At 68.3% G+C, this 108,776-nt stretch carries 111 protein-coding genes and 2 tRNA genes (2 of these 113 cut by a window edge); 58 read left to right on the top strand and 55 right to left on the bottom strand.

Going from position 1 to position 108,776, the window contains the following annotated elements; all coding sequences use genetic code 11:
* The 8 genes from purH to F3S47_RS15940 form a co-directional block, all read left to right on the top strand.
* Positions 1–926 carry the 3' portion of a bifunctional phosphoribosylaminoimidazolecarboxamide formyltransferase/IMP cyclohydrolase gene (purH, locus tag F3S47_RS15905; protein ID WP_150446288.1) on the top strand. It extends 664 nt beyond the left edge of the window, so the window shows 926 of its 1,590 coding nt (coding positions 665–1,590); its start codon lies off the left edge, out of view; its stop codon occupies positions 924–926.
* 9 nt (positions 927–935) lie between these two features.
* Positions 936–1,418, top strand: a complete 483-nt coding sequence (gene lspA, locus F3S47_RS15910) for a signal peptidase II (RefSeq protein WP_150446289.1) — start codon at positions 936–938, stop codon at positions 1,416–1,418.
* A 50-nt stretch (positions 1,419–1,468) separates the two neighbouring features.
* The gene (locus F3S47_RS15915; RefSeq protein WP_150446290.1) at positions 1,469–1,978 is read left to right on the top strand and encodes a DUF3035 domain-containing protein; all 510 of its coding nucleotides are present in this window, start codon (positions 1,469–1,471) and stop codon (positions 1,976–1,978) included.
* Between the two features lie 87 nt (positions 1,979–2,065).
* Positions 2,066–3,433 carry a M16 family metallopeptidase gene (locus tag F3S47_RS15920; protein ID WP_150446291.1) on the top strand — a complete coding sequence of 456 codons (1,368 nt, stop codon included), beginning with the start codon at positions 2,066–2,068 and terminating at the stop codon, positions 3,431–3,433.
* Complete coding sequence (locus F3S47_RS15925; protein WP_150446292.1) at positions 3,430–4,740, top strand: M16 family metallopeptidase; 1,311 nt, start codon at positions 3,430–3,432, stop codon at positions 4,738–4,740. Before F3S47_RS15920 ends, F3S47_RS15925 begins: the two co-directional genes overlap by 4 nt.
* Before the next feature lie 55 nt (positions 4,741–4,795).
* Positions 4,796–6,625 (top strand): DNA mismatch repair endonuclease MutL, encoded by a 1,830-nt coding sequence (mutL, locus tag F3S47_RS15930; protein WP_150446293.1) that lies wholly within the window; start codon positions 4,796–4,798, stop codon positions 6,623–6,625.
* Between the two features lie 38 nt (positions 6,626–6,663).
* Positions 6,664–7,839, top strand: coding sequence for a DNA recombination protein RmuC (locus tag F3S47_RS15935; RefSeq protein ID WP_150446294.1), 1,176 nt, complete (start codon positions 6,664–6,666; stop codon positions 7,837–7,839).
* A gap of 38 nt (positions 7,840–7,877) precedes the next feature.
* Positions 7,878–8,288, top strand: a complete 411-nt coding sequence (locus F3S47_RS15940) for a hypothetical protein (protein WP_150446295.1) — start codon at positions 7,878–7,880, stop codon at positions 8,286–8,288.
* A gap of 4 nt (positions 8,289–8,292) precedes the next feature.
* Here F3S47_RS15940 and F3S47_RS15945 read toward each other — a convergent pair whose 3' ends face one another.
* From F3S47_RS15945 to F3S47_RS15955, 3 genes are all read right to left on the bottom strand, one after another.
* Entirely contained in the window at positions 8,293–8,817 is a 525-nt protein-coding gene (locus tag F3S47_RS15945) for a hypothetical protein (protein WP_150446296.1), read from the bottom strand.
* Between the two features lie 93 nt (positions 8,818–8,910).
* Positions 8,911–9,573 (bottom strand): ChrR family anti-sigma-E factor, encoded by a 663-nt coding sequence (locus F3S47_RS15950; protein ID WP_150446297.1) that lies wholly within the window; start codon positions 9,571–9,573, stop codon positions 8,911–8,913.
* Positions 9,570–10,088: a sigma-70 family RNA polymerase sigma factor gene (locus tag F3S47_RS15955; RefSeq protein ID WP_223877857.1), complete on the bottom strand. Its 519-nt coding sequence runs from the start codon at positions 10,086–10,088 to the stop codon at positions 9,570–9,572. Before F3S47_RS15955 ends, F3S47_RS15950 begins: the two co-directional genes overlap by 4 nt.
* Positions 10,089–10,372: 284 nt before the next feature.
* On the opposite strand from F3S47_RS15955, the gene F3S47_RS15960 reads away from it, so the two are divergent.
* The 5 genes from F3S47_RS15960 to F3S47_RS15980 all read left to right on the top strand — a co-directional run bounded on the left by F3S47_RS15960 (position 10,373) and on the right by F3S47_RS15980 (position 14,883).
* Entirely contained in the window at positions 10,373–11,671 is a 1,299-nt protein-coding gene (locus tag F3S47_RS15960) for an NAD(P)/FAD-dependent oxidoreductase (RefSeq protein WP_150446299.1), read from the top strand.
* On the top strand, positions 11,668–12,468 hold the full coding sequence (locus tag F3S47_RS15965; protein ID WP_150446300.1) for a DUF1365 domain-containing protein: 801 nt from the start codon (positions 11,668–11,670) through the stop codon (positions 12,466–12,468). The genes F3S47_RS15960 and F3S47_RS15965 overlap by 4 nt, the downstream gene beginning before the upstream one ends.
* Complete coding sequence (locus tag F3S47_RS15970) at positions 12,465–13,715, top strand: MFS transporter (RefSeq protein ID WP_150446301.1); 1,251 nt, start codon at positions 12,465–12,467, stop codon at positions 13,713–13,715. The genes F3S47_RS15965 and F3S47_RS15970 overlap by 4 nt, the downstream gene beginning before the upstream one ends.
* Positions 13,716–13,755: 40 nt before the next feature.
* A complete protein-coding gene (locus F3S47_RS15975; protein ID WP_150446302.1) occupies positions 13,756–14,496 on the top strand; it encodes an SDR family NAD(P)-dependent oxidoreductase in 741 nt (246 codons plus the stop codon).
* 69 nt (positions 14,497–14,565) lie between these two features.
* Positions 14,566–14,883 (top strand): DUF3775 domain-containing protein, encoded by a 318-nt coding sequence (locus F3S47_RS15980; RefSeq protein ID WP_150446303.1) that lies wholly within the window; start codon positions 14,566–14,568, stop codon positions 14,881–14,883.
* Here the strand turns inward: F3S47_RS15980 and F3S47_RS15985 are convergent.
* Positions 14,877–15,911 (bottom strand): saccharopine dehydrogenase, encoded by a 1,035-nt coding sequence (locus F3S47_RS15985; RefSeq protein ID WP_150446304.1) that lies wholly within the window; start codon positions 15,909–15,911, stop codon positions 14,877–14,879. The two genes, F3S47_RS15980 and F3S47_RS15985, sit on opposite strands and share 7 nt — an antisense overlap.
* Before the next feature lie 7 nt (positions 15,912–15,918).
* Positions 15,919–16,560 carry a histidine phosphatase family protein gene (locus F3S47_RS15990; RefSeq protein ID WP_150446305.1) on the bottom strand — a complete coding sequence of 214 codons (642 nt, stop codon included), beginning with the start codon at positions 16,558–16,560 and terminating at the stop codon, positions 15,919–15,921.
* 267 nt (positions 16,561–16,827) lie between these two features.
* Here F3S47_RS15990 and F3S47_RS15995 point away from each other — a divergent pair, with 267 nt between their 5' ends.
* The 3 genes from F3S47_RS15995 (at position 16,828) to F3S47_RS16005 (ending at position 18,847) form a co-directional block, all read left to right on the top strand.
* Positions 16,828–17,655 (top strand): DUF481 domain-containing protein, encoded by an 828-nt coding sequence (locus F3S47_RS15995; protein WP_150446306.1) that lies wholly within the window; start codon positions 16,828–16,830, stop codon positions 17,653–17,655.
* A 135-nt stretch (positions 17,656–17,790) separates the two neighbouring features.
* On the top strand, positions 17,791–18,204 hold the full coding sequence (locus tag F3S47_RS16000; protein ID WP_150446307.1) for a hypothetical protein: 414 nt from the start codon (positions 17,791–17,793) through the stop codon (positions 18,202–18,204).
* A 13-nt stretch (positions 18,205–18,217) separates the two neighbouring features.
* Positions 18,218–18,847, top strand: a complete 630-nt coding sequence (locus tag F3S47_RS16005; protein ID WP_150446308.1) for an HhH-GDP family DNA glycosylase — start codon at positions 18,218–18,220, stop codon at positions 18,845–18,847.
* Here the strand turns inward: F3S47_RS16005 and F3S47_RS16010 are convergent.
* The 4 genes from F3S47_RS16010 to F3S47_RS16025 form a co-directional block, all read right to left on the bottom strand.
* Positions 18,844–19,689, bottom strand: coding sequence for a hypothetical protein (locus tag F3S47_RS16010; RefSeq protein WP_150446309.1), 846 nt, complete (start codon positions 19,687–19,689; stop codon positions 18,844–18,846). The two genes, F3S47_RS16005 and F3S47_RS16010, sit on opposite strands and share 4 nt — an antisense overlap.
* Positions 19,690–19,735: 46 nt before the next feature.
* Positions 19,736–21,010: a PPC domain-containing protein gene (locus tag F3S47_RS16015; protein WP_150446310.1), complete on the bottom strand. Its 1,275-nt coding sequence runs from the start codon at positions 21,008–21,010 to the stop codon at positions 19,736–19,738.
* 157 nt (positions 21,011–21,167) lie between these two features.
* Complete coding sequence (gene ykgO, locus F3S47_RS19470) at positions 21,168–21,293, bottom strand: type B 50S ribosomal protein L36 (protein ID WP_007255499.1); 126 nt, start codon at positions 21,291–21,293, stop codon at positions 21,168–21,170.
* 83 nt (positions 21,294–21,376) lie between these two features.
* Positions 21,377–21,451, bottom strand: a tRNA-Val gene (locus F3S47_RS16025).
* Between the two features lie 150 nt (positions 21,452–21,601).
* Between F3S47_RS16025 and F3S47_RS16030 the strand changes: the two genes are divergently transcribed.
* Positions 21,602–22,465: an N-formylglutamate amidohydrolase gene (locus F3S47_RS16030; RefSeq protein WP_150446312.1), complete on the top strand. Its 864-nt coding sequence runs from the start codon at positions 21,602–21,604 to the stop codon at positions 22,463–22,465.
* A gap of 1 nt (position 22,466) precedes the next feature.
* Here the strand turns inward: F3S47_RS16030 and F3S47_RS16035 are convergent, their stop codons facing one another.
* From F3S47_RS16035 to F3S47_RS16045, 3 genes are all read right to left on the bottom strand, one after another.
* On the bottom strand, positions 22,467–23,720 hold the full coding sequence (locus F3S47_RS16035) for a DNA polymerase IV (protein ID WP_150446313.1): 1,254 nt from the start codon (positions 23,718–23,720) through the stop codon (positions 22,467–22,469).
* Between the two features lie 143 nt (positions 23,721–23,863).
* Positions 23,864–25,027 carry a hypothetical protein gene (locus F3S47_RS16040; RefSeq protein WP_191090217.1) on the bottom strand — a complete coding sequence of 388 codons (1,164 nt, stop codon included), beginning with the start codon at positions 25,025–25,027 and terminating at the stop codon, positions 23,864–23,866.
* 175 nt (positions 25,028–25,202) lie between these two features.
* On the bottom strand, positions 25,203–26,129 hold the full coding sequence (locus F3S47_RS16045; RefSeq protein WP_150446315.1) for a ParB/RepB/Spo0J family partition protein: 927 nt from the start codon (positions 26,127–26,129) through the stop codon (positions 25,203–25,205).
* Positions 26,130–26,197: 68 nt separating this feature from the next.
* On the opposite strand from F3S47_RS16045, the gene F3S47_RS16050 reads away from it, so the two are divergent.
* Positions 26,198–26,632: an NUDIX domain-containing protein gene (locus F3S47_RS16050; protein ID WP_150446316.1), complete on the top strand. Its 435-nt coding sequence runs from the start codon at positions 26,198–26,200 to the stop codon at positions 26,630–26,632.
* A 32-nt stretch (positions 26,633–26,664) separates the two neighbouring features.
* Here F3S47_RS16050 and dapA read toward each other — a convergent pair whose 3' ends face one another.
* Positions 26,665–27,555: a 4-hydroxy-tetrahydrodipicolinate synthase gene (gene dapA, locus F3S47_RS16055; protein WP_150446317.1), complete on the bottom strand. Its 891-nt coding sequence runs from the start codon at positions 27,553–27,555 to the stop codon at positions 26,665–26,667.
* Positions 27,556–27,722: 167 nt separating this feature from the next.
* Between dapA and F3S47_RS16060 the strand changes: the two genes are divergently transcribed.
* Positions 27,723–29,894 (top strand): lytic transglycosylase domain-containing protein, encoded by a 2,172-nt coding sequence (locus tag F3S47_RS16060; RefSeq protein ID WP_150446318.1) that lies wholly within the window; start codon positions 27,723–27,725, stop codon positions 29,892–29,894.
* 9 nt (positions 29,895–29,903) lie between these two features.
* Here F3S47_RS16060 and F3S47_RS16065 read toward each other — a convergent pair whose 3' ends face one another.
* Complete coding sequence (locus F3S47_RS16065; protein ID WP_150446319.1) at positions 29,904–30,764, bottom strand: DMT family transporter; 861 nt, start codon at positions 30,762–30,764, stop codon at positions 29,904–29,906.
* Positions 30,761–31,423 (bottom strand): tRNA (5-methylaminomethyl-2-thiouridine)(34)-methyltransferase MnmD, encoded by a 663-nt coding sequence (mnmD, locus tag F3S47_RS16070; RefSeq protein WP_150446320.1) that lies wholly within the window; start codon positions 31,421–31,423, stop codon positions 30,761–30,763. Before mnmD ends, F3S47_RS16065 begins: the two co-directional genes overlap by 4 nt.
* 46 nt (positions 31,424–31,469) lie before the next feature.
* On the opposite strand from mnmD, the gene F3S47_RS16075 reads away from it, so the two are divergent.
* The 3 genes from F3S47_RS16075 (at position 31,470) to F3S47_RS16085 (ending at position 35,031) form a co-directional block, all read left to right on the top strand.
* Positions 31,470–32,513, top strand: a complete 1,044-nt coding sequence (locus F3S47_RS16075) for an NAD(P)/FAD-dependent oxidoreductase (RefSeq protein ID WP_150446321.1) — start codon at positions 31,470–31,472, stop codon at positions 32,511–32,513.
* A gap of 231 nt (positions 32,514–32,744) precedes the next feature.
* On the top strand, positions 32,745–34,391 hold the full coding sequence (locus tag F3S47_RS16080; protein ID WP_150446322.1) for a thiamine pyrophosphate-binding protein: 1,647 nt from the start codon (positions 32,745–32,747) through the stop codon (positions 34,389–34,391).
* 55 nt (positions 34,392–34,446) lie between these two features.
* Positions 34,447–35,031 carry a helix-hairpin-helix domain-containing protein gene (locus F3S47_RS16085; RefSeq protein ID WP_150446323.1) on the top strand — a complete coding sequence of 195 codons (585 nt, stop codon included), beginning with the start codon at positions 34,447–34,449 and terminating at the stop codon, positions 35,029–35,031.
* 9 nt (positions 35,032–35,040) lie between these two features.
* Here F3S47_RS16085 and hemN read toward each other — a convergent pair whose 3' ends face one another.
* Complete coding sequence (gene hemN, locus F3S47_RS16090) at positions 35,041–36,396, bottom strand: oxygen-independent coproporphyrinogen III oxidase (RefSeq protein WP_150446324.1); 1,356 nt, start codon at positions 36,394–36,396, stop codon at positions 35,041–35,043.
* A gap of 68 nt (positions 36,397–36,464) precedes the next feature.
* Between hemN and fnrL the strand changes: the two genes are divergently transcribed.
* On the top strand, positions 36,465–37,196 hold the full coding sequence (gene fnrL / locus F3S47_RS16095) for a transcriptional regulator FnrL (RefSeq protein ID WP_150446325.1): 732 nt from the start codon (positions 36,465–36,467) through the stop codon (positions 37,194–37,196).
* A gap of 24 nt (positions 37,197–37,220) precedes the next feature.
* On the opposite strand, the gene F3S47_RS16100 is transcribed toward fnrL, so the two are convergent.
* Positions 37,221–38,060: a universal stress protein gene (locus F3S47_RS16100; protein ID WP_150446326.1), complete on the bottom strand. Its 840-nt coding sequence runs from the start codon at positions 38,058–38,060 to the stop codon at positions 37,221–37,223.
* 180 nt (positions 38,061–38,240) lie between these two features.
* Between F3S47_RS16100 and ccoN the strand changes: the two genes are divergently transcribed.
* From ccoN to ccoP, 4 genes are read left to right on the top strand one after another with little or no spacing between them, the layout of a single operon-like run.
* The gene (gene ccoN / locus F3S47_RS16105; protein ID WP_150446327.1) at positions 38,241–39,842 is read left to right on the top strand and encodes a cytochrome-c oxidase, cbb3-type subunit I; all 1,602 of its coding nucleotides are present in this window, start codon (positions 38,241–38,243) and stop codon (positions 39,840–39,842) included.
* A 13-nt stretch (positions 39,843–39,855) separates the two neighbouring features.
* Positions 39,856–40,680 (top strand): cytochrome-c oxidase, cbb3-type subunit II, encoded by an 825-nt coding sequence (gene ccoO / locus F3S47_RS16110; protein ID WP_150446328.1) that lies wholly within the window; start codon positions 39,856–39,858, stop codon positions 40,678–40,680.
* A 10-nt stretch (positions 40,681–40,690) separates the two neighbouring features.
* On the top strand, positions 40,691–40,924 hold the full coding sequence (locus F3S47_RS16115; RefSeq protein WP_150446329.1) for a cbb3-type cytochrome oxidase subunit 3: 234 nt from the start codon (positions 40,691–40,693) through the stop codon (positions 40,922–40,924).
* A complete protein-coding gene (gene ccoP / locus F3S47_RS16120) occupies positions 40,921–41,847 on the top strand; it encodes a cytochrome-c oxidase, cbb3-type subunit III (RefSeq protein ID WP_150446330.1) in 927 nt (308 codons plus the stop codon). The genes F3S47_RS16115 and ccoP overlap by 4 nt, the downstream gene beginning before the upstream one ends.
* A gap of 50 nt (positions 41,848–41,897) precedes the next feature.
* On the opposite strand, the gene F3S47_RS16125 is transcribed toward ccoP, so the two are convergent.
* Positions 41,898–42,401, bottom strand: a complete 504-nt coding sequence (locus F3S47_RS16125) for a CBS domain-containing protein (protein ID WP_191090220.1) — start codon at positions 42,399–42,401, stop codon at positions 41,898–41,900.
* A gap of 216 nt (positions 42,402–42,617) precedes the next feature.
* Here F3S47_RS16125 and F3S47_RS16130 point away from each other — a divergent pair, with 216 nt between their 5' ends.
* Genes F3S47_RS16130 through ccoS form a run of 4 tightly spaced genes read left to right on the top strand, consistent with a single transcriptional unit; the run spans position 42,618 to position 46,957 of the window.
* A complete protein-coding gene (locus tag F3S47_RS16130) occupies positions 42,618–44,171 on the top strand; it encodes an RdxA/RdxB/FixG family protein (protein ID WP_150446332.1) in 1,554 nt (517 codons plus the stop codon).
* Between the two features lies 1 nt (position 44,172).
* A complete protein-coding gene (locus F3S47_RS16135; RefSeq protein WP_150446333.1) occupies positions 44,173–44,619 on the top strand; it encodes a FixH family protein in 447 nt (148 codons plus the stop codon).
* Positions 44,619–46,799 carry a heavy metal translocating P-type ATPase gene (locus F3S47_RS16140; RefSeq protein ID WP_150446334.1) on the top strand — a complete coding sequence of 727 codons (2,181 nt, stop codon included), beginning with the start codon at positions 44,619–44,621 and terminating at the stop codon, positions 46,797–46,799. Before F3S47_RS16135 ends, F3S47_RS16140 begins: the two co-directional genes overlap by 1 nt.
* Positions 46,799–46,957, top strand: coding sequence for a cbb3-type cytochrome oxidase assembly protein CcoS (ccoS, locus tag F3S47_RS16145; protein ID WP_150446335.1), 159 nt, complete (start codon positions 46,799–46,801; stop codon positions 46,955–46,957). Before F3S47_RS16140 ends, ccoS begins: the two co-directional genes overlap by 1 nt.
* Positions 46,958–46,963: 6 nt before the next feature.
* Here ccoS and F3S47_RS16150 read toward each other — a convergent pair whose 3' ends face one another.
* The 9 genes from F3S47_RS16150 to F3S47_RS16190 form a co-directional block, all read right to left on the bottom strand.
* Positions 46,964–47,653, bottom strand: coding sequence for a nitroreductase family protein (locus F3S47_RS16150; RefSeq protein ID WP_150446336.1), 690 nt, complete (start codon positions 47,651–47,653; stop codon positions 46,964–46,966).
* Positions 47,653–48,087: a type II 3-dehydroquinate dehydratase gene (gene aroQ, locus F3S47_RS16155; protein WP_150446337.1), complete on the bottom strand. Its 435-nt coding sequence runs from the start codon at positions 48,085–48,087 to the stop codon at positions 47,653–47,655. Before aroQ ends, F3S47_RS16150 begins: the two co-directional genes overlap by 1 nt.
* 66 nt (positions 48,088–48,153) lie before the next feature.
* Positions 48,154–48,369: a formate dehydrogenase subunit delta gene (locus F3S47_RS16160; protein WP_150446338.1), complete on the bottom strand. Its 216-nt coding sequence runs from the start codon at positions 48,367–48,369 to the stop codon at positions 48,154–48,156.
* Positions 48,359–49,174, bottom strand: coding sequence for a formate dehydrogenase accessory sulfurtransferase FdhD (gene fdhD, locus F3S47_RS16165; protein WP_150446339.1), 816 nt, complete (start codon positions 49,172–49,174; stop codon positions 48,359–48,361). Before fdhD ends, F3S47_RS16160 begins: the two co-directional genes overlap by 11 nt.
* The gene (gene fdhF, locus F3S47_RS16170; protein WP_150446340.1) at positions 49,171–52,086 is read right to left on the bottom strand and encodes a formate dehydrogenase subunit alpha; all 2,916 of its coding nucleotides are present in this window, start codon (positions 52,084–52,086) and stop codon (positions 49,171–49,173) included. Before fdhF ends, fdhD begins: the two co-directional genes overlap by 4 nt.
* Positions 52,087–52,198: 112 nt before the next feature.
* Positions 52,199–53,725, bottom strand: a complete 1,527-nt coding sequence (locus F3S47_RS16175) for a formate dehydrogenase beta subunit (RefSeq protein ID WP_150446341.1) — start codon at positions 53,723–53,725, stop codon at positions 52,199–52,201.
* Positions 53,722–54,189 carry a formate dehydrogenase subunit gamma gene (locus F3S47_RS16180; protein ID WP_150446342.1) on the bottom strand — a complete coding sequence of 156 codons (468 nt, stop codon included), beginning with the start codon at positions 54,187–54,189 and terminating at the stop codon, positions 53,722–53,724. The genes F3S47_RS16175 and F3S47_RS16180 overlap by 4 nt, the downstream gene beginning before the upstream one ends.
* Before the next feature lie 87 nt (positions 54,190–54,276).
* Positions 54,277–55,173, bottom strand: a complete 897-nt coding sequence (locus tag F3S47_RS16185) for a LysR family transcriptional regulator (RefSeq protein WP_150446343.1) — start codon at positions 55,171–55,173, stop codon at positions 54,277–54,279.
* 51 nt (positions 55,174–55,224) lie between these two features.
* Positions 55,225–55,899, bottom strand: a complete 675-nt coding sequence (locus F3S47_RS16190) for a sugar transferase (protein ID WP_150446344.1) — start codon at positions 55,897–55,899, stop codon at positions 55,225–55,227.
* Positions 55,900–56,162: 263 nt separating this feature from the next.
* Between F3S47_RS16190 and F3S47_RS16195 the strand changes: the two genes are divergently transcribed.
* The 3 genes from F3S47_RS16195 to F3S47_RS16205 all read left to right on the top strand — a co-directional run bounded on the left by F3S47_RS16195 (position 56,163) and on the right by F3S47_RS16205 (position 58,221).
* Positions 56,163–56,606: a hypothetical protein gene (locus F3S47_RS16195; RefSeq protein ID WP_150446345.1), complete on the top strand. Its 444-nt coding sequence runs from the start codon at positions 56,163–56,165 to the stop codon at positions 56,604–56,606.
* 22 nt (positions 56,607–56,628) lie between these two features.
* A complete protein-coding gene (locus F3S47_RS16200; protein ID WP_150446346.1) occupies positions 56,629–57,891 on the top strand; it encodes an imelysin family protein in 1,263 nt (420 codons plus the stop codon).
* Between the two features lie 75 nt (positions 57,892–57,966).
* On the top strand, positions 57,967–58,221 hold the full coding sequence (locus F3S47_RS16205; protein WP_150446347.1) for a DUF1289 domain-containing protein: 255 nt from the start codon (positions 57,967–57,969) through the stop codon (positions 58,219–58,221).
* 7 nt (positions 58,222–58,228) lie between these two features.
* Here the strand turns inward: F3S47_RS16205 and F3S47_RS16210 are convergent, their stop codons facing one another.
* Both F3S47_RS16210 and F3S47_RS16215 read right to left on the bottom strand, forming a co-directional pair.
* Positions 58,229–58,702: a Dps family protein gene (locus F3S47_RS16210; protein ID WP_150446348.1), complete on the bottom strand. Its 474-nt coding sequence runs from the start codon at positions 58,700–58,702 to the stop codon at positions 58,229–58,231.
* A gap of 65 nt (positions 58,703–58,767) precedes the next feature.
* Positions 58,768–59,187 (bottom strand): hypothetical protein, encoded by a 420-nt coding sequence (locus tag F3S47_RS16215; RefSeq protein WP_150446349.1) that lies wholly within the window; start codon positions 59,185–59,187, stop codon positions 58,768–58,770.
* A gap of 103 nt (positions 59,188–59,290) precedes the next feature.
* Between F3S47_RS16215 and F3S47_RS16220 the strand changes: the two genes are divergently transcribed.
* From F3S47_RS16220 to F3S47_RS16230, 3 genes are read left to right on the top strand one after another with little or no spacing between them, the layout of a single operon-like run.
* Positions 59,291–60,844 carry a di-heme oxidoreductase family protein gene (locus tag F3S47_RS16220; protein ID WP_150446350.1) on the top strand — a complete coding sequence of 518 codons (1,554 nt, stop codon included), beginning with the start codon at positions 59,291–59,293 and terminating at the stop codon, positions 60,842–60,844.
* On the top strand, positions 60,844–61,836 hold the full coding sequence (locus F3S47_RS16225) for an imelysin family protein (protein WP_150446351.1): 993 nt from the start codon (positions 60,844–60,846) through the stop codon (positions 61,834–61,836). The genes F3S47_RS16220 and F3S47_RS16225 overlap by 1 nt, the downstream gene beginning before the upstream one ends.
* Position 61,837: 1 nt before the next feature.
* Positions 61,838–62,902, top strand: coding sequence for a DUF1513 domain-containing protein (locus tag F3S47_RS16230; RefSeq protein ID WP_150446352.1), 1,065 nt, complete (start codon positions 61,838–61,840; stop codon positions 62,900–62,902).
* Between the two features lie 3 nt (positions 62,903–62,905).
* Here the strand turns inward: F3S47_RS16230 and F3S47_RS16235 are convergent, their stop codons facing one another.
* The 12 genes from F3S47_RS16235 to leuC all read right to left on the bottom strand — a co-directional run bounded on the left by F3S47_RS16235 (position 62,906) and on the right by leuC (position 75,011).
* Entirely contained in the window at positions 62,906–64,156 is a 1,251-nt protein-coding gene (locus F3S47_RS16235; protein WP_150446353.1) for an MFS transporter, read from the bottom strand.
* A 73-nt stretch (positions 64,157–64,229) separates the two neighbouring features.
* Positions 64,230–65,243 (bottom strand): ACR3 family arsenite efflux transporter, encoded by a 1,014-nt coding sequence (arsB, locus tag F3S47_RS16240; RefSeq protein ID WP_150446354.1) that lies wholly within the window; start codon positions 65,241–65,243, stop codon positions 64,230–64,232.
* Positions 65,240–66,505, bottom strand: coding sequence for an organoarsenical effux MFS transporter ArsJ (gene arsJ / locus F3S47_RS16245; RefSeq protein ID WP_150446355.1), 1,266 nt, complete (start codon positions 66,503–66,505; stop codon positions 65,240–65,242). The genes arsB and arsJ overlap by 4 nt, the downstream gene beginning before the upstream one ends.
* Positions 66,502–67,500 carry an ArsJ-associated glyceraldehyde-3-phosphate dehydrogenase gene (locus F3S47_RS16250; RefSeq protein ID WP_150446356.1) on the bottom strand — a complete coding sequence of 333 codons (999 nt, stop codon included), beginning with the start codon at positions 67,498–67,500 and terminating at the stop codon, positions 66,502–66,504. Before F3S47_RS16250 ends, arsJ begins: the two co-directional genes overlap by 4 nt.
* A complete protein-coding gene (locus tag F3S47_RS16255) occupies positions 67,497–68,330 on the bottom strand; it encodes a metalloregulator ArsR/SmtB family transcription factor (RefSeq protein WP_150446357.1) in 834 nt (277 codons plus the stop codon). Before F3S47_RS16255 ends, F3S47_RS16250 begins: the two co-directional genes overlap by 4 nt.
* 101 nt (positions 68,331–68,431) lie before the next feature.
* Positions 68,432–68,508 (bottom strand) — tRNA-Pro (locus tag F3S47_RS16260).
* Positions 68,509–68,551: 43 nt separating this feature from the next.
* Positions 68,552–69,514 (bottom strand): DMT family transporter, encoded by a 963-nt coding sequence (locus tag F3S47_RS16265; protein ID WP_150446358.1) that lies wholly within the window; start codon positions 69,512–69,514, stop codon positions 68,552–68,554.
* Positions 69,515–69,575: 61 nt separating this feature from the next.
* The gene (gene leuB / locus F3S47_RS16270; RefSeq protein WP_150446359.1) at positions 69,576–70,676 is read right to left on the bottom strand and encodes a 3-isopropylmalate dehydrogenase; all 1,101 of its coding nucleotides are present in this window, start codon (positions 70,674–70,676) and stop codon (positions 69,576–69,578) included.
* 78 nt (positions 70,677–70,754) lie between these two features.
* Complete coding sequence (locus F3S47_RS16275; RefSeq protein WP_223877858.1) at positions 70,755–71,912, bottom strand: endonuclease/exonuclease/phosphatase family protein; 1,158 nt, start codon at positions 71,910–71,912, stop codon at positions 70,755–70,757.
* Positions 71,804–72,637 (bottom strand): hypothetical protein, encoded by an 834-nt coding sequence (locus F3S47_RS16280; RefSeq protein ID WP_223877852.1) that lies wholly within the window; start codon positions 72,635–72,637, stop codon positions 71,804–71,806. Before F3S47_RS16280 ends, F3S47_RS16275 begins: the two co-directional genes overlap by 109 nt.
* A 332-nt stretch (positions 72,638–72,969) precedes the next feature.
* A complete protein-coding gene (leuD, locus tag F3S47_RS16285) occupies positions 72,970–73,575 on the bottom strand; it encodes a 3-isopropylmalate dehydratase small subunit (RefSeq protein ID WP_150446361.1) in 606 nt (201 codons plus the stop codon).
* A gap of 11 nt (positions 73,576–73,586) precedes the next feature.
* A complete protein-coding gene (gene leuC / locus F3S47_RS16290) occupies positions 73,587–75,011 on the bottom strand; it encodes a 3-isopropylmalate dehydratase large subunit (RefSeq protein ID WP_150446362.1) in 1,425 nt (474 codons plus the stop codon).
* A 300-nt stretch (positions 75,012–75,311) separates the two neighbouring features.
* On the opposite strand from leuC, the gene F3S47_RS16300 reads away from it, so the two are divergent.
* The 3 genes from F3S47_RS16300 (at position 75,312) to rlmH (ending at position 77,648) form a co-directional block, all read left to right on the top strand.
* Entirely contained in the window at positions 75,312–76,661 is a 1,350-nt protein-coding gene (locus F3S47_RS16300) for a mechanosensitive ion channel family protein (protein ID WP_150446427.1), read from the top strand.
* 150 nt (positions 76,662–76,811) lie between these two features.
* Complete coding sequence (gene rsfS / locus F3S47_RS16305) at positions 76,812–77,174, top strand: ribosome silencing factor (RefSeq protein ID WP_150446363.1); 363 nt, start codon at positions 76,812–76,814, stop codon at positions 77,172–77,174.
* 3 nt (positions 77,175–77,177) lie between these two features.
* Positions 77,178–77,648 carry a 23S rRNA (pseudouridine(1915)-N(3))-methyltransferase RlmH gene (gene rlmH / locus F3S47_RS16310; protein WP_150446364.1) on the top strand — a complete coding sequence of 157 codons (471 nt, stop codon included), beginning with the start codon at positions 77,178–77,180 and terminating at the stop codon, positions 77,646–77,648.
* A 42-nt stretch (positions 77,649–77,690) separates the two neighbouring features.
* Here rlmH and F3S47_RS16315 read toward each other — a convergent pair whose 3' ends face one another.
* Positions 77,691–78,491 carry an aminoglycoside phosphotransferase family protein gene (locus F3S47_RS16315; protein WP_191090218.1) on the bottom strand — a complete coding sequence of 267 codons (801 nt, stop codon included), beginning with the start codon at positions 78,489–78,491 and terminating at the stop codon, positions 77,691–77,693.
* Positions 78,492–78,609: 118 nt separating this feature from the next.
* Here F3S47_RS16315 and F3S47_RS16320 point away from each other — a divergent pair, with 118 nt between their 5' ends.
* Complete coding sequence (locus F3S47_RS16320) at positions 78,610–79,848, top strand: MFS transporter (protein WP_150446429.1); 1,239 nt, start codon at positions 78,610–78,612, stop codon at positions 79,846–79,848.
* On the opposite strand, the gene F3S47_RS16325 is transcribed toward F3S47_RS16320, so the two are convergent.
* The gene (locus tag F3S47_RS16325; protein ID WP_150446366.1) at positions 79,845–80,768 is read right to left on the bottom strand and encodes an AEC family transporter; all 924 of its coding nucleotides are present in this window, start codon (positions 80,766–80,768) and stop codon (positions 79,845–79,847) included. The genes F3S47_RS16320 and F3S47_RS16325 overlap by 4 nt on opposite strands.
* Position 80,769: 1 nt before the next feature.
* A complete protein-coding gene (locus F3S47_RS16330; RefSeq protein ID WP_150446367.1) occupies positions 80,770–81,744 on the bottom strand; it encodes an asparaginase in 975 nt (324 codons plus the stop codon).
* A 201-nt stretch (positions 81,745–81,945) separates the two neighbouring features.
* Between F3S47_RS16330 and F3S47_RS16335 the strand changes: the two genes are divergently transcribed.
* The 5 genes from F3S47_RS16335 to F3S47_RS16355 all read left to right on the top strand — a co-directional run bounded on the left by F3S47_RS16335 (position 81,946) and on the right by F3S47_RS16355 (position 85,410).
* Complete coding sequence (locus tag F3S47_RS16335) at positions 81,946–82,476, top strand: invasion associated locus B family protein (protein ID WP_150446368.1); 531 nt, start codon at positions 81,946–81,948, stop codon at positions 82,474–82,476.
* 23 nt (positions 82,477–82,499) lie between these two features.
* Entirely contained in the window at positions 82,500–83,024 is a 525-nt protein-coding gene (locus F3S47_RS19475) for an invasion associated locus B family protein (RefSeq protein WP_191090219.1), read from the top strand.
* Between the two features lie 101 nt (positions 83,025–83,125).
* The gene (gene rlmN / locus F3S47_RS16345; protein WP_150446369.1) at positions 83,126–84,301 is read left to right on the top strand and encodes a 23S rRNA (adenine(2503)-C(2))-methyltransferase RlmN; all 1,176 of its coding nucleotides are present in this window, start codon (positions 83,126–83,128) and stop codon (positions 84,299–84,301) included.
* 58 nt (positions 84,302–84,359) lie between these two features.
* Positions 84,360–84,572 carry a hypervirulence associated TUDOR domain-containing protein gene (locus F3S47_RS16350; RefSeq protein ID WP_150446370.1) on the top strand — a complete coding sequence of 71 codons (213 nt, stop codon included), beginning with the start codon at positions 84,360–84,362 and terminating at the stop codon, positions 84,570–84,572.
* Positions 84,573–84,624: 52 nt separating this feature from the next.
* Positions 84,625–85,410, top strand: a complete 786-nt coding sequence (locus tag F3S47_RS16355) for a hypothetical protein (RefSeq protein ID WP_150446371.1) — start codon at positions 84,625–84,627, stop codon at positions 85,408–85,410.
* 42 nt (positions 85,411–85,452) lie between these two features.
* Here the strand turns inward: F3S47_RS16355 and F3S47_RS16360 are convergent, their stop codons facing one another.
* The 8 genes from F3S47_RS16360 to F3S47_RS16395 form a co-directional block, all read right to left on the bottom strand.
* Complete coding sequence (locus tag F3S47_RS16360) at positions 85,453–86,223, bottom strand: NYN domain-containing protein (RefSeq protein WP_150446372.1); 771 nt, start codon at positions 86,221–86,223, stop codon at positions 85,453–85,455.
* A 166-nt stretch (positions 86,224–86,389) separates the two neighbouring features.
* The gene (locus F3S47_RS16365; RefSeq protein ID WP_150446373.1) at positions 86,390–87,523 is read right to left on the bottom strand and encodes a Gfo/Idh/MocA family protein; all 1,134 of its coding nucleotides are present in this window, start codon (positions 87,521–87,523) and stop codon (positions 86,390–86,392) included.
* A gap of 91 nt (positions 87,524–87,614) precedes the next feature.
* The gene (locus F3S47_RS16370; protein ID WP_150446374.1) at positions 87,615–88,361 is read right to left on the bottom strand and encodes a sugar phosphate isomerase/epimerase family protein; all 747 of its coding nucleotides are present in this window, start codon (positions 88,359–88,361) and stop codon (positions 87,615–87,617) included.
* Between the two features lie 14 nt (positions 88,362–88,375).
* Entirely contained in the window at positions 88,376–90,793 is a 2,418-nt protein-coding gene (locus F3S47_RS16375; RefSeq protein ID WP_150446375.1) for a beta-mannosidase, read from the bottom strand.
* Positions 90,790–91,893 (bottom strand): ABC transporter ATP-binding protein, encoded by a 1,104-nt coding sequence (locus F3S47_RS16380; protein WP_150446430.1) that lies wholly within the window; start codon positions 91,891–91,893, stop codon positions 90,790–90,792. The genes F3S47_RS16375 and F3S47_RS16380 overlap by 4 nt, the downstream gene beginning before the upstream one ends.
* Before the next feature lie 5 nt (positions 91,894–91,898).
* Positions 91,899–92,810 carry a carbohydrate ABC transporter permease gene (locus tag F3S47_RS16385; RefSeq protein ID WP_223877860.1) on the bottom strand — a complete coding sequence of 304 codons (912 nt, stop codon included), beginning with the start codon at positions 92,808–92,810 and terminating at the stop codon, positions 91,899–91,901.
* Between the two features lie 22 nt (positions 92,811–92,832).
* The gene (locus F3S47_RS16390; RefSeq protein WP_150446377.1) at positions 92,833–93,771 is read right to left on the bottom strand and encodes a carbohydrate ABC transporter permease; all 939 of its coding nucleotides are present in this window, start codon (positions 93,769–93,771) and stop codon (positions 92,833–92,835) included.
* Between the two features lie 98 nt (positions 93,772–93,869).
* The gene (locus F3S47_RS16395) at positions 93,870–95,102 is read right to left on the bottom strand and encodes an ABC transporter substrate-binding protein (RefSeq protein ID WP_150446378.1); all 1,233 of its coding nucleotides are present in this window, start codon (positions 95,100–95,102) and stop codon (positions 93,870–93,872) included.
* Between the two features lie 211 nt (positions 95,103–95,313).
* Here F3S47_RS16395 and F3S47_RS16400 point away from each other — a divergent pair, with 211 nt between their 5' ends.
* The 4 genes from F3S47_RS16400 to F3S47_RS16415 are packed head-to-tail and all read left to right on the top strand — an operon-like array spanning position 95,314 to position 99,403.
* On the top strand, positions 95,314–96,321 hold the full coding sequence (locus F3S47_RS16400; RefSeq protein ID WP_150446379.1) for a LacI family transcriptional regulator: 1,008 nt from the start codon (positions 95,314–95,316) through the stop codon (positions 96,319–96,321).
* 45 nt (positions 96,322–96,366) lie between these two features.
* Positions 96,367–97,422 carry a sugar phosphate isomerase/epimerase family protein gene (locus tag F3S47_RS16405; protein WP_150446380.1) on the top strand — a complete coding sequence of 352 codons (1,056 nt, stop codon included), beginning with the start codon at positions 96,367–96,369 and terminating at the stop codon, positions 97,420–97,422.
* Positions 97,419–98,537 (top strand): Gfo/Idh/MocA family protein, encoded by a 1,119-nt coding sequence (locus tag F3S47_RS16410; RefSeq protein WP_223877853.1) that lies wholly within the window; start codon positions 97,419–97,421, stop codon positions 98,535–98,537. The genes F3S47_RS16405 and F3S47_RS16410 overlap by 4 nt, the downstream gene beginning before the upstream one ends.
* On the top strand, positions 98,534–99,403 hold the full coding sequence (locus tag F3S47_RS16415) for an aminoglycoside phosphotransferase family protein (protein ID WP_223877854.1): 870 nt from the start codon (positions 98,534–98,536) through the stop codon (positions 99,401–99,403). Before F3S47_RS16410 ends, F3S47_RS16415 begins: the two co-directional genes overlap by 4 nt.
* Here the strand turns inward: F3S47_RS16415 and F3S47_RS16420 are convergent.
* Positions 99,389–99,910 carry a gluconokinase gene (locus F3S47_RS16420; RefSeq protein WP_150446381.1) on the bottom strand — a complete coding sequence of 174 codons (522 nt, stop codon included), beginning with the start codon at positions 99,908–99,910 and terminating at the stop codon, positions 99,389–99,391. The two genes, F3S47_RS16415 and F3S47_RS16420, sit on opposite strands and share 15 nt — an antisense overlap.
* Before the next feature lie 40 nt (positions 99,911–99,950).
* Positions 99,951–100,796 (bottom strand): LOG family protein, encoded by an 846-nt coding sequence (locus F3S47_RS16425; RefSeq protein WP_150446382.1) that lies wholly within the window; start codon positions 100,794–100,796, stop codon positions 99,951–99,953.
* A 68-nt stretch (positions 100,797–100,864) separates the two neighbouring features.
* On the opposite strand from F3S47_RS16425, the gene F3S47_RS16430 reads away from it, so the two are divergent.
* On the top strand, positions 100,865–101,788 hold the full coding sequence (locus tag F3S47_RS16430; protein ID WP_150446383.1) for a serine/threonine dehydratase: 924 nt from the start codon (positions 100,865–100,867) through the stop codon (positions 101,786–101,788).
* On the opposite strand, the gene F3S47_RS16435 is transcribed toward F3S47_RS16430, so the two are convergent.
* Positions 101,785–102,081 (bottom strand): hypothetical protein, encoded by a 297-nt coding sequence (locus F3S47_RS16435; protein WP_150446384.1) that lies wholly within the window; start codon positions 102,079–102,081, stop codon positions 101,785–101,787. The genes F3S47_RS16430 and F3S47_RS16435 overlap by 4 nt on opposite strands.
* A 180-nt stretch (positions 102,082–102,261) precedes the next feature.
* Between F3S47_RS16435 and dapD the strand changes: the two genes are divergently transcribed.
* From dapD to F3S47_RS16470, 7 genes are all read left to right on the top strand, one after another.
* Positions 102,262–103,089, top strand: a complete 828-nt coding sequence (dapD, locus tag F3S47_RS16440) for a 2,3,4,5-tetrahydropyridine-2,6-dicarboxylate N-succinyltransferase (RefSeq protein WP_150446385.1) — start codon at positions 102,262–102,264, stop codon at positions 103,087–103,089.
* A 97-nt stretch (positions 103,090–103,186) separates the two neighbouring features.
* On the top strand, positions 103,187–103,441 hold the full coding sequence (locus F3S47_RS16445) for a GlsB/YeaQ/YmgE family stress response membrane protein (protein ID WP_150446386.1): 255 nt from the start codon (positions 103,187–103,189) through the stop codon (positions 103,439–103,441).
* Positions 103,442–103,520: 79 nt separating this feature from the next.
* Positions 103,521–103,763 carry a GlsB/YeaQ/YmgE family stress response membrane protein gene (locus F3S47_RS16450; RefSeq protein WP_150446387.1) on the top strand — a complete coding sequence of 81 codons (243 nt, stop codon included), beginning with the start codon at positions 103,521–103,523 and terminating at the stop codon, positions 103,761–103,763.
* 31 nt (positions 103,764–103,794) lie between these two features.
* A complete protein-coding gene (locus F3S47_RS16455) occupies positions 103,795–104,103 on the top strand; it encodes a hypothetical protein (RefSeq protein WP_150446388.1) in 309 nt (102 codons plus the stop codon).
* Between the two features lie 84 nt (positions 104,104–104,187).
* Positions 104,188–105,336, top strand: a complete 1,149-nt coding sequence (gene dapE / locus F3S47_RS16460; RefSeq protein WP_150446389.1) for a succinyl-diaminopimelate desuccinylase — start codon at positions 104,188–104,190, stop codon at positions 105,334–105,336.
* Between the two features lie 55 nt (positions 105,337–105,391).
* Positions 105,392–107,668: a ribonuclease R gene (gene rnr / locus F3S47_RS16465; RefSeq protein ID WP_150446390.1), complete on the top strand. Its 2,277-nt coding sequence runs from the start codon at positions 105,392–105,394 to the stop codon at positions 107,666–107,668.
* A gap of 58 nt (positions 107,669–107,726) precedes the next feature.
* On the top strand, positions 107,727–108,776 hold the 5' portion of the coding sequence (locus F3S47_RS16470) for a lytic murein transglycosylase (RefSeq protein WP_223877855.1). It continues 186 nt past the right edge of the window; only the first 1,050 of its 1,236 coding nucleotides appear in the window; its start codon is at positions 107,727–107,729; the stop codon falls past the right edge of the window.

Below are 108,776 nucleotides of genomic sequence, written 5' to 3' on the forward strand. Positions count from 1 at the left end.
ACCCGCACCAGTCCGCCGCCTTCTACAGCGATGGATCGGGTCGCCCGGGCATCGCCACCGCCGAGCAGCTTCAGGGTAAGGAGCTGAGCTACAACAACATCAACGATACCGACGCCGCGTTCGAGCTCGTCTCGGAGTTCCTGCCGGTGGACGGCCCGGCCTGCGTGATCGTCAAGCACGCCAACCCCTGCGGCGTGGCGCGCGGCTCCACGATGCAAGAGGCCTATTCACGGGCCTTCGACTGCGACCGGACGTCGGCCTTCGGCGGGATCGTCGCTCTCAACCAGGCGCTTGACGGCGAGACGGCGGAAGCCATCGCGGACATCTTCACCGAGGTCGTCATCGCTCCCGCGATCCAGGACGAGGCGCGCGAGATCTTCGCCCGCAAGAAGAACCTGCGGCTCCTGCTGGCGCCGGGTCTCGCAGACATGGCCGCACCCGGGCTCGCCGTGCGGCAGGTCTCGGGCGGCTACCTCGTTCAGGATCGCGATACCGGTCATCTCGGCGCGGACGATCTGCGGGTCGTCACCCGGAAGGCGCCGACGGACGACCAGATGGCCGACCTTCTCTTCGCCTGGACCGTCGCAAAGCACGTGAAGTCCAATGCCATCGTCTACGCGAAGAATCGCGCGACGGTGGGCGTGGGCGCAGGCCAGATGAGCCGCGTCGACAGCACGCGCATCGCCGCCCGCAAGGCGCTGGACATGGCCGAGGCGCTCGACCTGTCGGCGCCTCCGACGCAGGGCTCCGTGGTGGCGTCCGACGCCTTCTTCCCCTTCGCAGACGGACTGCTCGCCGCGGCAGAGGCGGGCGCGACCGCGGTCATCCAGCCCGGCGGTTCGATGCGCGACGACGAGGTGATCGCCGCCGCCGATGAGGCCGGGCTGGCGATGGTCTTCACCGGACAACGACACTTCAGGCACTGAGGGCCCCCAATGCGCACCGTCTACTGGACCGCCTTCTGGGTCTTCCTCCTCGACCAGGCCACCAAGTGGATCGTGGTGCACGGGATGGACCTCGTGGACCGGATGGTCATCGACGTGATCCCTCCGTTCCTCGTCTTCCGGATGGCCTGGAACCGGGGCGTCAATTTCGGTCTCCTCTCCGACTTCGACGCCCGATGGATCCTGATCGGCGTGGCGCTCGCCGTCTCGGCCTTCGTGCTCGTCTGGGTCTCTCGCGAGGGCGGCAACCGCTGGACCTATCTTTCGGCAGGTCTCCTCGTCGGCGGAGCCCTCGGCAACGTGGTCGACCGGGTGCTCTACGGAGCGGTGGCGGACTTCATCAACATGTCCTGCTGCGGCATCGCCAACCCCTATGCCTTCAACATCGCCGACATCGGCGTCTTCGTTGGGGCGCTGGGGCTCGTCTTCTTCACCGGCCGGGGCTCCGGAACGGGACGCGGAAAGACCGCGTGACGCCGGGGCCCGCCTGCGCTAACAGGGGGTTGCATGCCAGAGAGGGACCCATGCGGCTGACCATCGCCCTGATCGCCTGCGTCGCGCTCACCGCCTGTGCCGGGGGGCGGGTCGGCCTGCGCGACCTGTCCACGAACGGCGCGGGCCCGGACGAGTTCTCGGTGCTGCCGCGCAATCCCCTCGAAATCCCGGAAAACCTGAACGCGCTGCCGCCGCCGACGCCCGGCGGATCCAACCGGGCCGACCGCTATCCGATAGGCGAGGGGATCGCCGCGCTTGGGGGCAATCCCGCCGCGGCCTTCGCCGGAGGCATCCCCGCGCAGGACCAGGCGCTGGTATCGGCCGCCGCCCGGTTCGGTGTGCCGACCGACATTCGCGCCACCGTGGCGGAGGAGGATGCGGCGTTCCGCGGCCGCCGTGGGAACTTCACCAGCGGCCTCTTCGGCGGCGACCGCTATTTCAGCGCCTACGCCCCCCAGTCGCTCGACGCGCGGGCCGAGCTCACGCGCTTCCGGCAGGCCGGGGTCCGCACACCCTCCGCACCGCCCGCGGGCCAGTAACCCGGCCTTCACAAGCCCGTTGCGCGTCTTGTGCCCACCGCTCGGTGGCGTAGCTAGATGTGAACTATCCTTGGCCAGGGCTTTACCATGATATTCAGACCGCTCCTGCTCCCGCTTCTTCTCCTCTTCGCCGGCCCGCTCGCCGCGCAGGAGGACGATGTCACGACCTACACGCTCGATAACGGCATGGAGGTCGTGGTGATCGAGGATCACCGCGCGCCGGTCGTCACGCACATGGTCTGGTACCGCGCCGGGTCGGCCGACGAGCCTCCGGGCCAGTCCGGCGTCGCCCACTTCCTGGAGCACCTGCTCTTCAAGGCGACCGACGACCTCGAGTCCGGCGAGTTCAGTGATACCGTGGCGGCGCAGGGCGGGTCGGACAACGCCTTCACCTCCTACGACTACACCGGCTACTTCCAGCGCGTCGCGGCCGACCGGCTCGAGCTCATGATGGAGATGGAAGCCGACCGTATGAATGACCTCCGGCTGACGCCCGAGGATATCGTGACCGAGCGCGACGTGATCCTCGAAGAGCGCAACCAGCGGGTCGACTCCAACCCGGGCGCCCTGGCGCAGGAGCAGATCCGCGCGGCCCAGTATCTCAACCATCGTTACGGCCTGCCGATCATCGGCTGGCGGCACGAGATGGAAGAGCTCGACATGGAGGACGCGCTGAGCTTCTACGATCTCTACTACTCGCCCAACAACGCGATCCTCGTGGTCGCGGGCGACGTGGAGCCCGAAGAGGTGCTCGAGATGGCGCAGGAACACTACGGCCCGATTCCGGCGGAGGACCAGCTGCCCGAGCGCTTCCGCTCCACCGAGCCGCCGCAGCGGGCGGCCCGGCGGCTGACCTTCTCCGATCCGCGCGTCGCACAGCCCTACCTCGTGCGGTCCTACATCGCGCCGGAGCGTGATGCGGGCGCGCAGGAAGAAGCGGCGGCCCTCGTCTACCTCGCCGAGTTGCTGGGCGGTTCGCCCTTCACCTCCGAGCTGGGACAGGCGCTCCAGTTCGACAGCGACATCGCGGTCTACTCCGGCGCGGGCTATGACGGCATCTCGCTCGACAGCACGACCTTCACGGTCTCCGTCGCACCTCAGCCCGACGTGACTCTCGAGGAGGCGGAAGCGGCGATGGAAGAGGTCCTCGCGAGCTTCCTCGAGGACGGGCCCGATGCGGAGGCGATGGAGCGCATCCGCACGCAGCTCAAGGCCTCCGAGATCTACGCCCGCGACAACGTCCAGGGGCTCGCCCGCCGCTACGGCCAGGCGCTGACCTCCGGCCTCACGGTCGAAGACGTGCAGGCCTGGCCCGACATCCTGCAGGAAGTCACGGCCGAAGACGTCATGGAGGCCGCCCGCGGCGTGCTGCGGCCCGAGGGATCGGTCACCGCCTACGTGACCCCCGAAACGCAAGAGACGGCCGCGGCCGAGACCCAGGAGGAGACCCAATGATCCGCATCCTTCTCGCCCTGACGGCGACCCTCTGGGCCGCCACCGCCCGCGCCGAGATCGAGGTGCAGGAGATCACCTCGCCCGGTGGCATCGACGCCTGGCTCGTCGAGAGCCACGAAATTCCCTTTGTCGCGGTCGAGGCGCTCTTCGCCGGCGGCGCCTCTCTCGACCGAGAAGGCAAGCGGGGGGCGGTCAACCTGATGACCGCGCTCATCGAGGAGGGCTCGGGCGACATGACCGCGCGCGAGTTCCAGCGCGAGCTGGAGCGGCTCGCCGCGCGGTTCAGCTACGACGTCTATGACGACGCGCTGTCGGTCTCCGCCCGCTTCCTGTCCGAGAACCGGGACGAGTCGGTCGACCTGCTGAACCAGTCGCTGACCGATCCCGCCTTCGACGAAACGGCGATCGAGCGCGTGCGCAGCCAGGTGCTCGCCAACATCCGGTCTCGTGCCCAGAACCCGAACGACATTGCCTCGGAGACCTTCTACCGCGAAGCCTTCGGCAACCATCCCTATGGCTCCGATATCAGCGGTACGCTCGAGAGCGTCGAGGGTCTGACCCGGGACGACCTGGTGCAGGCCTTCGACGACACCGTCGTCCGCGACCGGATCCACGTGGCTATCGTGGGCGACATCACCCCCGAGGCCGCCGGCGAGATGCTCGACGAGATGTTCGAGGGTCTGCCCGAGACCGGCCCCGAGTTGCCCGAGGAGGTCGAGGTCGGGATCGAGGGCGGTACCACCGTCATCGATTTTCCCTCGCCGCAGTCCGTCGCCTTCTTCGGACACGAGGGGTTGGAACGTGACGATCCGGACTACTTCGCCGCCTATATCCTTAACGAGATCCTCGGCGGTTCCGGCCGGCAGTCGATCCTCATGGAGGAGGTGCGCGAGAAGCGCGGGCTTACCTATGGTGTGGGTACCTACCTCGTGCCCAAGGAACACGCCGAGCTCTACCTGGGGTCGGTGTCCTCGGCCAACGACCGGGTGGCTCAGGCCATCGATGTGATCCGCGCCGAATGGGCCGAGATGCAGGAAAACGGCGTTACCGCCGAGCAGCTGGAGGAGGCCAAGACCTATATCACCGGCGCCTACCCGCTGCGGTTCGACGGCAACGCCCGGATCGCCGAAATCCTCGTCGGAATGCAGTTCACCGGCCTGCCGGCCGACTACATCGAGACCCGCAACGCCCAGATCGAGGCGGTCACGCTGGAGGAGATCAACCGCGTCGCCTCCGAGCTCCTGGCGCCGGAAGAGCTGCACTTCGTCGTGGTCGGCCAGCCGGAAGGCCTCGGCGAAACCAACTGAGACGGGCGAGAATACCCCTCGCAGAATCGAATAGGGCCATGCTACGCCTAGTGGCATGGCCCGCCATGACCCCAACATAGGCGAAAACCGCCCCGTCATCCGTCAACTTGACGAAGGTGCGGTGAACCGTATCGCGGCCGGCGAGGTCGTGGAGCGGCCCGCCTCGGCGGTGAAGGAACTCGTCGAGAACGCGATCGACGCCGGCGCCACGCGCGTGGCTATCGACTATGCCGACGGCGGCAAGCGCCTGATCCGGGTGACGGACAATGGCTGCGGCATGACGGCGGAGGACCTGCCGCTCGCCCTGAGCCGGCATGCCACGTCCAAGACGTCCGGCGAGGATCTCCTCAACATCCACACCTTCGGCTTCCGCGGCGAGGCGCTCCCCTCGCTTGGCGCCGTCGCGCGGCTGACCATCACCAGCCGTGCCACCGGCGAGGAGGCCGCCGAGATCTCGGTCTCCGGCGGCCGGCTGGACAAGGTGCGCCCCGCCGCCCTCTCCGCCGGAACCCGCGTCGAGCTGCGAGACATCTTCCACGCTACGCCGGCCCGGCTGAAGTTCATGCGGACCGACCGGGCCGAGGCGCAGGCCATTGCCGAAACGGTGAAGCGCCTCGCGCTGGCGGAGCCCTTTGTCTCCTTCACGCTCACCGACTGCTCCTCGGAAAGCCCGCGCACCGTCTTTCGCGCCGATGCGCAGACGGGCGACCTCTTCGACGCGCTCCACGGCCGGACCGCGCAGGTTCTGGGCCGGGACTTCGCCGAGAACGCCGTGCCCCTCGACACGGAGCGGGAGGGTCATCACCTTACCGGATACGCTGCCCTGCCGACTTACTCCCGCGGCTCCGCCGTGCAGCAGTTCCTCTTCGTCAACGGCCGGCCGGTCACCGACAAGCTGCTCATCGGCGCGCTCCGGGGGGCCTACGCGGACTTCCTCAGCCGCGACCGGCACCCGGCCGCCGTGCTCTTCGTCGACTGCGTGCCGAAGCTGGTGGACGTGAACGTCCACCCGGCCAAGAGCCAGGTCCGATTCCGCGAGTCCGGTATCGTTCGCGGCCTCATCGTCTCCGGCATCCGCCATGCCCTCGCCGAGGCCGGCCACCGCGCCTCCTCGACGGTGGCGGGCGAGACGCTTGGCGCCTTCCGCCCCGAGCCCGCGCCCGAAGCACGCGTCTACCAGATGGACCGCCCGACGCCCCGGCCCGCGACCTACAGGCCTCAGGGTTTCGCTGAGATGGAGCAACCCTCGGTCCGCTCCGAACGCGAGGTCGCGCGCCGCGCGGACGAGCACGTCGAGGAGGCGAGCCATCCGCTCGGTGCCGCCCGCGCGCAGGTGCACGAGAACTACATCATCGCCCAGACCGAGCGCGGCATCGTCGTGGTCGATCAGCACGCCGCCCACGAGCGACTCGTCTACGAGCGGCTCAAGCGGCAGATGGCGGACAACGGCATCGCCTCGCAGGCCCTCCTGATCCCGGAGGTCGTCGAACTCTCCGAGACCGACGCCGCGCTTCTGCTGTCCCATGCCGAGGCGCTCGCGGAACTCGGTCTGGGGATCGAGCCCTTCGGCGGCGCCGCGGTCTGCGTCCGGGAGACGCCGGCGCTCCTCGGCGAGGTCGATGCCAGGGCGCTCGTCTCCGACATACTCGACGAATTGACGGACCTGGGGGAGACGACCGCCCTGCGCGCGCGCCTCGACGCGATCCTCTCGCGGGTGGCCTGTCACGGATCGGTGCGCTCGGGGCGGCGGATGCAGCCCGAAGAGATGAACGCCCTCTTGCGCGAGATGGAAGCGACGCCGCACTCCGGCCAATGCAACCACGGCCGACCCACCTACGTGGAACTGCAGCTTTCCGACATCGAGCGGCTTTTCGGGCGCAGCTGACCCTTTCCGCGCGGCCGGAACGAATGTAGAACAGGAGCATGATCCAGATCGGCGATACCACTCTCAACCTGTCAGACCCGGCCACTCTCGCGCTCGTCGGGGGCGGGGCCGTGGCGCTCCTGCTCGTCCTGATGCTCATGGCCACCATGCGTCGGGCCGGCGCTTCGGCCCGTGTCGCGGAAGAGCTGGCGCGCCAGCTTGGCGGGGTGAACTCCCGGGTCCAGTCGCTCGCCGACGGTCAGCAGCAGCTCTTCGGCGGTCTCACCTCGGTTTCGGAGGCGCAGGCCCAGAGCCAGACCAAGACGCTTCACCTGATGGAGCAACGTCTCGCGACCGTGACCGAGGCGATGAACCAGCAGCTCGGCGCGACCACCCGGAACACCGCGCAGTCGCTGGGGGAGCTGCAGCAGCGGCTTCAAGTGATCGACAAGGCCCAGGCGAACATCACCAAGCTTTCGGGCGACGTGCTCTCGCTCCAGGACATCCTGTCGAACAAGCAGACCCGCGGGGCCTTCGGCGAGATCCAGCTGCACGACATCGTCCACAAGGCGCTGCCCTCCGACAGCTACACGCTTCAGGCGACGCTCTCGAACGGGAAGCGGGCGGATTGCCTGATCCACCTCCCGAACCCTCCGGGCCCCATCGTGGTCGACAGCAAGTTCCCTCTCGAGCCCTACGAGGCGCTGCGCACCGCCTCGACCGAGCACGAGGCGAAACAGGCCCTGCGCGACCTCAAGACGGCGCTCAAGGCGCATATCCGGGCCATTGCGGAGAAGTACATCATCGAGGGAGAGACCGCCGACGGCGCGCTCATGTTCTTGCCGTCGGAGGCGATCTACGCCGAGCTTCACGCGAACCACGGCGACATCGTGCGCGAGGGGTTCGCGGCCCGCGTCTGGATCGTCTCGCCCACCACCTGCATGGCGACGCTCAACACCATGCGGGCGGTGCTCAAGGACGCGCGGATGCGCGAACAGGCCGGCGCCATCCGCAAGGCGCTCGGCCAGCTTCACCGGGACGTCGAGATCGTGGGCGAACGCGCCGCCAAGCTCGAGACGCACCTGCGCCAGGCAGGAGAGGACGTGTCCGGCATTCTCACAGCGGCGCAGCGCGCCGGGAAGCGGGCCCACCGGCTCGACAACTTCGACTTCGAGGAACTGGCGCCCGAGAGCGACGAGAGCCACGTCGTCCCCTTGTCAGCGCCGGGCCGCTAGGGTTCACTGTGAAGGGTCAGTCAGCGGGGAGCGGATCGATGCGGAGCATTGCAGTAGCGGCAGCGGCAGCGCTTCTCGCGCTCGGCGCCTGCGAGATCACGCCGACGGGGGATACCCGGCCGGACACGCGCTTTTCGGCCAGTAGCCGGCAGCTCTTCCAGGATACCTACCAGGAAATCCCCTTTGCACAGGGCGCGGTCTACGTGATCGCGCCGGACGGGACCTCCGACACGATGGCGACCTACCGGCTCGTTCCCTGCGGCGGCGGCGACCGGATCTGCGGCGACAGCCTTCACGGCAGTGCCGGGCAGGTGACCCGCGGCGCAGAGTTCTTCGAGGTGAGGGGCGCCTATCCCGGCCGGACCTTCCGGCTGAGCCCCGGCGGCGACGGCTACATGCTTCAGGGCAACCTCGCCGTGCCCGTCGCGTGGGACCACGACGAGAGCTGACGTCTCAGCTAGGCTGCGGGACGTAAGGCCCAAGCGACTTCAGGAAACTCCGGATTTCGCGCGGCAGCGGGCCGGCAAGACGTTCGGCCAGAAGGCCCGCGGTCCAAGCCTCGCCGGGGGGCGGGCAGAGTTCCGCTTCGAGCCGGTCGAGCTTGTCCCTCGCCTCGGATGGCAGGGACCACGCCCGGGCTGCCAGAAGCATCGCACGCCATTCCTGGATGCGCGCCAGGTCGCGAAAGACAGAGGCCATCGGGGCGGTGAGCGAGGGGTCGTCCAGCCAGGACGCTCCGCCGAAGATCTCCTGCGTCACGTATTGCCCGGCTCCGTTGCACGCGTAGGCCACGCAACCGGAGAAGCCCAGCCGATCCCGGTCGGGATGGATCGAGCAGAGGCCGGACGTCGCGAGGTGGGGACAGGCTGTATCGGCGGACTTGTCGATGGCCATGCCGTCGCCCTTGTCGAAGGCGAAGGCCATGCAGCACAGCGCGGCGCAGCGGCCGCAATCCTCGGTCAGCTCGGGCGCGTCCATACTCGCGCTTCACCACGCCGGGGCGGAAAAGGAAAGGGGCCGGTCCCCTGCGGACCGGCCCCTGGAGGCATGCGGATGACCTAGGGAGCCGGGTCAGATCCGCATGACTTTCTGGGCAAGCCGCGGCAGCAGGCCGGAAAAGCGCAGCGGCGCCTCCGTCGCGGCCAGGCAGATGCAGTCCTCGCCCGGTTCGGCGATCGGAGTATGGGTGACGTCATCGTCGGCCATCTCGACGTCGCCGGGACCGAAGCGGCCGGCGGCATCCGAGAAGGCGCCCGCAAGAACCAGCGTCATCTCGGAGCCAGAATGGCTGTGGTCCGGAACCTCGACCCCGCCCGGGATGCGCAGAAGACGCACGCTGGCGTCCCCTTCCACCGGGAGGATGGCCTGCGACACGCCGCCGCCGACACGCTTCCAGGACACGGCATCGAGATCGCCGCCGACGTAGGACCGCAGCGGGGCGGGCAGGACGCCGGAGGTCGCGGGCGGCGGTGTCTCCTCGGCCTTTGCCTTTTCCACGTCGATGCCCTCGATCAGGCGGAAGGTCGCGGCGAGGCTGTCTTCGCTCAGCTCGGCCTCGTCCGCCTGGTCCAGCAGTGCGCCGCCGACGGCGTCGAAGGCGTGCATCCGCGCGCGGCACTCGTCGCAGAGCGAGATGTGCGACGCGACCACGAGGTCGAACGCCTCGGGCAGGGTGCCGGCGCAATAGCCCCTCAGCATCGCGTCCGGCAGGTGGTGTGCAATTTGGCGGGTCATCCCGTTTCTTCCCTCATTTCATGGCGCAGGCGATCCAGCGCCAGCCGTATCCGGGATTTGATCGTCCCCAGCGGAAGCCCGGTCTCTTCCGCGATCTGCGAATGCGTGAGCTCGCCGAAATAGGCGCGCTCGACCAGCACTCGCTGCTTTTCGGGCAGGGCCTGCAACGCCTCTGACAGGCGCTCGGCATCCTGCTGCAAAGCCAGTTCTTCGTCCTGCGCGGGCTCCGCCTCGGGGCCCCAGGGCAGGTCTTCCGGCTCTGGCCGGCGGTTGCGGCGCACGATGTCGATCCGCCGGTTCCGGGCGATGGTGTACACCCAGGTGCTCACGCTGGCCCGCGCCGGATCGAACTGCTCCGCCTTGCGCCAGACCGTGGCCATCACGTCCTGCGTCACTTCTTCGGCCATGTCCGGGGCGGACCCGGACTTGATCAGGTAGGCCTTAACGCGGGGCGCGAAATACTCGAACAGAGAGGCGAAGGCCGCCTGGTCTCTCAGGTCGCGAATGGCCTTCATCTCGGCGATCCACGCCGGGGGGCGTGTCTGCTCGGCGGATATCACGACTGGTCCTCTTTCCTCCGGCAATAGCCGGGGCCGAGCCCTTACGGCATCGGGTGTCCGGCCCCGCAGGTCCGGTTTGGCGGCTGGTCGTGATCCCGTCAACATGGCTTCGGTACGCGGGGGCGTACCCGGCGGATCACAACATCCTGAGATTTATTCCGCATTCGATCCGTATTGGCCGTTGCGCCGTATGTCCCACAACGCCGACAAGGGCTGAACGGAACGAAGGACCAGACAATATGCCATTCGAAGCCGGGACGCATGCGCCCCGAACCATCGCCGTCGTCGGCGCGGGAATATCCGGCATGGGAGCAGCCTGGAGGCTCTCGGAGCGGCACCGGGTCGTGCTGATCGAGGCGGAGCCCCGGCTGGGCGGTCATGCCCGGACGCGGACCGCGGGCCGGAACGGAGACCTGACCGTCGACACCGGCTTCATTGTCTTCAATCACGCTAACTACCCGAACCTCGTCGCCCTCTTCGACGAGCTCGAGGTGCCTACCCGTCTCAGCGACATGTCCTTCGGGGCGAGCTTCGGCGGCGGTCGGTTCGAATATGGGTTGCGCAACCTCGGTGCGCTCCTCGCGCAGCCGAAGAACGCGCTGGACCCTCGCTACTTCCGCATGATCCGCGACCTGCTGCGCTTCAACGAAACGGCGCTGGAAGCCTCTCGGCAGGACGGGCTGACCATCGGAGGGCTCTGCGAGACGCTGGGGATGGGCCCGTGGTTCCGGGACCGCTATCTTCTGCCCATGTCCGGGGCGATCTGGTCGACCCCCAAGTCGCAGGTTCTCGATTTTCCGGCCGAGACGATGATGCGCTTCTTCGACAACCATAATCTGCTGCAAACCTCCGGCCAGCACGACTGGTACACGGTCGAGGGCGGGTCGGAGAACTACGTCTCGCGACTGGAAGCCGCGATGGAGCGGCGCGGCGTCGAGATCCGCACCGGGGCGCCGGTGGCCGGTGTCCGGCGCGGACCGGACGCGGTCAGACTGCGCCTGAAGGGCGGCGAGTGGGAGATCTTCGATGAGGTCGTCTTCGCGACCCATTCGGACGACACGCTCGCCATGCTCGAGGACGCCGACGGAGAGGAGCGCAAGGTGCTGGGCGCCGTCCGCTACCAGCCGAACGAAGTCGTCCTGCACGGCGACACCTCGATCATGCCGCGCAGCCGCCGGGCCTGGGCGAGCTGGGTCTACACCGAGGACGCCGAAAAGGTCTCGCCGCGGATCGATCTGACCTACTGGATGAACTCCCTGCAGCGCTGGCTGACCACGGAGCAGGTCTTCGTGACGCTGAACACAACGCGCGAGATCGACGAGAGCCTCGTGTGGGACCGCACGGTCCTGCGCCATCCGGTCTACGACCTCGGCGCTCTTGCTGCACAGAAAACGGCCCGAGAGATGAACGGTCGGCGGTCGACATGGTTCTGCGGCGCCTGGATGCGGAACGGCTTCCACGAGGACGGGCTGGCCTCGGGCTTCGACGTCGCCGATGCCATCAACGCCCGGAGCGGCACAGCGGTGGCGGCGGAATGAGCCTGGCGGAGCGTCTGGATATCCCGGCCGCTCAACCGGTCACCTCCGCGGTGGAGCATGTGCCCGGCGAGACCTACCATGCGCGCCGCGATGGGCCGGACAACGCCTTCCGCTATTCCATCGACTACATTCTGCTCGACGCCGAGGGCCGGCAGGCCGCGCCTCGGCTCTTCTCACGCAATGCCGCGAACTTCTTTTCGCTGCGGGATCGCGACCACGGCGGGCCGCGCCACGACGGGCGGGGGGCGCACTGGGTGCGTGAGGTGCTGTCCGCTCATGGGCTCGATTTGCCCGGGCCGGTGCTTCTCCTCGCGCAACCGAGGGTGCTGGGGCATGTCTTCAACCCGGTCAGCTTCTGGCTCTGCCACGGGGCGGACGGCAAGCTCCGGGCAGTGATCGCCGAAGTGAGCAATACCTTCGGCGACCGGCATTCCTACCTGTGTCACCGCCCTGACCTCGGCGAGATCACTGCCGCCGACCGGCTCACGGCGCAGAAGTGCTTCCACGTCTCGCCGTTCCAGCCGGTCGAGGGGGGCTACCGCTTCCGCTTCGATATCCGTCCGGACGCCATTGAAATCCGCATCGACTACACCACCGAGGCGGGCGGCCTCGTCGCGACCCTACGAGGGCCCCGGCAGCCACTGACCAACCGAACCATCCTGGGGGCAGCTCTCCGGCGGCCCTTCGGTTCGCGCCGGGTGCTGACGCTGATCCACTGGCAGGCGCTCAAGCTCTGGTGGAAGGGCGCACGCTACCGGCCCCGGCCCGAGCCGCCGGCGGACGAGGTCAGCCGGTGAGCCAGCGGCTCTGGGCCTGGTCGGGCTTCGCGGCGATCCTCTCGGGCGCGGGGCTGCCGATCTACATCTACGCGCCCAAGTTCTACGCCGACACCTACGGGACGAGCCTGACAGCGCTCGGCATCGTTCTCTTCGGACTGCGAATCCTCGATTTCGTCCAGGACCCGGCGCTGGGCTGGCTGGCCGAGCGCATCCGGCAGGGGCGGGCGATCTGGGTCTCCCTCGTCGCGGTGCTGCTCGCGCTGTCGATGCTGGGGCTCTTCGCCGTGGCGCCACCCGTCGCGCCGCTGCTGTGGTTCGCCGTCACGATCACCGGGCTCTTCTCGGCCTTCAGTTTCCTGACCATCGCCTTCTACGCGCGGGGGGTCGAAAAGGCGGCCGGGCTGAGCGGCTCGCATGTCCGCCTCGCCGCCTGGCGCGAGAGCGGGGCGCTGGCCGGTGTCTGTATCGCCGCGGTCGCCCCGACGGCGCTCGGGTACGCCACCGATGCGCCTTTCGCCGTCTTCGCCTGGGGCTTCGCCGCCGCGACCCTGCTGGCGACCTTGGCCATGCTGCCGGAATGGCGGGGCCGCGCCCGAACCGAGCCCGCCCCGATCCGGGCAATCCTCGGGGACCGGCCCGTCCGGCGGCTCCTGCTTCTCGCCCTCGTCAACGCAATGCCCCTCGCGGTGACATCGACGCTCTTCCTCTTCTACGTCGAGAGCCGTCTCGCCGCGCCCGGCTGGGAGGGGGCCCTGCTGGTGCTCTTCTTCCTCGCCGCCGCCGCTTCGGCCCCCGGCTGGTCTGCGCTCTCGGGCCGCTACGGGCCGAAGCCGGTCCTGCTCGGCGCCATGACGCTCGCCATCGCGAGCTTCGCGGTGACCCTTGGCCTCGGACCCGGTGACCAGGCGATCTTCGCGGCGATCTGCGTGGTCTCCGGCGCCGCCATCGGCGCGGACCTGACTCTCATGCCCGCGCTCTTCGCCGCGCGCATGGCCGAGGTCGCACCCAACGGCGGGCAGGGGTTCGGCCTCTGGTCGCTCGTCAACAAGATGACGCTCGCGATCGCAGCGGCGGTGCTTCTTCCGGCACTCGACCTCGCGGGATTCGTTTCGGGCGGCGAGAACCCGGAAGCGGCGCTCACGGCCTTGACCTTGCTTTATGCCGGGTGCCCCATCGTCCTGAAGATCGCGGCGATGGTCCTGCTGACGCGCCTTCCCCTCGACGGTTTCGCGACAGGGGAGGGACTTGGCCGGGCCGCGCCCTAGGTCCCCAACCGAGACGCGAAGACAGAAGGACACCGACCCGATGCGCGAGTGGAAAGGCAAGAGATACTGGATTGTGGGCGCGAGCGAGGGACTGGGCCGCGCCGTGGCCGAGTCGATCAGCCGCGCAGGGGCCGAGGTCATCGTCTCCGCGCGCTCGCGGGACCGGCTGGACGATCTGGTGGCGTCCGTCCCGGGCAAGGCGAGCGCCGTGACCATCGACGTCACCGACCAGTCCAGCATTGACCGCGCCGCCAGCGAAGCCGGGGAGATCGACGGGATGGTCTACCTCGCGGGGGCCTACTGGCCGCTCGGGTCCGAGAAGTGGGACGCCGAAAAGATCACCACCATGGTCGACACCAACTTCCTCGGCGCGACGCGCGTCCTGGGCGCGGTTGTCCCGCGCTTCGTGGAGAAGGACGCGGGGCACATCGTGCTGACCGGCTCGCTCTCGGGCTTCCGCGGTCTGCCCGGCGCGCAGGGCTACGTCCCTTCCAAGGCCGGGGTGATGACCATGGCCGAGTGCCTCTACTCCGACCTGCGCCATACCGGTGTCGAGGTGCAGGTGGTCAATCCCGGTTTCGTCCGCACCCGGCTGACCGACAAGAACGATTTCAAGATGCCGCAGCGGATGGAGCCCGAAGACGCCGCGCGGCGCTTCTTCGAGCACATGAATTCCGACGAGTTCAAGATGAGCTACCCGGCGCCGCTGTCCTGGCTGCTGCGCGGCTCCCAGCTCCTGCCGGACTGGATATACTACCCCCTGGTCTCGAAACGGCGCTGACTTGCGGCAGATCAATTCGGAGCGGCGCGGGGGGACTTAATCTCGCGCCAGCTTTGGAGGAGTCACGCCATGCTTCAGATCAGTGCGTCCACGATTGCCGAGATCGCCATTCTCGCGCGCGACGAGCGAAGAGGCGAGGCGCAGTTGCGCGCCTTCGTCGAGCGGCTCTCGGAAGAGAAGCAGGCGGCACTCGTCGCGGTCTTCTGGATCGGCCGCGGATCCTACGACGCGGAAGACCTGGAAGAGGCGCAGGAGACCGCTCTCTCCGAGGCCACCACGCCCACGGCCGACTACCTGCTCGGATCGCCCCACCTCGCCGATCACCTCGAATCCGGCATGGAGGCCCTCGGCCTCGACCCTTCCGAGGAGGAAGAGGCGCTCTACTGAAGGTGCTGGCGGAAGGTCTCTTCCGCGCGCCTCCAGACCTCGCCGTCGGGCAGCGCCAGGAGGTGCGGCAGCAGGTCCGCGGCGAAGGCGGCCGAGGCCTCGCGCGGGAGGAGCGACGGCAGGTTGTCGATCGCCATGACGTCGAGCGGCGGGGTGTCGTGGACCCGCCAGACCGGGTTTTCCCAGCTGCTCGGCTCGTCATAGAGGGGAACCGGGTTGTAGGGGGTCCCCGGGTCGCAGGCCACGTCCCCGATGACCCTCAACCGCCGGTCAGCGTCGAGAAGCTCGGGACCGGCGAAGACTGGGATGCCCGGCATCGCGAGAACCGCGTTGATCATCAGGTCATGCCGCGCGACCTCCGGAAAGGGTCCGCCGCTCGCGGTCTCCTCCTGATCCCAGAGTGTCGCGTCGAGCCCGACCTCGCGCAGTAGGTCCACCGCGCCGCTCCCCACGCGTCCCTTGGCCCCGATCACCAGTGTCCGTGGAGTCGCGCCGTCCAGCGCCGCCGTTACGGCGTCGCGCATGACGTCGGCATTGGGCCAGGGCGCGACCGGAGGGACTGGTCGTCCGGCCACCTGCGCGCCGTAGGCGATGAGCGAGACCGCCGCGCCCACGTATCCCGCGTGGTAGCCGAAGGCCGCGACCCGGGCGCCGGTGTCATCGACGAGGTACTCCAGGTCGAGCAGCGTCCCGCCGCCCTGCCGGAACCGGTCGAGGAGCGCGTCCGCTTGCCTTTGTCCCTTGAAGGCATGGGCGAAAAAGACATGCGTGCCGCGCAGAGGCTCGCCGCTCTCGGGCAACTCCTTGAGCCCGAGCACGACCGCGTCGGCGGGCGCGCTTTCCCAGCTTCCGGTCTCCGCCATTTCGCAGCCGGCCTCTTCGTATCGGCTGTCGGGGACGATCCGCGACGCGCTTCGCTCGACTGTGACCCCGTGTCCGTCCCGGAGGAGGGCCTTCGCGCCCTCGGGCATCAGCGGGGTTCGCTGCTCGGTGGCGCGGCTCTCCGCCCTCAGCCAGACATGGGTCATCGTCGCCTCAGAAATGTGTGCGCAGGTCGGCGCGATCCGGGGCGTCGAGATGCGGGATGGCGTTGAACGCGCCCAGGATCGTTCCGTGCGGCATGACGTGGACGCGGTGGATCGAGGTATTCCAGATGGGCAGCAAGATATGCGCCATACGCGTCGGGTCCAGCCTGAGCAGGTGCCGGACGACCATTCCGATCACCCCGCCCGAGGTGATGCAGAGCACCCGCCGCCCGGGTTCTGCGGCCTCCGTCAGTACGGAGGTGACCCGCGCCTCGAAGTCCGCGAAGCTCTCGTCGCCCCGGATCTCGGCCCTGTGCCAGGCCTCCATGACCTGCGGCATGTGTGCGGCGAAATCCTCCGGGCCCGGCATCGGCACCCCGTGGGTTTCGGCAAGCGCATTGCCGAGGTTGAAGTAGTCCATCTCGTTCAGCCGCGGGTCCGGGGACGGGGACACGCCCATCGCCTCGGCGGTCCCGAGATGGCGCGACAGCGTGCCCGACAGGACCCGATCGAAGCTCGTTTCGTTGGTAGAGAGCCAGGCGCCGAGGGCGGCGGACTGGGCGCGGCCCTTTTCGGAGAGCCGGTCGTAGCTCGCCTCGTCCCTGGCCGCGGAGTTCGCCTGGCCGTGGCGCACGAAGATGATTTCGCCCATGTCGTTCGTCCCGGAAATTGTCTCCCCGCCGTAAACCGCCTCGTGTGTGGGGGCGCAAGCCGGCGATCAGGGTTCCATCAAGAAGACGCGAGGTCGGCGTGAGTTCGGTTGCCACAGGCCCATCGCCTTGTTTTCATGGCTAGGTCGCAGCGCACCGTTGTATTCCTGCCGCGCGCGACGCGAGGCCGGTATTGCCGGCGGATCGGACTGGAGCACAGCGCATTGGCCGGTCGTGGAATACACGTTTCAATTTACGGGAGACGAGACATGAAACTCGTGCACGCCGCCCCGCTGGCGGCCCTTCTTGCCGGTGCTGCCGGCATGGCCCAAGCCCAAGACACGGTCTTCACCGGCACCGATCAGGTCGAAGACGCCAACGAGGCCCTTGCCGAGGACATCGAAGAGGACTTCGAGCGCGATCGGCTGGTCGGCAACGAGGGCCGCGAGCTCGGCTTCTCCGGCTCGCTCGCGCTTCGCGGTTCCGCCTCGACGGGCAACAGCGACAGCGTCGACATCGGCCTTGGTGCCAATTACGGCTACTTCGACGGCACCAACGGCTACGAGCTGCAGCTGAACTATCGCTACGGCGAAGAGGACGGCACCCGCACCGAGGAAAGCCTGCTGTACGATCTCGAGTACACCCGCGACTTCAACCCGCGGCTCTATGGCTTCGCCAAGGTCCAGGGCTCGATCGACGAGTTCTCCAGCTACGAGACGGACACCTTCATCGGCGCCGGTCTTGGCTACCGGATCTACAACACGCCGGACATCCAGTGGTCGGTCCAGGCCGGTCCGGGCTACCGTGTCGCGGAACTCACCGACATCGACGAATCGGACTTCGAGGAAGGCGCCCTCTCGGTGGCTTCGAACTACTCGAACCGCATTTCGCCCGACATCGTGCTGACCAACGATACCGACATCATCGCGTCCGAGAGCGATACCGTCGTCTACAACGACTTCGGCGTGAACTTTTCGGTGGCTGACTCGTTGGCGCTCAGAACCAGCGTCGCGACCGAGTACCACACGGATCCGGTGCCGGGCCGTGAGGACACCGACAACACCTACGGCGTGTCGCTGATCTACGACTTCAACTAATCCCGACTTTGCATTCCCGGGATTTGGAACGAGGGCTTCGGCCCTCGTTCTTTTTTTGTCGGGTCGGTACCTCGACCTGATCTCGGACCCTCCCTCCGCCCCTCATCGTTGGGGCGCAAAACGATGGAGGATCCCATGGCAGATCAGGAAACCTGGCTGAAGAAGACCCTCGCCGACATCCTCGGCGATGACCGCGGCTTGCCCGACTACGTCATCGACCCGCTCCGCAAGTTCGGGCCCGAGGACCTGGACGAGCTCCGCCGCGACGAACGCGAGGCCGTGACCTCCGCCATGTCCCGGGTCGCCCGCCAGTCCCGCGACGCGCGCGGCGGCGAACTGGGTGAGGGCGCCGGACGTCCCGCCTGGGTCGAGGGCGACATCGACTGGGCCCTGCGTGCCGCCCGGGCCGCGCTCGAGGATCAGCCCGCCGGCAAGCGCTCCGAGAAAGCCAACGAGCTTCTCGCCGACTGCGACTGCCCCGCCGCCACCGGCCCCAACCCGGGCGGAGAAGATCCGCGGACCGCCGGTGAAGTCGGAGAGGGCCGCTGAGGAGGAGAGACCCATGACCCGCAAGCAGATCGTCGACGCCCTGATCGCGGAACAGGGCAAGCTTTACTCCGAGGAGATGGGCGCCAACATCGCCCGCGACACGCCGCAGGAGCTCTTTCACTGGCTGATCGGCTCGATCATGCTCTCGGCCCGCATCGGCTCGGAACTGGCTGTTCAGGGCTGCGCGGCACTCAGGGATGCGGACCTGCACAAGATCGACCGCATCCTCGAAGCGGACCGGACGGAGATCGTCCGCTGCCTGAACGAGAACGGCTATGCCCGCTACGACGAGTCCACCGCCGACTACATCATCGACACGGCCAGGATGGTGCGGGACGCCTACGGCGACGACCTCCGCCGGATGCGTGAAGAGAATCCGCGACAGGCCGTTCAGAAGGCCAAGGGCCTGGGGCCGACAGGTGCCGGCATCTTCGCCCGCGAGGTCCAGCTCGTCTGGGACGAGTTCCTCCCCGAAGTCGGCAAGCCCGCGCAGCAGGAGGCCTCCGAACTCGGCCTGCCGGAGGATGGTCAGGCCCTGCTCGACCTCGCCGGGGACCGGGAGAGGTTCGTCCGCCTCGTCGCCGCGCTGACCCGGGCCAAGCTCGAGGGGCCGGCCGACAAGGTGAAGGAGGCCGCGGCCTAGCGGCCGGCCTTCATCTCGGCGATCCGCTCCAGAGCCTCGGCGCGGGTGTTGCGGATGTTGGGACGCACGGTCCGGTTCTCGGCCCGGAGCCGGATATCCCGCTCGGTCTCCGAGCCCGCAGCGTAGCGGACAGAGCCGAGCGACCAGCGGTCCCGCAGGGCCTCCGCCCGGAGCGAGTAGGTCAGCCACGCGGGCTGCTGGATACGCGTCCCCTCGTAGTTGTAGAGGAAGTACCAGCGCCGACCCGTCCCGCGCACGACCTCCTCGATCCAGTTGAAGATGTCGTTCACGTCCCGGCTGTGTTCGAAGGAGATGCCGGAGAGGTCGATTTCCATGATCTCGGTCGCCCGGTCCGGCCTGATTCGGCGCAGGAAGGCGCCGCGCTCGTAGTTCGGCGTGTGCGCAAGCCGGGTCCTTCGTTGCGAGGGCCGCGCGCGGAGCGCCGCCATGGCCTCGTCCCGGCTGGCGAAGAGGTTGGGGTTCTCCCGCTCGGTCCCCTTCGCGCGCTCGATCTGCGGCCCCGCGTTGCGGTCGACCCGGACGGTGCCCATGGAATGGGCCTCGTGCAGGTCCGTCCCGCGCCGCGAGTAGGCGAACCACGCAGCGCGGTCGACCCTGTAGTCCGTGGTATCGACGCAGAAGAACCAGAGCGGCTCGCCGGTCTCGAGGATCCGCGCCTCGATGCGGTCGTAGAAGGCGTTCGCCTCGGCCGAGCTGTGAATGTAGAGGCCGGTATAGTCGATCTCGATCACCTGCGCGCCTTCGTGCACGGTGATCCGCTCGTCGAGAGCGGGGCCTGTGAACTGGGCCCCGACTTCCGCCGGCTGCTTCCTGTCCGCCATTCCTACGCGCCGCGTCGGGGCCGGCGCTGGCCGGCCCCGGTCCGCGTCACTCGGCCGGAACGTAGCGCTCGATCACCAGCCGCAGGAGCGGGCTGGTGGCCGAGATGTCGGTCAGCGCGATCAGGTAGGTGCCCGGGAAAGTTCGCGCGGCGATCTGGCTGTCGTAGCTCTGGCCGTAGTCGTCGTTGTAGGCGATCTCGCGGCCCACGTCGTCGAACACCCGCAGCACCGGGTCACCGCCCGCCGCGGCGCCGATCGCCTCGACCAGAAGCAGACCCGGCGCGTCGAGGGTGACCGAGAACCACTGCGCGGTCTCGCCCTGGATCTGCGCGTCGGTGACGACGCGGCCCGACAGCGTGCCGAGATCGGTGACCGGGTAGGAGCCGTCGAGCGGCGGCGCCGCCTGGCCGCGATTGTAGGTCTCCTGGGCGGCGGCTTCCGGGTCGAAGCCGGAGACCGAGACGGTGACCGGCGCGGTGGCGTCGGACAGCGCGCGAAGCTGCACGCAGTAGGTCCCCGCAGCCAGCGGCGTCGTCATGTCGATCCGGCTGTTGAGCCCGTCGTAATCGTCGTTCTCCGCGTAGAACGTCCCATCGTCCCCGGTCAGGGTCAGAACCGGGTCGGCATCCGGGTTCTCCGCGGTGATCGAGACAGAAGCCGGGCTGGCGAGGTCGAAGGCGTAGGTCGGGACGGCCTCGATGCTTTCCGTCCGGCTCACGCCTTGTGAGAGGCTATCGTCGAGCGGGCCGGAGGCGAGCATCACCGCGCCGCCGCAGGCCTCGGTATCGGTCGCGACCGGGCTGGCCCCGGTGGGTGCCGGCGTCTCGGTCGTATCTCCCGGCCCGGCGGCTGTCAGTGTCGCGCCGCCCTCGGTCAGGGCCTCGTGCTCGGCCCGTCCGATCCGCACCGTCGCGGTCAGCGGCGCGTTGTCGTAGGAGGAGGTCTGCAGACAGTAGGTGCCCGGCTCCAGCGCGACGAGGGCCGCCGACGAGACGCCGCCGCCCGAGTCGTCATCGGTTGCGACCACGCCGCCCTCGCCGTCGAGTACCTCGATGACCGGATCCCCCTGGCCCCGGGCCTCGGCCTCGAGCCGCACGCTCGCCGCCTCCGACAGCGAGAAGAGAGAGGTATGGGCATTGCCCAAAAGCACCAGCGCCAGCTGCTCCCGGAAGGTCTCCGCGCTGCCGATATCGGAGTTCGCCTCGTTGCCGCCGATCCAGGCGCCGGAGCTCAATCCGCCGCAGTATTCCTGCGCGGAGGCCGGAAGGGCGACGGTCCCCGCCGCCAGCGCGCCCAGAATGGTCAGGGGTTTCAACGTCATCTCTATGCCTCCCTCAGGGTCGTAATCGTCCCCTAGGTAAGCGATCCGATGCCGGGATGGCGAGACAAAAGGCGGGACTCCGGTCCGGACAACGAAAAAGGCCGCCCCGGGGGGCGGCCGTCTCTCGATCTGGCATCTGTCCGGCTCTGCCGGGCGATCAGCCCTGGCGTGCCTTGAACTTCCGCTGGGTCTTGTTGATCACGTAGACCCGGCCCTTGCGGCGCACGACGCGGCAATCGCGGTGACGCTGCTTGAGCGAGCGGAGGGAGTTGCGAACCTTCATTCGTCTCGTCCTCTTCATCGCGGCGCGGCGGTGCGCCTGGTTGCAAGTCTGCCCGGACCCTCGCGGCCCCGGCGGCGAAATCATGGTGGGCGGTACTGGGATCGAACCAGTGACCCCTACGATGTCAACGTAGTGCTCTACCGCTGAGCTAACCGCCCGTACCCGTCACGTTTCAGCGTCCCATAACGAAATAGGACGCGGGCGAACCGCGTCGGGTGAGCGGTCTCTAAAAGGAGTCGGGGGCGAGATCAAGGGCTTTTGGGCACCTCCGAAATCGCGCTATCTAATGCCGCGATCGAGGAGCGTTGATGAGTCTGGCCCCGTACCACCTGCACAGTCCCGCGTCCCGGACGACCGCGGCCGTTTTCGCCTCGCCCCACTCGGGGCGGGACTACTCCGCGGCGTTCCTGGCGCGCGCCATGCTCAACGAGCGGGAAATCCGTTCGTCCGAGGATGCCTACATCGACCGCCTCTTCGACAGCGCGCCGGATCACGGCGCGCCGCTGCTCGTCGCGGGCGCTCCGCGTGCCTATGTCGATCTGAACCGGGCGGCCGAGGAACTCGACCCGGCGCTGATCGAGGGCGTGCGCCGCGCGGCCCACAACCCGCGCATCGCGAGCGGTCTCGGCGTCATTCCCCGGGTCGTCGCAAACGGGCGGGCGATCTACTCCGGCAAGTTGCCGCTCGAGGAGGCGCGACGCCGAATCTCGGACTACTGGCGGCCCTACCACGCCGCCCTGCGCGAGCTTCTGGACGAAAGCCACCGGCTCTTCGGCCGGGCCATCCTGGTCGACTGCCATTCCATGCCGCACGAGGCCCTTGAGAACGTCGGCCCCGCCAACGGACCGCGGCCCGACGTGGTGCTGGGCGACCGCTTCGGCGCCGCGGCCTCCGCCGGGGTCATCGAGCGGATCGAGGCGGCCTTCTCAGGCGCGGGCTTCCGGGTGGCTCGGAACATGCCCTTCGCAGGGGCCTACATCACCCAGGCCTACGGCCGTCCGTCGCGTCGGCAGCATGCCGTTCAGGTGGAGATCGACCGGTCAATCTACATGGACGAGGCCACGATCGAGCCGAAGGCGGAGTTCGAGGACGTGCGCGCCGCGCTGGGGTCCGTTGTGGCCGAGATCGCCGCCATCGGCCGGGCTGACGAGATGCCGGTCGCGGCCGAGTAGCTCAGCGCAGGGCCCGGCCCTTCAGGATCGCATCCCTGCCGAAGCGCGCGCGGATCGCGTCCGCCGCCCGCTCCGCCTGGGCCCGCCGCGGCGCGTCCGGGTCGAGCAGGTCGCCGCCCCGATCCGCGGTCTCGGCCCCGGTCAGCTCGCTGATTCCGACCCCGAGCAGCCGGTAGGGCCCGGCGTCGCCCAGCTGGTCGAAGAGGCCCCGCGCCGTCCGGTAGATCCGGTCGGCGAGCTGGGTCGGCTCGCTCAGCGCCTGCCTCCGGGTGAGCAGCCGGTGGTTCGCCCGCTTGAGCTTCAGTGTCACGACGCGGCCCGCGAGGTCCTTGGCCTTGGCGCGGGAGGAAACCTTCTCGGCCATCCGCCAGATGTGGCCGTCGAGGATCTCGGCGTCGCCGGTGTCCTCGGAGAAGGTCGTCTCGTTCGACAGCCCCTTCACCGGCGCATGGGCCGAGACGCGGCGGTGGTCCTCGCCCCGCGCGAGATGCCAGAGCCGGTCGCCCATGCCGCCGAAGCGGGCCTGCAGCGCCTCGCGCTCCCAGCGGTGAAGGTCGGCGAAGGTGCGGATGCCGGCGGCCTCGAGGCTCTCCTGGGCGGCCGGGCCGATGCCCCAGATGAGGCGCACGGGCTTCGGCTTGAGGAAGTCCACCGTCTCCGCTCGGCCGATCACGGAGAAGCCGCGCGGCTTGTCGAGGTCGGAGGCGACCTTGGCGAGGAACTTGTTGTGGCTGAGCCCGATGGAGCCGGTCAGGCCAAGCTCCGCCTGCATCCGCCGCACCAGCCGGGCGAGCATCACGGCAGGCGGCTGGCCGTGGAGGCGCGCGGTGCCGGTGAGGTCCATGAAGGCCTCGTCCAGAGAGAGCGGCTCCACCACCGGGGTCAGCTCGTCCATCATCTGCCGGATCGCGCGGGAGGCCTCGACGTAGGCCTCGAACCGGGGCTTCACCACCACCGCCTCGGGACAGAGCTTGAGCGCCTGGAACATCGGCATGGCCGAGCGGACGCCCTTGATCCGGGCGATGTAGCAGGCGGTGGAGACCACCCCCCGCCGGCCGCCGCCGATGATGACGGGCTTGTCCCGCAGCTCCGGATTGTCGCGCTTCTCGACGGAGGCGAAGAAGGCGTCGCAATCCATGTGGGCGATGGAGAGCTCGTAAAGCTCGGGATGCCGGGTCACCCGCGGAGACCGGCAGGCCGGACAGCGCGGGCCGTCCGGGTAGGCAGTCAGGCAGTCTCGGCAAAGCGCGGGCATGGGAGAGATATAGCACCGCCGGGAGGGGGCGGGGAGGGGGGCTGTGGGGCCTCGGTCAAGACGTGACCAAGGTTGGACAGAGGGGTAAGGCTTTGGTTTTTATGGATAATCGTGGTTAACGCGTTTTGCGTTAACTATCTGACTCAATCACGATCTTCGTGGTTGCTACCGGATGCTGCCATTCTTCGAATTGCTGCTTCCAACGCATCCCACCATAGCGGACCTTGAGACATTGCCGTGTACGCGTAGTGCCGAATGGCATCGTCGTTGTTGACGATGAAAAGAATGAGATAATGCCCTGAGACTGCTTGACCGACGAATCCACCCGGCGGCGCCTTCGCGATAGTCCAAGCCTTTCTGGCTATGCTCGCGACAAAGTTCCAAGCCCAATCTTCAAGTTCGCCCAGTGCTGCAACACCGGCGGCAGAATCAACTTTTGACGTCTCGATATTTTGTCGAGCTGGCCAAGTTGCATCTGCCGATACTGCTGTCGACCTCTCCGCGGCTTCTACAACAGATACTGCAGCCCTTCGACGATCTTGATATCCTTCCTTGCGTGCATGCTTGTTGGCGCGCTCTTCAACGGCTCGAGCTCCAGGATGGCCGAGAAACCAAACTCTATGGGTCTCGGCTAGGTCCTTCAGTCTTGCAGCTACACTGGCGGGGAGTTCTTCAGAATGCCTGTCATCCGCCACAGCCCGATCATGAATCTCAAGAATTGCTTCAAGGCTATTGGCAATAGACCAAATCCGACGCGCACCGATCAAGTTGGCGTTTTGGCTGATCAATTCTTGGTATTTTCGAGAGATGGACGGGAGGTCGGGTGCCGTATTCGTGGCTAGCTCCGCAACTTCAGCGAGACTGGAAGCCTTCTCTTCACAGTCCTTTTGTAGCTCCGCTTGATCATCGTCATCGCTTTCGATCAAAGGTGTGTCGATGAGCGTGATCGGACCTACGTCATCTACCCTAAATTCGGGTCCTCCCTCAACGGCTTCCGGTGGTTCACCCTCGTAGTTGACCTCAAGCCAAGATTTAAGGCGCCTCGTCCTTTCGACACTATTTTCGATAGTAGAAATTTCTTCGAGTTCTGGATTTTCGATAGCCGCCGGGATGCCTTCAAAATTCACTTCTCTCAGGCCCGAACTTTTTGCCAGAGGTCTAAGATCGCTAATCCTCGTTCCTCTGATTTCTAGATCAACTTCTGATAGGGTTCTGACTTCATCTGGTAGGATCGTGAGGTGCCTCAAGATTTCCAGGCCGTCTCTCACCACATCGCCGTCACCACCATAAAACGGACTCAGCGACACGTAAGACCAACTCTCATGAGCAGCTCTTTGGACTAGCCGGGAAGCAGTCTTATAGGCTTCAATTTCCTCTGGTGTGTGCATTCTTGCATAATTTGTCATAAAGACGAAAAACAGCTACTTTGTTGATGACTAGAGTGGTTCTCTACATCCTTTTGAATTCCCGCTCAAGCGATGATCAAAGCTTGCGCGGCGAACCTTGTGCCTTCTCTTCTATTTCTTGAATTATTCTACGCTCCCGATCCTTCGGAGCGAAGACCCGCTCCACGCAGTCCATGATCTCTTCCATCATGGCGCCGGAGGCCTCGGGGCCCGTGAAGCGGAGGCACCAGCCTTCCTTGAGGTATTCGCGGCGGCAGGTGAGGCGGGGGCGGATGCGGACGCGGCGGCGGGGATAGCCGGGGCGGGGGGCGTCGCGGAGATCCTTGGGGCTCGCCTCGGCCTCGTCGCAGAGGCGGTCGAGGACGCCGCGCACCTCTCGCGGGGTTCGGGGCGGCTCCAGATCAGCGAGCGCGATCTTAATCTCTTCGCAATATCCCCGGTCTATAGCATGGGCCAGGCGCAGAAGGCGCTGCTGGCTGAAGGTGGCCGGATCGGGCAGGATCCCGTCGAGGCGGGCGTGGACTGTCGCCATTCGGTGCAGGCGCAACCGCTTCTGGCGGGAAACGGTGGGGTAGAGAGAGTCCGTCGCCTCTTGCAGCGTGTCATAGCTGTCGTCGCTCGCGGCATTCGAGATGAAGCGGGCATGGTCCCAGGGGGTGATGGCCTCGTGCTGATCGTTTTCCTCGGCGATCCAGCCCAGCACCTCGCGCCGGTCGTCGATGCGCCGGGCAAGGGCCGGGATCCGCGTGTAGCCCAGCCTTCGGAAGGCCTCGTAGCGCCGCCGCCCCGAGACGAGTGCCCAGGGCAGGGGACCCCCAGTCTCGATCACCTCGATCGGCATGCGCAGGCCGTGCCGCGCGATGGAGGCGCAGAGATCGTCGAGCTCAGCGGTATCGACCTTCCCCCGGTCGCGGGGGAAGGCTTCGGGGTCCACCTCGTCGAGCAGGACGAACTCGGGTTCGGTGAGGGTCTGGGCGGCGTCTTGCGGGGTCAGGTGGGTCATGGCTCCTCGCGTGGTGAACGCGGGGAGGCTAGGCTGACCGGGTTGAGCAGATGTGACCGGAGCGCGCGGTGGAGCAAGATGATTTCAACGGGTCCAAGGTGGCGCTGTTCCTTGGGCCGCGGCTGCTGGTCTTTCTGCGGGACCGGGACCCGGGGATCGACTGGCCCGGCGCCTGGGACCTCCCCGGAGGCGGGCGCGAGGGCGCGGAGTCTCCCTGGGAGACACTGCTGCGCGAGGTCGAGGAGGAAGCGGGCCTCGACCTCCGTCCGGCGGAGGTTCTGTGGCGCGAACGGTCCGAGGGGCTGCGGGGGCCCGTCTGGTTCTGGGTCGCGCGCCTTCCGGAAGAGGCCCTGCGCGGGCTGCTCTTCGGCGAGGAAGGATCCGCGTGGGCGCTCATGACGCCCGAGCGGGTGCTGCGGCTCGAGGGACTGGTCCCGCACCACCGCGCGCGGCTTGAGCGGTACCGCGCGCTCGCCGGGGCCTGGGGCGCACCGGTGACGTAGCAAGGTGCGGGCGGGGGCCGGTCGGGGGCCGCCTAGTTGATGAGACCCGCGTGGATCATCGCGTCCTTGATGGCGATCCGCGTGCCCTCTTCCGCCGTGGTCAGGGGCGAGCGCACCTCGTCCTTGGTCACGCCGAGGAGGGACAGGCCGTACTTCGCGCCCACGGTGCCGGGCTCGAGGAAGACCGCGATGTGCAGGGGCATCAGCCGGTCGGAGAGCTGCAGCGCCGTGGCGTAGTCGCCGGAGAGCGTCGCCTCCTGGAACTCCGCGCAGAGGCGGGGGGCGACGTTGGCGGTGACCGAGATGCAGCCCGTGCCGCCGTGGGCGTTGAAGCCGAGCGCGGTCGCGTCCTCGCCCGAGAGCTGCACGAACTCGGGGCCGCAGGCGATGCGGGTCTTCGGCACGCGGGCCAGGTCGCCGGTGGCGTCCTTGACCCCGATGATCATCGGGTGGCGGGCGAGCTCGGCCATGGTGGCGGGCGTCATGTCGACGACCGAGCGGCCGGGGATGTTGTAGATGATGATCGGCAGGCCGCATTCCGCCGCCGCCGTGTAGTGTGCGATCAGCCCGCGCTGCGTCGGCTTGTTGTAATAGGGCGTGACGACGAGGGCGGCGTCGGCGCCGGCCTTCTTCGCCGCCGTGATCAGGCGGACCGTCTCGGCGGTGTTGTTGGACCCCGCGCCGGCGATGACGGGCACCCGCCCGGCGGCGTGTTCGATCACCGTGGCGACGACCGCGTCATGCTCCTTGTGGGTGAGCGTCGGGCTCTCGCCGGTGGTGCCGACGGGCACGAGGCCGTGGCTGCCCTGCTCGATCTGCCAGTCCACGAGCTTCTTGAGCGCGTCGAAATCCACCTCACCATCTGCGAAGGGGGTGACAAGGGCGGGAATCGACCCTTTGATCGTGCGCGCATCGAGTGTCATATGGTCCTGTCTTTTCGGTCTGGTGGGCCCGGGCCGCGGAAAGAGGCAGCCATCGGCAAAATCGCGCGGACCCTAGACCCTCATGCGCACCTTGCCAAGTTTGTGAATTGCGCGCGGCGGCCCTATGCTTACGTTCGTCGCGCATCAGCCCGGATTTGGATAGCCTCATGCGACTTCTGGCCGCCCTGTGCCTTGCCGCCGCGCCCCTTGGCGCGCACGCGGATATCGAACTCCCCGACCTGACGGACGCCCTCTCCGCCGCAGAGCGCGGTGACTGGACCCAGGCGATCACGCTGGCGACGCCTGCGGGCGACGTCGGGGCCGACCTGATACAATGGATGCGCTTGCGGGATGGCTCCGGCACCTATGCCGAGGCCGTGGCCTTTCTCGACGAACACGGCGACTGGCCCGGCAACGATCGCATCCGCGGATTCGCGGAGCGCAACTTCCCCGCCTTCCTGCCCTCCGCGGACATCCTCGCCTTCTTCGAGGACGAGCCGCCAGTGACGGGCGAGGGCGTCATCGCCCGGGCCCGCGCGCTGGAGCGCCTGGGCCGCGAGGAGGAAGCGCGCGAGAGCGTCGTCACCGCCTGGACCACCGAGATCTTCGAGGAAAGCTCCGAAGAGGCAGTGCTCGAGGCCTACGGCGAATTGCTGGAGCCCTATCACGCGGAGCGCGTCGACATGCTGCTGTTCCGCTGGCGGGTCTCCGACGCGCAGCGCATCATGCCGCGGCTGAGCGACGACCAGCGCGCGCTGGCCCGCGCCCGGATCGGCTACCTGCGCGACCAGGGCGGGCTCGCCGCCATGGTGGACGAGGTCCCCGAGGAGCTGCGGGCGAGCCCCGGCTTTCGCTATTCGCGTTTCGAGTGGCTGGCCGACAAGGGCCGCCGCGAGGAAGCGGTGGAGATGCTGGAGGCCGCCTCGGTCTCGAAGGAGGCGCTGGGCGAGCCCTTCCGCTGGTCCGGCTGGCGCCGCTCGCTGGCGCGCTGGGTGATGCGCGAGGGCGACCCGGAGCTCGCCTACAAGCTAGCCGCGAACCACTTTCTGGAGGACGGTTCCTCCTTCGCCGATCTCGAATGGCTCGCGGGCTACATCGCGCTGACCAAGCTCGATCAGCCGCGCGTCGCGCTGCTTCATTTCGAGACGGTCGAGCGCAATGTCTGGACCCCGATCAGCCAGGGCCGGGCGTGGTACTGGATCGGCCGTGCGCAGGAAGCGCTGGGCGACGCCGACGCCGCGCAGATGGCCTTCACCGAGGGCGGGAAGCACCAGACTTCGTTCTACGGCCTGCTGGCCGCCGAGCGGGCCGGGCTCCAGCGTGACCCCGACCTCGCCGGGACCGAGGACTTCCCGGACCTCGACGAGGCGCTGATCGCCGAGCACCCGATGGTCGGCGCCGGTCTGCACCTGCTGCAGGCCGACGACCCGGGGCTCGCGGTGCTGTTCTTCGCCGAGATCGGCCAGACGCTCGACCGTGAGACCATCGGGTCGGTCGGCGAGGTGCTGGCGGAGTGGGACGAGGCCTATTTCCAGGTCCTGCTGGGCAAGGCGGCGGCAGAGCAGGAGATCGTCCTGCCCGAATTCTACTTCCCGCTTCACGGGCTGGCCGAGATGGACCTGCCCACCGATCCCGCGCTGGCCCTGTCCATCGCGCGGCGCGAGAGCGAGTTCCGCGTCGACGCGGGCAGCCACGTCGGCGCACTGGGCCTCATGCAGCTCATGCCCGCCACGGCGCGCGAGGTCGCGGGCTGGGAGAACCTACCCTACGACCGCCAGCGGCTGACGCGGGACTGGAGCTACAACGCGACGCTGGGCTCCAGCTACCTCGCCTATCTCGAGGAGCGGTTCGGCTATTCGCCCGCGATGATCTCGGCGGGTTACAATGCCGGCCCGGGCCGACCGGCGCAGTGGATGTCCCAGTTCGGCGATCCCCGGGCCGGGGAGATCGATATCGTGGACTGGGTCGAGCACATCCCGTTCCGCGAAACGCGCAACTACGTGATGCGGGTGACGGAATCGATCCCGGTCTACCAGGCCCGGCTGGCCGGGGAGCCCGTGGGCCCCTCGTTCACCGAGCTGCTGACCGGCACGAAGCCCCAGGTGCGCCCGGAGGTCCGGCCGGACGGGTCGCTGACCGCCGAGCCGGTGGTCTCGACCTCGCAGACCACGCTCGACCCCTTCCCGGCGGCGAGTGCGCTGGCCGTGGCCGAGTCGCTCGTGCCGCCGACCCGGCCCGTGCCCGAGGGCGCGATAGAACTGCGGGGCGTCGGCCCGGCCGCGGTGGCCGGCCCGCCGCCGATCCGGCCGCTGTCCCGCCCGGGCCCGGCCGGTGGCTGAGGCCCCGGCCTAGCGCCGCCGGCGTTCGCGCCAGAAGGTAAAGAGCCCGGCCGCGATGACGATGGCCGCGCCGATCGCCACGTTGGGGCGGAGCGTCTCGCCGAAGACGACGATCCCCAGCGTGGCGGCGAAGACCAGCTGGAAATAGGCGAAGGGCTGAACCGAGGACGCCTCGGCCGCTTCGTAGGTCTTGATCAGCAGCCAGTGGCCGAAGGCGCCGCTCAGGCACAGGCAGCCCATCCAGATCCAGTCGGTCGCCGTCATCGGCTCCCAGCTCCAGATGCCGACGAAGGTGAGGGCGATGCCGCCCGTGACGCCGGTGTAGAAAAAGCTGGTCGCCGCGGTGTCGGCGCGGGCGACGTAGCGGGTCAGCAGGCCGTAGAGGGCGAACATGGCGGCGGCCGCGAAGGGGACCAGGGCGGCGGGGTCGAAGACGCCGAAGCCGGGCTGAAGGATGATCAGCACACCGACGAAGCCCACGGCGATGGCGGCCCAGCGACGCCAGCCCACCTGTTCGCCCAGAACCGGTCCGGAGAGGGCCGCGATGATCAGCGGATAGCAGGCGAAGACGGCGTGGCTCTCGACCAGTCCGAGCAGGACGAAGCCCAAGACCATCACGCAGACCTCGAAGCTGAGCAGCAGGCCGCGGAAGATCTGCACGAAGGGCTGGGTCGTCGCGGCCGCCGCGCGGATCGAGCCGGACTGGCGCCGCGCGATGGTCAGGACGAAGAGCGCGAAGAACCAGTAGCGGATCATCACCACCATGAGCACGTTGTAGCGCCCGGCGAGATGCTGGGAGATGCCGTCCTGCATCGCGAAGACGAAGGTCGTGGCGACCATGAGCGCCACGCCGCGGCGGGTATCATTCATTCCAGGCGTCCCGTGGTCATGTGTCTCTTGCGCCCGAAGCCCGGGGCGCGCGCCACCTCGAAGCCCGCCTCCGCCAGCGTCCGCCGGACGTGGCCGGCCGCGGTATAGGTTGCCAGTGTGCCGCCGGGGGCGGTGTGTAGGGCGACCTCTCGCATGAGCCCGGGCTCCCAGAGCTCGGGGTTCTTGGCGGGCGAGAAGCCATCGAGGAACCAGGCGTCGGCCCGGCCCGTCCAGCGGGGCAGGGTCTCGCGGGCGTCGCCCTCCACGACGGTCAGGTCCAGGCCGGGGAGGCGCGCGCCGCCGGGCGTGAGCGCGGCGAGCAGTTGCCGCGTCTCCGCGGCGGGCGCGCCGCAGGCGGAGAGCGCGCGGGCCATGTCGCCGGGGGCCATGGGATAGGCCTCGAAACTGGTGAAGCGGAGGGTGCCGTCCGGGACCGCGGCGCGGAAGGCGGTCCAGGCGACGAGGGCGTTCAGGCCGGTGCCGAAGCCCAGCTCGGCGACGTGGAAGCCGTCGCGGAAACGCCCGGGCAGGGCATTGCCCGCGAGGAAGACGTGCGCGGTCTCGGCCGGGCCGCCCTGCAGGGAGTAGTAGGGATCGTCGAAGCGGGTCGCGACGGGGGTCTCCCCGCTCCAGGCGACCTCGGCGGTCTGGCCTTGCATGGGTCCGTCCTCTAGGTCGGGCCTCGAATGGCGGAAGGGCCGGTGGATGGCAAGCGTGGATGTCACGGTGCGCGGTGCGGGGATTTTCGGGCTCTCGGTGGCCTGGGCCTGCCTGTCGCGCGGGGCAAGGGTGCGGGTCATCGATCCCGGCGGCCCGGGGGCCGGGGCCTCGGGCGGCGTCGTCGGCGCGCTGGCGCCGCATGTCCCGGAGAACTGGAACCCGAAGAAGGCCTTCCAGCTGGAGAGCCTCCTGGCGCAGGAGGATTTCTGGGCGCGGGTCGCGGAGGTCTCGGGGCGCGATCCTGGCTACCGGCGGGCCGGGCGCCTCCAGCCGCTGGCCGACGAGGCGGCGGTGACTCTGGCCCGGCAGCGGGAGGAGACGGCGCGGGCGCTCTGGGGAGAGGCCGCGACCTGGGAGGTGACGGGCGAGACCGGGGGCTGGGGGCTCGAGAGCCCGAGCGGGCTCTACGTGCGCGACACGCTGACCGCCCGGATCCATCCGCGGCGGGCCACCGAGGCGCTGGCCGCGGCGATCTTGGCGCGGGGCGGGGAGGTGCTGCGCGAGGGCGACGACCGGGGTGCGGTGGTCTGGACCACCGGCTGGCAGGGGCTGCTGGAGCTCTCGGAGGCGCTGGGCCGGACGGTGGGCGCCGGGGTGAAGGGCCAGGCGGCCGTGCTGGACGCCGACCTGCGGGACCGGGCGCAGCTCTTCGTCGAGGGGCTGCACGTGGTGCCCCATGCGGACGGGACGGTCGCGGTGGGCTCCACCTCGGAGCGGGAGTTCGAGGCGGCCGGATCGGTGGACGGGACGCTCGAGGACGTGGTCGCGCGCGCCCGGGCCGCGGTTCCGGACCTCGCGGGGGCGGCGGTGCTGGCGCGCTGGGCGGGGGTGCGGCCGCGCACCCGCAGCCGGGCCCCGATGCTGGGGCCCTGGCCGGGGCGCGCGGGGCACTTCGTGGCCAACGGCGGCTTCAAGATCGGCTTCGGCGTGGCGCCGCTGGTGGGAGAGACCCTCGCGCGGCTGGTGCTGAAGGGGGAGGACGCGATCCCGGACGGGTTCCGGGTCGAGGACAGCCTGCCCCGGGGATGACGGCGGGACGGCGCTCGCCTGCGGCGACGCCCCGCCCGCCGTCCCGCGGGCCCTGTCGGCCAGCGTCGTGCTTGGGGCCGGCCGGGGCGAGGGGGCTGTCTGCCCCCTCTTGCGCCCGGTGGGCGCAATTCACCCCCGAGGAATATTTCGGCCCAGAAGAGGGTGGGCGGCGGCTTGCGGCGGGGGGCGTGGGGCGACAGTCTGGCGGCGAAACGGGAAGGAACGACTTTGATGCGGCATGGCGGGCAAATCCTGGTGGAGCAGTTGCGGCGCTTCGGTGTGGAGCGGGTGTTTTCCGTGCCGGGGGAGAGTTTTCTCGCCGTGCTCGACGGGTTGCACGAGAGCGGGATCGCCAATGTCGTCTGCCGTCACGAGGGTGGCGCGGCGATGATGGCCGAGGCCGCGGGCAAGTTGGGCCAGGGGCCGGGCGTCTGTTTCGTCACGCGCGGGCCCGGGGCCTGCAACGCTTCTTCGGGGATCCATGTCGCGCGGCAGGATTCGACGCCGATGGTGCTCTTCGTGGGACAGATCGCGCGGGGGGACCGGGACCGGGAGGCCTTCCAGGAGGTGGACTACCGGGCGATGTTCGGGGGGCTCGCCAAGTGGGTGGCCGAGGTCGACGACACGGCGCGACTGCCCGAATACGTCGCGCGCGCCTTCCGCGTGGCGCGCTCGGGCCGGCCGGGGCCGGTGGTCCTCGCGCTGCCGGAGAACGTGCTCTCGGGCACGGCGGAGGTGGCGGATGCGGCTTCGTTCCCGGCACGGGCCGCGCCGGACCTGGGCGGAGCGGCGCGGGCGGCGATGGATCACATCGCGGGCTGTGCGCGGACCCTGGTCGTCGTGGGCGGCCCGCACTGGTCGGAGACCGCCGCGCGGGATCTCGCGCGCTTCGCCGAGACCCAGGGACTGCCGGTGGCCTGCGGATTCCGGCGGCAGGACTACATGGACAACCGGCACCCGCACTACGCGGGGGATCTCAACGTGGGCGTGAACCCGAAGCTGGCGCAGCGGATGCGGGAGGCGGACGGGCTGCTGGTGCTGGGCTCGCGACTTGGGGACATCGAGACCAAGGGGTATTCGCTGCTCGATCCCGCCGGGCACGGCAAGGTGCTCGTGCATGTCCATGCCGACCCGGACGAGCCCGGGCGGGTCTATGCGCCGGACCTCGCGGTGACGGCCGAGGCGCCGGACTTCGTCGCCGCGCTGGCGGACCAGCCGGCGATGGGCGGAGACCGGGACGGCTGGCGCGCGGCGGCCCGCGCGGACTACGAAGCCTGGCTGACGCCGAAGGAGTCGCCCGGGGCGGTGCGGCTGGAAGAGGTGATCGGCTGGCTCTCGGAGCATCTGCCGGAGGAGGCGATCCTGACCAACGGGGCCGGGAATTACGCCGCCTGGCTGCATCGCTACTTCGTCTACAAGCGACACGGCACCCAGCTCGCGCCGACCTCGGGGTCGATGGGCTACGGGTTCCCGGCAGCGGTTTCGGCCGCGCTGGCGCATCCAGGGAGGCGGGTGGTCTGCCTCGCCGGCGACGGATGTTTCCAGATGACGCTCAACGAGATGTCGACGGCCGTGCAGCACGGGGCGGCACCGGTCGTCGTCGTGGCCAACAACGGCCAGTACGGGACGATCCGGATGCACCAGGAACGGCAGTACCCGGGGCGGGTCTCGGGGACGGCGCTGGCAAACCCGGATTTCGCCGCCCTGGCGCGGGCCTACGGCGGACACGGCGAGCGGGTGGAACGGACGGAGGACTTCCCGGCGGCCTTCGAGCGGGCGACCGCGGCGGGGACCGTCGCGGTGATCGAACTGGTGCTGGATCCGGAGGCACTTTCCCCGTCGGCGACGCTCTCGGAGCTGCGCGCGCAGGGCGGATGATTGTCAGGGCCCGAAAACTGGCTACCGTACGGGGTGTTAACCGGAAGGAAGACCCATGACGGATGTCGAGACGGTAAAGGGCGTGGGCAAGGTCCTCGCGGGCCATTTGCGCCAGAAGGGGATCGGATCGGCTGAGTCGCTTGCGGCGAGCTCGCCCGAGGACCTGGCCGAGGTGCCCGGGATCGGGGCCGAGCGCGCGGCGCGGCTCATCGCCGAGGCCCGTACGATGACCGGGGGCGGTGCCCCGGCCGAACCGGAAGCGGACGCGGTGCCCCCCGACGCGGCGCCCGCGCCCTCCATCGACGCCGGACCCTCCGCGCCCCGGGCCAAGGTGAACGGCGCGGCGGGTGGATCGGCGAAGTCCGGGGGGGCGGCCAAGGCGAAGGGCGGCGGCTCCGGCAAGGCCTCAGCGAAGTCTGGGACCAAGGCGTCGGGCAAGTCCGGGACCAAGGGCTCCGGCGGGAAGGGAGAGACCAAGGTTGCCGATACCCTCGCCGGCTACGAGGAGGCGGCCCGCAAGGCGTTCAAGAAGCAGGCCCGTACCCTCAAGAAGGCGCGGACGCGGCTCGAGGCGGCCCTGAACGACCTGCGCAAGGCGGCCTCGGAAAAGGCCAAGGCGCGGAAGAAGACCAAGAAGTGACGCGCGCCGTCAGAGGGCGCGCGAGTGCGCTCCCTCGGGCATGACGTAGGCATCGAGCGCGTTGGCCACGAGGCGCGCGACGAGAACCTCGTCCCGGAGGATGCGCAGCCGACCGGTTGTGACCGAGACGTGGTCGGGGAAACGTTCGGCCACCGGTGCGGCGAGCCTCTCGAGACGGGCGGCCGGCACACCGAGATCGGTGGCGAGCCGCGCGATATCGACCTCGAAGCGGCACATGATCTCCTCGATCATGGCGCCGCGCAGGCGGTCCTCTTCGGTAAAGGCATGTCCGCGGGCGATGGCGAGACCTTCCTCGCCGATGGCCTTGGCGTAGGCGGCGGAGGTCGGCTGATTCTGGGCGTAACCCTCAGCGTAACGGGAGATCGCCGAGGCGCCGACGCCGACCAGGGTCGTGGAGGTATCGTCGGTGTAGCCCTGAAAGTTCCGGCGGAGGCGGCCCGCGACGGCGGCCTGTGCGAGGCTGTCGCCGGGGCGGGCGAAATGGTCGATGCCGATCATCCGGTAGCCGTCGTAGACCAGCAGGTGACGGGCCGTGTCGAAGAGGTCGAGACGGGTTTCCGGTCCGGGGAGCGCCTCCGTGGGAATCAGCTGCTGGCGCTTGGCCATCCAGGGCACATGGGCATAGCCGAAGAGCGCCACGCGGTCGGGCTCCAACGCCATGACCCGCTGGATCGACCCCGCGAGGCGGGCGCGAGACTGGTGGGGCAGGCCGTAGAGCACGTCCATGTTGAGCGAGCGCACCCCGGCGGCCCGGATCATCCCGACGACGTCGCGGGTGAGGTCGTAGGGCTGGTGGCGTCCGATGGCGGCCTGAACCTCGGGGTCGAAGTCCTGCACGCCGATCGAGGCGCGGGTCATGCCGGCGCCGGCGAGGACGGCGAGACGGGCCTCGTCGATTTCGGTGGGGTCGATCTCGACCGAGAACTCGGCGTCGCGGGCCCAGGGGCGGAGGCCGTGCAGCGCATCGCAGAGCTCGCTCAGCAGGTCGGGGGGCAGGATCGTGGGGGTGCCGCCGCCGAGGTGGATGTGGCCCAGCGTGACCCCGGCGGGCAGCCTCTCGGAGACGCGCGCGAGTTCTTCGAGCACGAGGTCGAGGTAGCCGCGCAGCGGGCGGTTCGTGGAGGTGCCCTGCGTTCGGCAGGCGCAGAACCAGCAGAGGTTGCGGCAGTACGGGACATGGACGTAGAGCGAGACGGGGTGGTCCGTCGGCACCGCGGCCATCCAGCCGGACACGGTCTGCCCGGTCACGCCGCCGGCGAAGTGATTTGCGGGCGGATATGAGGTATACCGGGGGACGCGGGCATCGAGCAGCCCGATTTGACGCAGCGGTTCGAGGGAGTTCATCTTTCGCCCTTCCTTCGGATATGGCAGGCAAGAGTAGGTATTGACCCGGAGACGAGGAGGGTCGTCGCATGATGGACACGACTGTCAGGCAAAGCTGCGACTCCTGCCCGATCCGCCACCGCGCGGTCTGTGCGCGGTGCGAGTCGGACGAGCTTCAGGAGCTTGAGCGTATCAAGTACTACCGCACCCACGAGGCGGGGCATCCGATCTGCTGGGCCGGCGACGACATGACCTTCGTCGCCTCGGTGGTGAAGGGCGCGGCGACGCTCAGCCAGACGATGGAGGACGGGCGCACGCAGATGGTGGGCCTGCTGCTGCCGTCGGATTTCATCGGCCGGCCGGGCCGGACGACCATGGCCTACGATGTGACCGCGGCGAGCGACGTGACGCTGTGCTGCTTCCGCCGCAAGCCCTTCGAGAAGATGCTGGCGACGACGCCGCACATCGGCGAACGGCTGCTCGACATGACGCTCGACGAACTGGACGCCGCGCGGGAATGGATGCTGATCCTCGGCCGCAAGACCGCACGCGAGAAGATCGCGAGCCTGCTGTCCATCGTCGCCCGGCGCGAGCTGGCCATCGGCATGGGCTTCACCGGGGCCTCCAAGGGCATGACGATCGACCTGCCGCTGACGCGGGAAGCGATGGCCGATTACCTCGGCCTCACGCTCGAAACCGTCAGCCGGCAGATCAGCGCGCTCAAGCGCGAGGGCATCATCGTTCTGCACGGCAAGCGGCAGATCGAGATTCCCGACATGGCCGCGCTGATGCGCCAGACCGGCGACGAGGTCACCGCCTGAGGACTGCCCGGGCCCGTTCATGGATCAGTGCGCCATGAGCAGGGGCAGCGCGGCCTCCTCGAGCATGTGACGGGTCGGCCCGCCGAAGAGGGCTTCGCGCATCCGTGAATGGCCGTAGCCGCCCATGACGAAGAGGTTGATCTCCTTGTCGGCAGCGAAGCGCAGCAGCGCGTCGGCGATCCGCGTGGTCGTGCGCGAGAGAATCGTGATCTCGGTGTGGATGCCGTGGCGGGCAAGCATCTGGGCGACCACGCCACCCGGGTCCGACCTGTCGGGCGAATGCGCAGGCGGATCGACGATGACGATCTGCACGAGCTCGGTTCCCATCAGGAGCGGAAGGGCGGCGCGAATGGCGGCCAGACTTTCATCGCTGTCGTCCCAGGCGACCGCGACGCGCTTGGGGGCGGTGATCGCGTCGACGCCGGGGGGCACGACGAGGCAGGGGACGCCACGCTGGAAGAGCGCGGCTTCGAGAACCTGCGCGTGCAGCGGCCCGGCGCCGTCGCCGTAGGGTCGGCGCGCGACCACGAGGTCCGAGTAGCGCAGCATCCGGCCGAGACCGCCGTCGATCCCGAGACGCGGAAGCACGACCGGTTCGGTCCCGTAGCGGACGCGGCCCGGCGGCAGTTCCCGGTCGGCCCAGGCGCAGAGGTCGGCCGCACGCTCCCGCGCCTCGGCGAGCCCGCTTTCCAGGACGACCGCCGCGGCCCCTGCGGGCATCGGCTCGTACCGGGTCGGGTCGATGGCCAGACCGAAGACGTCGAGATGCGCCTCGAGCGTCTCCGCGAGGGACAGTGCGGCGTGCAGGGTGTCGCGGTCACTCTGCCGATCGGTCACCACGGTCGAGATCGTCTTGTACGACATGGCATGTCCTTTCCCCTTCCGCGGCGCTCGCTGGCCGCATCCTCCGCGGTGACAGGTGCCAGCGGGTGCGGCGAAAATCCTTGACCTGAATCAAGGCGGCCGACTCGCCGCGGTGAGAGACCCCCTTCACGAGAGAGAGCCCGGCGGACCGTGTCCGGGCCGAAAAAGGGGACACACGTCATGTGGGATTGGTTCAAGTTGGCGATCCTGGGCATCGTCGTCCTGGTCGCGGCCCTTGCCGCGAACTGGGCGCGCGACCTAGCCTACCAGGTTCATGCCTTGATCGTCTTCGCCGTCGCCGCCGGCCTGTTCATCTGGACAGTCCGCGGGCTCGACGAGGAAAAGCCGCCGGCGCCGACCGGCTACAGCGACGGCGTCGTGCGCGCCGGCGTCATCGCCACCGCCTTCTGGGGGGTCGTGGGCTTCCTGGTGGGCGTCTTCATCGCCTTCCAGCTGGCCTTTCCGGTGCTGAACTTCGAGTGGGCCGAGGGCTACGCCAACTTCGGACGCCTGCGGCCGCTGCACACTTCGGCGGTCATCTTCGCCTTCGGCGGCAACGCCCTGATCTGCACCTCGTTCTACATCGTGCAGCGGACCACTGCGGCGCGGCTCTGGGGCGGCAACGCGGCCTGGTTCGTGTTCTGGGGCTACAACCTGTTCATCGTGCTGGCGGCGACCGGCTACCTGCTGGGCGCGACCCAGTCGAAGGAATACGCCGAGCCCGAGTGGTACGTCGATCTCTGGCTCACGGTCGTCTGGGTCGTCTACCTGCTGATCTACCTCGGCACGATCATGCGGCGCAAAGAGCCCCACATCTACGTCGCCAACTGGTTCTTCCTGTCCTTCATCGTCACCGTCGCCATGCTCCACGTGGTGAACAACCTGAGCCTGCCGGTCTCGATCTGGGGCTCGCGCTCGGTCACGGCCTTCGCCGGCGTGCAGGATGCGATGACCCAGTGGTGGTACGGCCACAACGCCGTGGGCTTCTTCCTGACGGCGGGCTTCCTCGGGATGATGTACTACTTTGTACCGAAGCAGGCCGAGCGGCCGATCTTCAGCTACAAGCTGTCGATCATCCACTTCTGGGCGCTGATCTTCCTCTACATCTGGGCCGGTCCGCACCACCTGCACTACACCGCGCTTCCCGACTGGGCCTCGACGCTCGGCATGGTGTTCTCGGTGGTCCTGTGGATGCCCAGCTGGGGCGGCATGATCAACGGCCTGATGACCCTGCAGGGGGCCTGGGACAAGATCCGCACCGACCCGATCATCCGGATGATGGTCATCAGCCTCGGTTTCTACGGCATGTCGACCTTCGAGGGCCCGATGATGTCGATCCGGGCGGTGAACTCGCTGTCGCATTACACCGACTGGACGATCGGCCACGTGCACTCCGGCGCGCTTGGCTGGAACGGGATGATCACCTTCGCGGCGCTCTACTTCCTCACGCCGCGCCTGTGGAACCGCGAGCGTCTCTACTCGAACGTGCTGATCTCCTGGCACTTCTGGCTCGCGACCATCGGGATCGTTCTCTACGCGGCCTCGATGTGGGTGACGGGCATCATGGAAGGCCTGATGTGGCGCGAAGTCGACGCGCAGGGCTTCCTGGTGAACTCCTTCGCCGACACCGTCGACGCCAAGTTCCCGATGTACATCGTCCGCGGCCTGGGCGGGGTCATGTACCTCTCCGGTGCGCTCATCATGTGCTACAACCTCTGGATGACCGTCCGGCGGGCGCCTGCGAAGCAGCCCCTTGCCGCCACGGCCGTCGCCGCCGAGTGAAAGGGGGCGAGATATGACCGACAAGAACGAAAAGCTGACGGATCCCGACAAGGATCCCAAGGTCGACCAGCTGGGTGAAGGCAAGGTCCCGAACGAGCTGCCGCACCACTCCTGGGTCTTCCGCCACCACGGCAAGATCGAGCGCAACGCGACGCTGCTTCTGGGGCTGAGCCTCGCGGTGGTGACGGTCGGCGGCGTGGTCGAGATCGCCCCGCTCTTCTACCTGGAGAACACGATCGAGGAGGTGGAGGGCATGCGCCCCTACGCCCCGCTCGAGCTCACGGGTCGGGAGATCTACGTCCGCGAGGGCTGCTACGTCTGTCACAGCCAGATGATCCGGCCGATGCGCGACGAGGTGGAGCGTTACGGGCACTACAGCCTCGCGGCGGAGTCGATGTATGACCACCCGTTCCAGTGGGGGTCCAAGCGGACCGGGCCGGACCTGGCCCGTGTGGGCGGACGCTACTCGGACGAGTGGCACGTCCTGCACCTGGAGGATCCGCAGGCGGTCGTGCCCGAGTCGGTGATGCCGAAGTACGGGTTCCTCTCCGACCGGCTCATAGACGGCGAACATGTCGAGGACCTGCTTACCGCGCATGCCGCGGTGGGCGTGCCCTACTCCGAGGAGATGATCGAGAACGCCAGCGCCGACTTCACGGCGCAGGCCGATCCGCTCTCGGACGGCTACGACGCGCTGCTCGCCCGCTACCCGGGCGCGCAGGTCCGCAACTTCGACGGCCAGCCCGGCATCTCCGAGATGGATGCGCTGGTCGCCTACCTTCAGATGCTCGGCACGCTGGTCGATTTCTCGACCTTCACGCCCGAGCCCAGCCGCTAAGGAGGGCGGGATGAACTATCACATTCTGCGCGAGATCGCCGACAGCTGGGTTCTGCTCGCGCTCTTCGCCTTCTTCATCGGAGCCGGCCTCTGGGCCTGGCGGCCGGGCTCGCGGGGCCTGCACGCGGACGCGGCACAGGTCCCCTTCCGGCACGAGGACGGGCCGCCCTGCGACAAGGGCTGCGAAAGCTGTGCCTGCCGGGCGGACGACCGCTGGGCCTTCGAGACGGAGAACGGCAAATGAGCGAGCATGACGATCAGGTCCCCGAGAAGACGGGACACGAGTGGGACGGGATCGAGGAATACGACAACCCGCTCCCGAAGTGGTGGCTCTGGGTCTTCTACGCCACCGTCGTCTGGGGGATCGGCTACACGATCGCCTACCCGGCCTGGCCCATGGTCGACCGGGCGACAGGTGGTCTCCTGGGGTACTCGACCCGGGCGCTGGTCGCCGAGGAGATCGCCGAGGTCGAGGCGCGGAACGCCGATCTGAACGAGGCGCTGGCCAACGTCGACCTCGTGGCGCTCGACGAGACGCCGGAGCTGGAGAGCTACGCGACGAACATGGGGGCGGCCGTCTTCCGGGCGCAGTGCTCCCAGTGTCACGGCTCGGGCGCGGCGGGGGCGAAGGGCTTCCCGAACCTCGTCGACGACGCCTGGATCTGGGGCGGGCGGATCGAGGAGATCGCCTACACCGTCGCCCACGGCATCCGCAACGAGTCGAGCCCTGACGCGCGCTGGTCGCAGATGCCGGCCTTCGGCCGCGACGGCATCCTGTCCGACGAGGAGATCGACCAGGTCGTGCAGCACGTCCTCGCGATCTCGGGGCAGGAGCACGATGCGCAGATGGCCGAGGCGGGGTCGGAGATCTACGCCAGCCAGTGCGCCTCCTGCCACGGCGCGGACGGGCAGGGCAGCCTCGCCCAGACCCGAGAGTTCCAGGAGGGCGGCGAGTCCTTCCCCAACGACGAGACCATCGGCGCGCCGAACCTGACCGACGCGATCTGGCTCTATGGCGGGGACGAGGAAACGCTGACGGAGACAGTCCACAACTCGCGCTTCGGCGTCATGCCGGCCTGGGCGGAGGAATGGCGCCAGCCCGGGCTCAGCCAGGCGGAGATCAACGCGGTTTCGGCCTACGTGCACCAGCTGGGCGGCGGTCAGTAGAGCCGCGGAGGGGCGGGCCGGCACCTGACCGGCCCGCCCCGCTGCGCTGGTCAGTTGCCGGCGAGCACCACGATCATGGCGAGGACGTAGATCAGGATCCCGCCGCCGATCAGCACGTAGTGGAAGTTGCTCGACAACTGGGCCCGCGCGATATTGCGCATCTGGGCCATCAGGTCGGGCCACGTGTAGCTCACGAAATCGCCCTGGGTGAAGACGGCCTTGATCCGCCCGTTCTCGTCGACGACGGGAAGTCGGCGGAACCGCTCGTTCGACATCATCCGCAGCCAGTCCAGCATCTCGTCGGTCTCGCGCGCGAGGCGCGGATCGGTGGTCATGATCTCCGACAGCTTGGTCGAGGTCGGGTCGAGGCCCTTGCCCACGAGCTTGTTCATAATGTCGCGCTCGGTGACGATGCCGATGACCTTGTCGTCGCCATCGACCACCACGACGCAGCCGTAGCTCCTGTCGGTCATCGCGGCGACGGCCTCGGAGACGGTCGCGTCGGGTCCGCGGGTCAGGGGCTTGGGCTTGCTGGCATATTCGGGCCGGTCCATCAGGCGGGAGCCGGCGCGCTGTTCTGCGGTCTGGGCCACGTCTGCACCTCTCGTCGTCGTTGAAACTGAGGCAGCGAGCTAGATTTCCCTCGCGGAACGTCAAAGCGGCGTGTCGATGAATGCCGAAAGCGTGATTGCTTGACCTGAATCAAACGGTCCCGAGAGGACGGGGCGTAGAAGGGCCCCAGTTTTCACGGTCGTTTTTCTGGGATTGCCATGTCCGCTTCCGACGCCCCCAAGCTCTACGCATCCCGAGAGCCGGTCTTTCCGCGCCGAGTCTCGGGCTTCTTCCGCCGCATGAAGTGGTGGATCATGGGCGTGACGCTCGGCATCTACTACCTGCTGCCCTGGATCCGCTGGGACCGGGGGCCGGAGATGCCGAACCAGGCGGTTCTGCTGGACCTCGCCGACCGGCGGTTCTTCTTCTTCTGGATCGAGATCTGGCCGCACGAATTCTACTTCGTCGCGGGCCTTCTGGTCATGGCGGGACTGGGCCTCTTCCTCTTCACCTCGGCGTTGGGCCGGGTCTGGTGCGGCTATGCCTGCCCGCAGACTGTCTGGACCGACCTCTTCATCCTGACCGAGCGGTGGATCGACGGCGACCGGAACGCTCGGATTCGGCTCTGGAATGCGCCGTGGTCGGCCAAGAAGGTTCGCCTACGCGTGACCAAGTACATTGTCTGGGCGCTGATCGGGCTGGCGACGGGCGGCGCCTGGATTTTCTATTTCGCGGATGCCCCGACTCTCGCGGTCGATCTCGTGACCGGGCAGGCGCATCCGGTCGCCTACACCACCATGGCGATCCTGACCTTCACCACCGTCTTCATGGGCGGCGTCGCGCGCGAGCAGGTCTGCATCTACGCCTGCCCCTGGCCGCGCATCCAGGCGGCGATGATGGACGAGAGCACCATCACCATCGGTTACCGGGACTGGCGGGGCGAACCGCGCGGCAAGGGCAACGTCAAGCGCCGCAGCGCCGCGAAGGCCGAAGCGGCCGCCCGGGTCTCGCAGGCGGCGGGCGAGCCTGCCGGCCGGCAGTATCCGCCAACTCCCTACCCGGGCCACGAGAACAAGCTCGGCGCCTGGCCTTCGCCCGACCCGGCAGTGGCGCGCGGGGATTGCATCGACTGCATGGCCTGCGTGAACGTCTGTCCCATGGGGATCGACATCCGGAACGGTCAGCAGATGGAGTGCATCACCTGCGGTCTCTGCATCGACGCCTGCGACGAGGTCATGGGCAAGATCGGCAAGCCGCGAGGGCTCATCGACTACTTCGCGCTCCAGGACGAGCAGGTCGAGCGCGCGGGCGGCACGCCGACGAAGATCTGGAAGCACATCTTCCGCCCCCGGACCATCGTCTACACCTCGCTCTGGTCGCTGATCGGCGCGGCTCTGATCTTCGCGCTCTTCATGCAGCCCGACATCGACCTGACGGTCGCGCCGGTACGCAACCCGGTCTACGTCCAGATGGCCGACGGGACGGTTCGAAACGCCTACGAGATCAGGGTGCGGAACAAGCACGGCGAGGCGCGGCCCTTCCGGATCACTCTCTCGGGCGACCCGATGCTCTACCTCGACGTCGAGGGCACGCCCTACGAGACGGTCACCGTCCCGGCCGACAGCATGGCGCTGGAGCGGGTCTACGTCATGGCGCCCCCGGGATCGGAGCAGGCCGAGGCCGCGCGGACGGGTTTCAGGTTCTGGGTGACGGATCTCACGAACGGGGACCGCACCTACGAGGACAGTCACTTCAACGGATTGGGACGCTGAGATGGAAATCAGGGGACAGCATGTGCTCGCGGGCTTCGGACTGGCCTTCGGCGTGATCATCGCGGTGAACATGACGCTGGCGACGCAGGCGGTGAAGACCTTCCCGGGGCTGGAGGTGAAGAACTCCTACGTCGCCTCGCAGCACTTCGACGACGACCGCGCGGCGCAGGAGGCGCTGGGCTGGGAGGTCGGCGCGGCGCTGGAGGGCGACGAGCTCGTCCTGAGCATCACCGATCCCGACGGGACACCGGTCATACCCGCCAGGATCGCCGGGACTTTCGGGCGTCCGACGAGCGTGGCGGAGGACCAGTCGCCCGCCTTCGTCTTCGACGGTCTCGTGCATCGGGCGAAGGTCGAGGCGGGCCCGGGGAACTGGAACCTGCGGCTCGAGGCGGTGGCGCAGGACGGCACCGAGTTCCGCCAGCGCCTGGTGGTGGAGACCCGCTGATGGCCATGGCCGAGCAGACCGGCCCGGCGGCCTGTCCGGGGTGCCTTGTCGGGCCCGAGATCGCGCGTCGCGCGGACGAGGGCCGGCGGGGCGAGGGCGGGACGGTGCAGCTGGCGCTCCCGACCATCCACTGCGCCGCCTGCATCTCCGGCGTCGAGCGCGGGCTGCTCGATATGCCGGGGGTCAACGACGTGCGGGTCAACCTGACCCGCAAGCGGGCGACGGTCCGGGTGGCCGACGGCCTCGAGCCTTCGGCGCTGGTCTCGCGTCTCGCGGCGCTGGGCTACGAGGCGCAGCCGCTGGATACGGCGACCCTCTCGGCGAGCGAAAGCGACCGCACGGCGCGCGACCTGCTCATGCGGCTCGGCGTCGCCGGCTTCGCGATGATGAACGTGATGCTGCTTTCCGTCGCGGTCTGGTCCGGCGCGACCGACGCCACGCGCGACCTCTTTCACTGGCTGAGCGCCATGATCGCCCTGCCGACGGTGCTCTACTCCGCGCAGCCCTTCTTCCGGTCCGCCGCGGGCGCGCTGCGCGGCCGCCGGCTCAACATGGACGTGCCGATTTCGCTGGCCATCGGGCTCGCGGTGGGGATGTCGCTCTTCGAGACCATCAATCACGGCGAGCACGCCTATTTCGACGCCGCCCTTTCGCTGACATTCTTCCTGCTGGCCGGCCGGGTGCTTGACCAGAAGACGCGGGGCGCCGCGCGCTCCGCCGCCGCCGAACTCGCGGCGCTCGAGTCCCCTGTCGCCCTGCGGCTCGGGACCGAGGGGGCGGAGACCGTGAGGCTCTCGGAGGTCGCGGTCGGTGACCTGCTGTCGGTCCGTCCCGGCGCGCGGGTGCCGGTCGACGGCGTCGTGACCGAGGGCGAGAGCGAGATCGACCGCGCCTTCCTGACCGGGGAGACGGATCCCGTCCCCGTCGGAACCGGGGCGGAGCTGCGGGCGGGCGAGGTCAATCTCACCGGCCTCCTGACCCTGCAGGCGACGGCCGTGGGCGAGGACACGCTCCTGCACGGGCTCGCCGATCTGGTGTCCGTCGCGGAGGAGGCGAAGTCGCGCTACACCTCGCTCGCGGACCGGGCGGCGCGGATCTATGCGCCACTGGTGCACCTGCTGGCGCTCGTCGGGTTCATCGTCTGGATCGCGGCGACCGGCGACGCGCGAGTCGCGCTGGGCGTGGCCGTCTCGCTGCTCATCATCACCTGTCCCTGCGCCCTCGGCCTTGCCGTTCCGGCTGTCTCGACCGTCTCCTCCGGGCGGCTCTATCGCCAGGGGCTCCTGGTGAAACACGGGACAGCCCTCGAGCGGCTGGCCGAGGTCGACGCGGTCGTCTTCGACAAGACGGGGACCCTCACGCTGGGCCGACCCTCTCTCGTGGCGGCGGAGGACGTGCCAGCCGAGACCCTCGCCTTGGCCGCGGCGCTCGCCCAGGGGTCGGACCATCCCCGCTCGCGGGCCGTCGTGGCGGCGGCTGAGGGTCGGGGGCTGGCGCTCCCCGAGGTCACGGAGCTGACCGAGCTGCCGGGTTACGGGGTCTCGGCCCTTTACCGCGGTGAGCGCGTGCAGCTCGGACGGGCGGACTGGCTGGGGTCCGAGGGGTCCGGCACGGTGCTGGCCCGAGAGGGTGTCGCCATCGTGAGCTTCGCCTTCCGCGACGACCTGCGGCCCGGCGCGGCGCAGCTCGTCGCCACGCTCAAGACCCGGGGTCTTCCAGTGCGGCTGCTCTCGGGAGACGGCGAGGGGCCGGTGCGTGACCTGGCCCAGAGCCTGGGGATCGAGGACTGGCGCGCCGGGATGCTCCCCGGCGAAAAGGCAGAGGACGTGGCCCGCATGGCCGAAGCCGGGCGCAAGGTGCTCATGGTCGGTGACGGGCTCAACGACGTGGGTGCGCTCGCCCAGGCCCATGTTTCCATCGCCCCCGCCTCGGCGCTCGAAGCGGCGCGCGTTGCGGCGGACGTGGTTCTCGTCTCGCCGGACCTGTCGCGGGTGGCCGAGGCGCTGCGGATCGCCCGGATCGCCCGGCGGCGCATTCTCGAGAACTTCTCGATCGCCGCACTCTACAACGCCATCGCGATCCCGCTCGCCTTTGCCGGGCTCGCGACGCCGCTGTCGGCCGCGATCGCCATGTCGAGCAGCTCCATCATGGTCTCGCTCAACGCGCTCCGGAGCCGCTGATGGACGTCCTCGTCTACCTCATCCCGGTTTCGCTGGGGCTCGGCCTTCTCGGGCTCGGGGCCTTCTGGTGGACTCTGCGCTCCCGGCAGTACGACGACCCCGAGGGCGACAAGCACCGGATCCTCCGGACGGACTACGACGAGCATCCAAAGGAGTAGCGCGGCTCAGAGAACCGACATGATCTCGTCGAGTGGCTTCTTCATCGTCGCCACCTTGGGGATCGTGGCGTCCGGCGCGGGCTCCCCGACGGCGAGGATCATCACCGGCTTCTCGGAGGCCGGGCGCCTGAGAAGGCCATTGAGGAACTTCATCGGGTTCGGTGTATGCGTCAGGCAGGCGAGCCCGGAGTGATGCAATGCCGAGATCAGGAAGCCAGTCGCGATGCCGACGCTCTCGGGCACGTAGTAGTTCTTGAAGCGCGTGCCGTCCTCGAACTCGCCCCAGCGCTGGGCGAAGACGACGATCAGCCAGGGGGCGGTCGTCAGGTGCGGCTTGTCGACACCGGTGCCGAGGGGCTCCAGCGCCTTGATCCACTCGTCCCCGCCGCCGCCGTCGTAGAAGGCGCGCTCTTCCTCCTCGGCCGCCTCGCGGATCTGCGCCTTGAGATCGGGCGACCGGACGCAGGCGAAGTGCCAGGGCTGGTGGTTCGCGCCGGAGGGGGCGCGGCCCGCGGTATGCACGCAATCCTCGATCACGTCGCGCGAGACCTCGGTTTCGGCGAAGTCGCGGACCGTGTGACGGGTCGACATGAACTCGAAGTAGGCACGGGCGGCCGCGCGGCGGTCGGCATCCGTCATGTCCTGCTGGTCGGGGAGGGGAATGGGCTCGTAGGAGAGATCGGACTTCGCGAACATCAGAGCACCCACCCCGCCATGCGCCGCAGGGCCAGCGTGTAGCCCATCGTGCCGCAGCCCGCGATCACGCCGTCGGCGCGGGCAGCGATGTAGGAATGATGCCGGAAGGGCTCGCGGGCGTGGACGTTGGAGATGTGCAGCTCGATCACCCGGCCCTCGAAAGCGTTGAGCGCATCGAGGATCGCGACCGAGGTATGGGTATAGGCCCCGGCGTTGATGATGATGCCCTCGCAGGTGCCGCGGGCCTGCTGGATGCGGTCGACGATCTCGCCCTCGTGGTTCGACTGGCCGAACTCGGTCTCGAGCCCCAGCTCGCTGCCCGTCTCGGCACAGGCCGCCGCCACGTCGTCGAGCGTCTCGGAGCCGTATATCTCCGGCTGGCGCTGGCCCAGCAGGTTCAGGTTCGGCCCGTTCAGGATCAGGATTTTCGGCATGTCCCCTCCGCCATGGTCGCGGAGGGTTATGGACCGGGGTGCGCGGCGGCGTCCAGTGCGGAGCGCTCAGGCCGGTTCGCGGATATGGCGCATCGCGTCGAGGACCATCGGACGCAGCCCCTCGCCGCCCTCGGCGACATGGTCGAAGAGCTGGCGCCGCATCCGCGGCTCCCAGAAGTCGTTGATATGCGCCGCGACCTTCTCGGGGCCGTCGTCGCCCGGCTGGCTCTCGAAGAAGGTGGCGATCTGGTTGGCCATGCGGACCATCTTGTCAGGCGACATGGGACTCTCCGGTACGGACTCGATGCGGATGGGCGTAGAGGTCGACCCCGCCTCCGCGGGCGAAGGCGGCCAGGGTGAGGCCCGCGCCCTCGGCCAGCCGCAGGGCATGGGCGGTGGGGGCGGAGACCGCGACGAGTACGGGGCAGCCGGCCATGACGGTCTTCTGCACCATCTCGGTCGAGACGCGGGACGTGAGGACTATGGCGCCCCCGGCCGGGTCGATGCCGGCACGCGCGAGCGCGCCGATCAGCTTGTCGAGGGCATTGTGACGGCCGACGTCCTCGCGGGCGAGCACGATGCCCTCGCCGGGCCGGAGGAAGCCCGCGGCGTGGACGGCGCGCGTCCGGTCCTGGAGCGGCTGGTGCCCGCGCAGGTCATCGGTCGACCGGGCGAGATCGCCGGCCGCGAACCGGGCCCCTTCGGGAACCTCGGGCAGGGCGCGGGTGGCCTCGGAGAGCGAGTCGATGCCGCAGAGGCCGCAGCCCACGGGTCCCGCCATGTAGCGGCGCCGCTCGGCCAGGGCGGCGCGGCGGGCTTCGGGGAGCCACATGCGGGCCTCGATGCCCTCGTCGTGCATCGCCACCTCGATCTCGCCGATCTCGGCCAGGTTCGCGAACCCCTCCGTCAGGGTGAAGCCGGTGGCGAAATCCTCGATGTCCTGAGGCGTCGCCATCATCACGGCCTGGGTCGAGCCGTCGTAGACCATCGCCACGGGCGCCTCTTCCGGCAGGCTGCGGCTGATCTCGCGCGCCCCGTCCGGCTGGATCGAGGTGCCCCGGGCCGTTCTGACCGGCGTCCAGCTCATTCCGCCGCCGGAAGGATGCGGCGCGAGCGCTCGGCCATCTCCTGGTACTCTTCCTGCCAGTCGGAGGGCCCGTTCGAGGCCGAGACCTGGACCGCGGTCACCTTGTACTCGGGGCAGTTCGTCGCCCAGTCGGAATAGTCGGTGGTGATGACGTTGGCCTGCGTGCCGGGGTGGTGGAAGGTCGTGTAGACCACGCCGGGGCTCACCCGGTCCGTGACCTTGGCGCGCAGGGCGGTCTCCCCGGTGCGGCTCGCGAGCTTGACCCAGTCGCCGTCCTTCAGACCGCGGTTCTCGGCGTCGTGGGGGTGGATCTCCAGCACGTCCTCCTGGTGCCAGACGGTGTTTTGCGTGCGCCGGGTCTGGGCACCCACGTTGTACTGGCTGAGGATCCGGCCCGTGGTGAGCAGGAGCGGGAAGCGCGGGCCGGTGCGCTCGTCGGTGGCGACATACTCGGTGACGATGAAGCGTCCCTTGCCACGCATGAAGCCGTCGACGTGCATCAGCGGCGTGCCCTCGGGATGGGCCTCGTTGCATGGCCACTGGACTGACCCCTGCTCTTCGAGCACCTCGTAGCTGACCCCGGCGAAGGAGGGCGTCGTCGCGGCGATCTCCTCCATGATCTGAGAGGGGTGCGTGTAGGTCCAGCCGGCCCCCATGGCGTTGGCCAGAAGCTGCGTGACCTCCCAGTCGGCGTAGCCGTTGCGGGGCTTCATCACCTCGCGCACGCGGTTGATCCGGCGCTCGGCGTTGGTGAAGGTGCCGTCCTTCTCGAGGAATGTGGAGCCGGGCAGGAAGACGTGGGCGTAGTTCGCCGTCTCGTTCAGGAAGAGGTCGTGGACGATCACGCATTCCATGGCGGCGAGACCGGCCGAGACGTGCTTGGTGTCCGGGTCGGACTGCAGGATGTCCTCGCCCTGGCAGTAGAGCCCCTTGAAGCTGCCGTCGACGGCGGCGTCGAGCATGTTGGGGATGCGCAGGCCCGGCTCGGGGTCGATCTCCACACCCCAGACCCGCTCGAAGATCTCGCGGACCTCGGGATTCTTCACGTGGCGGTAGCCCGGCAGCTCGTGCGGGAAGGAGCCCATGTCGCAGGAGCCCTGCACGTTGTTCTGGCCGCGCAGCGGGTTCACGCCCACGCCGGGCCGGCCGATGTTGCCGGTGAGCATGGCGAGGTTGGCGATGCCCATGACCGTCGTCGAGCCCTGGGAGTGCTCGGTCACGCCGAGGCCGTAGTAGATCGCCCCGTTGCCGCCCTTCGCGAAGAGCCGGGCCGCTTCGCGCAGCTCGGTGGCGGGGACGCCGGTGAGCATCTCGTTGGTCTCGGGGGCGTGCCGTTCGTCGCTGACGAAGGCGGCGTAGTCCTGGAACTCGTCCCAGTCGCAGCGCTCGCGGATGAAGGCCTCGTCGAAGAGGCCCTCCGTCACGATCACATGGGCCATGGCGGTGATGACCGCCACGTTGGTGCCGGGCCGCAGCGGCAGGTGGTGCGCCGCCTCGACATGGGCCGAGCGGACCAGATCGATCCGGCGCGGATCGATGACGATGAGCTTCGCGCCCTGGCGCAGGCGCTTCTTGAGCCGCGAGGCGAAGACCGGATGCCCGTCGGTGGGGTTGGCGCCCATGACGATGACGACGTCGCTGTGCTCGACGCTGTCGAAGTCCTGGGTGCCGGCCGAGGTGCCGAAGGTCTGGCCGAGGCCGTAGCCGGTGGGGGAATGGCAGACCCGGGCGCAGGTGTCGGTGTTGTTGTTGCGGAAGACGGCGCGGGCGAGCTTCTGGACGAGGTAGGTCTCCTCGTTCGTGCAGCGGCTCGAGGTGATGACGCCGAGCGACTTCTGCCCGTATTTCTGCTGGATGCCCTTGAGGCGCGTCGCGGTGAACTCCAGCGCCTCCTCCCAGCTGACCTCGCGCCAGGGCTCGTTGATCGTCTCCCGGATCATCGGGTTGAGGATCCGGTCCTTGTGGCTGGCGTAGCCGTAGGCGAAGCGGCCCTTGACGCAGCTGTGCCCGCGGTTGGCCTTGCCGTGCTTATAGGGCTCCATCCGGACCAGGCGGTCGCCGTTGAGCTCGGCCTTGAAGGAGCAGCCGACCCCGCAATAGGCGCAGGTCGTCACGACAGAGCGGTTGGGCGTGCCCATCTCGGCCACGGACTTTTCCTGCAGGGTCGCGGTCGGGCAGGCCTGCACGCAGGCGCCGCAGGAGACGCAGTCCGACGAGAGGAAATCGTCGCCCGCCATCCCGGCGGAGACGCGGCTTTCGAAGCCGCGTCCCTCGATCGTCAGGGCGAAGGTGCCCTGCACCTCCTCGCAGGCGCGGACGCAGCGCGAGCAGACGATGCATTTCGACGGGTCGTAGGAGAAATATGGGTTGCTGTCGTCCTTGGGGATGTAGCGCGGGTTCGCCTCCTCCGGACCGCGCCAGCGCGCGTCGGACTGGGAGCGGTAGTGGCCCGTCGTCGGGTCGTAGTGGTTTTCGCCCGGCGTGTAGCGCACGTCGCGCAGGCCGACCTCGCCCGCCGCGTCCTGCAACTCGCAGTCGCCGTTCGCGGCGCAGGTCAGGCAGTCGAGCGGGTGGTCGGAGATGTAGAGCTCCATTACGCCGCGCCGGATCTTCTGGACCTTGTCGGACTGGGTATGGACCTTCATCCCCTCGGTCACGGGGGTCGTGCAGGAGGCGGGCGTCCCGCGCCGCCCCTCGATCTCGACGACGCAGAGCCGGCAGGAGCCGAAGGCCTCGACGCTATCGGTCGCGCAGAGCTTGGGGACGGAGAGGCCCGCCTCGGCCGCGGCGCGCATGACGGAGGTTCCCCCGGGCACCGTCACCTCGAAGCCGTCGATCGTCAGCGTGACCGGGGCGCCGGTCCTGGCCGGGGTGCCCATGTCGCGGTCGTCGGGGATGATGAAGTCCTTCATGCGGGGGCTCCGGTCGAGTGGCGGTGAAGGCGCTTCGAAGCGCCTTGGAAACGCGGTTTCGAAACCGCGTGGGGAAGGGCCTTCGAAGACCCTTTGCCTCGAAGCGCGGGCGTCATTCCGCTGCCTCCCGGCGGCCCGCGAAATCCTCGGGGAATTTCTGCAGCGCCGACATGACAGGGTAGGGGGTGAAGCCGCCCAGGGCGCAGAGCGAACCGCTGGTCATCGTCTCGCAGAGGTCGGTCAGCAGCGGCGCGGCGGCCGGGTCTCCGGCGGCGATGCGGTCGATGGTCTCGACCCCGCGCACCGCGCCGATCCGGCAGGGGGTGCACTTGCCGCAGCTCTCCACCGCGCAGAACTCCATGGCGAAGCGCGCCATGCCCAGCATGTCCGCCGTCTCGTCGAAGACGACGATCCCGGCGTGGCCGATCAGCCCGCCCTGGCCGTCGAACTCCTCGTAGCCGAAGGGCGTGTCGAACTCGTCGCGGCTCATGTAGGCGCCCAGCGGGCCGCCGACCTGCACCGCCTTCACCGGCCGGCCGGAAGCGGTGCCGCCGGCGATGTCCTCCACGAGTTCTCCCAGTGGCATGCCGAAGGCGGTCTCGAAGAGGCCGCCGCGCGCGACGTTGCCGGCGATCTGGATCGGGATCGTGCCCCTGGAGCGGCCCAGGCCGAAGTTTGCGAAGTGCTCGGCGCCCTTCTCGAAGATCACCGGCACGGTGGCCAGCGAGATGACGTTGTTGACCACTGTGGGCTTGCCGAGGAATCCCTCGAGCGCTGGCAGCGGTGGCTTGGCGCGCACCACGCCGCGCTTGCCTTCGAGCGAGTTGAGCAGCGAGGTCTCCTCGCCGCAGACATAGGCGCCTGCGCCGACGCGGATCTCCATGTCGAAGGCCAGCCCCGAACCGAGCACGTCGGGTCCGAGCACACCGGCGGCGCGCGCGATCTCCACGGCCTCCCGCATGACCTCGATGGCGTCCGGGTACTCCGAGCGCAGGTAGACGAAGCCCTTGTTCGCCCCCGTCCCGATACCGGCGATCGCCATGCCCTCGATCAGGGAGAAGGGGTCTCCTTCCATGATCATCCGGTCGGCGAAGGTGCCGCTGTCGCCCTCGTCGGCGTTGCAGACGATGTACTTCCGGTCGGACCGGGCCAGGCGGACGGTGTCCCACTTGATCCCGGTCGGGAAACCCGCGCCGCCGCGGCCGCGAAGGCCGGAGAGCTTCATCTCGTCGATGATCGCCTCTCCCGACATTTCGAGTGCCCGGCGCAAGCCCGCGAGCCCCCCGTGCGCCTCGTAGGCCGCCAGATCGAGCGGATCGATCACGCCGCAGCGGGCGAAGGTCAGGCGCGTCTGCCGGCGCATCCAGTCGAGGTCTTCGGTCGGGCCGAGGGCGAGCGGATCGTCCTCGGGGAGGTCGAAGAGGCGGTGGACGGCATCCGGAGTCATGGGACCCCAGGCGAGGCGACCCTCCGGCGTGTCGATCTCCACCAAGGGCTCCAGCCAGATCATCCCGCGCGACCCGGTGCGAACGAGCTCGACCGTGATGCCCCGGGCCTTCGCCTCGGCCTTGATGGCTTCGGCCACCTCTTCGGAGCCCAGCGCCTTCGAGGCGCTGTCGCGGGAGAGGAATATCTTCATGCCCGCACCTCCTGCAGGATCGCGTCCAGCCGGGTGTCGTCGACCCGCCCGTGGACCCGCTCGTCGACCATGACGGCCGGTCCGCAGGCGCAGAGGCCCAGGCAGTAGACAGGCTCCACCGTGATCGATCCGTCGGCCGTCGTGCCGTGCCAGTCGACGCCGAGCCGGTCGAGCGCGCGCTGCGACAGGGCAGAGCCACCCACGGCCTGGCAGGCCTCGGCGCGGCAGATTTTCAGGACATGGCGCCCGGCCGGCGCATCGCGGAAGTCGTGGTAGAAGCTGACCACCCCATGCACCTCGGCGCGGGTCAGGTTCAGCGTCTCGGCGATGACCGGGATCGCGGGCGCGGGGATATGTCCGTACTCCGCCTGGACCGCGTGCAGGATCGGAAGGAGCGGCCCCTCCATGTCGAGGTAGGGCGCGATCAGCGCACGAAGGTCGTCGACCGGGGGGGATTGGGGCATGTCTGGCTCCGGAGCGGATACGCCTGCTGCCTGCCGCAGGGTGCATTCGAAATCAATATCGTTGATCCGTCAAACGATAGGCGGATTCTATCGTTCACCCTGCCCCGAAGCGAGCTCCGCCGCCGCGTCCAGAAGCGACCCAAGCACCGGCGTATGCGGCTCCTGATATGCCGCGACGAGACCGACGGCGTGCCCCGCGTCGCTCTGCTGGATGGGGATGGTCCGGAGTTCGTGCCCCGTCGCCAGGAAGTCCGCATGGCCGGTCGGCAGGATGGTCGCCCATCCCCCCAGCATCACGTGGTTCACGAGCACCACCGTGGAATTCGAGACCATGGCGGCCCGGGGGCTGAGCCCCTCCTCCATGAAGCGCCGGTTGATGATACGGCGATTCTGCATGTCCGGCGTCAGAAGGCAGAGGTCGATGCCGTCGAGGTCGGCCCAGTCCACCGCGTCCCGGTCGGCGAGCGGGTGATCCGGCCGACAGAAGAGCGAGTATGTCTCGCGGTAGAGCAGCTCGGTGGTGACCCGTCCCAGGGGTTCGTTGTCGAGGTAGGAGATGCCCGCGTCGATCTCGAGATTCTCCAGCAATTCCAGGATTTCGGCGGATGTCCGCGAGATGATGGTGAAATCGACGTTCGGATGTCTCAGCGCAAAGCCGTGGGCGAGGCGGGAGGCCCAGGTCAGGGCGGTCGGGATGACGGCGAGCCGGAGGTGACCGGAGAGACCCTCGCGGCTGTAGCGCATCTCGTCGCGCAGGCGGCGCGTGTCGCCGACAATCTGACGGGCCCAGACCAGGGCGCGCTGTCCTTCCGGCGTCAGTCCTCCGAAGCGGGATCCGCGCTGGACCAGTTTGACACCGAGCTGATCCTCCAGCTGCCGGATGCCGGTCGAGAGCGTCGGCTGGGTCAGGCCGAGGCTCTCGGCGGCGCGGCCGAAATGGCGCTCCTGCGCGAGGGCGATGAGCATTTCGAGCTTGCCGATCATGGCCCCGAGAAGACGCCGAGCGGCTCTCCTGCGCAAGTCCGGTGGAGCGGGTCACTGTCCCTTCGCGCGCAGGACCGCCGGCAGGGTTGCTGCAAGCAGGCGGAGGTCGTGAGCAAGGGAGAGCCGCTGCCAGTAGAGATCGTCATAGCCGACCCGATCCGCGAAGGAGGTCCGACCGCGCCCGCTTACCTGCCACTCGCCGCTGAGCCCCGGCCGCATCAAGAAGTAGGCCGCTCCTCCGGCCTGCCGGTAGAGTTCCGTCTGCTCGACGGTGAAGGGGCGGGGACCGACGAGGCTCATTTCGCCGCGCAGGACGTTCCAGAGCTGCGGGAGCTCGTCCAGACTGGTCCGCCGAAGAAGGTTGCCCAAGGGGGTAATGCGGGGGTCGTTCAAGAGCTTCTGGTTGAGCCTCCATTCGCGATCGATGGCAGGGTCCTGGTCGCGCAGGACGCAGAGAGCGGCTTCCGCGTCCGGCACCATCGAGCGGAATTTCAGACAGTCGAAAACCCGGCCGCCCGCTCCGACGCGCCTCTGCCGGAAGAGGGCCGGGCCGCCGCCCCGTTTCAACGCCGCCCAGATCAACGCCATCACCGGAGCGAGCACCATGAGGGCAGCGAGGCAGAGCGAAAGATCCAGCAACCGCTTCCCGCCGAGACGATACGCGTTGGGACGGTGGGCGGCATGGACGGGTGTGGCGAGGCCATGGGCGAACGGCTCGAGCTTCATCTTCTGGGCACCTTCGGCAGCGCCGGAGGGCCATGTCGCGCGCCGGCAATCGACGACGATTGGGCGCGGCGGCTCCTAACGCTCGGTTAACCGTGACTTGGCGCCAGAGGCCTTTTCGGGGACGGCGGTCCGGACCCGGCCAGCGGTCCTGCAAAATGGGCGACAAAAAAAGTAAGGATTGACTTGTCCGAGGCTTTCGGTCAGGGATTCCCGCAGAAGCTCGTCGCAAGCCTTTCCCGACCGGACCTTCGCAGATGACTGTTATGACCCAATCCTTTGGTGCTGCGCCCGTCGGACACCTGGACGCGATGCCCGAGGATCAGGCGTTCTGGATACGGTCCCTGCGTCTCTGGTGCGCCGGCGACGGCGAACGCGACTCCCTTGCGGCGGGCTTCGCCGACCGTCTCGGCGCGCGGAGAGCTGACCTGGCCCTCGCGCGTTTCGATGATCTCATGACCCTCACCCTCCAGCATTCCCGCCGGCCGCTTCTGCGCCATGCGCGCGACTGCCGCTGCGCCGGGGCCGACGAGGCCGCCTTCGCGCTCTTCTGCTCGGTCGCCGGCGCGGGCGAGCGCGAGGACGCGATGCTCATCGGCTGCCTGCTGATGCGGGCCGACGTCGTGCCCATGGCGCTGTCGCTCGCGCAGTCGGTCTCTCTCGACCTGCGGAGGCCCGCGGCCATGCCGGCCGGGGCGCTCTATCACTGACCCGTCTGACGAAAGGACCTTCATGACCCGAACGCTGACCGCGGGCCTCGCCCTCGCGACCGCCTTTGCCGCGCCTGCCATCGCCCAGGAGAAATCCGCGGTTCTGCAGACCTATGCCGATATCGGCGAGGCCGCCTACGGCGACAGCCTCACGCTCGCGCAGGAATTGCAGAGCGCCGTCGAGGCGCTGATCGCGGAGCCCTCCGCCGAGACCCTGCAGGCCGCAAGGACTGCCTGGATCGAGGCGCGGGTGCCCTATCAGCAGACGGAGGTCTTCCGCTTCGGGAACCCGATCGTCGACGACTGGGAGGGCAAGGTGAACGCCTGGCCGCTCGACGAGGGCCTGATCGACTACGTCGATGCCTCCTACGGCGGACCGACCGACGAGAACCAGTATGCGGGCCTGAACGTCGTCGCCAACGAGACCTTCACGCTCTCCGGCGAAGAGATCGACGCCTCCGAGATCACGCCCGAGTTGCTGGAAGAGACCCTGCACGAGGCCGACGAGGTCGAAGCCAACGTGGCGACCGGCTACCACGCTATCGAGTTCCTGCTCTGGGGGCAGGACCTGAACGGCACCGATCCCGGAGCGGGCGAGCGTCCCTGGACCGACTATGCCCAGGGCGAGGACTGCACCAACGGCAACTGCGACCGGAGGGCGGATTACCTGCAGGCGGCGACGGACCTGCTGGTGTCGGACCTCGAGTGGATGGCCGCGCAGTGGGCCCCCGAAGGCGAGGCCCGCGCTGCGGTGACCGAAGACGAGGCGGCCGGTCTGCGCGCCATTCTCACCGGCATGGGGTCGCTCTCCTACGGTGAGCAGGCGGGTGAGCGCATGAAGCTCGGCGTCATGCTCAACGACCCCGAGGAAGAGCACGACTGCTTCTCCGACAACACCCACAACAGCCACTTCTACGACGGTCTGGGCATCCGGAACGTCTACGTGGGCGAGTACGTGGGAATCGACGGCACCGTCACCTCGGGCCCGTCCGTCTCCGATCTCGTCGCCGCGGCGGATCCGGAGGTCGATGCCGCCCTCACGGCCGATCTCAATGCGACGATGGCGGAGCTCGGCCAGCTCAAGGCGGCGGCCGAGGCGGGCTACGCCTACGACCAGATGTTGGCGCGGGGCAACGACGGCGGCGAGGCCCTCATCATGGATGCCGTCGACGCGCTGGTCAGCCAGACGCGGTCGATCGAGCGGGCCGTGGCCGCGCTGGACGTCGACCAGATCGGATTCGAGGGCTCCGACAGCCTCGACGATCCCGACGCGGTCTTCCAGTAACGCCGACGGATATTAGGTTTGGCGGGCGGCCCCTGTGGGCCGCCCGTTGACGTTAAACGAGACCCGGAGACCCCGATGGCCAAAAAGAAGAAGGTGCCGAGCCCCTGCATCGACGTGTGCAAGTTCCGCCGCGAGGGTCATTGCATCGGGTGTTCGATGACGAAGCCGCAGAAGAAGATGTTCAAGGCGCTGAAGAAGCCGGAACATCAGGAGGCTTTCGTGGTGATGCTGCGGCACCAGCAATCCGACATGGGCAAGTATACCCACTGGACCGAAGCCTATCTGAAGAAGTGCGCGAAGAAGGGCGTGAAGCCCCCCTTCGCGGCGTAGGCCTCGCTCAGCCCTGCAGGTGGGCGCGCAGCATCCAGGCGAACTTCTCGTGGGTGCGGCCGCGCTCGATCGCCAGGTCCTCGGTCAGCGTGTCGCCGGCTTCCGAGGCGATGTGCTCGAGGCCCGAGAGGGTGGAGGCGAGCTGCTCTTCGGCCTTCATCAGGCGCTCGATCATCTCCTTGTCGGACTGGGTGCCGTCGGCCTCTTCGACTTTGGACCGCTTGAGCATCCCGGCCAGCATGCCTTCGGCGTGGGCGTCGAGCGCGCGGATGCGCTCGGCGAGGTCGTCCTGTCCCTGGAAGTGATCCTCGTAGATTTCCTGGAAGAGCGCGTGAAGCGGGCCGAAGGCCATGCCGGTCACGTTCCAGTGGAAGTTCTGCGCGAGCATCGTCGTGACGGCCGTCTCCGCGACGGACTGGTTGAGCGCCTCTGCGATGGCTTCGCGGGCGGAGGGGCTGAGGGAAATCGCAGTCTCAGGCATGGTCGTTCCTTTCCGTTCTGTCGGGGACGATCCCGTCCCGCGGCTTCCTCTAGTTTAGAATAATTCTAAGCTGCTTCAAGTGTCCTCGCGAGCCCCGCCGCGAGAAATCCGAGCGGCCGGCGGTCGGCATGGGCAATGCGGCGGCGGATCAGGAAGGTCGCGCTGTCCTCGTCGCCCCGCCGGAGCGCGTCGATCAGGGCGAGAAGCCAGCGCTCGTCAAAGCTCACGTCCCGGCTGCCGGGGCGGTAGAGAACCCAGCGGCGACCCGGAACCTGGTCGAGAGACCGCATGAGCGCCTCGGCGAAGGCCGCCGAACCGGCCTCGCGGTCGGAGCCGAGGGCCGCGCAGGTGTCAAATAGATCGCTTCGCGCTGCGGCACGGCAGCGCATCCCGGTCATGCGGAGCCGGCCCAGAAGGTCGCGGTCCCCGGGTGTCAGCGCCGAAATGCCATCGGTTTCGGGTACTTGTTCGCCAGCAAGGGCCATTGCCGTCATCCTGTCAGCCTTCTCCTGCCAGAGCGGGAGGGATCGACTCCCCTAATTGCCGACGATATTACTCAGGAAAACGGATCAGCGAAAGACCTTCCATATGCGGCTGCAGGTACTTCTTGTCGCAACCCTCGGCCTCGCGGCGGTCGTCGGCCATGCCGGGCCGGGCGACGATCTGTCCTCGCCGTTTCTCGACGTCGTGCCGCGAACTGAGGAAGAGGCGGAGAGAATCGCTGTCGTCACCGCCCTGACCGGAGATTTTTCCGAGCCCGAACCCTTCGAGGCAAACCCGGGCGGCGGCGCGACCGTCAGGGCTAGGTCCGATGCCGACGCCTTCTCGCAGGCCTCGGGCAACATCAGCTTCGAGCGCGAGCTCGACTTCAAGGTGGGCAACGGGCTGTTCCGGAAGCTCTGGGTTTCCTCGCCCGCCTCAACCCTCGCGTCGGACGGGCTCGGCCCGCTCTACAACGCGCGCAGTTGCCAGCGGTGTCACCTGAAGGACGGCCGGGGCCACCCGCCGAACGGTCCAGACGACGACGCCACCTCGATGTTCCTACGGGTTTCGATTCCGGCGCCGCCGGAGGCTCCGATGTCGGAGATCGAGGCCTTCCTGCTTTCGGTGCGTAACGAGGAGACCGCCCGCACGCGGCCCGATCCGATCTACGGCGGTCAGCTGCAGGACTTCGCGGTTCAGGGCCATCCCGCCGAGTACCGGCTCGGGGTGAGCTGGACCGAAACCGAGGTGCCGCTGGCAGGCGGCGAGACCGCCTCGCTCAGGACGCCGGAGTGGCGGGCCGAGGACCTCGGCTACGGCCCACTCGCCGAGGACGCGATGATCTCGCCCCGCGTGGCGCCGCAGATGATCGGGCTCGGCCTGCTGGAGGCGATCCCGGCTGCCGACATCCTCGCTGCCGCCGATCCGGACGACGCCGACGGGGATGGTATCTCGGGCCGTGCGCAGATCGTCTGGTCGCAGGAGCACGAACGCCCGATGCTGGGCCGGTTCGGCTGGAAAGCCGGCTCTCCGACGATCCGCGAGCAGAGCGCCTCGGCCTTCACGGGAGACATCGGCATCTCGAACCCGATCTTCACGGCGCCTTGGGGCGACTGTACCGCCGGCCAGCCCGACTGCCGTGCGGCGCCGCACGGGGACGGCGACGAGCGCGAGTTCGAGATCGATGCGGAGGCGCTCGACCTTGTCACCTTCTACAGCCGCAATCTCGCGGTTCCCGCGCGCCGCGACATGGACGCTCCCGAGGTCCTGCGGGGCAAGGAAGTCTTCTACGAGACCGGCTGCACCTCCTGTCACACGCCGAAGCACGTGACCCACCGGTTGGCCGACCAGCCGGAGCAAAGTTTCCAGCTGATCTGGCCGCACACGGACCTCCTGTTGCACGACATGGGCGAGGGGCTGGCCGACAACCGGCCCGAGGGCCGGGCCGACGGGCAGGAATGGCGGACGCCGCCGCTCTGGGGGATCGGTCTGACACCGCAGGTCAACGGGCACAGCACCTACCTCCACGATGGCCGGGCGCGGTCGCTGCTCGAGGCCGTCCTCTGGCACGGGGGAGAGGCGCAAGCGGCACGCGACCGCGTCGTCGACCTGTCGCCCGAGGACCGCGCCGCCCTGATCCGCTACCTGGAGAGCCTCTGATGACCCGCCTTCCGCTCGCCGCCTGTCTCGCCCTGATCGCATGTCCGGCCGTGGCCGGAGTAGAGGAGGCGGTCGAGGGACATATCCTCCCCGGCTTCGAGCGCTTCGCCTCAGAGGCCGCCGACCTCGCCGGGGCCGCCTCGTCTGACTGCACCGCCGAGGGCGCCCGGCCCGCCTTCCACGAGGCCTTCGACGCCTGGATGGGGGTCTCGCATCTCGGGTTCGGTCCGGTCGAGGAGGACGGCCGCGGGCTCGCCATCGCCTTCTGGCCCGATACACGCGGCATGATCCCCTCGACCCTCGCCCGGCTCGTCGCCGACGAGGACCCGGCGGCCGGGGACAGCGAGAGCTTCGCCGAGGTCTCGGTCGCCGGGCGCGGGCTCTACGCGCTCGAATACCTGATCTACGACGAGGGTTTCGCGGGCTACGAGGCGGGGAGCTATACCTGCGCGCTGGTCACCGCCATCGCCACCGATCTTGCCCGGATGGCGGACGACCTCGCCAACGAGTGGCAGGAGACTGCCGGGCCCGCGCTGCTCACCGCCGGGGAGGCCGGGAACGCCACCTACCTCAGCCGGGCGGAGGCGGAGCAGGCGCTCTACACGGCCCTGCAGACGGGACTCGCCTTCACTGCCCAACAGCGGCTCGGGCGTCCGCTCGGCACCTTCGATCGCCCCCGCCCGCGCAGGGCCGAGGCCTGGCGGTCGGAACGATCGCTGCGCAACGTGATCCTCTCGCTGGAGGCGCTGGGCGAACTGGCCGAGGCGCTGACGGACGCCCCGATCCCCCGAACCGAGGAGGCCTTCGAGGCGGCACTGGAGGAGGCGCGGTCCCTCGAAGACCCGACCTTCGCAGGGGTCGAGGAGCCTGCAAGCCGGCTACGCGTGGAAATCCTGCAGCAGCGCGTCGAGGCCGTCTCCGACGCCGTCGCCGGCGAAATCGGCGCGGAGCTCGGGGTTACCGAGGGCTTCAACGCGACGGATGGAGACTGAAATGCCGACACGCCGGGGATTCCTCGCCAGCCTCGCCGCCGCGGCGACCGTGCCGCAACTCTCCTGGGCCGATGCGGGGGCTCCGGCCTTCCTCGCCGCCGCCCGGGAGGCCGACGGCTCCTTCGCCTTGTTCGGGCTCACGGAGCAGGGTGCCGACCTCTTCCGCGTCTCCCTTCCCGACCGCGGACACGCCGCCTGCGCGCATCCGCACGCACCGGAGGCCGTGGCCTTCGCCCGCCGACCCGGAACGTTCGCGCTGGTCATCGACTGCGCCTCGGGCAGCCTGATCCGCCGGCTCGAAGCGCCGGAGGGGCGGCACTTCTACGGTCACGGCGCCTTCCTGGCCGACGGGGCAATCCTCTGCACCGCCGAGAACGCCTACGAGACCGGCGAAGGGAAGATCGGCCTCTGGTCCCGGGACGACGGCTACCGACGCATGGGCGAGATCGAGAGCGGCGGCACGGGCCCTCACGACATGCTGACCCTGCCCGGCGACATCCTGGCCGTGGCGAACGGCGGCATCCGGACGCATCCCGACCGGGGACGGGAGAAGCTCAACATCGACACCATGCGCCCGAACCTGGCCTACGTCAGTGTCTCGGGCGGGGTGGAGGAGGTCGTCGAGCTGGACCCCGGCCTGCATCGCAACTCGATCCGCCACCTCGCCGAGCACGATGGCCAGGTCGGATTCGCCATGCAATGGCAGGGGCCGCTGCCCGATCCCGCGCCGCTGGTGGGGCTACATCGCCGGGGCGGGGCTCCGGTCCTTTGCGCGACCGATCTTGCCGAACAGATGGCGATGGACGGCTACGCAGGGAGCATCGCGATGACGGCCGACCGTGTCGCGATCACTTCGCCCCGAGGGGGGCGGGTGCATCTGTTCGGGCGAGATGGGTCGTTCCGCGCGTCGGTCCGGCGTGCGGACGTCTGCGGTGTCGCCGCGCAGCGCGGCCGGCTCTTCGCGACGGACGGCCTGGGCGGGTTGCACCGCATCGAGGGCGACGCGCTCCGGCCGCTGCGGCTTGCCGAGGCGCGGAACTGGGACAACCACGTCGTCCGGATCTGAGCCTCACGTCGGCTCGGCGGTGCCCTCTTCGCCTTCGGCCAGGACCAGGGTCTCGGGCGTCGAGGTTCGAACGATGGGCTGGACCTTGAACGCCGTCTTGTCCTCCTGCGCGACGCCGGGCCGGGCCCGCAGCCGGAGCACCGCGAAGATGATGAGCAGGACGTGCCCGCCCGCGGTCACCCAGAACAGGCTGGTGAAGCCGTAGGCCGTCATCGCGAAGCCGGCGACGGTGGGGCCGATGATCGAGCCGATCCCGAAGACAAGCAGCAGACCGCCGCTGACCTGGAAGTACGTGCCGGGCGAGGCGTGGTCGTTCGCATGCGCCACGATCAGTGGATACATCGAGAAGACCGCCGCACCGAAGATTCCGGCGGTGGCGAGGTTCGCCCAGGTGCCGCTGGGCGAAACGAGGACGAAGATACCATCGGCGACCAGCGCCAGGGCGGCGATCCCGATCAGGACCTTCCGCCGGTCGAACCTGTCTGAAAGCTCGCCCACCGGGATCTGCGCGAGGGCGCCGGCGAGGATTGGAACGCTGGCGAAAAAGGCGACCTCCCGCAGGGTGAGGCCGACGCGGGCGGCATAGACGGCGGAGAGGGCTCCGAATGACCCGTTGGAGAGCCCGGTCATGAGGACGGCGAAGACGGCGATGGGCGAGTTGCGCCAGAGCGCCGGCAGGTCCAGCGACACGCTCGCCAGCGCGGTCGGCGTCGTCGTGGCCGAGAGCGCAGTGGGAAGCAGGGCCATGCTGTAGACCAGTGCCGCCAGCACGAAGAAGAAGAAGCCCGAGGGGTCGCCCAGTGTGAGGGCCAGTTGCCCGGCCGTGGTCGCCGCGAGATTGACCATCGTGTAGACGCCGAAGATCCGCCCCCGGGAGTTCCGGTCCGCGCGCTCGTTCAGCCAGCTCTCAACGATCATCGCGGCGCCGGCGAAGCAGAAGCCCGAGATGCCGCGCAGGGGAATCCAGACCCACGGGGTGAGCATCAGAAGAGACAGCAGGACGGCGATGGAGGCGATGGCGCACATCGCGCCGAACGAGCGGATGTGGCCCACTCGCGCGACGAGGCGTGGCGTGAGCAGGCAGCCCGCCACGTACCCCAGCGCCCAGCCCGTCCCGAGCAGACCGAGCGCGCTCGCGCTGAAGCCCTCGATCTCGCCCCGGACGGGCAGGATCAGCCCGTTGACCCCGCCTGCGAAGAGCAGAAACGCGGAGCCGAGGAGCAGGGCCCCGAGCGGCAGCAGACTTCTTACCATTGGCCTCAGGCCTTCCTTTTCCGGGGCGGACCCTAAGCAGGGTCCGGGCCGGTTGCCAATGGGTTGAGAGGCGTCAGCCGGGTGCGAAACGCGGGCGTGTGCGGTTGGCGAGCGCGACGAGCGAGAGCATCACCGGGACCTCGACCAGCACTCCGACGACGGTCGCAAGTGCGGCGCCGGAGTTCAGCCCGAAGAGGCTGATGGCGACCGCGACCGCGAGCTCGAAGAAGTTCGATGTGCCGATCAGGGCGCAGGGGGCCGCGATGCGGTGAGGGACCTTGAGCGCGTAGGCCGCGCCGTAGGCCAGGGCGAAGATGCCGTAGCTCTGTATCAGGATCGGAACCGCGATGAGCGCGATGACCGCAGGCCGCTCGAGAATGACTTCGCCCTGAAGGCCGAAGAGGATGAGAACCGTCAGGACCAGGCCGAGGACGGACCAGGGCTTGGCCCTGGCAGCGAAGCGGGCGACGGACTCCGGTCCGCCCAGTCGTCGACGGGTCAGCAGACCGGCGAGGAGGGGCAGGGCGACGTAGAGCACCGTTGCCAGGACCAGCGTCTGCCAGGGGACCACGATATCGGTGACCCCGAGCAGGAGAGCGACGATGGGTGCGAAGGCCACGACCATGATCAGGTCGTTCACCGAGACCTGCACGAGCGTGTAGGTCGCGTCGCCCCTGGTGAGTTGGGACCAGATGAAGACCATGGCGGTGCAGGGCGCGGCCCCCAGCAGGATCAGGCCGGCGGTGTACTGTGCGGCGTCCTCCGGGGAGATGAAGCTCGCGAAGACATGGTCGAAGAAGAGCACCGCGAGGGCGGCCATGGTGAAGGGCTTGATGAGCCAGTTGACCGCCAGCGTGATGAGCAGGCCCCTCGGTTGCCTGGCGATCCCCGCCACCGCACCGAAGTCCACGCCCACCATCATCGGATAGACCATCGCCCAGATCAGCACGGCGACGACGAGGTTGATCGAGGCGACCTCCGCGGCGGCAATGGCCTCCACCACGCCCGGGACGAGGGTGCCGAGCGCGATCCCCCCGACCATCGCGAGGGCGATCCAGAGGCTGAGGTAGCGTTCGAAGGTACTCATGCCGGGGCTCTCGATGGTGTGTGCGCGTCGAGCTTGCCCGCGCCCAGCCAGCTGAGCCCGACGAGAATCGCGGCCGTTCCGAGGCAGAGAGGCAGTCCGCCCAGCTGGTAGGTGAGGCCCGACAGCAACGTACCGAGCAGCCGCCCGGTCGCATTGGCCATGTAGTAGAAGCCCACGTCCATCGTGACCCGCTCGGACTTCGAGAAGGCGAGGATCAGGTAGGAGTGGAGCGACGAGTTCACCGCGAAGATCGCTCCGAAGACCAGCAGGCCCGCGACAAGCGATACCGTGAGCCAGGGCGCCGGGTCGCCTGCCACCCAGACCAGCACGGCCAGGGCCGCCGGAACGGCGAAGAGAAGGCCGGCCCACCGCCGGGCCTCTTCGACGAGTTCGGCTTCCGGCCGGTCGGCGGCGTGCAGCAGGCGCGGCGCCGAGGCCTGAACGCCGCCGTAGAGGATGGTCCAGACCGCCATGAAGCTGCCGATCATGAAGAAGGCCGCGCGGTCGCCGGCCTCCGACCCGTCCGACAGGACCGCGTAGAAGTAGATCGGGATACCGACGACGAACCAGACATCCCGCGCGCCGAAGAGAAAGACCCGTGCCGCCGAGAGCCAGTTGATGTTGCGGTCCTTGGAGAAGACCTCGGCGAACTTCGCGCCTTTCCAGCCCTGCGGCAGGCCCCCGGGCATCCGGAGCACGACGGCGAGGAGGATCACGGCCAGGACCGCGGCCATCGCAAGGACGGCAGGGACGAAGCCCACAAGGGCGAGCAGGGCCGCGCCGAGCAGGAAGCCCAGCCCCTTCACCGCGTTCTTGGATCCCGTGAGCACCGCCACCCAGCGGAAGAGCCCGCCCCGCTGCGCCGGGGCGAGGACCTTGACCGCACTCTTCGCGCTCATCTTGGAAAGGTCCTTCGCCACGCCGGAGGCTCCCTGCACCGCCATGACATAGGCGACCGAAGCCCAGAGCGCCCACTGCGGGTTCAGCCCGGCGAGGGCGAGGAGGGCCACAACCTGGATCGAAAGCCCGGCGTAGAGGGTCGAGGTCAGGCCGAAGCGCGCGGCGATCCAGCCGGCGCAGAGGTTGGTCACGATCCCGGCGATCTCGTAGAGCACGAAGAGGTAGGCCAGCTGCACCGGCGAGAAGCCGAGCGTGTGGAAATGCAGCAGAACCAGCATGCGCAGAGCGCCATCGGTGAGCATGAAAGCCCAATAGGCGGCGGTGACGGCGATATAGGCGGAGAGCCCCTCGGGACGGCTCATAGTGTTCGCCCGACCATACGGGCGACATCGACCAGCCGGTGCGCGTAGCCCATCTCGTTGTCGTACCAGGCGTAGATCTTCACCTGCGTGCCCGCGATGACCATGGTGGACAGCGCGTCGACGATGGAGCTGCGGCGGTCGTTGACGTAGTCGGCCGAGACGAGCGGCCGCGTCTCGTAACCCAGGATGCCTTTGAGCGGGCCGTCGGCGGCCTCCTTCAGCAGCGCGTTCACCTCTTCCGCCGTCGTCTCACGCGCGACCTCGAAGACGCAGTCGGTGAGCGAGGCGTTCAGCAGCGGCACCCGCACGGCGTGGCCGTTCAGCCGGCCCTTCAGTTCGGGATAGATCAGCGTAATCGCCGTGGCCGAGCCGGTCGTCGTCGGGATCAGGGAGTTCAGCGCAGAGCGAGCGCGACGCGGATCCTTGGCGGGCCGGTCGACGATCGTCTGCGTGTTCGTGACATCGTGGATCGTGGTGATCGAGCCGTGACGGATGCCCAGCCCCTCGTGGATTACCTTTACCACGGGGGCGAGGCAGTTGGTCGTGCAACTCGCGGCCGTGACGATATGGTGTGCGGCCGGGTCGTAGGTCTCCTGGTTGACACCGTAGACGATGTTCGCCGTGGGGCCGTCCTTGACCGGCGCGCTGACCACGACTTTCCGGACGCCGGCGGCGAAGTAGGGGGCGAGCGCCGACTCATTCTTGAAGGCACCGGTACAGTCGATCACCACGTCCACGCCATCGAGCGGCAGCCTGGACGGGTCCCGCTCCGAGTGAAGCGGCAAGCGAGTGCCGTCGATCGTCACCGCGCCGGGCTCGTACGAGAACTCCGCCGTCCACCGCCCGTGGACGCTGTCGAATTCCAGCAGGTGGGCGTGGATCTCCGCGTCACCGACAGCGTCGTTGATCCAGGCGATCTCCGCGCCGCTTTCCAGAAGCGGACGCAGGGCGAGCTTGCCGATCCGGCCGAGGCCGTTGAGCGCGTAGGTGGTCATGCCGGGTCCTTCCTGACGGCGAGGTCGTCGACCGCGGCCTGGAGCGCCATTCGGTCGAGGGTGTCGATATTCAGGGCGGTGAAGAGCTCGATGCGCTGTCGAAGCGCGCTGTAGGCCCCATGAAAGGCAAGCCGCTTCTCGGCCTCGGTGCCGGTCGCCTTCACCGGGTCCGGCAGCCCCCAGTGTGCGGTGACGGGCTGTCCGGGCCAGGCCGGGCAGTCCTCGTTCGCCGCGCGGTCGCAAACGGTGAAGACGAAGTCCATGCGTGGCGCGGTGCCCTCGCGGAACTCGGTGACGTCCTTGGCGCGCAGGGTCGACGTCTCGTGACCGTTCGCCTCCAGAACCCGCAGGGCGAAGGGGTTCAGACTGGAGGAGGGCGCCGTCCCGGCGGAATACGCGCGGAAGCGCCCGCCGCCGATGTCTCTGAGCAGCGCCTCGCCGAAGATCGAGCGGGCCGAATTACCGGTGCAGACGAAGAGGACGTTGAAGGGGCGCGACAGTCTCGCCTCGTCCCGCCGTTCGGCGAAAGGTGTCGGGCAGAGTTCGGGGCGGCCGCGGCAGCAATCCTCGAACAGGTAGGACATCAGCGCGCCGGACCGGCCCATGTCGACCCGGTAGAGCAGGGACCGTCCCTCCCGGGCTTGCAGGATCAGGCCCGCTTGCCGGAGGCTGTTGAGATAGGTCGAGAGCGTGCTGAGCCGGGTGCCGAGCGTCTCCGCGATCTCACCGGCAGAAAGCTCGTCCGGATAGCGCCTGACGAGCAGCCGAAACAGCGCGAGTCGTTGTGGATGCGCCAAGGCGGCGAGCTGATCGAGGTATTTCGATTCCATATTTCATGGATAGTCGAAATATCACAACCAAGCAACTGAAAGGTTGGCTCGCACCGACCAGTGCGACCGCGTGGGGCGAGCGATAGGATTTTTGGTGAGTTTGGTCGGAGTGGCGAGATTCGAACTCACGACCCCTGCCTCCCGAAGACAGTGCTCTACCAGGCTGAGCTACACTCCGACCGTGGCGGACGCGTAGCTTCGCGGGCGGGGATTTGCAAGCGTCAATCTGCGTCCGGATGCTTGCCGCGAAGGCGCAGGACCGGGCCGATGCGGAAGCTCGTTGAGGTCTCCGGGCGAGAGCGTGTCCGGAGCACGGGGCGGGTTCCGGATGCGCCCGTCCGGCTCTCGCGGAGGACGATATAGAGACCGCTCGTGATGATGATTCCCGCGCCGATCCCGGTCCAGAGGTCGATGCTCTCGTCGAAGAAGATCAGCCCGTAGGCCGAGGCCCAGAGGATCTGCGAGTATTGCATCGGGGCGACGATCGCCGCCTCGCCGGCGTTGTAGGCCGAGACGATCAGCCAGCCGGCGGTCCAGCCCATCATGGACAGCAGGAAGAGCAGGCCGAGATGCTCCACCGGCATCGGCTCGTAGACCCAGTAGAGCGCGGCCCCCATCAGGACGACGTTTGCGACCATTGGGTAGAGCAGCAGAACGACCGGGCGCTCGTCCGCCCCGATGCGGCGGACGACGATCGAGGCCGTCGCGCTCCCGAATGCCGCGAGGAGCGCGGCCAGGTGGCCCAGGGAGAGCGCGGTCGAGCCCGGGCGCAGCACCACGACGACGCCGATGAGACCGACGATGACCGCCGCCCAGCGGCGCAGGCGGACCCGCTCCCCGAGGACGGGGATGGCGAGCACCGTGATGATGAGGGGGGAGGCGAAGAGGATCGAGTAGACCTGCGCCAGCGGCAGGACGGAGAAGGCGTAGAAGGCGGAGAGGCCGGTCATAACGGCGGCCCCGGTGCGCAGAGCCACCCACCAGGGGTGGACGGGCTGCAACGTGCCGGGCTTCGCGTCGGCGACCAGCATCACGGTCATCAGCGGGAAGCTGAGGAGGACCGAGAAGAACACGAGCTGGACGGGCGAGTAGGTGCCGCCGAGCACCTTCACCAGCACGTCGTGCGTGGCGAAGATGCCGAAGGCGAGGAGCGCGGTCAGCGCGCCCTTCAGATTACCATGCATCGCGCGTCTCCTGCAGCGCAGGGGCGTCTGCCGCTCCGGGGGCGGGGGCGGCCAAGCGGCCTCAGCTCTCGGCGAGGGCCGCGACGATGGCGTCACCCATTTCGGAGGTAGAGACCGGCTGCCGGCCCTCCTCGCCCAGGAGGTCGGCCGTGCGCAGGCCCTTGGCGAGGACGGCTTCCACCGCCTTCTCGAGCCGCGCGGCCTCGTCGCCGCGATCGAAGGAATAGCGCAGGGCCATCGCGAAGCTCAGGATGCAGGCGATCGGGTTGGCCTTGCCCTGTCCGGCAATATCCGGCGCCGAGCCGTGGACGGGCTCGTAAAGCGCCTTGGGCCGGCCGTTCGCCATGGGCGCGCCGAGGCTGGCGGAGGGCAGCATCCCGAGCGAGCCGGTGAGCATGGCGGCGAGGTCCGACAGCAGGTCGCCGAAGAGATTGTCGGTGACGATCACGTCGAACTGCTTGGGCCAGCGGGTGAGCTGCATCGCGCCCGCGTCCGCGTACATGTGCGACAGCTCGATGTCGGGATATTCCTCGTCGTGGACCTTCTGGACGACTTCACGCCAGAGGATGCCCGATTCCATGACGTTGGCCTTCTCCATCGAGCAGACTTTGTTGCCGCGGCGGCGGGCCAGCTCGAAGGCGGAGCGGGCAACGCGCGCGATCTCGCTCTCGGTGTAGCGCTGGGTGTTGATGCCGACGCGCTCGTTGCCCTCGGTGACGATGCCGCGGGGCTCGCCGAAGTAGACGCCGGAGGTCAGCTCCCGGACGATCATGATGTCGAGACCCGAGACGACCTCGGTCTTGAGCGAGGAGAAGTCCGCGAGGGCGTCGAAGCACTGGGCCGGGCGGAGGTTGGCGTAGAGGTCCATCTCCTTGCGCAGGCGCAGCAGGCCGCGCTCGGGCTTCACGGAGAAGTCGAGCGTGTCGTACTTCGGGCCGCCGACGGCCCCGAGGAGAACGGCGTCGGCCGCCTGAGCCTTTTCCATCGTGGCGTCGGTGAGGGGCGTGCCGTGTGCGTCGTAGGCCGCGCCGCCGACCAGATCCTCGTCGATGTCGAAGACGAGGCCCTGGCTGCCGAACCAGTCGGCTACCTTCCTGACCTCCGCCATGACTTCGGGGCCGATGCCGTCACCGGGAAGGATGAGAAGGGAAGGGTTCGCCATTCTGCGCCTCACGCGATCTTGTCTGAGCGCTGTGGCGCTATCCCGGGGTGAACCGGGGGTCAAGGGAGAGGCCCCACCTCACCGTGAGACATCGACCCAAACGAGCCTGTGCGGGCCGGCGCGATTGCCGTCCCGGCCCAGGAGCGTCGCTCCGCTCGACCCGGCGGTGGGCCAGAAGACCCCCGAACGGAGAACGGTCCAGTCGGCGGAGGGAAGCACGTAGGACACCCGGAGGTTGCCCGGCACGGGGTCCTGCCAGTTGGCGGTGTCGTTGGGATCCCCGGCCGCCGCGGCGCCGGCGCTTTCGGGCCGGGGGTCCTGGATGTCGCCGCGGGCGAGGAAGGCCGCCATGGCGGCAGAGGACCCCTCTCCATCGCGTGGATCGAGGTTCGTGTTGCCCGTGAAGGCGTAGTGTCCTTCGGGGGCCTCTCCGATCCCGCCATCGAGCAGCGCCTCCCAGAGGCGGAGTTCGTCGCGGTTGCGCAACCCGTTGCGATCCTCCGGTCCGTCGAAGACGGGCGGCGTCGCGGAGGAGACCAGGAGCGATATACGTCCCCCCGGGGCGGCAATCGGAACGATCCAATGGCCGGTGGATGACAGCCGCTGAATCCCCTCTGCCTCGGCGGAGAAAAAGGGGTCACCGTCGAGCCGCGGCAAACGCGCCCCCGGCAGATCTCGCCAGAGCAGCGCCGAGAAGTCCTGCACGTTGTCCGTATCGACCGACCATCGCGAAAGGATCGCGAGGCCCCCGTCGCCGGCAAATCGCCCGTAGCCCTGGGCATCCCGCGCCTCGCCCGGCCGTCCGTTGCCATCGAGATCGAGCCCCGTCGCCAGGCCGGCATTCGGGCGGAGGGCGAAGTGGTGATCGAAGCCGCCCGCAAGCTCGCCAAAGGCGCGGAGCGCTGCGGCGTTCGCGTCGTAGTCGAAATCGGTCAGCACCAGGATGTCAGGCGCGATCTCTCGCACGACCTCTGACGCGGCTGCGCTCTGCTCGTCGCCCTCCAGGATGTCTCTGAGGAGCAGGCCCGGACCGTCACGCGACAGGGGCGCGGCATAGGTCGCAATCCGGATCGTCTCGGCGAAGAGGCCCGTGCCGAAGACGAGCCAAAGCAGGATGCAGACCGCGATCAGGCGGTAGCCATGCCCTCTTCCTTTGCGGCCGCGTAGGCGCGCAGGCGCTGGTTGCGGATCATCTGCGCGACGCGGTGGAGCGCGATCCCGCGCATGAAGAGGGATGCCGGCAGAAAGGCCCATGCGGTGGTCGTCCAGATCAACGTATGGGGGTTGTCTAGCGAGATCGGGTTAAGAATTGCTGAAGTCACCTTCACGACCGCCGGGATGATGAAGGGCAGCAGGAAGCCCAGCACGAGGTTGACCTGGGCATCCCGCTGCAGACGGTCGACGACGTCGCCGCCGGCGGTCGGATCGAAGGTCGGCAGGTTGACCCAGACGTTGAAGCCGCCGTGGCGGGCGGGCCAGTGGGCGAGCCACATGACCAGCGCAAAAGCGACCAGCGACAGGATCGAGATGAGATAGCTCAGCCCCGCCGCCGTCCGCAGGTCCTGCAGGAGCGCGTCGGGGCTGTCGGCCGGCATCATCAGCAGGACGAGCCGGACCGGCGAATAGGGGAAATCGATCAGCTCGCCCACGCGGACGCCGACGACCGAGAAGAAATCGGTGATCGTCGTCGGCACGGCCTGCCCGCGGGCGATCACGGTAAGGAAGAACACGCAGGCGAAGAGCGCACAGAACCGGAGTCGGTTGAACGGCGGGGCGTCCCGGAACTCGACCAGGCTCGGGTAGTGGGAATTGTACTCGATGAGCGTGAAGAGAGCCGCGAGCAGCGCGACGAGGGCCACGATCTGAGCGGTCTCGGGATGCGTGCCCGGCAGCAGGACCGAGGGGGTCGCAATCAGCAAGACCACGAGCATCGCCCGCAGAAGAGCACCTGTCAGTCTCATCGCTCGTTGTCCTCAATCCGGCCGCCCCGGATTCGATGCCCGGCGCTTGTTCCAGCTTGATGTCGCGCGGCTTTCGCCGGCTGCCTCAATATCGCCATAGTTTTGTCCGCTTCCCCACGGCCATCAAGCCGCGGGGGTAAAAGGCATTTCGAACGGGGCGGTTTTGGGGCAGGACTGGTGCGGAACTGCAACCATTCGCGATAGACTGCCGGGCCGTTCAGAGCGGGTCACAGGATGTCGAGGCGACGCCTCTCCAGGCCCTAAATGTAGGTGTTCTCGGCAGCGATCGCGGTCGTCGGGCGACCGCTACCGAGATGGTGATCATTCCGGGCTCAGACCCAGGGACGGGCCTGACCGGCCTGCGCCTCGAAGCTGTCGATGGCCGAGACCTTCTCCAGCGTCAGGGCGATGTCGTCGAGCCCGTTTAGCAGGCAGTGCTTGCGGAAGCTGTCGATCTCGAAGTGGAAGACCTCCCCGTCGGAAGAGGTGATCGTCTGGGCCTCGAGGTCGACGGTCATCCGGGCGTTCTGCCCCTTCTCGGCGTCCTTCATCAGCACGTCCACCTGGTCCTGCGGCAGCACGATCGGCAGGATGCCGTTCTTGAAGCAGTTGTTGTGGAAGATGTCGGCGTAGCTCGGCGCGACGATGGTGCGGATCCCGAAGTCCTTGATCGCCCAGGGCGCATGCTCACGCGAGGAGCCGCAGCCGAAGTTCTCGCCTGAGATCAGGATCTCGGCGTCACGATAGGCCGGCTGGTTCAGCACGAAATCGGGAATCTCGTTACCGTTGTCGTCGTAGCGCATCTCGTCGAAGAGGTTCACGCCCAGTCCCGTCCGCTTGATCGTCTTCAGGAACTGCTTGGGGATGATCATGTCGGTGTCGACATTGATGATCGGCAGCGGGGCGGCGATGCCGGTGAAAGTCTCGAACTTGTCCATCGGGCCGCTCCTTATGCCGGTTCCGGTTCGGGTGTCATCATCTCGCGCACGTCCGTCAGCCGGCCGGTGATCGCGGCTGCGGCGGCCATCTGGGGCGACATGAGGTGCGTGCGCCCGCCGCGGCCCTGGCGGCCCTCGAAGTTGCGGTTCGAGGTGGCGGCGCAGCGCTCGCCGGGGGCGAGCTGGTCAGGGTTCATGGCGAGGCACATGGAGCAGCCCGCGAGCCGCCATTCGAAGCCCGCATCCTGGAAGATCTGGGCGAGGCCCTCTTCCTCCGCCTGGGCGCGGACGAGGCCGGAGCCCGGCACGACCATGGCGCGCAGGCCCGGCTTGATCTTCTTGCCCTTCAGGATTTTCGCAGCCGCCCGCAGGTCCTCGATCCGGCCGTTGGTGCAGGAGCCGATGAAGACCGTGTCGATCTCGATGTCCTGCAGGCGCTGGCCGGGCGTGAGGCCCATGTACTCGAGCGCGCGCTTGGCGCCCTGCACCTTGCCGCCCTCGAAGTCCTCGGGCGCAGGCACAACGGCGTCGATCGGCAGCACGTCCTCGGGCGAGGTGCCCCAGGTCACGACCGGCGCGATATCCTCGCCGCGGATGGTGACGACCTTGTCCCAATGCGCGTCGTCATCGGAATAGAGGGTCTTCCACCACTCCATCGCGGCTTCCCACTGCGCGCCCTTCGGCGCATGGGGGCGGCCCTTGATGTATTCGAAGGTGGTCTCGTCCGGCGCGATCAGGCCGGCGCGGGCGCCGCCCTCGATGGCCATGTTGCAGACGGTCATCCGGCCTTCCATCGAGAGCGAGCGGATGGCTTCGCCGCAGTACTCGATGACGTAGCCGGTCCCGCCGGCGGTGCCGGTCTTGCCGATGATCGAGAGCGTGATGTCCTTGGCCGTGACGCCGGGTGCGAGCTGCCCGGTGATCTCGACCTTCATGTTCTTCGACTTGGACTGGATCAGCGTCTGCGTGGCGAGCACGTGCTCGACCTCGGAGGTGCCGATGCCGTGGGCCAGGGCGCCGAAGGCACCGTGCGTCGCAGTGTGGCTGTCGCCGCAGACGATGGTCATGCCGGGCAGGGTCCAGCCATTCTCGGGGCCGATGATGTGGACGATGCCCTGCCGGACGTCGGAGACGGGGTAGTAGTGGACGCCGAACTCCTTGGCGTTGGTGTCCAGCGCCTCGACCTGGATGCGGCTTTCCTCGTTGGTGATGCCGTTCACGCGGTCGGCGGTGGTGGGCACGTTATGGTCCGGCACCGCGATGGTCTTCTCGGGCGCGCGCACCTTGCGGCCGGCGAGACGCAGGCCCTCGAAGGCCTGCGGGCTCGTGACTTCGTGCACGAGGTGGCGGTCGATGTAGAGCAGGCTGGTGCCGTCCTCGGCGGTGTCGACGAGGTGGGCATCCCAGATCTTGTCGTAGAGCGTCTTGGGGGACATGGGTCCTCTCCCTTGGGCGTAGAATGAAACGGCGGATCGGGCGCGCGGGCGCCTCCCGGACCGGTCAGGGACGGCCGAGGATCGAGAGCGTCGCGCCATAGAACCGCCAGGGCAGGCGGGCGCGGTCGTCCATATCGAAGATGCGTTTCATGGCAGAGGCTCATACACGCGCGCCGGGCGCCCCGCAACAGCCTCGCGCATGTGTGTCGGCCGCCCATGGCGCGCACCGCTCCGGTCACGAAGTCCGGACTGCCGCGCTGGTGTCTTGCCGTTGCCGGACCGCCGCGCGACAGTCTGCCGATGGACCCGGAAACGACGGACTTCAACGCGGCCCTCGCGCGCATCATGGAGATCGGACAGGGGCTGTTCGATCAGGGCGGCGTCTTCCTCAATTCCCTGATGCGACCCTGGAATGCCTACCAGGTCGTCATAGCGCTGACGCTCTTCCTCGTCGCGCATGTCCTGAATGCGATCGTCGCTCCGCGCCTGTACGAATGGATGCGCACCCGCGAGGGCTGGGCAAAGTGGCGCTTGCGGCTGCTGGTCCTCGTCCACCGCAGGCTGCGGATGATCTTCTTCGTGGGCCTGATCTGGCTGACGGTCTGGATCATGCGCGAGGTCACCTGGCCGTCGCGGTCCTACCTCCTGACCATCACCGCCAACCTCTCGCTCGCCTGGCTGATCATCGCCCTGACGACGCGGATGATCTCGAATCCCCTCCTGAGGACGATCGTCCGCTACGGCGCCTGGGCCTGGATCACCTTGCAGATTCTCGGCCTGACCGACGAGGTGGGCCGGCTCCTCGACAGCATCGCGCTGGAGTTCGGCGAGACCCGCTTCTCCGTTCTGCTGCTGCTGCAGGCGGTGCTGGTCGTGGGACTCCTGCTCTTCGCCGCGCGGTTCCTCTCGGCGCAGACCTCCGTCCGGATCCAGTCGAACGAGGAGCTGTCGCCCTCGCTCCGGGTGCTCACGGTCAAGCTGGTGCAGGTCCTGCTCTACGGCGCGGCCTTCTTCATCGGGCTGCGCGCCGCCGGGGTCGACCTGACGGGGCTGGCGGTGCTGTCAGGCGCGATCGGCGTGGGCCTGGGCTTCGGCCTGCAGAAGGTCGTGTCGAACCTCGTTTCGGGGATCATCCTGCTTCTCGACAAGTCGGTGAAGCCGGGAGACGTGATCTCGCTGGGCGAGACCTTCGGCTGGATCAACGCCATGGGCGCCCGCTATGTCTCGATCACCACGCGGGACGGCAAGGAGTACCTGATCCCCAACGAGGACCTCATCACCGGGCAGGTGGTGAACTGGTCGCACTCCAACGATTTCGTCCGCCTCGACATCTACTTCGGCACCGCCTACGGCGACGATCCCCACCTCGTCCGGCGCATCGCCATCGAGGCGGCAAAGAGCGCGAACCGCGTCCTGAGCACGCGGCCGCCGGTCTGCCATATCGTCGGCTTCGGCGACAGCTCGGTGGACTACATCCTGCGGTTCTGGATCTCCGACCCGACGGGAGGCCTCACCAACATCCGGGGCGACGTCTACCTCGCCCTCTGGGATGCCTTCCAGGAGAACGGCATTTCCATCCCCTTCCCGCAGCGCGAGGTGAAGATGCTCTCCGGATCGGAGCTCTCGGTCGGGGAGGGACGCCGAGACTGACCCGTTGTGTTGGCTTTTATTGAAATGTCACCGGCCGATTGTTACCTTTGAGCCAGCCCGGCGCCGGGGTGGTTCAGGCGCATCAGACCGGAGGACCAGGACCTGTCTTTCCCTTCATTGGCGGCCGCGCCCGCTTCTGAACGCGCCGGCATGGCTGCCGCGCACACCCAGGCGACGAGCGACACGATCCTCGCCGCGATCCTCAAATCCCTCGATGACGACAAGGCCGAAGACATCGTGCAGATCGATCTGCGCGGGCGCTCGGAAATGGGCGACTGGATGGTCATCGCATCGGGCCGCTCGTCGCGCCAGGTCGCGGCGATTTCGGAGAAGCTCACCGACCGGCTCAAGCAGGAGCTGGGCGTGATCTGCAAGACCGAGGGCAAGGAGAGCGGCGACTGGGTTCTGATCGACTCGGGCGACGTGATCGTTCACGTCTTCCGTCCCGAAGTGCGCGAGTTCTACCAGCTTGAGAAGATGTGGCAGCCCGCCGGGCAGGCCGCCGGCCGCTAGGGCTTGCGCGTCTCGATCTGTGCCGTCGGCCGGATGAAGGCCGGGGCGGAGCGTGATCTCATCGACGACTACCTGACCCGGTTCGACCGGACCGGGCGGAGCCTCGGGCTCGGACCTGCCTCCGTCGTGGAGGTGGACGACCGCAAGGGCGGCGGGATGGCCGGGGAGGCGGTTCTGCTGGAGAAGGCGGTGCCCGAGGGCACCGCGCTCTGCTGTCTCGACGAGCGGGGGAAGGTGATGACCTCGCCGGAGTTCGCCGAGCTGCTGGGGGGCTGGCGAGATGCCGGGCGCTCCGGGGCAGCTTTCGTGATCGGCGGGGCGGACGGGATCGCGCCTGAACTCAGGGAACGGGCGGAGGTCCGGCTCTCCTTCGGAAAGATGGTCTGGCCCCATATGCTGGCGCGGGTGATGCTGGCCGAGCAGCTCTACCGGGCGGCCTCGATCCTCGCGGGGAGCCCGTATCACCGGGTCTGAGCGGAGGTGTCCAAGTTTGGACACCTGGCTTAGCCTCTGATTTCAAAAGATATTCATGGTTAACGGCGATTCCGTTAACCTTTTGATGCGCTCGGTCAGAGGGTCGGGCGCACCGTGCTGCCAGAGCATCGAGACCGCCGCCTTGACGCGGATCCAGCCGCGCAGGCGGTCGGGATCGAGACCGGCCCCGGAGGAGACGCGGGCGAGGCGCTCGACGAAGACCTGCGGCCGGATGGCGAGGCCGTGTGCGGGGTCGATCGCGTCCGGATTGAAGAAGAGCCGGGCGAAGTCGAAGGTCCGGTCGCCGTGAAGGCCCTTGGGGTCGATGACCCGCCATCTCCCGCCGAAATCCAGGATATTGCCGTGATGCAGGTCGCCGTGCAGCGGTAGGGGGGCCGTCGTGCTCTCCAGCAGATCGCGGGCCAGGGCGGCCTCGCCGGGGAAGCGCGCGGCGCCCCGGGGCGAGAGCAGGGCGGCGAGATAATCCGAGAGCGGTTCGGTCTCCGGTGGATGCGCACGCGCTTGGTGCAGTCGGGAGGCGACCTCGAGGATGACCTCGGTCGCGGCGGCGTCGTCGGTCAGGGCGAGGGTGACGAGGTCCGGTCCCGTGGCGCGCTCGAGCAGGAGGGCCGGGCCCTCGAACTCCAGGACTTCCGCCGCCGTACCGGAGCCGAGCCACCGGAGCAGCGCGGCGCCGCGGCGCTCTTCCTCCGAACGGGCAAGCTTGAGCATGGCGGGCCGGTCCCCGGCGCGGACCGGGAGCAGGTCGGAGGAGGGCGTGCGGATCGGCGCCCCGTCGGGGGCGAGGGTCCAGCGCTCGAGCCAGGGCGCGAAGGGGGACATGGGCGGAGTTCCGGGGATCGGGTGCGTTTGAAAACGCACCCTACGGATCATCCTTGGTGATGGGAGGGGTCAATATCTCGCGATTGACCTGCGCGCGGGACCGGGGAAGATGCGCCTGATGAAGAGCCAGGCCCCCCTGATAACCCCGGTGCTGATCGCCGGGTGCATGATCGTCATGATCGGCTTCTCGATCCGGGCGGCCTTCGGCGTGTTCCAGATCCCCATCGCCGAGGAATTCGGCTGGGCGCGGGCCGAGTTCAGCCTCGCCATCGCGATCCAGAACCTGGCCTGGGGCATCGGCCAACCGATCTTCGGCGCCATCGCCGAGAGGATCGGCGACCGGAAGGCGATCGTGATCGGCGCGCTCTGCTACGCGGCGGGACTGATGCTCTCGGCGATGTCGACGACGCCACTCGCGCACCAGGTCTGGGAGATCTTCGTGGGCTTCGGCATCGCGGGCACCGGCTTCGGCGTGATACTCGCGGTAGTGGGACGCGCGGCCTCGGACGAGAACCGCTCCATGGCGCTGGCCATCGCGACGGCCTCGGGCTCGGCGGGACAGGTCGTGGGGCCGCCGGTGGCCGAGTGGCTGCTGGGGATGATGGGCTGGTCCTCGGTCTTCATGGTCTTCGCAGGAATCGTGCTCGCTTCCCTGCTCTTCCTGCCGATGATGCGGGCGCCCGCGGCGTCGACGACCGAGTTGCAGGAGAGCATGGGCACGGTGCTGCTGCGCGCCTTCCGTGATCCCTCCTACACGCTGATCTTCCTCGGGTTCTTCTCCTGCGGCTATCAACTGGCCTTCGTCACCGCGCATTTCCCCGCCTTCGTGGCCGAGGCCTGCGGCAACATCGCCTCGGGGTCGCTGCTGCACGCTCTGGGGGTCACGACGACGAGCGCGCTGGGCGCGGTGGCGATCTCGGTCATCGGGTTCTTCAACATCATGGGCACGCTCGCTGCCGGATGGGCGGGCAAGCGGTATTCGAAGAAGTACCTTCTCGCAGGAATCTATACCGCGCGGACGATGGTCGCCGCGGCCTTCATCCTGGTGCCGATGACGCCGGCGACGGTGCTTCTGTTCTCGGTCAGCATGGGGTCGCTCTGGCTCGCCACGGTACCGCTGACCTCGGGTCTCGTCGCGCACCTCTACGGGCTGCGCTACATGGGGACGCTCTACGGCATTGTCTTCTTCTCGCACCAGCTGGGGTCTTTCCTGGGGGTCTGGCTGGGCGGGCGCATGTACGACCTGACCGGCGGCTACGAGGCGGTCTGGTGGGTCGGCGTGGGGGTCGGTGCGCTCTCGGCGGTGCTGCATCTGCCGATCAAGGAACGGCGGACGCCGCTGGCGGCGGCGGCCTAGCCGACCCAGGCGATCACCGCCGAGACGGTGAGGATCGAAAGCGCTGTCGAGATCAGGATCGAGGCCGAGACGCGGTGCGGCGCGACGCCGTAGTGCTGGGCCAGGATGTAGACGTTGCCCGCCACCGGCAGGGCGGCCGCGGCGATCATGACGGCGGCGGCATAGGGCTCCACCTCGAATATCCAGAGCGCGGCGACGGCGACGGCGGCGGGATGGAGGACGAGCTTGGCGAAGCTGAGCCAGCCCGCGACGGCGAGCCGTTCGGCGGACTTGGTGGCGAGAGAGGCCCCGATGGCGAAGAGGGCGCCGGGGGTGGCGGCGGAGCCGAGCAGCACGAGGAAGTCGTTGGCGGGCCCGGGAATCGGGACCTGCAGGCCGGAAAGCGTGAGGCCGAGCGCGATGGAGACGATCATCGGGTTCTTCAGCAGGCCGAGGGCCACGGTGCCGAGCACAGCGGGCCGCAGGCGGCCGTCGCGGCGGCCGGTGATCAGGATCACGATGAGCGATCCGAAGACGACAAGGTCGACCGCCAGCACCAGCATGTTGAAGCCGATGGCCTCCTCCCCCAGCAGCAGGGCCAGCATGGGTATGCCGAGGAAGCCCACGTTGCCGACGACCGCGCATTGCGCCTCGACCGCGGCCTCTTCCAGCCCGCGGCGCCGGACGAGGGCGACGGCGGTGACCAGAACGTAGACCAGCGCGCTGGCGGAAAAGTAGGCGAGCACGAAGGGCCAGCTCCAGAGTTCGGCCAGAGAGAGGTTGGCCGAGAACCGCAGGAGCATGGCGGAAAGGGCGAAGTAGAAGACGAACTTCGTCAGGTAGGCGGTGGCTTCGGGAGTGAAGAAGTTCACCCGGCCGGCGCCGTAACCCAGCGCGATGACCGCGAAGAAGGGCAGCGTCTCGCGCAGGACCTCGAGCATGTCAGAGCGTGGCGTGCATCTCGCCCACGACGCGGCCGTCCCAGTTCGCGAGATCGGGCGCGAGGCGCTTCTTCGCGAGCGGGTGATCGGGGTCGAGCACGCCTTCCCGGGCGAGAAGGGCGGCGATCACGCATTCGGCGGCGCGGGTGGCGCCGTCGGCGATCTTGACGGCGATGCCGAGTCGCTTCTCCGGGACGATGGCGACGAAGACGCCTTCGGCCCCGGTCTTGATGGCGGCTCTGCCCTCCATCGCGCGCATGAGTTCGGTGCAGGCGCGCCCCTCTCCGGCCACGAGGTCGGGGCGGAGCACCATGGCCTCGGTCAGCGCGGTCATCGCCCGGTCGCGGGCGCCCGAGCGGGTCGAGGCGCAGGCGAAGCGGGCCATTGCGCGGGCGAGGCCAGTGACCGTGCAGGCGAAGTTCGGGGCCGAGCAGCCGTCGATGCCGAAGCCCGGGGTCACGTCGCCGGTGACGTCCTCGAAGGCGGCGCGAACGGCGCGCTGCACGGGATGGTCGGGCTCGCAGTAGTCGGGACCGGCGTCGAGGTGGCCGGCGAGCTGGAGAAAGCCCGCGTGCTTGCCGGAGCAGTTGTTGTGGACGCGGGTCGGCGTCTCGTGAGCCCGGATCATCGCGAACTTCTCGTCCCGGTCGCGGGGCGGCTGGGGCCCGCAGACGAGCGCCTCGGCGCCGAGGCTGAGGTCGGAGAGCCAGGCCGAGACGCCCTCCCGGTGGAGCGCCGCGCCTTCGTGGCTGGCGCAGGCGAGCGCGCGGCGCTCGAGGGCGAGATCGGGAAAGGCCTCGGCCAGGGGCAGGGCCTGGATCATCTTGCAGGAGGAGCGCGGGTAGATCAGCGCCTCGGGGTCGCCCCAGGCCTCGCGGATGGCGCCGCTGCCGTCGGCGATGACGGCATGGCCGGCGTGCCAGCTTTCCAGCATGCCGCCGCGCGTGAGCTCGACCAATTTTTGCGCCTCAGCCATTCACATCCCCCTGATTTTTCCGCGTCCCTCTCCCACGCAGGCGTGAGGGGGCGGGGCTTTTCCCTTGCGGCGGAATCCTGCTAGGAGGTTGCCTACCGGGTTGAACCGGGCCCTGCCAGCCGGAAATAAGAGCCGCCGAAGCGCCCTGAGCGGTGGCAGGGGTGACACGCACGAGGCAAGGACAGCTAGGAGGCTGTGGACATGATTTCAGGGGTTCTGCGTAGCGCAACGTTGGCCGTGGCCTGTCTGGCGGGAACGGCTCTTTGGGCTCAGGAGTCGACCAACCGCGTCGCCGCAGACACGGACTGGAGCGTCTTCGTCGAAGGCGACCCGCAGGAATGCTGGAGCGTTTCGGCGCCGAAGGAGACGGCCCTGCTCGACTCCAGCGGCAACCCGACGGACGGCATCCGCGGCGACATCCTGCTGTTCGTCTTCTACCGCCCGGGTGCGGGCGTCGACGGGCAGGTGACCTTCACCGGCGGCTATCCCTTCGCCGGCGGCTCGACCGTGACGCTCGACATCGGCGGCGAGAGCTACGAGCTCTTCACCGAGGACGAGTGGGCCTGGCCGGCCACGCCCGAGGACGATGCCCGCATCGTCGCGGCGATGAAGCGCGGCGCGAGCGCCGAGCTGACAGGTCGCTCCGGCCGGGGCAACACGACCGTCGACGAGTTCTCGCTGCTCGGCTTCACCGCCGCGGTGGAAGAGGCGCAGCGCCGCTGCGACGGCTGAGGCACAGCATGGGGACGGACGGCATGAAGATCGTGAAGCTCCAGGCGGCGGTAGCCGCCGTGGCCTTGATGGCCGGATTTCCGGCCCTGGCCCAGGACGCGGCCGAGGAAGAAGTCGAGACCGATTGGTACGTCTACGCCGCCGACGACGGCTCGGAGTGCTTCGCCATCTCCTCTCCGACCGGGGCCAGCTATTTCCGCGAGGGCGAAGAGGTCAGCGCGAACACCGACCCGCCGTACCTGACGGTCGTCTATCGCCCCGCCGAGGGGGCCGAGGGCCAGGTCGCCTACCACGGCGGCTTTCCCTTCGGCGACGAGCCCATCGAGGTGACGGTCGGCGGCGAGGAGCACGAGCTCTTCACCGAGGAGACCTGGGCCTGGCCCGCAAATCCCGAGGCGGACGCGGAGCTCATCTCCTCGATGCGCGATGCGGACGAGATCGAGCTGTCGTCGTTCTCGTCCCGCGACACCAATGTCGTGCACACTTTCTCGCTGGAGGGGTTCCCGGCCGCGGTGGACGAGGCGGAGCGGCGCTGTTCCGGCGACTGACCGCCTGATTTGAGACTTTTTCGACCGGATGAAGCCCGGGATCCTTTGGTGATCCGGGCTTTTTCCTATATGAGGCCGGTCTGACCCGAACGGAGGCCGCTATGGACGCGCCGATCACTCAGGACGTGATGACGATACCGCGGAAGACGGCGGAGGCCGATCCGCGCGTGAACATCGTCGGTCTCACGCGCGACCAGCTGCGCGACGCTCTGATCGAGGCGGGGACGCCCGAGAAGCAGGCGAAGATGCGGCTCAACCAGGTCTGGCAGTGGGTCTACTACTGGGGCGTGCGCGATTTCGGCGAGATGACCAACCTCGCCAAGGCCTACCGGGCGCTCCTCGACGAGAGCTTCCGCATTGCCCTGCCCGAGATGGTCTCGCGCCAGGTCTCCGAGGACGGCACGCGCAAGTACCTCGTCCGGATCGCCGGCGGTCACGAAGTCGAGGTCGTCTATATCCCCGAGGCGGATCGCGGCACGCTCTGCATCTCGAGCCAGGTGGGCTGCACGCTGACCTGCTCCTTCTGCCACACGGGCACGCAGAAGCTCGTGCGCAACCTGACCCCGTCCGAGATCGTGGGCCAGATCATGCTGGCGCGCGACGACCTGGGCGAGTGGCCGAAGCGCGGCGAGGCCAAGGACGAGACGCGGCTGCTGTCGAACATCGTGCTGATGGGCATGGGCGAGCCACTCTACAATTTCGACAACGTGCGCGACGCCATGAAGATCGCGATGGACGGCGAGGGCATCGCCCTGTCGCGCCGCCGCATTACGCTCTCGACCTCCGGGGTGGTCCCCGAGATTGCGCGCTGCGCCGAGGAGATCGGCTGCCAGCTCGCCGTGTCGTTCCACGCGACGACGGACGAGGTGCGCAACAAGCTCGTGCCGATCAACAAGCGCTGGAACATCGAGACGCTGCTGGCCGCGCTCAAGGCCTATCCCAAGGCCTCGAACTCCGAGCGGATCACCTTCGAGTACGTGATGCTCAAGGACGTGAACGATACCGACGCCGACGCGCGGCGGCTGGTGAAGCTGCTCGAGGGGATCCCGGCGAAGATCAACCTGATCCCCTTCAACGAGTGGCCCGGCGCGCCCTACGAACGCTCCGACTGGTCCCGGATCAAGGCCTTCGCCGATATCGTCTACAAGGCGGGCTACGCCGCCCCGATCCGCACGCCGCGGGGCGAGGACATCATGGCGGCCTGTGGCCAGTTGAAGTCTGCCACCGAGCGCGCCCGCAAGACGCGCCGCGAGATCGAGGCCGAAGCGCGCGGCTAGGAAACCGCGCGCTCCCGGCCGGGTTGTCGCTCCGATCCGAGACGGAAAGGAACGGCAGATGGCCTACAGCGAAGGCGACAAGGTGGAGTGGGACTGGGGCAACGGCACCGGGACCGGCAAGGTCACGAAGGTCTACACCCGGAAGATCACGCGCAAGATCAACGGCAGCGAGATCACCCGCGACGCAGACGACGACAATCCCGCCTATTCGATCGAGCAGGACGACGGCAGCGAAGTCCTGAAGAAGGACAGCGAGCTGCGTAAGGCCTGACGCTTTCGCGCGCCTCCGATCCGCTGTAGTCAGCCCCGAAACGGAGGGTGACATGGCGGACGTTCTCAACATCGGCAAGGCGCAGTTCACGGCGCACCCGGTTTCTGCCGCGACGGCGGAGGCGGTGCTGAGCGACCCGATTCCGAAGAGCGCGGTCTGGCGCGATGTCTGGCGGTGGGACGGCACCACCGGCAAGGTCCTGGTCGCCGCGACCGAAAAGGCCGCGGTCCCCCTTCCCAATGCGCTCGTCTTTCGCCGGGCGCGGGCCGACGACGCGGGCGTCGTCGCGACGGACCCCGAAGCGTCGAAGAAGATGGCGCAGCGGTTTCTCGAAACCGTCGGCGCCCCGGACCTGAAGACGGTCATGCAGGCACTGGCGAAGGTCATGACGATCCCGCACAAGGCGCTGCCGCTCGACCGCTTCGAGCGGCTGAAGCCGGTGGTCGGGTTCACGCTCAAGCAGCACACGGACTTCGTCGTGCTGGAGCTGCGCGGACCGGACGGCATCTCGGCCTTCCTCTGCCTGCCGAACCGGGTCAGCTATCACCACGAGATCGCCCAGGTCCTCGACGAGATCGGCTTCGAGGACCTGATGGCCGAGGCGCCGGAACTGCGCGAGGTGCAGCCCTCCTTCGTGGTGCCGGCGAAGTCGGTGGCGAATGCCAAGCTGCGGCGGATGGCGCTGGCGAAGCGGGCCGACGAGATGGCGGCGGCCAAGGCGCGACTGCCCGCCGGAGCGGGCGGCGAGGTGGCCCGGCAGAACATGGAGGCCCGTACCCTGCGGCTCGCCGAGGAGCAACGCGCGCTGACCCCGGCCAAGGCGAAGGGCGGGAGCTGAGAGCGGAACCGCCGCGTCTTCGATGTGATCGGGACAGGCGGGTCAGGCCTTCCGGGACGCGGAGACGGAGGCTCCTTTGCCTTTGAGGCGGACGCGGACAATGGTTGCGTTCTCTCCGTCTCGCGTCACCTCGGCAATGCCCGAGGCCTGCACAAGGTCGGTCAGCCGCTGGAACCCGAAATTGCGCGCGTCGAAGTCGGGGGCCTGCTTGGCGAGATGACTGCCGACTCCGGAAAGTTTGGCCCAGCCGTCGTCCTCCACCGTCGCGTTGATCGCTTTTCCGAGCATGTCGAGCGCAGGCTTGTCGAGTTTGACTTTCCGGGCGGGCTCGGCAGGCGGCGCCTTTTGGGTGGCAGATTGATCGGCATCCGGCGGTGAAAGAACGTCGAAATAGACGAACTTTTCGCAGGCGGTGATGAAGGGCCGCGGCGTCTTGCGTTCCCCGAAACCGTAGACGGCGACGCCCTGTTCCCGGATCCGGGCGGCCAGGCGCACGAAGTCGCTGTCGCTCGACGCGATGCAGAACCCGGAAAAGCGACCCGTGTAGAGGAGATCCATCGCATCGATGATCATCGCCCCATCGGTCGCGTTCTTGCCGGTGGTGTAGGCGAATTGCTGCACGGGCTGGATCGAGTGCTCCAGAAGGCAGTTCTTCCAGCCGTCGAGATTCGGCTTCGTCCAGTCGCCGTAAATCCGCTTTACGCTCGTCGTCCCGTAGGTCGCAATTTCCGCCAGCAGCCCGTCCACGATCTTTGGAGAGACGTTGTCGCCGTCGATCAGCAATGCCAGCGCCGGGCTCACCTCATTCGCCATCGTCACACCTCAATACCCGGCGCCTTGTCCGGCCGCGCGAAACTGTCGGGCCCACGCCCATCAGCTGAACGATCGGACCTTCGGAATGAGAACGCCCCCGCAGATCTCTGCGAGGGCGTTTCCGTGGTTTAATTGTGTGGAGGCCGCTGGGCGGCCCCTGTCGCGCCTATGCGAGGAGCTTCGCGGCGTCCTTGGGCGAGAGGGCCTCGGGGCGTTCGCAGGTGGTCGTCATCTCGACGAAGCTTTTCTCCTCGGCCGCGCGCAGGATGCCGGTCATGACCTCGACGGCGTGGACGGCGAGGTCGATGTCGCAGCGGTGCTTGCGGCCCGAGGCGATGCCCTCGGCCATGTCGGCGAGGCCGGCACAGCGGTAGTTGGCGAGCGCGCCGTGCTTGGGGTGGTCCTGGTTCGGCACGCCGAAGGGATGCTCGCGGCCCGGGACCTCGGTACGGTCGCCGTCGCGCTCGGTGATCTCCACCTTGCCGCCGAAGAAGTTCGGGTCGGGGACGAAGATCGAGCCGTTCTCGCCGTAGAGCTCCATGTTGTAGTGGCCGTGGGACCAGACGTCCCAGCTCGCGCCGAGGGTCACGAGGGCCCCGTTCGCGAACTCAAGGATGCCGTGGATGTTGGTCGGCGTGTCGACGGGCACGGTCTGGCCCTCGCGGGGGCCGTTGCCGATGGTGCGCTCTGGCCAGGTGGCGGCGGCCATCGCGGTGACGCGGGCCACCGGACCGATGAGCTGGATGAGGTTGGTGATGTAGTAGGGCCCGAGGTCGAGGATCGGCCCGGCGCCCGGCTGGAAGAAGAAGTCCGGGTTGGGGTGCCAGTTCTCCATCCCGTGGTTCATCACGTGGGCCGTGCCGCCGACGATCTTGCCGAGGCCGCCCTCGTCGATCGCCGCGCGCGCCAGCTGGTGCGCGCCGCCGAGGAATGTGTCGGGCGCGGAGCCGATGCGCAGGTTCTTCGAGCTGGCGAGGCTGCGGAGGGCCTCGCCCTCTTCCAGCGTCAGCACCAGGGGCTTTTCCGAATAGGCGTGCTTGCCGGCCTCGAGGATGCGGGTCGAGACCTCGTAGTGCGCGGCGGGGATCGTGAGGTTGACGATCACGTCGATGTCGTCCGCGGCGAGCAGGTCCTCGACTGTATGTGCGCGCACGCCGAACTCCTCGGCACGGGCGTTGGCCGCCTCCATGTTGATGTCGGCGACCGCGCGCATGTCGAGCGCGCGGAAGAGGGGGCCGAGCCTGAGGTAGGCCGCCGAGATGTTGCCGCATCCGATGATGCCGACGCCGAGCTTTTTCATAGTCTGTCTTCCTTGTTCGATTGGGTCCGGGCGGGGGCAAGGCCCTTCGAAGAGCCTTGCGAGGCCGCTTCGAAGCGGCGTGGCCCGGAGATCAGAGGGCTTTCACGGTTTCCAGCGACCGGCGCGCGAAGCGCTCGTGGTCGGACGGATTGTCGTGCTCCAGCACGTAGTGGCCGACGCCCTGGGCCTGCAGCGCGGCGTGGAGCGCCGGCCAGTCCATCGTGCCGTGGCCCACGTCGGCCCATCCGTCCTCGTCGGCGTTCTCGCCCGCGGGGGCGATATCCTTGACGTGGGCGGCGACGAGGCGGGGGCCGTACTTCTCGATCCAGGTGAAGGGATCCTGGCCGCCCCGGACCACCCATGCGACGTCGAGTTCCAGCACGAGGTCGTCGGAGCCCGCCATGATGAGATCGAGCGGCATGTCGGGGCCCTCGACCTGCGCGAACTCGAAGTCGTGGTTGTGCCAGCCGAACTTGAAGCCCGCGTCCTGGATCGGCTTGCCCGCCTCGGCGAGGCGCTTGCCGAAGGCGGCCCAGCCGGCCGCGTCCTTCTTGCGCTCGTCGGGGCCGACGGCGGGGACCATGACAGCGCTCATTTTCATCGTCTTGGCCATTTCGATGGCCTTCTCGGGCGTCTCTTCGATCATCTGCAGGCCGAAGTGCCCGGTCGGCATGGTGAGGCCGGCGGTGTCGAGCTGGTCCTTCAGCTTCGCGGGATCGTCATAGAGACCGCCGAAGCCCTCGACCTGCTCGAAACCGGTCCGCGCCAGCATGGCCAGCGTGTCTTCGAGCGGCGGGAAGTTGCGGGAGCAGTAGAGCTGGTAGGCGATGGTGGGCATCGGTCGTCCTCTGGTCAGTGTTTCGCCACGGTGGCCGAGTGCAGGTCGCGCAGGGTGAACTGCGGTTCGGCCGCCGGGTCGTCGGGGGTGAAGGTGACCCGGGCCGCGTGGCCCGGGAACAGGTGGAAGGCGGCGTCGGAGACATGGCCCGGCACGTCCGCCTCTGCGGTGACGAAGAAGGCGGGGGCCTCCGTCGCCTCGATGTGCAGCGCCCAGGCGTCGCCCTCGCGTTCGGCCCGGAGCTCGAGGCCCGGGGGCAGGAGGTCGTAGGTCTTCCAGGGCCGGGGCGCGATCACGTCGCCGCCGGAGTGGCCCTCGGGGCCCGTCCAGACGAGGGCGATCATCTCCTGCTCGGCCAGCTCGGAGGCGGGGATCTCGCAGAGCACCTCGGCCTCGGTCCCGAGCGTCGCCGCGCCGGAGGTGAGGCTGCGGCCCTCGCCGTCGGGCGTGACGGCGTAGACATCGACCGAGACCTCTGCCGGATCGGGCAGGTCACTGATGCCAACGATCTCGAGCCGCGCGCCGTCGGGGCGGACCACGACGTGAACCGGCGCATAGAAGTCGCGGGCCATGTGGTGCAGCAGTTTCCAGGCGCCGCCGTGGTCGATCGAGGACCAGGAGCAGACCGGCCAGGTGTCGTTGAGCTGCCAGTAGAGGGTGCCCATGCAGTGCGGCTTGAGCGAGCGCCAGTGCTCGACAGCGGTCTTGATGGCGAGGCCCTGCTGGAGCTGGGATAGCCAGACGAAATCCTCGAACCGCTCCGGCCAGCGGAAGGTGCGGAACATGGTGGAGGCGATCCGGGCATTGCCGCCCTCGTTCTTCTGGTGGCTCTCGAAGACGGGCGCGGCAATGTTCCAGTCCACCGGGTCGGCGAAGCGCGCGATGGTGTCCATGCGGGGGTAGGACTGGAAGCCGAACTCTGAGCAGAAACGGGGCGAGACGTCCCGGTAGTGCTCGAACTCGCGGTTCTCGTGCCAGACCGACCAGAAGTGCATGTCGCCGGAGCCGTCCTCGTGCCAGCTGTCGCCGAAGTTCATAGGGCCGGGGCAGGGGGAGGAGGGCCACCAGAGGGCGCCGGGGTCGGTCGCCTTCAGTTCGTCCTCGATGCAGCGGTTGAGGCGGTCGTAGTTCACCAGGTAGCGGTCGCGGTCCGCGACGCTCTCGGGGAACCAGGTGAGGGCGCCCACCAGCTCGTTGTCGCCGCACCAGAGCGCGAGGCAGGCGCGGTGGTGGAGGCGGGCGACGTTCTCGCGGACCTCGGCGCGGACCTCGGAGAGGAAGTCCGGAGTGGAGGGGTAGAGGTTGCAGGAGAACATGAAGTCCTGCCAGACCATCAGGCCCATCTCGTCACAGAGGTCGTAGAACCAGTCGGGCTCGTAGCGGCCGCCGCCCCAGACGCGGATCATGTTCATGTTGGCGTCGACTGCGGACTGCAGGAGGCCGCGGACCTGCTCTCGGTCGATGCGGCCGGCGAGCGCGTCGGCCGGGATCCAGTTGGCGCCCTTCATGAAGACCTCGCGCCCGTTCACGGCGAAGGCGAAGCGGGCGCCGGCGGCGTCGGGGTCCGTCAGGAGCTCGACCGTGCGCAGGCCGAGGGTGCGGGTCTCGGTGTGATCGCCGAGGGTGAGCGTCAGGGTGTAGAGCGGCTGCGCGCCCTGGCCGGCGGGCCACCAGAGCTCGGGGTCCTCGATGGTGAGGGTGGCGGTGGCGCGTCCGCCCTCTCGGGCGACCTCGCCGCGAATGGCTCGTCCGCCCGGGCGGGCGACCTCGCAGGTGAGGGGCGTGTCGGTGGCGTGTTCAAGGTCGGCGGTGACGTGGAGGCGGACGGTGCCCCCGGTGTGCTCCTGGCGGATGTGGACCGCGCCGATGCGGGGTCGGGCCGCCGGCTCGAGCGCGATTTCGCCGTAGAGGCCGAAGGGGGCGAGCGCGATGTTCCAGTCCCAGCCGAAGTCGCACTGCACCTTGCGGAGCATGTTGCCGTGGGGGATCGGGCTGTTGCCGGAATGGTAGGGGATATAGAACGGCTGGTCGGCCTGGGCCTTTGCCGCCTCGCGGACATTCGAGCGGAAGAGGATCTCGACCTCGTTCTCGCCCTCGTGCGCGACATGGCCGATTTCCACCCGGTAGCTGCGGAAGGCGTTGCGGGCCGAGAGCACCTCGGTGCCGTTCCAGCGCACGGAGGCCACGCAGTCCAGGTCCGAAAGGCAAAGCACGAGGTCGGTGCGGTCGAGCGTGACCGTGCGCCGGGCGGTCCAGTCCCGCTCGGCAATCCAGCGCAGCTCGTACTCGTTGCGGCCCCAGTAGGGCTCGGGAATTCGGCCGGCCGCGTGCAGCGCCGAAATGGCGTCTCCGGGGAGCGCCATCTCGATGGCGTGCTCCCCGGTCTCGTCTTCCAGCGTCCAGCGGCCCGACAGGTCGAGCCGGTGGGTCATAGGCGCTCCTCGGAGGACTTGTCGAAGAGCGAGCCCTTGGCGGGGACGAGGCCGATGGGCAGCGTCTCGCCGGGGGAGACCTTGGCCTGGCCGTCCATGCGGATGCGGAAGCGCTCCTTGCCGAGGGGTGCGTAGACCAGCGTGTCGGAGCCCATCGGCTCGACCAGCTCGACCTTGACCTCGGTCTGCACCGGGCAGGAGGCGACGAGCTCTCCGGTCACGACGTGTTCGGGCCGGATGCCGAGGATGGCGGGTCCATCCGAGACCTGGGGCGCGGAGTACTCGTAGCCCTCCATCGGCAGGCGCAGATCGCCAGCGGTGAACACGCCGTTCTCCAGGTGCCCGTGCATGAAGTTCATGGAGGGGCTGCCGATGAAGTCCGCCACGTAGAGGTTCTGCGGCTTGTTGTAGATGACGTCCGGGCTCGAGAGCTGCATGATCTGCCCGCCCTTCATGATCGCGATGCGATCGGCCAGCGTCATCGCCTCGACCTGGTCGTGGGTGACGTAGATCATCGTGTTGCCCAGCCGCTGGTGCAGGGTCTTGAGCTCGACCCGGAGGTCGGCGCGCAGTTTGGCGTCGAGGTTCGAGAGCGGCTCGTCGAAGAGGAAGACGTCCACGTCGCGCACGAGCGCCCGGCCGATGGCGACGCGCTGGCGCTGGCCGCCGGAGAGCGCGCCGGGCTTGCGGTCGAGCAGCGGCTCGATCTGAAGGATCTCGGCGGCGCGGGCGACGCGGGACTCGATGTCCTCCTTGGGCAGGCGCGCGTTCTTGAGGCCGAAGCTGAGATTCCCGCGAACGGTCATCTGCGGGTAGAGCGCGTAGGACTGGAAGACCATGCCGATGCCGCGCTCGCTTGGCTCGGCCCAGGTGACGTTCTTGCCGCCGATCCAGATCTGGCCGCCGGTGATTTCCAGAAGGCCGGCGATGCAGTTCAGCAGCGTGGACTTGCCGCAGCCCGAGGAACCCAGCAGGACGAGGAACTCGCCCTGGTGGATGTCGAGGTTGAGGTCCTGGAGGACCTTCACCGCGCCGAAGCTGAGGTCGAGGTTCTTGATCTCGACCGAGTTGCGCGAGGAGACTTGGGACATTTCGTTCATTTGCATCAGCCTTTCACGGCCCCCGCGGCGATGCCGCGGACGAAGAGCTTGCCGGAGAAGAAGTAGACGACGAGCGGCACGAGACCGGTCAGCAGGGTCGCCGCCATGTTGACGTTGTATTCCTTCACGCCCTGCACCGAGTTGACGATGTTGTTCAGCTGAACCGTCATCGGGTAGTTCTCGGGGCGCACGTAGACGACGCCGAAGAGGAAGTCGTTCCAGATACCGGTGACCTGGATGATCAGGGCCACGACGAAGATCGGCAGCGACATGGGCATGATGATCCGCACGAAGATGCCCCAGAAGCCGGCGCCGTCGACGCGGGCCGCCTTGAAGAGCTCCTCGGGGATCGCGGCGAAGTAGTTGCGGAAGAGCAGGGTGTTGATCGGCATCCCGAAGGCGACGTGCACCAGAACCAGCCCGGTGAGCGAGCCGTAGAGGCCGGCCTCGCGCAGCAGGATCACGATCGGGTAGAGCATGACCTGGTAGGGAATGAAGGCGCCGATCATGAGGATCGTGAAGAAGACCTCGGACCCTTTGAACTTCCACATCGAGAGGGCGTAGCCGTTCACGCTGGCCACGGCGATGGAGATGATCACCGAGGGGATCAGGATCGTCACCGAGTTCCAGAAGCCGCGGGAGAGGCCGTCGCAGTTGATGCCGGTGCAGGCCTCGGACCAGGCCTTGATCCAAGGCTGGAAGGTGGCCTCGATCGGCGGGGCGAAGATGTTGCCCACGCGGATCTCGGGCATGCCCTTCAGCGACGTGACGAGCATCACGTAGAGCGGCAGGGCGTAGTAGACGGCGACGACGAAGAGGGTGCCGTAGACGATGATGTTGGTGCGGCTGAAGACCTTCTTCGGCCGCGGGCCCGATGGGCCGTCGAGGCGGTCGCGGACCGGCTCTTCGGCCGCCATGGTGCTGGCGAGAGTTCCGACGTTAGCCACGCTTCCGTCCTCCGAATTCGAGATAGGCCCAGGGCACGAGGATGATGACGACCATCACGAGCATCATGGTCGAGGCGGCGAAGCCCTGGCCGAGGTTCTGACCGCCGAACATGGCCTGCATGACGTACTTGGCAGGCACCTCGGAGGCGATGCCGGGTCCGCCCGAGGTCATGGCGACGACGAGGTCATAGAGTTTGACGATGCCGCTGGCGATGAGCACCAGCGAGGTCACGAAGACCGGGCGCATCATCGGGATGATGACGCGGATGTAGGTCTTGACCGTGCCGATGCCGTCGACGCGGGCGGCCTTCCAGATGTCCTCGTCGATGCCGCGCAGGCCGGCGAGCATGATGCACATGATCAGGCCGGTGCCCTGCCAGAGGCCGGCGATCAGCAGGCCGAACATGACGAGGTCGGGATTGTTCAACGGGTCGAAGGTGAAGCTCTCCCAACCCATGCCGCGAACCACCTGCTGGAAGCCCAGCTCGGGGTTGAGCAGCCACTGCCAGATCAGGCCGGTGACGATGAAGGAGAGCGCGAAGGGATAGAGGAAGATCGTGCGGAAGGCGTTCTCGCCGCGGATCTTGCGGTCGAGCAGCGCCGCGAGCACGAAGCCGATGACCAGCGTGCCGACCACCGAACAGACCCCGTAGATCGCCAGGTTCTCGATGGAGACGAGCCATTTGCGCGTGCCCCAGAGGCGGTCGTACTGTTCCAGCCCCGCCCATTCGAGCCGGGGCAGAAGGCCCGAGTCGGTGAACGAATAGACCACCGTCCAGATGGTCCCGCCGAGGAACACGACGAGCGCCGTGAACATCATCGGGATCAGTGCCATCTTGGACTGGAGGTTCTTCAGTATGCGGACCGGGCGGCGCGCCTCGGTCCCGGCCTGCGCCGCCGGAGCGTTACCGGCCTCATCGGCGATTGCCATGGTGTCCTCCCAAACTGCCATGCCCCCTCAGTCCGGCACGGCCTCTGATGGAATGGGCCCCCGAAGAGGGGGCCCATCCGTGATCGTGGAGAGGCCGATTACTCGGCGTCTTCGATGATCTGGGCGTACCGCTCCTGGGCGTCCTCAGCAGTCATCGAGGGCGTGTTCCAGAACTCGGTCATCAGGTCGTTGGCCTGCGTGATCGTGTCGGGCGTCAGCAGCTCGTTGCCGGAGGGCAGCGTGTTGCCGGCGGCCAGCAGGTCGAGACCTTTCTGGGTGCACTCGTTGACGGTCTCGAGGTCGACGTCGCCGCGGATCGGCAGCGAGCCCTTCTTGGAGTTGAAGGCGACCTGAACCTCGGGGGACAGCAGCAGCGCGGCCATCTCCTTCTGGGCGGCCTCGATCTCGGGGTCGCCGGTCACCGGGAAGTAGAAAGCGTCGCCGCCGGTGTCGAGCACCGCGACCTCGCCGAGACCGGGCAGGCAGGAGTAGTCCTCGCCGGCGGTCATCTCGGCCACGGCGAATTCGCCCTGGGCCCAGTCGCCCATGATCTGCGCGCCGGCCTGGCCGGTGATCACGGCGTTGGTGGCCTGGTTCCAGTCCTGGACGTCGATGCCGTCGGACAGGTCACGCGCGTCGGCGAAGGCCTGGAAGACGCGGGCGTAGTTCTCGCCACGGGCGACCTCGGCGTTCTTGTCGCGGTTCACGGCGAGCCAGTCTTCCTGACCGGCCAGCGCGATGGCCATCACGCCGAACATGCCGTTCTGCTGCCAGGCCTGGCCGCCGACGGCGAGCGGGGTGACGCCGGCCTCTTCGAGGGCGGAGGCGGACTCGGTGAACTCGGTCCAGTTCTGCGGAACCTCGAGGCCGTTGTCCTCGTAGGCGGCGTTCGAGAGCCACATCCACTGCCAGGAGTGGATGTTGACCGGCGCACAGTAGACACGGCCGTCGATGGTGCAGGCGTCGAGCAGCGTGGAGGGGTTCACGATATCGGCCCAGCCCTGCTCTTCGGCGACGTCGGTGAGGTCGAGCAGAAGGCCCGCCTCGATCAGTTCCTCGGCCTGGCGGCCGTGGTTGAACTGGAACGCCGCCGGCGGGTCGCCGCCGATGATCCGGCTGACCATGACCGGGCGAGCGGTGTCGCCGCCGCCGGCGATCGCGCCGTCGACCCAGGTGTGGTCGGTCCGCTCGTTCACCGCCTTGGCGAACTCGTTCACCGCCGCAGCCTCGCCGCCCGAGGTCCACCAGTGCATCACCTCGAGTTCGACGGCGTTCGCCGCGGACGCGCTTACGATAGCGCTAGCAGCCAGAAGTTTAGTGGTCAGTCTCACGATTTCTCCTCCCTAGACTAAATCGTTGTAGGCGAGGCTATATCGATTTAGAAATATGACTCAAGAGCTTTCCTTTCCGAATGTCGTGACGATGTCGGGAGGTGGGCTAAGTCTCGGTGGTTGAACCCGAAAAGGGCACTGCCGCAGCCGACCAGGAAGGGGCGCCGGCGGTCCGCCGCGCGTCGGGACGTTGAAGAAAACCGAGGTTCCCTTGACCGCAGAGGCGAGGCCGGCCGGCACGAAGCCGACCCTGAAGACGATTGCCGAACTATCGGGCCTCGCGGTGCCGACGGTGAGCCGTGCGCTCAACGATGCGCCCGATATCGGGGCCCGCACCAAGGAGCTCGTGAGGCGAATCGCGCTCGAGATCGGCTACGTTCCGAATCGGGCGGGCGTCCGTCTGCGGACCGGCCGGACGCAGGTGATCGCGCTGATCATCTCGACCGAGCACGAGATCATGAACCACACCGCCCGGATGATCTCCTCGATCGCGGGCGGGCTGAAGGGGACGGCCTTCCACCTCAACGTGACGCCCTACTTCCCGGACGAGGACCCGATGCGGGCTGTCCGCTACGTGGTCGAGAACCGGCTGGCCGATGCGGTGATCCTGAACCAGACGCAGCCGCGCGACCCGCGCGTGGCCTACCTGCGCGAGCGGGGGTTCCCCTTCGCCACGCACGGCCGCACCGACTGGTGCGAGAGCCACCCCTATTTCGACTTCGACAATCTCGTTTACGGCCGGATCGGTACGGAGAAGCTGATAGAGCGCGGCCGCCGCGAGATCGCCGTACTCGCTCCGCCGCTCGACCAGATGTACTCGCAGCACATCGTCGCCGGGGCCGCGGAGGCCGCCAAGGCTGCCGGTGCGCGGCACATGGTCATCGAGGGCGCGACCACGAACGATCACCACGAGAAGATCCGGGCCGCCGTACATGCCCAGGTCGAGGCGCGTCCCAAGACCGACGCCATCATCTCGAGCTCCGCCTCCGGGGCCATGGCGGCGGTCGCGGCGCTCGAGGCCGAAGGCCTGGTGCTGGGACGGGACGTCGATGTCTGCGGCAAGGAGAGCCTGCCGATCCTGACGCTTTTCCGTCCCGAGATCGTCGCGGTGCAGGAAGATGTGGCCCGGGCCGGCGCCTTCCTGGCGCGAGCGGCGATGCAGGCGATCCTGGAACCCGACGCCCCGCCACTTCAGGGGCTCGACATCCCCGACACGTGACGTGAGGTTGCGGGTCGTAAGAGTTGCCAATCAGGGAGGATGCGTATGGCGACGCAGATTAAGGGCCCGGCCTTGTTCCTGGCCCAGTTCGCGGGCGACGAAGCACCGTACAATTCGTTGAAGAATATCGCCGAGTGGGCCGCGGGCCTCGGCTACAAGGGGGTGCAGATCCCCACGTTCGATCCGCGGCTCTTCGATCTCGACAAGGCGGCCGAGAGCAAGGACTACTGCGACGAGGTCAAGGGCACCTGCCAGGAGGCCGGGGTCGAGATCACCGAGCTCTCGACCCACCTTCAGGGGCAGCTGGTCGCGGTGAATCCGGCCTATGACTCGGTCTTCGACGCCTTCGCGCCCGAGAAGGTGCACGGCAATCCGAAGGCGCGGCAGGAGTGGGCGGTCGACCAGGTTAAGAAGTGCGCCGTCGCATCCAAGCACCTCGGCCTCTCGCACACGGTCTCATTCTCCGGCGCGCTCGCCTGGCCCTACGTCTATCCCTGGCCGCAGCGGCCCGAGGGGCTGATCGACGAGGCCTTCGACGAGCTGGCGCGTCGCTGGAAGCCGATCTTCGATCACTACCAGGAGCACGGCCAGGACATCGGCTTCGAGCTGCACCCGGGCGAGGACCTCTTCGATGGGGCGACCTTCGAGATGCTGCTGGAGAAGGTGGGCAACCACCCGGCCTGCATGATCAACTACGATCCCAGCCACTTCGTGCTGCAACAGCTCGACTACGTGGCTTTCATCGACATCTACCACGAGCGCATTAACGCCTTCCACGTCAAGGATGCCGAGTTCAATCCGGACGGCCGGCAGGGCGTCTACTCCGGCTACCAGGGCTGGGTCGGGCGCGCCGGACGCTTCCGGTCGCTGGGCGACGGCGATGTCGATTTCAACGCGATCTTCTCCAAGCTCACGCAGTACGGCTACGACAGCTGGGCCGTGCTCGAGTGGGAGTGCTGCATCAAGTCGGCCGAGCAGGGCGCCGCCGAGGGCGCGCCCTTCATCGCGAGCCACCTGATCGAGGCGCCGGCCAAGGCCTTCGACGATTTCGCGGGCGGCGAGCGTGACGAAAAGCAGATCAAGGGGATGCTGGGACTATGAGCCGAGTGAGACTTGGAATGGTCGGCGGCGGCCAGGGCGCCTTCATCGGGGGCGTGCACCGGATCGCCAGCCGCATCGACGACCGCTTCGAACTGGTGGCGGGGGCGCTCAGCTCCACGCCGGAGAAGGCCAAGGCCTCGGGCGAGGCGCTGGGCCTCGATCCCGAGCGGAGCTACACCGACTACGAGGAGATGGCGAAGGCAGAGGCCAGCCGTCCCGACGGCATCGAGGCGGTCTCGATCGTCACGCCGAACCACATGCACGCGGGACCGGCCATCGCCTTTCTCGAGGCCGGGATCCACGTCATCTGCGACAAGCCGCTGACCACCTCGATGGAGGAGGCCGAGCGGATCGCGAAGGCGGTCGACGCCTCGTCGGCGAAGTTCATCCTGACGCACAACTACACCGGCTACCCGCTCATGCGGCAGGCGCGGCAGATGATCGAGCGCGGCGACCTGGGCAAGATCCGGGTGATCCAGGCGGAATACGCGCAGGACTGGATGGCCGAGGAGCCCGACGCCGACAACAAGCAGGCGGCCTGGCGGACCGATCCCAAGAAGTCCGGCGGCGGCGGCGCGATCGGCGACATCGGCACCCACGCGCTCAACCTCGCGACATTCGTGTCGGGGCTGAAGCCGGAGGCGCTGCTGGCCGACCTCGATGCCTTCGTCACGGGGCGCCAGCTCGACGACAACGCGCACGTCCTGCTGCGCATGTCCGGTGGCGCCAAGGCGATGCTCTGGGCGAGCCAGGTCGCGATGGGATGCGAGAACGGTCTCACCTTGCGGATCTACGGCGACAAGGCCGGGATCGAATGGGCGCAGGAAAATCCGAACCGGATGACCTTCACCAAGTTCGGTGAACCCAAGCAGATCATCACCCGCGGCGGCGCCGGTCTTGGCGGTGGTGCGGGCGACTGGACCCGCATCCCTCCGGGGCATCCGGAGGGTTACCTGGAGGGCTTCGCCAACGTCTACACGGACGCCGCCGACCTCATCCAGGGCAAGGCGGACGGGGCGCTTCTGCCGGGCATCGAAGCCGGTCTCGAGGGCATGTGGTTCATCGAGGCCTGCATCGAGAGCTCCAAGGCAGGCGGCACCTGGGTCAAACGGTGAGCCTGCACCCGGACGAGATCGCGGTTGCGCCCGCGACCGTCCGGGCGCTTCTGGCCGGCCAGGCGTCGCGCTGGGCCGGCCTCGACCCCCACCGGGTCGAACAGGCGGGCACCGATTTCCACCTGTTCCGGCTTGGAACGGACATCGTGGTCCGCCTGCCGCGCCATCCCGCGGCCGATGCCCAGATGGCGCGGGATGCGCTTCTCTTGCCGCGGCTCGGCCCGCTCGTGCCGCTCGAGACCCCGGAGTTTCTCTTTCTCGGACAGCCGGGCGCGGATTTTCCATTCCGTTGGTCGATCCAGCGCTGGATCGAGGGCGAGGATGCTTTGCGGCATCCCGAGCCGATCGCCTGCGGCGGCGAGCTGGCGCGCTTCATCGCGGCCCTGCGCGAGGTCGATCCCGTGCTCGCCGGCCCCCCGCATGGCAACCGGGGCGTGCCCCTGGCCGAGCGCGATGCCGAACTCCGGAGCGCGCTGGAGCAGATATCGGAGCTTCCCCGGGACAGCGTGCTGGACCTGTGGGAGAGGGCACTCCGCGCGGCGCCGCCGGAGCGGCTGGCCGTCGTCCACGCAGATCTTCACCCCGGCAACCTGCTGGTCCGCGACGGTCGCCTGACGGCGGTCATCGACTGGGGCCTGGTCACGCAGGGCGATCCGGCGGTCGACCTCATGTGCGCCTGGGCGGTGCTCGACCGCGGAGACCGTGCGGCGTTCCGGGCCATACTGGCGCCGGACGAGGACGAGTGGCTGCGAGGCATGGGCTGGGCGCTCGCCTTCGCCTTGCCGATCATCCCCTACTACCGGGAAAGCGACCCTGCCTTCGCGGCCCTCGCCAGGCGAACCGTCGAGAGGCTACTCGCCGTCTGACGACAGCCGAGCTGCGACCTCCGCGACCATTTCCTCGGGCCTCTGGTCGGCGGAGACCCGGATCGCGGTCTCGTCGTCGCCCGGCGGTTCCAGCGTCTCGAACTGGCTGTCGAGGAGGGACAGCGGCATGAAGTGGCCCTTCCGGCCCTGCATGCGTTCCGCGATCAGCTCCTTGCTGGCGTCCGGATAGACCGTGATCAGGCCCGGCAGCTGCGCGCGGAGCCGGTCGCGGTAGCTCCTCTTGAGGGCGGAGCAGGCCAGGACCGTCTCGTGGAACTGCCGTTTCTCCGCCGCGGCCCGGGCGAGCTGGTCGAGCCAGGGCCAGCGCATCTCGTCGGTCAGCGGCTTGCCCGAGGCCATGCGGTCGACGTTCGACTGGGGATGATAGGCGTCACCCTCCAGGAAGACCGCACCGAGCCGCTCCGCCAGCGCGGAGCCCACGGTCGACTTGCCCGATCCGGAGGTACCCATCACGAGGATGGCGCGGTGTTTCGGCGTTTGCGTCATGCGCAGGACCCTGAGCGATCGGACTTCCGGTGAAAAGGCCCTAGCGGCCGGGAATGTTGTGGCGCTTCTCGCCGGCGCCTTCCCAGGTGTCGATGGCCTCCAACGCGCTCTCGGCATCCTCCACGAAGCGGAAGAGCTCCAGGTCCTCGGGCGAGATCGTGCCCGCGTCGGCCAGCGCCTCGAAGTCGACGATCCTGTCCCAGAAGCTGCGCCCGAAGAGCAGGACGGGGATCTTCTCCATCCGCCCGGTCTGGATAAGCGTCAGGCATTCGAAGAGCTCGTCCAGCGTGCCGAAACCGCCCGGGAAGACGCAGACCGCGCGGGCCCGCATCAGGAAGTGCATCTTCCGGATCGCGAAATAGTGGAAGTTGAAGCAGAGTTCCGGCGTGACGTAGCCGTTCGGCTCCTGCTCGTGCGGGAGCACGATCCCGAGTCCGATCGAGCGCCCGCCCGCGTCGAGCGCGCCGCGGTTGCCGGCCTCCATGACGCCGGGACCGCCGCCGGTGACGATGACGTCCTCGCGGCCGCCCCCCGCGAGCGAGCGTTCGGTCACCAGGCGGGCGAAGCGCCGCGCCTCCTCGTAGTGCTCGGCCAGGCCGGCGAGGGTCTTCGTGCGCGCCTCGTCGCGACGCGCCGGTTCGGGAATGCGTGCTCCGCCGAAGAGGACGATGGTCGAGGCGATCTCCGCCTCGTTCATCGTGAGTTCGGGCTTCAGCAGTTCAAGCTGCAGCCGGACGGCCCGCAGATCCTCGCGGAAGAGGAAATCGGGGTCGTCGAAGGCAAGCCGATAGGTCGGTGAGGCCGCCTGGGCCGATTCCGGTGCCTTCTCGACGGCTGTCCTGTCCTCCCGGCTGTGGCGCAGGGGGTGGCGATGTCGGTCGTCCATGTGGGGTCCTTGCAGGGCTTTGTCCCTTGATGGCAGGGTCCCGCGGTGAAGTAAAACGCGAGCCGCTCATGGACATCCCGACCCCCGACGACATCGCCGCCGCGGCGCGGCGCATCGCTCCTTCCGTCCACCGAACGCCGGTCATGTCGAGCGATGCTCTCTTGCCGGGACGGAGCCTGGAGCTGAAGCTCGAGAACACCCAGAAGACGGGCAGCTTCAAGGTGCGCGGGGCCTTCGAGACGCTGCTCTCGGGGACGGTGCCCGAAGCGGGCGTGGTCGCGGCATCGGGCGGAAACCACGGCGCGGCGGTCGCCCACGCGGCGCGGGCCCTCGGCCACCGCGCAAAGATATTCGTTCCGGAGATCGCGGGACCCTCGAAAATCGCCCTGATCGAGGAGACGGGCGCCGAACTGGAGGTCGTCGGCGGCGCATACTCCAACGCCCTGGAAGCTGCGCAGGCCTGGGAGGCGGAAACAGGCGCAGGCCAGATTCACGCTTACGACGCCTTCGGCACGCTGGCGGGGCAGGGAACCGTCATGGCCGAGTGGGAGGATCAGGGGCTCGAGGCCGATACCGTGCTCATCGCCGTCGGCGGGGGCGGCCTGATCGGCGGAGCGCTGGCCTGGCTGGACGGCCGCCGGAAAGTCGTGGCGGTGGAATCCGAGGGGACGGCGACGCTGCATACGGCTCTGCGGGATGGGCCCGGGGCCGAGATCGAGGTCTCGGGCATCGCCGCGAACGCGCTCGGCGCGCGGAAGATCGGCGCGCGGGGATACGAGCTGGCGAGGAGGTACGGGGTCGAAAGTGTCCTCGTGAGCGATGAGGCCATCGCCGACGCGCAGCGGCGGCTTTGGCGCGGCGTGCGGCAATGGGTCGAGCCGGCCGGCGCCGCGGCCCTCGCCGCCCTGAGCAGCGGGGCCTATCGCGCCGAGCCGGACGAACGCATCGCCGTGCTCGTCTGCGGGGCCAATCCGGCGCCCGCGCCCTTCTAGCGGGCGGGGCGGATCACGCCTTCGCAGCTGATGCGGCCGTTGGTCAGGCCGATCCGCTCGCCGTTGTGGATGAGGTGCCAGGTGGGCGCGTAGTTCCCGACCTGCGCTCGCGCGTAGGAGCAGCCGGTGGTCGGATCGGTCCAGAACTGGGCGGTCGAGGCCGCCGGCGGCGCATGCGGCGAAACGGTTCCGTAGGCCATGCCGCTCCAGTTGGAGGTGGAAAGGGTCTGGGCCTGCGCGCCGAGCGGCGTCAGGGCGATGGCGGCGACGGCAGCGAGGAGGGTGCGGGTCATCTTCGGGTCTCCCGGATTGCGTTGGCCCCTTCAGTCTCACCTTTCGATTGTCGGACTGGTGGAGCGGAGACGGCAAAACCGTGGCAGATCGCTCGTATTCGGCGGGTTCGACGCCGTGATTGCGCGCGGGCGGTCCATCGGGCACAAACCGCGCGACCGATGCACATGCCGGAGGGCCCAATGTCGAACGCCAATCTCGAAGCCGCTATCGAAACCGCCTGGGACATCCGTGACCAGATTACCCCTTCGACCGGCGGGGAGACGCGGGAGGCGATCGAGGACACGCTCGACGCCCTCGACAGCGGTTCGCTCCGCGTGGCCGAGAAGGGCGCCGACGGCGAATGGCAGGTGAACCAGTGGGCCAAGAAGGCGGTGCTGCTCGGCTTCCGCCTCAAGGACATGGAAATCCAGCCCGGCGGTCCGCAGGGCGGCGGTTGGTGGGACAAGGTGGACAGCAAGTTCGCGGGCTGGGGCGAGAACGCCTGGCGGGCGGCCGGCTTTCGCGCGGTGCCGAACTGCGTGGTCCGCAAGTCCGCCTACATCGCCCCGGGCGTCGTGCTGATGCCGTCCTTCGTGAACCTTGGCGCCTACGTGGACGAGGGGACCATGGTCGACACCTGGGCCACGGTCGGCTCCTGCGCCCAAATCGGGAAGGGCGTGCACCTGTCGGGCGGCGTCGGCATCGGCGGCGTGCTGGAGCCCATGCAGGCGAACCCCACGATCATCGAGGACAACTGCTTCATCGGTGCGCGGTCGGAGGTCGTCGAGGGCGTCATCGTGCGCGAAGGCTCGGTCCTCGGGATGGGCGTCTACATCGGTCAGTCCACCAAGATCGTCGACCGCGAGACCGGCGAAGTCTTCATGGGCGAGGTGCCGCCCTATTCCGTCGTCGTCTCCGGTTCGATGCCGACGAAGAACAACCTCAACCTCTACTGCGCGGTCATCGTGAAGCGCGTGGACGAGCGGACGCGGTCGAAGGTCGGCATCAACGAGCTCCTGCGCGACTGACGACCGCAGGTGGAACCGGTCACCTCACGGAGTCGTTAACTGCCGAGACAGGCGCGGGCAGAGTGCCTCCGCGCGCAAGAGACACGAGGACTGATCAATGACCGGAGTAGGCTGGCTCGCAGCTATCATCATCGGCGGCATCGCAGGTTGGCTTGCCGAGAAATTCATGAAGGCCGACATGGGTCTTCTGATGAACATCATCCTGGGCATCGTCGGCGCCCTCATCCTGAACGCCATTCTGCTGGCGATCACGGGTGGCACGCTGGGCGGCTGGATCGGCCAGCTGATCATCGGCTTCATCGGCGCATGCCTGCTGATCTGGGTCGCCAGAATGGTGCGCAGCAAGACCTGACGCGCCCTGCGGCAAAGACAGGAACGCGCGGCCCGCTCCCGAACAGGGGCGGGCCGTTTTAGTCTGGAGGGAGTGACGTATGGGACTGGGCTTCTTCGGATCGATCATCGTCGGCGGCTTCGCCGGCTGGATCGCCAGCCTGATCATGAAGGCGGGCACGGGGATCGTCGCGAACATCATCCTCGGTATCGTGGGCGCGATCGTGCTGAACGGGCTTCTTCGGGTCATCGGCATCTATACCGCCGACGCCTGGCTCACCCAGTTGATCGTGGGCGCGGCCGGGGCCTGTTTGCTGATCTGGGGCTACCGCAAGATCACTTGACGCCGCTTCGGGGCGGAGCGATGAGGCGGACATGGCGCAACGGGTCTTCACGCTTCTTGTCGAGGTCGGCCGCAAGGCGGGCGACGGCCTGCCCAAGGAGGCAACGGGCGGGGCCCTGATGTGCTTCGCCTCCGGTGTGGACGAGGCGGAGGCCGTGAGAGAGACCGTGGCGGTCCTCAAGCAGGCCGATCTCGCGCCGCTCGACGTCTCCGGCTACGGGACGCTGGAAGAGCGTGAAGCCGAGGGTCATGACATCTCCGACGAGGAGCGGGCCCTGATGCAGCGCGCGCTCGACGAGAACGCCGTGATCGTCGCGCAGATGACACCCTTCTACGACTGAGACGCCGGATGGTCGCGTCGCACCGCAGCCGCAGCGATTGCGGCCGGGGAGGTGCGGGGGTAGCGATGGGGCAAGGAGACCGCCATGCCGCCCACCGATCCCGTCGCCCTCACCGCGGAACTCGTTCGCTGTCCCTCCGTCACGCCTGAAGAAGGGGGCGCGCTGAGGCTGCTGGAGTCGGTGCTCGCCGAGGCCGGGTTCGAATGCACGCGGGTCGACCGCAACGACGTGCCCAATCTCTACGCGCGTTGGGGCGGGAAGGATGCGCCGCGGCGCTTCGGGTTCAACGGCCATACCGACGTCGTCCCGGTCGGAGATGCGGCAGCCTGGACCCACGAGCCGTTTGGCGGCGAGGAGATCGACGGGGAAATCTGGGGCAGGGGCTCGGTCGACATGAAGTCGGCGGTAGCCGCCTTCGTCTCCGCCGCCGTGGATTTCGTCCACGACACCCCGCCGGAGGACGGCGCCCTCATTCTCGCGATCACCGGGGACGAGGAGGGGCTCTGCCAGGACGGCACGCTGGCGCTGCTCGACTGGATGAAGGAGACGGGCGAATCGATGTCGGTCTGCCTCGTCGGGGAGCCGACCTGCCCGGAAACCATGGGCGAGATGGTGAAGATCGGCCGCCGCGGCTCGCTCAACGCCTTTTTCACGGCCAGGGGCAAACAGGGGCATTCGGCGTACCCCCACAAGGCGCTCAACCCGCTGCCCGCGATGGCGCGGCTCATGGATCGGCTGGGCTCGCACCGGCTGGACGACGGAACCGATCACTTCGACCCCTCGACGCTGGCGATCGTGACGATCGACACCGGGAACACCGCCACGAACGTCATCCCGGCGGAGGCCCGCGCCACGGTCAACATCCGCTTCAACGACCTGCACGACGGCGCCTCCCTGATACGCTGGCTGGAAGAGGAGGCCCGCGTGGTGGGCGAGACCTTCGGGCTCGAGATCGAGGTCGCGGCGCGGGTGTCGGGCGAGGCTTTTCTGACGCCGCCCGGACCGCTGTCGGACCTCGTGGCGGGTGCGGTGGAGGCCGAGCTCGGCGTGACGCCGGAGCTGTCCACGACCGGGGGGACCTCGGATGCGCGCTTCGTCAAGGACCATTGCCCGGTGGTGGAGTTCGGTCTTGTTGGGCGCGGCATGCACGCCGTGGACGAACGGGTGCCGGTGGAGCAGGTGCACCAGCTCAAGGCCGTCTATCGCCGCGTGCTGGAGGATTACTTCGCCTGATCCGATCCCTTGCTTTCGCGATGACGGCCCCCGCCGCCCGTGCTAGGCAATCGCCATGGCTCGCATCCCTTCCAAGGAGGAGATCCTGAACTGGATCTCCGAGAACCCGACCCAGACCTCCAAACGCGACATCGCCAAGGCCTTCGGCCTCAAGGGCGCCGAGCGGATCGACCTCAAGCGCCACTTGCGCGCACTGGAGGACGAGGGGCACCTGCAAAAGAAGCGCAAGGGGTACCGCGACCCCGAGAAGCTGCCGCCCGTCTCGGTTCTTCAGGTCCTCGGCCCGGACGCGGACGGCGACCTTTATGCCAAGCCGCTGGAGTGGCACGGCGAGGGGCCGGAGCCCTCCGTGCTCGTACAGCCGCGGGAGAGCGATCCGGCGCTGGGCGAGGGCAACCGCATCCTCGCGCGCCTCACCGAAGTCGATGGAGAGGATCACGCCTACACCGCCCGGCTCATCCGCCGGATCGGCTCGAACCCGCTGCGTGTGATCGGCATCTTCCGCAAGGGCTCGGAAGGCGGGCGGATCGTTCCGGTCGAGAAGGGGTCGGACAAAGAGTGGATGGTCGCGCCGGGCGAAGACCACGGCGCCCGCGACGGGGAACTCGTCGAGGGCGAGCAGGCGGGGCCGAGATCCCGCATGGGGCTTCCCCGCGCCCGGATCGTGGGGCGGCTGGGCGACCCTTCCGCGCCGAAGGCGGTCTCGCTCATCGCAATCCACGAGCACGGCATCCCGGACCGGTTTCCCGATGCCGTGGTGGAGGAGGCCGACCGAATGAAACCCGCGGGCCTCAAGGGCCGCGAGGACCTGCGCGATCTGCCCCTCGTCACGATCGACCCCTGGGATGCCCGGGACCACGACGACGCCTGCTACGCGCACCCCGACGAGGACCCGAAGAACCCGGACGGACACGTCATCTGGGTCGCCATCGCGGACGTGGCCCATTACGTCCGCCCCGGCACCCAGCTCGACCGGGAGGCGCGCAAGCGGGGGAATTCCACCTATTTCCCGGACCGCGTCGTGCCGATGCTTCCCGACAGGCTCTCGGGCGATCTCTGCTCCCTGCACGAGGGCGTTCCCCGGGCCTGTATCGCGGTGCGGATGCGCATCGACGCGGGGGGCGAGCTGATCGATCACAGCTTCCACCGCGGCCTGATGAAGTCGCCCGCCTCCCTGACCTATGAAGAGGTGCAGGCGGCGATCGATGGCGAGCCGAACGACAAGACGGGTCCGCTTCTGGAGCCGGTCATCGAACCGCTCTACGCCGCCTATGCCGCGCTGAAGCATGCCCGCGGGACACGCCAGCCGCTCGAGCTGGATCTACCGGAGAGGCAGATCGTCATCTCGGACGAAGGCGAGGTCACCTCGGTCGATTACAAGGAACGGCTCGACGCGCACCGGCTCATCGAGGAGTTCATGGTGCTGGCCAACGTGGCGGCCGCCGAGACCTTGATCCGGAAGAAGACGCCGCTGCTGTTCCGGGTCCACGAGGAGCCCAACCCCGACAAGCTCGATGCGCTGCGGGAGACCGCGGAGGCGGCGGGGCTTCAGCTCGCCAAGGGACAGGTGCTCAAAACCGCGCACCTCAACCGGCTGCTGGGACAGGCCGCGGGCACGGAAGAGGCCGAGCTCATCAACATGGCGACGCTGCGCTCGATGACGCAGGCCTACTACAACCCGGAGAACTTCGGCCATTTCGGTCTGGCTCTGCGCAACTACGCGCATTTCACCTCGCCGATCCGGCGGTATTCCGACCTGATCGTGCACCGGGCCCTGATCACGGCGCACGGCTGGGGGAAGGACGGGCTCTCGCCGGAGGAGCTCGAAGATCTCGACGCCACGGCCAAGCACATCTCCGATACCGAGCGCAGGTCGATGGTCGCGGAGCGCGACACGACGGACCGCTACCTCGCGGCCTATCTCGCCGACCGGGTGGGCGCGCAAATCGGGGGCCGGATCTCGGGCATCGCCAAGTTCGGCGTCTTCGTGAAGCTGGACCAGACCGGGGCCGACGGGATGATCCCGATCCGCGACCTGGGTTCGGAGTTCTTTCACTATGATCCGGACAGCCAGACGCTGATGGGTGCCGACACCGGCACCGTTGTCCGGTTGGGCCAGCGGGTGACGGTGCGCATAGCGGAGGTGACGCCGGTCACGGGCGGGCTGATCCTGGAGCTGCTCGACCTGGAGGGCGAGAAGCTGCCCAAGGGGCGCGGCGGCGGGCGGCCGCGCGGCAAGCCCGGGCGCTCCGGACCCCCGAAGCGAAAGCAGGCGGCAGCCAGGAAAAAGGCCCAGAAGACCGATCGCAAGGTGAAGCGGACCCGACGCTAGGCAGTCGTCGTTCACGTCACTAGACTCATGATCGAGGCAGACCGGCAGGAGATCCGAAATGCGGTATGCGGCACTGATGGTCGCGCTGCTCCTCTGGCCGCTTCAGGTGGGCGCGCAGGGCGCGCTGGGCAATCTGGCGGAGGTAGAGGACGTGCGGGGCGAAGCGAGCGGGCCCGAGGCCTTTGACGAATGGCTGGCGGGCTTCCGCGAGAGGGCTCTTGCCGCCGGCATATCCGAGGAAACGCTGGACGAGGGACTCTCCGGGGTTTCCTACCAGCCCGAGATCATCGACCTCGACCGGAACCAGGCCGAGTTCGTCAAGCCGATCTGGACCTATCTCGACACCGCCGTCTCCGAGCTGCGGGTCGCGAACGGACGGGACGCGGTCGCTCGGCAGGCCGATTTGCTGGCGGCGATCGAAGAGGAGTACGGCGTCGACCGCCATGTCGTCGCGGCCATCTGGGGGCTCGAGAGCGCCTACGGCGTCGTGCGCGGCAGCACCGACACGCTCGCCGCCCTCGCGACGCTCTCCGCCGACTCCCGCCGCGGGGCCTTTTTCGAGGAGCAGCTTCTGGCTGGCCTGCAAATCCTTCAGTCCGGCGCCGTGGACCGCAACGAGATGCAGGGCAGCTGGGCCGGCGCGATGGGCCATACGCAGTTCATGCCGACCTCCTACCTGGAACATGCGGTCGACTGGTCCGGCGGCGGCCAGAGCGATATCTGGAACGACAATCCGGCGGACGCGCTGGCCTCCACGGCCGCATACCTCGCCAACTTCGGGTGGACCGAAGGACAGCCTTGGGGGCTGGAGGTCAGGCTTCCCGAGGACTTCGATTTCCTGCTCGCGGACCGGGAAGTCACCAAGCTGCCCTCCGAGTGGGCGGCGATCGGGATCGAGCCGGTCTCCGGCGAAACCGTCCCCGACGACCACGGTCCCGCCTCGATCCTCCTGCCCGCCGGGCACGAAGGGGCGGCCTTCATGGTGTTCGGCAACTTCGAGGTGATCGAGGCCTACAACACGGCTGACGCCTATGTCGTCGCCGTCGGACATCTCGCAAATCGGATCGCCGGAGCCGGTCCGCTGGAGGGGGAGTGGCCCCGCCATCTG

Source organism: Histidinibacterium aquaticum (genome assembly GCF_008710275.1).
In the GTDB taxonomy this organism is placed as follows: Bacteria; Pseudomonadota; Alphaproteobacteria; order Rhodobacterales; family Rhodobacteraceae; genus Oceanicola; species Oceanicola aquaticus.

Excerpts from the sequence above, each read along its gene's own strand:
- F3S47_RS16230 (WP_150446352.1), top strand. The coding sequence starts at position 61,838 with ATGCCGACACGCCGGGGATTCCTCGCCAGCCTCGCCGCCGCGGCGACC.
- F3S47_RS16065 (WP_150446319.1), bottom strand. The coding sequence starts at position 30,764 with ATGAATGATACCCGCCGCGGCGTGGCGCTCATGGTCGCCACGACCTTC.
- F3S47_RS16360 (WP_150446372.1), bottom strand. The coding sequence starts at position 86,223 with ATGGCGAATGAGGTGAGCCCGGCGCTGGCATTGCTGATCGACGGCGAC.
- F3S47_RS15925 (WP_150446292.1), top strand. The coding sequence starts at position 3,430 with ATGATCCGCATCCTTCTCGCCCTGACGGCGACCCTCTGGGCCGCCACC.
- F3S47_RS15915 (WP_150446290.1), top strand. The coding sequence starts at position 1,469 with ATGCGGCTGACCATCGCCCTGATCGCCTGCGTCGCGCTCACCGCCTGT.
- dapD (WP_150446385.1), top strand. The coding sequence starts at position 102,262 with ATGTCGAACGCCAATCTCGAAGCCGCTATCGAAACCGCCTGGGACATC.
- F3S47_RS15935 (WP_150446294.1), top strand. The coding sequence starts at position 6,664 with ATGATCCAGATCGGCGATACCACTCTCAACCTGTCAGACCCGGCCACT.
- mutL (WP_150446293.1), top strand. The coding sequence starts at position 4,796 with ATGGCCCGCCATGACCCCAACATAGGCGAAAACCGCCCCGTCATCCGT.
- F3S47_RS16430 (WP_150446383.1), top strand. The coding sequence starts at position 100,865 with ATGGACATCCCGACCCCCGACGACATCGCCGCCGCGGCGCGGCGCATC.
- hemN (WP_150446324.1), bottom strand. The coding sequence starts at position 36,396 with ATGAACTCCCTCGAACCGCTGCGTCAAATCGGGCTGCTCGATGCCCGC.
- F3S47_RS16225 (WP_150446351.1), top strand. The coding sequence starts at position 60,844 with ATGACCCGCCTTCCGCTCGCCGCCTGTCTCGCCCTGATCGCATGTCCG.
- F3S47_RS15975 (WP_150446302.1), top strand. The coding sequence starts at position 13,756 with ATGCGCGAGTGGAAAGGCAAGAGATACTGGATTGTGGGCGCGAGCGAG.
- F3S47_RS15980 (WP_150446303.1), top strand. The coding sequence starts at position 14,566 with ATGCTTCAGATCAGTGCGTCCACGATTGCCGAGATCGCCATTCTCGCG.
- lspA (WP_150446289.1), top strand. The coding sequence starts at position 936 with ATGCGCACCGTCTACTGGACCGCCTTCTGGGTCTTCCTCCTCGACCAG.
- F3S47_RS16080 (WP_150446322.1), top strand. The coding sequence starts at position 32,745 with ATGCGGCATGGCGGGCAAATCCTGGTGGAGCAGTTGCGGCGCTTCGGT.
- F3S47_RS15950 (WP_150446297.1), bottom strand. The coding sequence starts at position 9,573 with ATGACCCGCCAAATTGCACACCACCTGCCGGACGCGATGCTGAGGGGC.
- F3S47_RS16370 (WP_150446374.1), bottom strand. The coding sequence starts at position 88,361 with ATGCCCACCATCGCCTACCAGCTCTACTGCTCCCGCAACTTCCCGCCG.
- fdhF (WP_150446340.1), bottom strand. The coding sequence starts at position 52,086 with ATGAAGGACTTCATCATCCCCGACGACCGCGACATGGGCACCCCGGCC.
- F3S47_RS15995 (WP_150446306.1), top strand. The coding sequence starts at position 16,828 with ATGAAACTCGTGCACGCCGCCCCGCTGGCGGCCCTTCTTGCCGGTGCT.
- leuD (WP_150446361.1), bottom strand. The coding sequence starts at position 73,575 with ATGGACAAGTTCGAGACTTTCACCGGCATCGCCGCCCCGCTGCCGATC.
- F3S47_RS16450 (WP_150446387.1), top strand. The coding sequence starts at position 103,521 with ATGGGACTGGGCTTCTTCGGATCGATCATCGTCGGCGGCTTCGCCGGC.
- F3S47_RS16185 (WP_150446343.1), bottom strand. The coding sequence starts at position 55,173 with ATGATCGGCAAGCTCGAAATGCTCATCGCCCTCGCGCAGGAGCGCCAT.
- F3S47_RS16315 (WP_191090218.1), bottom strand. The coding sequence starts at position 78,491 with ATGTCCCCCTTCGCGCCCTGGCTCGAGCGCTGGACCCTCGCCCCCGAC.
- F3S47_RS16130 (WP_150446332.1), top strand. The coding sequence starts at position 42,618 with ATGTCCGCTTCCGACGCCCCCAAGCTCTACGCATCCCGAGAGCCGGTC.
- F3S47_RS16100 (WP_150446326.1), bottom strand. The coding sequence starts at position 38,060 with ATGTCGTACAAGACGATCTCGACCGTGGTGACCGATCGGCAGAGTGAC.
- aroQ (WP_150446337.1), bottom strand. The coding sequence starts at position 48,087 with ATGCCGAAAATCCTGATCCTGAACGGGCCGAACCTGAACCTGCTGGGC.
- F3S47_RS16160 (WP_150446338.1), bottom strand. The coding sequence starts at position 48,369 with ATGTCGCCTGACAAGATGGTCCGCATGGCCAACCAGATCGCCACCTTC.
- F3S47_RS16175 (WP_150446341.1), bottom strand. The coding sequence starts at position 53,725 with ATGAAGATATTCCTCTCCCGCGACAGCGCCTCGAAGGCGCTGGGCTCC.
- F3S47_RS16250 (WP_150446356.1), bottom strand. The coding sequence starts at position 67,500 with ATGACCACCTACGCGCTCAACGGCCTCGGCCGGATCGGCAAGCTCGCC.
- ccoS (WP_150446335.1), top strand. The coding sequence starts at position 46,799 with ATGGACGTCCTCGTCTACCTCATCCCGGTTTCGCTGGGGCTCGGCCTT.
- rlmN (WP_150446369.1), top strand. The coding sequence starts at position 83,126 with ATGGACGCGCCGATCACTCAGGACGTGATGACGATACCGCGGAAGACG.
- F3S47_RS16405 (WP_150446380.1), top strand. The coding sequence starts at position 96,367 with ATGGCGACGCAGATTAAGGGCCCGGCCTTGTTCCTGGCCCAGTTCGCG.
- F3S47_RS16265 (WP_150446358.1), bottom strand. The coding sequence starts at position 69,514 with ATGCATGGTAATCTGAAGGGCGCGCTGACCGCGCTCCTCGCCTTCGGC.
- F3S47_RS16125 (WP_191090220.1), bottom strand. The coding sequence starts at position 42,401 with ATGGACCGGCCCGAATATGCCAGCAAGCCCAAGCCCCTGACCCGCGGA.
- F3S47_RS15955 (WP_223877857.1), bottom strand. The coding sequence starts at position 10,088 with ATGAAGGCCATTCGCGACCTGAGAGACCAGGCGGCCTTCGCCTCTCTG.
- F3S47_RS16075 (WP_150446321.1), top strand. The coding sequence starts at position 31,470 with ATGGCAAGCGTGGATGTCACGGTGCGCGGTGCGGGGATTTTCGGGCTC.
- F3S47_RS16380 (WP_150446430.1), bottom strand. The coding sequence starts at position 91,893 with ATGAACGAAATGTCCCAAGTCTCCTCGCGCAACTCGGTCGAGATCAAG.
- F3S47_RS16190 (WP_150446344.1), bottom strand. The coding sequence starts at position 55,899 with ATGAAGCTCGAGCCGTTCGCCCATGGCCTCGCCACACCCGTCCATGCC.
- F3S47_RS16150 (WP_150446336.1), bottom strand. The coding sequence starts at position 47,653 with ATGTTCGCGAAGTCCGATCTCTCCTACGAGCCCATTCCCCTCCCCGAC.
- F3S47_RS16010 (WP_150446309.1), bottom strand. The coding sequence starts at position 19,689 with ATGGCGGACAGGAAGCAGCCGGCGGAAGTCGGGGCCCAGTTCACAGGC.
- F3S47_RS16255 (WP_150446357.1), bottom strand. The coding sequence starts at position 68,330 with ATGGAATCGAAATACCTCGATCAGCTCGCCGCCTTGGCGCATCCACAA.
- F3S47_RS15940 (WP_150446295.1), top strand. The coding sequence starts at position 7,878 with ATGCGGAGCATTGCAGTAGCGGCAGCGGCAGCGCTTCTCGCGCTCGGC.
- F3S47_RS16390 (WP_150446377.1), bottom strand. The coding sequence starts at position 93,771 with ATGGCAATCGCCGATGAGGCCGGTAACGCTCCGGCGGCGCAGGCCGGG.
- ccoN (WP_150446327.1), top strand. The coding sequence starts at position 38,241 with ATGTGGGATTGGTTCAAGTTGGCGATCCTGGGCATCGTCGTCCTGGTC.
- F3S47_RS16115 (WP_150446329.1), top strand. The coding sequence starts at position 40,691 with ATGAACTATCACATTCTGCGCGAGATCGCCGACAGCTGGGTTCTGCTC.
- rnr (WP_150446390.1), top strand. The coding sequence starts at position 105,392 with ATGGCTCGCATCCCTTCCAAGGAGGAGATCCTGAACTGGATCTCCGAG.
- F3S47_RS16445 (WP_150446386.1), top strand. The coding sequence starts at position 103,187 with ATGACCGGAGTAGGCTGGCTCGCAGCTATCATCATCGGCGGCATCGCA.
- F3S47_RS16280 (WP_223877852.1), bottom strand. The coding sequence starts at position 72,637 with ATGAGACTGACAGGTGCTCTTCTGCGGGCGATGCTCGTGGTCTTGCTG.
- F3S47_RS15965 (WP_150446300.1), top strand. The coding sequence starts at position 11,668 with ATGAGCCTGGCGGAGCGTCTGGATATCCCGGCCGCTCAACCGGTCACC.
- F3S47_RS16200 (WP_150446346.1), top strand. The coding sequence starts at position 56,629 with ATGACCCGAACGCTGACCGCGGGCCTCGCCCTCGCGACCGCCTTTGCC.
- ccoP (WP_150446330.1), top strand. The coding sequence starts at position 40,921 with ATGAGCGAGCATGACGATCAGGTCCCCGAGAAGACGGGACACGAGTGG.
- F3S47_RS16035 (WP_150446313.1), bottom strand. The coding sequence starts at position 23,720 with ATGCCCGCGCTTTGCCGAGACTGCCTGACTGCCTACCCGGACGGCCCG.
- fnrL (WP_150446325.1), top strand. The coding sequence starts at position 36,465 with ATGATGGACACGACTGTCAGGCAAAGCTGCGACTCCTGCCCGATCCGC.
- F3S47_RS16385 (WP_223877860.1), bottom strand. The coding sequence starts at position 92,810 with ATGGCGGCCGAAGAGCCGGTCCGCGACCGCCTCGACGGCCCATCGGGC.
- F3S47_RS16425 (WP_150446382.1), bottom strand. The coding sequence starts at position 100,796 with ATGGACGACCGACATCGCCACCCCCTGCGCCACAGCCGGGAGGACAGG.
- F3S47_RS15945 (WP_150446296.1), bottom strand. The coding sequence starts at position 8,817 with ATGGACGCGCCCGAGCTGACCGAGGATTGCGGCCGCTGCGCCGCGCTG.
- ccoO (WP_150446328.1), top strand. The coding sequence starts at position 39,856 with ATGACCGACAAGAACGAAAAGCTGACGGATCCCGACAAGGATCCCAAG.
- arsB (WP_150446354.1), bottom strand. The coding sequence starts at position 65,243 with ATGAGTACCTTCGAACGCTACCTCAGCCTCTGGATCGCCCTCGCGATG.
- fdhD (WP_150446339.1), bottom strand. The coding sequence starts at position 49,174 with ATGAGCTGGACGCCGGTCAGAACGGCCCGGGGCACCTCGATCCAGCCG.
- F3S47_RS16320 (WP_150446429.1), top strand. The coding sequence starts at position 78,610 with ATGAAGAGCCAGGCCCCCCTGATAACCCCGGTGCTGATCGCCGGGTGC.
- F3S47_RS15990 (WP_150446305.1), bottom strand. The coding sequence starts at position 16,560 with ATGGGCGAAATCATCTTCGTGCGCCACGGCCAGGCGAACTCCGCGGCC.
- F3S47_RS16220 (WP_150446350.1), top strand. The coding sequence starts at position 59,291 with ATGCGGCTGCAGGTACTTCTTGTCGCAACCCTCGGCCTCGCGGCGGTC.
- F3S47_RS16210 (WP_150446348.1), bottom strand. The coding sequence starts at position 58,702 with ATGCCTGAGACTGCGATTTCCCTCAGCCCCTCCGCCCGCGAAGCCATC.
- F3S47_RS16005 (WP_150446308.1), top strand. The coding sequence starts at position 18,218 with ATGACCCGCAAGCAGATCGTCGACGCCCTGATCGCGGAACAGGGCAAG.
- F3S47_RS16235 (WP_150446353.1), bottom strand. The coding sequence starts at position 64,156 with ATGGTAAGAAGTCTGCTGCCGCTCGGGGCCCTGCTCCTCGGCTCCGCG.
- F3S47_RS15960 (WP_150446299.1), top strand. The coding sequence starts at position 10,373 with ATGCCATTCGAAGCCGGGACGCATGCGCCCCGAACCATCGCCGTCGTC.
- F3S47_RS15985 (WP_150446304.1), bottom strand. The coding sequence starts at position 15,911 with ATGACCCATGTCTGGCTGAGGGCGGAGAGCCGCGCCACCGAGCAGCGA.
- mnmD (WP_150446320.1), bottom strand. The coding sequence starts at position 31,423 with ATGCAAGGCCAGACCGCCGAGGTCGCCTGGAGCGGGGAGACCCCCGTC.
- F3S47_RS16205 (WP_150446347.1), top strand. The coding sequence starts at position 57,967 with ATGGCCAAAAAGAAGAAGGTGCCGAGCCCCTGCATCGACGTGTGCAAG.
- F3S47_RS16350 (WP_150446370.1), top strand. The coding sequence starts at position 84,360 with ATGGCCTACAGCGAAGGCGACAAGGTGGAGTGGGACTGGGGCAACGGC.
- F3S47_RS16060 (WP_150446318.1), top strand. The coding sequence starts at position 27,723 with ATGCGACTTCTGGCCGCCCTGTGCCTTGCCGCCGCGCCCCTTGGCGCG.
- F3S47_RS16195 (WP_150446345.1), top strand. The coding sequence starts at position 56,163 with ATGACCCAATCCTTTGGTGCTGCGCCCGTCGGACACCTGGACGCGATG.
- F3S47_RS16325 (WP_150446366.1), bottom strand. The coding sequence starts at position 80,768 with ATGCTCGAGGTCCTGCGCGAGACGCTGCCCTTCTTCGCGGTCATCGCG.
- F3S47_RS16000 (WP_150446307.1), top strand. The coding sequence starts at position 17,791 with ATGGCAGATCAGGAAACCTGGCTGAAGAAGACCCTCGCCGACATCCTC.
- F3S47_RS16135 (WP_150446333.1), top strand. The coding sequence starts at position 44,173 with ATGGAAATCAGGGGACAGCATGTGCTCGCGGGCTTCGGACTGGCCTTC.
- F3S47_RS16330 (WP_150446367.1), bottom strand. The coding sequence starts at position 81,744 with ATGGCTGAGGCGCAAAAATTGGTCGAGCTCACGCGCGGCGGCATGCTG.
- leuC (WP_150446362.1), bottom strand. The coding sequence starts at position 75,011 with ATGTCCCCCAAGACGCTCTACGACAAGATCTGGGATGCCCACCTCGTC.
- F3S47_RS16455 (WP_150446388.1), top strand. The coding sequence starts at position 103,795 with ATGGCGCAACGGGTCTTCACGCTTCTTGTCGAGGTCGGCCGCAAGGCG.
- F3S47_RS16300 (WP_150446427.1), top strand. The coding sequence starts at position 75,312 with ATGGACCCGGAAACGACGGACTTCAACGCGGCCCTCGCGCGCATCATG.
- F3S47_RS16015 (WP_150446310.1), bottom strand. The coding sequence starts at position 21,010 with ATGACGTTGAAACCCCTGACCATTCTGGGCGCGCTGGCGGCGGGGACC.
- F3S47_RS19475 (WP_191090219.1), top strand. The coding sequence starts at position 82,500 with ATGAAGATCGTGAAGCTCCAGGCGGCGGTAGCCGCCGTGGCCTTGATG.
- leuB (WP_150446359.1), bottom strand. The coding sequence starts at position 70,676 with ATGGCGAACCCTTCCCTTCTCATCCTTCCCGGTGACGGCATCGGCCCC.
- F3S47_RS16335 (WP_150446368.1), top strand. The coding sequence starts at position 81,946 with ATGATTTCAGGGGTTCTGCGTAGCGCAACGTTGGCCGTGGCCTGTCTG.
- F3S47_RS16365 (WP_150446373.1), bottom strand. The coding sequence starts at position 87,523 with ATGAAAAAGCTCGGCGTCGGCATCATCGGATGCGGCAACATCTCGGCG.
- F3S47_RS16410 (WP_223877853.1), top strand. The coding sequence starts at position 97,419 with ATGAGCCGAGTGAGACTTGGAATGGTCGGCGGCGGCCAGGGCGCCTTC.
- F3S47_RS16180 (WP_150446342.1), bottom strand. The coding sequence starts at position 54,189 with ATGCCCCAATCCCCCCCGGTCGACGACCTTCGTGCGCTGATCGCGCCC.
- F3S47_RS16085 (WP_150446323.1), top strand. The coding sequence starts at position 34,447 with ATGACGGATGTCGAGACGGTAAAGGGCGTGGGCAAGGTCCTCGCGGGC.
- F3S47_RS16045 (WP_150446315.1), bottom strand. The coding sequence starts at position 26,129 with ATGACCCACCTGACCCCGCAAGACGCCGCCCAGACCCTCACCGAACCC.
- F3S47_RS16030 (WP_150446312.1), top strand. The coding sequence starts at position 21,602 with ATGAGTCTGGCCCCGTACCACCTGCACAGTCCCGCGTCCCGGACGACC.
- F3S47_RS16435 (WP_150446384.1), bottom strand. The coding sequence starts at position 102,081 with ATGACCCGCACCCTCCTCGCTGCCGTCGCCGCCATCGCCCTGACGCCG.
- ykgO (WP_007255499.1), bottom strand. The coding sequence starts at position 21,293 with ATGAAGGTTCGCAACTCCCTCCGCTCGCTCAAGCAGCGTCACCGCGAT.
- arsJ (WP_150446355.1), bottom strand. The coding sequence starts at position 66,505 with ATGAGCCGTCCCGAGGGGCTCTCCGCCTATATCGCCGTCACCGCCGCC.
- F3S47_RS16215 (WP_150446349.1), bottom strand. The coding sequence starts at position 59,187 with ATGGCCCTTGCTGGCGAACAAGTACCCGAAACCGATGGCATTTCGGCG.
- dapA (WP_150446317.1), bottom strand. The coding sequence starts at position 27,555 with ATGACACTCGATGCGCGCACGATCAAAGGGTCGATTCCCGCCCTTGTC.
- F3S47_RS15920 (WP_150446291.1), top strand. The coding sequence starts at position 2,066 with ATGATATTCAGACCGCTCCTGCTCCCGCTTCTTCTCCTCTTCGCCGGC.
- F3S47_RS16420 (WP_150446381.1), bottom strand. The coding sequence starts at position 99,910 with ATGACGCAAACGCCGAAACACCGCGCCATCCTCGTGATGGGTACCTCC.
- F3S47_RS16355 (WP_150446371.1), top strand. The coding sequence starts at position 84,625 with ATGGCGGACGTTCTCAACATCGGCAAGGCGCAGTTCACGGCGCACCCG.
- F3S47_RS16140 (WP_150446334.1), top strand. The coding sequence starts at position 44,619 with ATGGCCATGGCCGAGCAGACCGGCCCGGCGGCCTGTCCGGGGTGCCTT.
- F3S47_RS16375 (WP_150446375.1), bottom strand. The coding sequence starts at position 90,793 with ATGACCCACCGGCTCGACCTGTCGGGCCGCTGGACGCTGGAAGACGAG.
- dapE (WP_150446389.1), top strand. The coding sequence starts at position 104,188 with ATGCCGCCCACCGATCCCGTCGCCCTCACCGCGGAACTCGTTCGCTGT.
- rsfS (WP_150446363.1), top strand. The coding sequence starts at position 76,812 with ATGGCTGCCGCGCACACCCAGGCGACGAGCGACACGATCCTCGCCGCG.